A 108081-nucleotide genomic window follows, 5' to 3' on the forward strand; every position below is an offset into this window, starting at 1 on the left:
GAAGACGTCGAGCGTGGCCAGGTACTGGCCAAGCCGGGCACCATCAAGCCGCACACCAAGTTCGAAGCTGAAGTGTACGTGCTGAGCAAGGAAGAAGGCGGTCGTCACACCCCGTTCTTCAAAGGCTACCGTCCGCAGTTCTACTTCCGCACTACCGATGTAACCGGTAACTGCGAACTGCCGGAAGGCGTAGAGATGGTAATGCCGGGCGACAACATCAAGATGGTTGTCACCCTGATCGCTCCGATCGCCATGGAAGACGGCCTGCGCTTCGCGATTCGCGAAGGTGGTCGTACCGTTGGCGCCGGCGTGGTTGCCAAGATCATCGAGTAATCGACGGTCGCTGTGAAAAGGCCCCTTCGGGGGCCTTTTCTATTTGTTGATCATTTATTGACACCCCAAGAGTGCATCCGTACAATCACGCCTCCTTTTATCGGGCGTATTGCGCTCGGTGGGGAAGGCAACTTGGAGTCTGTCAAATGCAAAACCAACAAATCCGTATTCGGTTGAAGGCTTTTGACCATCGCCTGATTGATCAATCTACCCAGGAAATCGTGGAAACCGCGAAACGTACTGGTGCTCAGGTGCGTGGTCCGATTCCTCTGCCTACCCGTAAGGAGCGGTACACCGTTCTGGTTTCTCCGCACGTCAACAAAGACGCGCGCGACCAGTATGAAATTCGTACCCATAAGCGTGTGCTGGACATCGTTCAGCCGACGGACAAAACCGTCGACGCGCTGATGAAGCTCGATCTTGCGGCTGGCGTTGAAGTGCAGATCAGCCTCGGCTAACTCCCCTCGGAGCTAGTCGTGTAACGCTCTGAAATGGGCGGCCATAGCGGGTGAAAGCCCCGTACACTCATGAGGTTACAACATGACTATTGGTGTAATCGGTCGTAAGTGCGGCATGACCCGCATTTTCACCGAAGATGGTGTCTCCATTCCGGTCACGGTCATTGAGATCGAGCCGAATCGCGTCACCCAGTTCAAGAATGAAGAGAGCGATGGCTATCGCGCCGTGCAGGTAACTGTCGGTGAGCGTCGTGCCTCTCGCGTGACCAAGGCGCAAGCCGGTCACTTCGCCAAGGCGAACGTCGCTGCTGGTCGTGGCGTCTGGGAGTTCCGTCTTGAAGAAGGCGACTACCAGGCTGGTGATCAGATCAATGCTGAAATTTTCCAGGCGGGCCAACTGGTGGATGTCACTGGTCAGTCCAAGGGTAAAGGCTTTGCCGGTACCATCAAGCGCTGGAATTTCCGTGGTCAGGACAACACTCACGGTAACTCCGTATCCCACCGCGTCCCGGGCTCCATTGGCCAGTGCCAGACTCCTGGTCGTGTATTCAAGGGCAAGAAAATGTCCGGTCACATGGGCGCTGAGCGCGTGACCGTACAGTCCCTGGAAGTTGTGCGTGTCGATGCTGAACGTAATCTGCTGCTGGTCAAGGGTGCCGTTCCTGGCGCTACCGGCGGTGATGTCGTCGTGCGTCCGGCTGCCAAGGCTCGCGGTTAAGGGGGAATGCTGAGATGCAATTGAATGTAAATGGCGCTCAGGCGATCGAAGTTTCCGAAAGCACTTTCGGCGGCGAGTTCAACGAGACTCTGGTTCACCAGGCTGTCGTTGCCTATATGGCTGGTGGCCGTCAAGGCACTCGCGCACAGAAGACCCGCTCCGAGGTTCGCGGCGGTGGCAAGAAGCCGTGGCGTCAGAAGGGCACCGGTCGTGCTCGTGCTGGCACCATCCGCAGCCCCATCTGGCGCTCCGGTGGTACCACCTTCGCTGCCAAGCCGCAGGATCACTCGCAGAAGCTCAACAAGAAGATGTATCGCGCAGCTCTGCGCTCCATCCTCTCCGAGCTGGTGCGCTCCGAGCGTCTGGTCGTGGTTGAAGACTTCGCCGTCGATGCTCCGAAAACCAAAGGCCTGCTGAGCAAGCTGGATGGTCTGGGTCTGAACGACGTGCTGATCGTTACCGATGCACTCGACCAGAACCTGTACCTGGCTGCCCGCAACCTGCCGCACGTTGATGTGCGTGATGTCCAGGGTTCCGATCCGGTCAGCCTCATCGCCTACGACAAGGTGCTGATCACCGTGTCGGCCGTGAAGAAATTCGAGGAGCTGCTGGGATGAACCAGGAACGCGTATTCAAAGTGCTGCTTGGTCCGCACGTCTCCGAGAAAGCCACCGGGCTGGCGGACAGCAAGAGCCAATTCGTTTTCAAGGTTGCCACTGATGCAACCAAGCTGGAAATCAAGAAGGCCGTCGAAAGCCTGTTCAGCGTGAAAGTCGCCAAGGTCAGCACCCTGAATGTTCAGGGCAAGACCAAGCGCACTGCTCGCGGTCTGGGCAAGCGTAACGACTGGAAGAAGGCGTACATCGCTCTTCAGCCGGGCCAGGATCTCGATTTCGCCAACAGCGCTGAGTAAAGGGGTGCATCATGGCAATCGTTAAATGCAAACCGACTTCCGCTGGCCGCCGTTTCGTGGTCAAGGTTGTCAACCAGGACCTGCACAAAGGCGCGCCTTACGCTCCCCTGTTGGAGAAGAAGTCGAAGTCCGGCGGCCGTAACAACAACGGTCGCATCACTACCCGTCATATCGGTGGTGGTCACAAGCAGCATTACCGTCTCGTCGATTTTCGTCGCAACAAGGATGGCATTCCTGCCACCGTTGAGCGTATCGAATATGACCCTAACCGTACCGCGCACATCGCTCTGCTGCTCTACGCAGACGGCGAACGTCGTTACATCATCGCGCCGAAGGGCGTGAGCGCTGGCGACCAGCTGATCTCTGGTGCTCACGCGCCGATCAAGGCCGGTAACACCCTGCAGCTGCGCAACATTCCGGTCGGTTCCACCGTTCACGGTATCGAGCTGAAGCCGGGTAAAGGTGCTCAGATCGCGCGTTCCGCTGGTGCTTCGGCTCAGCTGGTTGCTCGTGAAGGTGTCTACGTAACGCTGCGTCTTCGCTCCGGCGAAATGCGCAAAGTGCTGTCGGAATGCCGTGCGACCCTGGGCGAAGTCTCGAACTCCGAGCACAGCCTGCGTTCGCTGGGTAAGGCCGGCGCCAAGCGCTGGCGTGGTGTTCGTCCGACCGTTCGCGGCGTGGCGATGAACCCGGTAGACCACCCGCACGGTGGTGGTGAAGGTCGTACCTCTGGTGGCCGTCATCCGGTGTCTCCATGGGGCTTCCCGACCAAGGGCGCGAAGACTCGTGCGAACAAGCGCACCGACAAAATGATCGTCCGCCGCCGCAAGTAACTAGAGGTATACGACTGTGCCACGTTCTCTGAAAAAAGGTCCTTTCATCGACCTTCACCTGTTGAAGAAAGTCGAAGTGGCGGCGGAAAAGAACGATCGCAAGCCGGTTAAAACCTGGTCGCGTCGCTCTATCATTCTGCCGCAAATGGTCGGTCTGACCATTGCTGTGCATAACGGTCGTCAACATGTCCCCGTTCTTGTGAACGAAGACATGGTCGGCCACAAACTGGGCGAGTTCGCCGGTACCCGCACTTATCGTGGGCACGCGGCTGACAAGAAAGCCAAGCGTTAAGGGGTAAGGAACGATGGAAGTAGCCGCTAAGCTGTCGGGCGCTCGAATCTCCGCCCAGAAAGCCCGCTTGGTCGCCGACCAGATCCGCGGGAAGAAGGTGGGCGAAGCGCTCAACCTCCTGGCTTTCAGTAGTAAGAAAGCTGCCGAGATCATGAAAAAAGTGCTGGAGTCGGCCGTAGCCAACGCCGAGCACAACGAAGGCGCTGACGTGGACGACCTCAAGGTCTCCACGGTCTTCGTCAACGAGGGGCGTTCGCTGAAGCGCATCATGCCGCGTGCCAAAGGCCGCGCTGATCGCATCGTCAAGCGGTCTTGCCATATCACTGTCAAGGTTGCGGACAAGTAACGGAGTCGTTCAGATGGGTCAGAAAGTACATCCCACTGGCATTCGCCTGGGAATCGTCAAGGAGCACACCTCCGTTTGGTATGCCGATAAGCGCACTTATGCCGATTATCTGCTCGCCGACCTGAAGGTTCGTGAGTACCTCCAAGACAAACTAAAAAGCGCGTCCGTAAGCCGTATCGATATTCATCGTCCGGCACAAACCGCACGCATCACCATCCACACCGCTCGCCCCGGCATCGTGATCGGCAAGAAAGGTGAAGATGTTGAGAAGCTGCGTCAGGACCTGACCAAGCAAATGGGTGTGCCCGTGCACATCAACATCGAAGAGATCCGCAAGCCGGAGCTCGACGGTATGCTGGTTGCACAGAGCGTTGCTCAGCAGCTGGAGCGTCGTGTGATGTTCCGTCGCGCCATGAAGCGCGCTGTACAGAACGCCATGCGTATTGGTGCCAAGGGCATCAAAATCCAAGTGAGCGGTCGTTTGGGCGGCGCAGAAATTGCCCGTACCGAGTGGTATCGCGAAGGTCGTGTGCCCCTGCACACCCTGCGTGCCGACATCGACTATGCCACGTACGAAGCGCACACCACTTATGGTGTGATCGGTGTGAAGGTTTGGATCTTCAAAGGCGAAGTGATTGGTGGTCGCCAAGAAGAACTGAAACCTCAAGCGCCCGCGCCTCGTAAAAAAGCCGCTAAGTAAGGAGTACGCCAAATGTTGCAACCAAAGCGTACGAAGTTCCGCAAGCAGATGACCGGTCACAACCGTGGTCTGGCTCAGCGCGGTAGCAAAGTCAGTTTCGGCGAGTTTGCTCTGAAGTCCGTAGCTCGTGGTCGTCTCACCGCTCGCCAGATCGAGTCCGCTCGCCGGGCCCTGACTCGTCACGTAAAACGTGGCGGCAAGATCTGGATCCGCGTTTTCCCCGACAAGCCTGTCACCAAGAAGCCCCTCGAAGTTCGTATGGGTAAAGGGAAGGGCAACGTCGAGTACTGGGTAGCCCAGATTCAGCCGGGCAAGGTGCTTTACGAGATCGAGGGTGTTTCCGAAGAGCTGGCGCGCGAAGCATTCGCCCTGGCTGCTGCAAAGCTGCCGCTCGCCACCTCCTTTGTTAAGCGGACGGTGATGTGATGAAAGCGAATGAACTTCGTGAACAATCGGTTCAGCAGCTGAACGAGCAACTGCTCGGCCTGCTGCGCGACCAGTTCAATCTGCGCATGCAGAAGGCAACTGGCCAGTTGGGGCAGTCTCACCTGCTCTCGCAAGTGAAGCGCGACATCGCTCGCGTGAAAACTGTGCTCAACCAGCAAGCAGGTAAGTGATCATGGCTGAAGCTCAGAAAACCGTCCGTACGCTGACCGGCCGTGTCGTCAGCGACAAGATGGACAAAACCATCACCGTCCTGATCGAGCGCCGCGTAAAGCACCCGATCTACGGTAAGTACGTCAAGCGTTCGACCAAGTTGCACGCTCACGATGAAACCAACCAGTGCCGTATCGGCGACAAGGTCACCATTCGCGAGACCCGTCCGCTGGCCAAGACTAAGTCTTGGATGCTGGTGGAAGTCGTCGAGCGCGCGGTGGAAGTCTAAGAGACTAAGGGTCGGAGAAAGGTATGATTCAGACTCAATCCATGCTCGATGTCGCCGATAACAGCGGCGCACGTCGCGTAATGTGCATCAAGGTGCTCGGCGGCTCGCATCGTCGCTATGCCGGTATCGGTGACATCATCAAGGTAACCGTGAAGGAAGCAATTCCTCGCGGCAAGGTGAAGAAAGGCCAAGTGATGACCGCTGTCGTGGTCCGCACTCGTCACGGCGTTCGTCGTCCGGATGGTTCCATCATCCGCTTCGACGGCAACGCGGCTGTTCTGCTGAACAACAAGCAGGAGCCGATCGGCACCCGTATCTTCGGGCCGGTGACTCGTGAACTTCGCTCTGAGAAGTTCATGAAGATCGTCTCGCTCGCCCCCGAAGTGCTGTAAGGAGAAGCCGTCATGCAAAAGATTCGTCGTGACGACGAGATCATCGTCATCGCCGGCAAAGACAAGGGCAAGCGTGGCAAGGTGCTCAAGGTTCTCGCTGACGACCGTCTGGTCGTTGGTGGGATCAACCTGGTGAAGCGCCATACCAAGCCGAACCCGATGTCGGGCGTACAAGGCGGTATCGTCGAGAAGGAGGCGCCTCTGCACGTCTCCAACGTCGCCATCTTCAATGCCGAAACCAACAAGGCTGACCGCGTTGGTTTCAAGGTAGAAGAAGGCAAGAAAATTCGTGTCTTCAAGTCGACCCAAAAAGCGGTCGATGCTTGAGCATCGCTAGGTAAATCACCATGGCACGACTGAAAGAGATTTATCGGAAGGAAATCGCGCCCAAGCTGAAAGAACAGCTTCAGCTGGCGAACGTGATGGAAGTTCCGCGCGTTACCAAAATCACCCTGAACATGGGTCTTGGCGAAGCGATCGGCGACAAGAAAGTCATCGAGCACGCTGTTGCCGACCTGGAGAAGATCACTGGCCAGAAAGCCATTGTTACCTACGCTCGCAAGTCGATCGCAGGTTTCAAGGTGCGCGAAGGCTGGCCGATCGGTATCAAGGTTACCCTGCGTCGCGATCGGATGTACGAATTCCTCGATCGTCTGCTCGCCATCTCCTTGCCGCGCGTGCGTGACTTCCGCGGCCTGAATGCCAAGTCCTTCGATGGTCGTGGCAACTACAGCATGGGCGTGAAAGAGCAGATCATCTTCCCGGAAATCGATTACGACAAAATCGATGCACTGCGCGGTCTGGACATCACCCTGACCACCACTGCCCGTACCGATGATGAAGGTCGTGCGCTGCTGCGCGCCTTCAACTTCCCGTTCCGCAACTGATTGGAGTAGGAAATGGCCAAACAGAGCATGAAAAACCGTGAGCTGAAGCGTCAGCAAACGGTAGCCAAGTACGCCAAGAAGCGTGCCGAGCTGAAAGCTACCATCGCCAATCCGAACACCAGTCCGGAAGCGCGTTGGGAAGCCCAGGTCGCCCTGCAGAAGCAGCCCCGTGACGCCAGCGCCTCGCGCCTGCGTAACCGCTGCCGTCTGACCGGTCGTCCGCATGGCGTGTACCGCAAGTTCGGCCTCGGCCGTAACATGCTGCGCCAGGCCGCCATGCGCGGTGACGTACCAGGTCTGGTCAAGGCTAGCTGGTAATCGAGCGCCGAATGAGCAGGCGGAGTTAACCAGATCCGCGCTTATTTGATCGCTTATTGAGTCAAGCCCCTTTTGGGGCTTGATTCGTTTATGAACAGTCTCTAGAATTGCCGGCTCGCCAGAGCCAGGGCTTTTGAATTGCCCCTTGGTTCTTGGTGACTAGTGAGCCGTAAGGCCGTTTTTCTTGTATTAGGAGCAACTAGCCCATGAGTATGCAGGACCCGTTAGCGGACATGCTAACTCGTATCCGTAATGCCCAGATGGCTGAGAAGACCGTCGTAAGCATGCCGTCTTCCACGCTGAAGGTGGCGGTAGCCAACGTTCTGAAGAGCGAGGGTTACATCACGGGTTTCCAGATCAGCAGCGATATCAAGCCGCAGCTGTCTATCGAGCTGAAGTACTTCGAAGGCCGTCCGGTCATCGAGGAGCTGAAGCGCGTCAGCCGTCCTGGCCTGCGCCAGTACAAATCCGTCGACCAGCTGCCGAAAGTTCGTGGCGGCCTGGGCGTTTCGATCGTCTCCACCAACAAAGGTGTGATGACTGATCGCGCTGCTCGCGCCGCTGGCGTTGGCGGCGAAGTGCTTTGCACTGTGTTTTAAGGGGGGGATAAGCATGTCTCGCGTTGCTAAGAACCCCGTCAAGCTGCCCGCTGGAGTTGAGATCAATCTCGCCGGTCAGCAGCTTTCGGTGAAGGGTGCCAAGGGCGCTCTCGAACTGAATGTGCATCCGTCCGTGGAAGTGCTGCAGGAATCCGGTGAGCTGCGTTTCGCTGCTCGCAATGGCGACCTGCAGAACAAAGCCATGGCCGGTACCACCCGTGCGTTGGTCAACAACATGGTAATTGGCGTTAGCCAAGGCTTCGAGCGCAAGCTCCAGCTGGTTGGTGTTGGTTACAAGGCGCAAGCCAAAGGTCAAGTGCTGTCCCTGGCTCTCGGCTTCTCGCACCCGGTGGATTATGAACTGCCGCAAGGCATCACCGCTGAAACCCCCAGCCAGACCGATATCCTGATCAAGGGTATCGACAAGCAACTGGTCGGTCAGGTGGCTGCAGAGATCCGCGACTTCCGTCCGCCAGAGCCTTACAAAGGCAAAGGCGTGCGTTACTCGGACGAAGTCGTCCGTCGTAAAGAAGCTAAGAAGAAGTAGGGCATAGCAAATGAGCGTAAAGAAAGAAACTCGTCTGCGTCGCGCTCGCAAGGCACGCCTGAAGATGCGCGAGCTGGAAACCGTACGCCTTTGTGTGTACCGCTCTTCCCAGCACATCTACGCCCAGGTCCTTTCGGCCGACGGCGGCAAGGTCCTGGCCAGCGCTTCGACCTTGGACAAAGAACTGCGTGACGCTGCCACCGGCAATGTCGACGCGGCCAAGAAGGTCGGTCTGTTGGTTGCCGAGCGTGCGAAAGCCGCTGGCGTCACCCAGGTAGCGTTCGATCGTTCTGGCTTCAAGTACCACGGCCGCGTCAAGGCGCTGGCTGATGCTGCTCGTGAAGGCGGGCTGGAGTTCTAAGTTATGGCAAATAACGAGCAAAGACGCGATCGCGATAATCGCGACGACAGTCGCGACGAAGGCTACGTCGAAAAACTGGTGCAGGTTAACCGCGTCGCCAAGACCGTGAAGGGTGGTCGTATCTTCACCTTCACCGCTCTGACCGTCGTTGGTGATGGCAAGGGTCGTGTCGGCTTCGGTCGTGGCAAGTCCCGTGAAGTACCTGCTGCTATCCAGAAAGCGATGGAAGCTGCGCGTCGTAACATGATCCAAGTCGATCTGAACGGCACCACCCTGCAGTACGCGATCAAGTCCGCACATGGCGCCTCCAAGGTGTTCATGCAGCCGGCTTCTGAAGGTACCGGGATCATCGCCGGCGGCGCCATGCGTGCCGTGCTGGAAGTGGCCGGTGTGCAGAACGTTCTGGCCAAGTGCTATGGCTCGACAAACCCGGTGAACGTGGTTCATGCCACCTTCAAGGGTCTGAAGACCATGCAATCCCCTTCGTCCATTGCTGCCAAGCGCGGCAAGAGCGTTGAGGAGATCTTCTGATCATGGCTACCGTAAAAGTTACGCTGATCAAAAGCATGACCGGCCGTATCCCCAACCACAAACTGTGCGTTAAGGGTCTGGGTCTGCGTCGCATCGGTCACACTGTAGAAGTCCTGGATACTCCCGAAAATCGCGGGATGATCAACAAGGCTTATTACATGCTGCGCGTCGAGGGTTAATCGATGAAACTCAATGATCTGAGTCCAGCGCCGGGTTCCCGTCGCGAAAAGCATCGTCCGGGCCGTGGGATCGGTAGCGGTTTGGGCAAGACCGGTGGCCGTGGCCACAAGGGTCAGACCTCCCGCTCCGGTGGCACCATCGCTCCTGGCTTTGAAGGCGGTCAACAGCCGCTGCATCGCCGTCTGCCGAAGTTCGGTTTCGTTTCGCTGAAAGCCATGGATCGCGCAGAAGTGCGTACGTCCGAGCTGGCCAAAGTGGAAGGCGATATCGTGACTCTGCAGTCGCTCAAGGATGCCAACGTCATCAACCAAAGCGTTCAGCGTGTGAAAATCATGCTGTCCGGTGACGTTGCTCGCGCTGTCACCCTGAAAGGCATCGCCGCCACCAAGGGTGCGCGTGCGGCCATCGAAGCAGCTGGCGGCAAATTCGAGGACTAAATGGCTAAGCAAGGTGCTCTCTCTGCGCTCAGCAATGGCGGGTTGTCCGAACTCTGGGCTCGGCTGCGCTTCCTGTTCCTGGCGATCATCGTCTATCGGATAGGGGCGCACATCCCAGTGCCGGGTATCAATCCGGACCGGCTGGCGGATCTGTTTCGGCAGAATGAGGGGACCATTCTTAGCTTGTTCAACATGTTTTCCGGCGGCGCGCTGGAGCGGATGAGCATCTTTGCGTTGGGGATCATGCCGTACATCTCGGCATCGATCATCATGCAGCTGATGACCGCCGTCAGCCCGCAGCTGGAGCAGTTGAAGAAGGAAGGTGAGGCTGGTCGACGCAAGATCAGCCAATACACCCGCTATGGCGCTCTGGTGCTGGCGATTGTTCAGGCCATCGGCATGTCCGTTGGTCTTGCCAGTCAGGGCGTGGCGTTCTCGATCGATTTCGGCTTCTACTTCGTGGCTGTCTCCACCTTCGTGGCGGGGGCGATGTTCATGATGTGGCTGGGTGAGCAGATCACCGAGCGCGGCGTGGGTAACGGTATCTCGATGCTGATTTTCTCTGGCATCGTCGCCGGCCTGCCGCGTGCGATCGGGCAGTCCTTCGAGTCGGCCAGGCAGGGCGATATCAATATCATCGCGTTGCTGGCCGTCGGTTTGCTAGCGGTGGCGATCATCGGTTTCGTGGTGTTCATCGAACGTGGTCAGCGTCGTATTGCAGTGCACTACGCGAAGCGTCAGCAGGGCCGCAAGGTCTTCGCTGCGCAGACCAGCCACTTACCGTTGAAAGTAAACATGGCGGGCGTTATTCCGGCCATTTTCGCCAGCAGTATCCTGCTGTTCCCGGCCTCGCTGGGGCAGTGGTTCGGCCAGTCCAGCAACATGAGCTGGTTGCAGGATATCTCGCAGGCGATCGCTCCTGGTCAGCCGTTGAACATTCTGCTGTTTAGTGCAGGGATCATCTTCTTCTGCTTCTTCTACACGGCATTGATGTTCAACCCGAAAGACGTAGCGGAAAACCTGAAGAAGTCCGGTGCCTTTATTCCGGGTATCCGTCCGGGCGAGCAGTCGGCGCGCTATATCGATGGCGTTCTGACCCGCTTGACCATGTTCGGTGCTCTGTACATGACGGCCGTGTGCCTGCTGCCCCAGTTCCTGGTGGTGGCTGCCAACGTACCGTTCTACCTTGGCGGGACTTCGTTGCTGATCGTTGTTGTGGTTGTCATGGACTTTATGGCCCAAGTGCAATCCCACCTCGTTTCGCACCAGTACGAATCCCTGATGAAGAAAGCCAACCTGAAGGGCTATGGCGGCGGAATGCTCCGCTGATACGTCCGTAAGGTTCGAGGAGTTGGTGATGAAAGTTCGTGCATCGGTGAAAAAGCTGTGCCGCAACTGCAAAATCATTCGTCGCGACGGTGTCGTGCGCGTGATCTGCAGCGCGGAGCCGCGTCACAAGCAGCGCCAAGGCTGAGTGACCTGAGCGTCGATAACCCGGCAGCTAGTGCGCTGTCGGGTTGCTTATTTGTTATTACAGCGCTAATATCTCGCGCCCTTTTCTTGGCTTCCGGGGCGTAGGTAGCTGTCAATTGGAGTTCCACTGAATGGCCCGTATTGCAGGCGTCAACATTCCAGATAACAAGCATACTGTTATCTCGCTGACCTACATCTACGGTGTTGGTCGCACCACGGCGCAAACCATTTGCGCCACCACCGGGGTCAACCCGGCGGCAAAGATCAAAGATCTGTCCGACGAGCAGATCGAACAGCTGCGTGGCGAAGTTGCAAAGCTCACCACTGAAGGTGACCTGCGCCGCGAAATCAACATGAACATCAAGCGTCTGATGGACCTGGGTTGCTATCGCGGCCTGCGTCACCGTCGCGGCTTGCCGGTTCGTGGTCAGCGTACCAAGACCAACGCCCGTACCCGCAAGGGTCCGCGTAAGCCGATCCGCAAGTAATTGCGCCCGCGAATCGACAGGAATTAAGTCATGGCTAAGCCAGCTGCTCGTCCTCGTAAAAAAGTCAAAAAGACAGTGGTTGATGGGATCGCCCACATCCACGCGTCTTTCAACAACACCATCGTTACCATCACTGACCGTCAGGGCAACGCGTTGTCCTGGGCTACTTCCGGGGGCTCGGGTTTCCGTGGCTCGCGTAAGAGCACTCCGTTCGCCGCCCAGGTGGCAGCAGAACGCGCAGGTCAAGCTGCTCTGGAATACGGTCTGAAAAACCTTGACGTCAACGTCAAAGGCCCTGGCCCCGGTCGTGAGTCCGCTGTGCGCGCACTCAATGGCTGCGGTTACAAAATCGCCAGCATCACCGACGTGACGCCCATCCCGCATAACGGATGCCGTCCGCCGAAGAAGCGTCGCGTGTAATAGGAGACAGTGAGAAATGGCTCGTTACATTGGTCCCAAATGCAAACTGTCCCGTCGTGAAGGCACTGATCTCTTCCTGAAGAGTGGTGCGCGCGCGCTTGAATCGAAATGCAATATCGAGCAACCGCCGGGCGTTCACGGCCAGCGCCGTGGTCGTCTGTCCGACTACGGTACCCAGCTGCGCGAGAAGCAGAAAGTTCGTCGTATCTACGGTGTACTTGAGCGTCAGTTCAGCGGTTACTACAAGGAAGCTGCCGGTCGTAAAGGCGCTACCGGTGAGAACCTCCTGCAACTGCTCGAGTGCCGTCTGGATAACGTCGTCTATCGCATGGGCTTCGGTTCCACCCGTTCCGAATCCCGCCAGCTGGTTTCGCACAAAGCGATCAGCATCAACGGTAAAACGGTAAACATCCCGTCCTTCCAGGTTCGCCCGGGTGACGTGGTAGCCGTTCGCGAGAAGTCGAAGAATCAGCTGCGCATCGTTCAAGCGCTCGATCTGTGCGCTCAGCGCGGTCGCGTCGAGTGGGTCGAAGTGGACACCGAGAAAAAGACTGGCGTATTCAAGAATGTGCCGGCTCGTAGTGATCTGTCCGCCGACATCAACGAAAACCTGATTGTCGAGCTCTACTCCAAGTAAGGGCTAGAAAATAGGTGTATCCATGCAGAGTTCGGTAAATGAGTTCCTGACCCCCCGCCATATCGATGTGCAGGTGGTCAGTTCGACCCGCGCCAAGATCACGCTCGAGCCTCTCGAGCGCGGTTTCGGCCATACCCTGGGCAACGCGCTGCGTCGCATCCTGTTGTCCTCCATGCCCGGCTGTGCAGTCGTCGAGGCCGAGATCGATGGCGTACTCCATGAGTACAGTGCCATCGAAGGTGTGCAGGAAGACGTCATCGAGATCCTGCTCAACCTGAAAGGCCTCGCGATCAAGCTGCACGGCCGTGACGAAGTCACGCTGAACCTGAGCAAGAAGGGTTCGGGCGCGGTCACTGCTGCCGATATTCAGCTGGATCACGATGTCGAGATCGTCAATGGCGACCATGTGATCGCCAACCTGGCGTCCAATGGCGCACTGAACATGAAGCTGAAAATCGCTCGTGGTCGCGGCTATGAGCCCGCCGACTCGCGTCAGAGCGATGAAGATGAAAGCCGCAGCATTGGTCGCTTGCAGCTCGACTCTTCGTTCAGCCCGGTTCGCCGTGTTGCCTACGTTGTCGAAAACGCTCGCGTCGAGCAGCGTACCAACCTGGACAAGCTGGTCATCGATCTGGAAACCAACGGTACCCTGGACCCTGAAGAGGCCATCCGTCGTGCCGCGACCATCCTGCAGCAGCAGCTGGCCGCGTTCGTGGACCTCAAGGGTGACAGCGAGCCTGTTGTTGTGGAGCAGGAAGACGAGATCGATCCGATCCTGCTGCGCCCGGTCGACGACCTGGAGCTGACCGTGCGTTCGGCCAACTGCCTCAAGGCGGAGAACATCTACTACATCGGTGATCTGATCCAGCGCACCGAAGTCGAGCTGTTGAAAACTCCGAACCTGGGCAAGAAGTCCCTGACCGAGATCAAGGACGTTCTGGCTTCCCGCGGTCTGTCCCTCGGTATGCGCCTCGATAACTGGCCGCCGGCAAGTCTGAAGAAGGACGACAAGGCTACTGCCTGATCGTCCGTAATCACCGAACCGAAAGTTTGGTAAGGAATTTCAATCATGCGTCATCGTAAAAGTGGCCGTCACCTGAGCCGCACCAGCGCCCACCGCAAGGCCATGTTCCAGAACATGGCGGTGTCGCTGTTCGAGCACGAACTGATCAAAACCACCCTGCCGAAAGCCAAGGAACTGCGTCGCGTTGCCGAGCCGCTGATCACCCTGGCCAAGGAAGACAGCGTGGCTAACCGTCGCCTGGCATTCGACCGTACTCGCTCGAAAGCCATCGTCGGCAAACTGTTCAACGATCTGGGCAAGCGCTACGCCAACCGTCAAGGTGGTTACCTGCGCATCCTCAAGTGCGGCTTTCGCGCTGGGGACAACGCTCCGATGGCCTACGTCGAGCTGGTGGACCGTCAGTCCGCCGGTGAAGCTGTAGCTGCCGAGTAAGCAGTTGCACGATCGATCCATTCGGTCGCAGTAGCGTCCGGATGATCCAGTAAACGCCCCGACTTGCTCGGGGCGTTTGCTTTTGGGGTCCTGAAAGATCGCGTCATTGGTTGAGTCTATTGACCTTAGACAACCAATGAATTTGAGCCGCATTTAGCGCCCTCCCATACTTATCCCCAAGCCGACTCGCGGCTATCTACGCGCTTGAACATGGAGATGAGCATGACCCAGAAGACCATCCTGACCACCGCCAGCGGCGCTCCGGTCGCCGATAACCAGAATTCGCGCTCCGCCGGTCCGCGCGGGCCGTTGTTGCTGGACGATTTCCATCTGGTCGAGAAGCTCGCCCACTTCAATCGCGAAGTCATTCCGGAGCGGCGTGTCCACGCCAAGGGCTCCGCGGCCTACGGCACGTTCACCGTATCCCGCGATATCACGCGCTACAGCAGCGCCAAGCTGTTCGAGACCGTTGGCAAGCAAACGCCGGTGTTCCTGCGCTTTTCAACGGTGGGAGGAGAGCGCGGCTCCGCTGATACCGAGCGCGATCCGCGCGGGTTTGCGCTGCGTTTCTACACCGAAGAAGGCAACTGGGACGTGGTCGGCAACAACACGCCGGTGTTCTTCATTCGTGACCCCCTCAAGTTCCCCGATTTCATCCACACCCAGAAGCGTCTGGCGCAGAGCAACCTGAAGAGCCCCCAGGCGATGTGGGATTTCTGGTCGCTGTCGCCGGAGTCGCTGCATCAGGTCACCATCCTGTTCTCCGATCGCGGGATTCCGGACGGCTATCGTTTCATGCACGGTTTCGGCAGCCATACCTTCAGCCTGATCAACGCCGAGGGGCAGCGTCACTGGGTGAAGTGGCACTACAAGTCTCAGCAGGGCATCAGGAATCTGCATCCGAGCGAGGCCTCGCGCCTGGCGGGTAGCGATCCCGATTACGCGCAGCGTGATCTGTTCGAGGCCATCGAGCGTGGCGAGTACCCGAAATGGCGGGTATGCATGCAGGTCATGAGCGAGGAGCAGGCAGCTACTCGGGCGGTGAATCCGTTCGATGTGACCAAGGTGTGGTCGCAGAAGGAGTTTCCACTGATCGAGGTGGGTGAGTTCGAGCTCAACCGCAATCCGGCGAACTACTTTGCCGAGGTCGAGCAGGTCGCCCTCGCTCCCAGCAATGTGGTGCCTGGCGTCGGATTGTCGCCCGATCGGATGTTGCAAGGGCGCGTGTTCGCCTATGCCGATGCGCAGCGTCACCGGGTGGGCACCAACTACCAGCAGTTGCCAGTGAACGCGCCTTTGAGCGGCTACAGCAACTACCAGCGCGATGGCGCCATGCGTTTCGATGGCAATGGCGGCGCGCGGCCCAACTACGAGCCCAACAGCTACAGCCAGGCGCCCAAGCAGGCTCCCGAGTACCGCGAACCGGCGCTGGCGCTCTCCGGCGCGGCCGACCGTTACGATCACCGCACGGATGACGATTACTTCAGTCAGGCCGGCGATCTGTTCCGCCTGATGGATGCCGAGCAGAAAGCGCTGTTGATCGGCAACATCGTCGGTGCCATGGGCTCGGTCAGCCGCGAGGTGCAGCTGCGCCAGATCGCGCACTTCCTGCGGGCCGATCCCGCTTACGGGGCAGGCGTGGCGGCCGGGCTCGGTGTCGATCTCAACCAGGTGATGTGATCCCGCGTTCCGTTCGAGAGGCCGCCTGCAGCGATGCGGGCGGCTTTTTTTATGTCCCGTCGTCGGTGTTGCTCTGAGTCATCGCCTTTTAGGCGATAATCCACCACCTTGGCGTTTTTCCTGGAGAGCTCGACATGCGCGGCGAAGCGGAAGTCATCAATTATTTCATCGGTCTGCTCAAGGGCGAGCTGGCCGCTCGCGACCAGTACTTCCTGCACTCGCGGATGTATGCCGACTGGGGGCTCACCGAGCTTTACGAGCGGATCAACCACGAGATGGAAGAGGAAACCCAGCACGCGGACGCGTTGCTCAAGCGTATCCTGTTCCTGGAAGGAGTACCGGACATGACTCCGGAGCCGCTGAACACCGGCACCAGCGTGCCGGAAATGCTGCGGGCCGACCTCGCCCTGGAGTACCAGGTGCGTGCGGCGCTGGCCCAGGGCATCGCGCTTTGCGAGAAGTGCGGCGACTACGAGAGCCGCGAGATCCTCGAACTGCAACTCAAGGACACCGAGGAAGACCACGCCTACTGGCTGGAACAGCAACTGGGCCTGATCGACCGCATCGGTTTGCAGAACTACCTGCAGTCGAAGATGTAAGGCTGCCTGCCTTGAACGAAAAAGCCCCGCGGATGCGGGGCTTTTTCGTTTGCGCCGGACTCAGGCCTTGTCGCGTTCCAGCAGAGGCTTGAGGAAATGCCCGGTGTAGGACTGCGGTAGGGCGGCGAGCTCTTCGGGCGTGCCGCTGCCAATGATCTGGCCGCCCTTGGAGCCGCCTTCCGGGCCGAGGTCCACCAGCCAGTCGGCGGTCTTGATCACGTCCAGATTGTGCTCGATGACCACCACGGTGTTGCCGTGGTCGCGCAGCCGGTGCAGCACGTCGAGCAACTGCTGGATGTCGGCGAAGTGCAGGCCGGTGGTGGGCTCGTCGAGGATGTACAGCGTCTTGCCGGTGTCGCGCTTGGACAGCTCGCGCGACAGCTTGACGCGCTGCGCCTCGCCGCCGGACAGCGTCGTCGCGCTCTGTCCCAGCTTGATGTAGGAAAGGCCCACGTCGATCAGCGTCTGCAGCTTGCGCGACAGCGCCGGAACCGCTTCGAAGAATTCGCGGGCTTCCTCGATGGTCATTTCCAGCACCTCGTGGATGCTCTTGCCCTTGTACTTCACTTCCAGGGTTTCGCGGTTGTAGCGCTTGCCCTTGCAGACATCGCAAGGCACGTAGATGTCCGGCAGGAAGTGCATCTCCACCTTGATCACGCCGTCGCCCTGGCAGGCCTCGCAACGGCCGCCCTTGACGTTGAAGGAGAAGCGCCCTGGGCTGTAGCCGCGCGAACGGGCCTCCGGCACGCCGGAGAACAGCTCGCGGATCGGTGTGAACAGCCCGGTGTAGGTCGCCGGGTTGGAGCGCGGCGTGCGGCCGATCGGGCTCTGGTCGATATCGACCACCTTGTCCAGGTGCTGCAGGCCGTCGAAGCTGTCGTGCGCCGCCGCCTCCAGCGTGGTGGCGCCGTTCAGCGCGGTGGCGGTGATCGGGAACAGCGTGTTGTTGATCAGCGTCGACTTGCCCGAGCCGGACACCCCGGTCACGCAGGTCAACAAGCCAACCGGGATTTCCAGGTTGACGTTCTGCAGGTTGTTGCCGCGCGCGCCCTTGAGCTTGAGCAGTTTCTTCTTGTCGCGTGGGGTGCGCTGCGTCGGCACCGCGATCTTCACCCGCCCGGAGAGGTACTTGCCCGTCAGCGAGTCGGGGTGATCCATGATCTCCTGCGGCGTGCCCTCGGCGACGATCTGCCCGCCATGCACGCCGGCACCGGGGCCGATGTCGACGACGTAGTCGGCGAGGCGGATGGCGTCCTCGTCGTGCTCCACCACGATCACCGTGTTGCCCAGGTTGCGCAGATGATTGAGCGTGCCGAGCAGGCGCTCGTTGTCGCGCTGGTGCAGGCCGATGGAGGGTTCGTCGAGGATGTACATCACCCCGACCAGGCCGGCGCCGATCTGGCTGGCCAGGCGGATACGCTGCGCCTCGCCGCCGGACAGGGTGTCGGCGCTGCGGTCGAGGGTCAGGTAGTCGAGCCCGACGTTGACCAGGAACTCCAGGCGCTGGCGGATTTCCTTGAGGATCTTGTCGGCGATCTGGCCCTTCTGCCCAGTCAGCTCGAGCCCGGCGAAATAGTCGCTGGCATCGCCGACCGGCAGGCGGGTCACCGCCGGCAACGTCTTCTCGCCCACCCACACGTGGCGCGACTCGCGGCGCAGGCGCGTGCCGTTGCAATCCGGACAGGGCTGGGTGCTGAGGAACTTGGCCAGCTCCTCGCGCACGGTCTGTGATTCGGTCTCGCGGTAACGCCGTTCGAGGTTGGGGATGATCCCCTCGAACGGGTGCGAGCGCTTGACGATATCGCCCCGGTCGTTGAGGTAGCGGAAGTCGACGCTCTCGCGGCCCGAACCGAACAGGATCGCCTTCTGGTCGTCGGCGCCGATCTGCCCGAACGGCGTTTCCAGGCTGAAGCCGTAATGGCTGGCCAGGGAACCGAGCATCTGGAAGTAATAGACGTTGCGCCGGTCCCAGCCGCGGATCGCCCCTTCGGCGAGGGTCAGTTCGCCGTTGACCAGGCGCTTGGCGTCGAAGAACTGCTTCACGCCGAGGCCGTCGCAGGTCGGGCAGGCGCCGGCCGGGTTGTTGAAGGAGAACACCTTGGGTTCCAGCTCGCTGATCGAGTGCCCGCAGACCGGGCAGGCGAAGCGCGCCGAAAAGATGGTTTCCTCGCCGATTTCGCCTTCCATCGGCGCCACCAGCGCGATGCCGTCGGCCAGGCCGAGTGCGGTCTCGAAGGACTCGGCGAGGCGCTGCTGCAGGTCGGCGCGCACCTTGAAGCGGTCGACCACGATCTCGATGGTGTGCTTCTTCTGCTTGTCCAGCTTGGGCAGGTCGTCGAGTTCGTGGAGCTTGCCGTTGACCCGCGCGCGGACGAAACCCTGGGCGCGCATTTCCTCGAACACCGAGAGATGCTCGCCCTTGCGCTCGCGAATGATCGGCGCGAGCAGCATCAGCTTGGCGCCCTCGGGCATCGCCAGTACCTGATCGACCATCTGGCTGACGGTCTGCGCCTCCAGCGGGATGTCGTGGTCCGGGCAGCGCGGCGTACCGACGCGGGCATAGAGCAGGCGCAGGTAGTCGTAGATCTCGGTGATGGTGCCGACGGTGGAGCGCGGGTTGTGCGAGGTGGACTTCTGCTCGATGGAGATCGCCGGGGACAGCCCTTCGATGGTGTCCACGTCGGGCTTTTCCATCATCGAGAGAAACTGCCGGGCGTAGGCGGAGAGCGACTCCACATAGCGGCGCTGCCCCTCGGCGTAGAGCGTGTCGAAGGCCAGGGACGACTTTCCGGAGCCGGACAGGCCGGTGATCACGATGAGTTTGTCGCGGGGGAGGGTGAGGTCGATGTTCTTCAGGTTGTGGGTACGGGCCCCACGGATCAGGATCTTGTCCAAAACAGCCTCGCATGGCGGGCGAAAACCCATGAGTATACGGATCGGCGAGCCGGCGCGTCAGGGCGCCGCGGTCTTTCTCTGACCGGCAGGGCGCGCGAGGGTTTAGCCGCCGCTCGCTGCTTTTGCGCGGGCTCTTGGGGATGGGGGCTGGTAGAATCCCCGCCCTGTTCGTAACAGGGGTGGCAGAGTCAAATGCACGATCCGTACAGCGATCGCATGAGTGGCAGCGAGACCCGCGCCGCCGGTGGCCTGGCGTTGGTGTTCGCCTTCCGCATGCTGGGCATGTTCATGGTACTGCCGGTGCTGGCGACCTATGGGCAGGACCTCGCCGGCGCCACGCCCGCGCTCATCGGCCTGGCCATCGGCGCCTACGGCCTGACCCAGGCCGTGCTGCAGATTCCCTTCGGCATCATCTCCGATCGCATCGGCCGACTTCCGGTGATCTATATCGGCCTGCTGATCTTCGCCGCCGGCAGCGTCCTCGCTGCCAATGGCGACTCCATCTGGGGTGTGATCGCCGGTCGGGTGCTGCAGGGCGCCGGGGCAATTTCGGCCGCGGTCATGGCGCTGCTGTCCGACCTGACCCGCGAGCAGCACCGGACCAAGGCGATGGCCGCGATCGGCATGAGCATCGGCCTGTCGTTCGCCGTGGCGATGGTGGTCGGCCCGCTGCTGACCCGCGCCTTCGGCCTTTCCGGGCTGTTCTGGGTCACCGCTGCCATGGCCATCGTCGGCATCCTCATCATTGCCTTCATCGTCCCGCGTGCGGACGTCCGCCTGCAGCACCGCGAGTCCGGCGTCGCCAAGCAGGCGCTCGGCGCCACCCTGCGCAACGGCCAGTTGCTGCGCCTGGACTTCGGTATCCTGGCGTTGCACGCAGTGCTGATGTCGAGTTTCGTCGCCCTGCCGCTGGCGCTGGTCGAGCGCGCCGGTCTGCCCAAGGAAGAGCACTGGTGGGTCTACCTCACCGCGCTGCTGATCGGCTTCTTCGCGATGGTGCCGTTCATCATCTATGCCGAGAAGAAGCGCAAGATGAAGCGCGTACTCCTGGGGGCGATCAGCGTGCTGCTGATCTGCGAGCTGTTCTTCTGGCTGTTCGGCAGCAGCCTGACGGCACTGGTGGTCGGTACCGTGGTGTTCTTCACCGCCTTCAACCTGCTGGAGGCCAGCATGCCGTCGCTGATCAGCAAGGTCTCGCCGGCGGGTGGCAAGGGCACGGCGATGGGCGTGTATTCGACCAGCCAGTTCCTCGGCGCGGCGGTCGGCGGCATCCTCGGTGGCTGGTTCTACCAGCATGGCGGGCTGGCCACGGTCTTCATCGGCTGCGCCGTGCTCTGTGCGATTTGGCTGGCGTTTGCTGTTACCATGCGCGAACCGCCTTATGTCACCAGCCTGCGCCTGCCGTTGTCGCCCGACGCGGCAGCGGACGCGGGTTTGGCCGAGCGTTTACTGGCAGTGCCCGGAGTGGCGGATGCCATGGTGGTGGTCGAAGAGGCCGCCGCCTACGTCAAAGTGGATACCGAACAATTGGACCGCACGTCCCTCGAGCGCCTGGTCGATCCGGCGCCGCGGCGTGCAGAAGCCTAGGAGAACGTCATGGCCCGTGGGGTTAACAAAGTCATTCTGATCGGCAACGTCGGCGGCGACCCGGAAACCCGCTACCTGCCCAATGGTAACGCCGTCACCAACGTGACTCTGGCAACCACCGACAGCTGGAAAGACAAGCAGACCGGTCAGAATCAGGAACGCACCGAATGGCACCGCGTGGTGTTCTTCGGCAAGGTCGCGGAAATCGCCGGCGAATACCTGCGCAAGGGTTCGCAGTGCTACATCGAGGGTCGCCTGCAGACCCGCGAGTGGGAAAAGGACGGCGTGAAGCGCTACACCACCGAAATCGTCGTCGACATGGGCGGCACCATGCAGCTGCTCGGCGGCCGCGGCGGTAACGATGGCGATTCGGCCCCGCGCCAGCAGCGTCCGCAACCGCAGCGCGAGCCGCAGCAGCAGGCGCCGCGCGAGTCGCGTCCGCAACAGCAGCCCGCCGCCCAGCCCGCTCCGGACTACGACAGCTTCGACGACGACATTCCGTTCTAGGAATCCGCTCCGCATGCACATGCGCCTGATGCTTCTGGGTGGAGGCAATGCGCTGGGCCAGGCGTTGATCCGGCTCGGTGCCGAGGAGAACATCGGTTTCCTCGCGCCTCGCCCGCCTGATCAGGGTTGGGACGCCGCCAGCCTGACCCAACTGCTCGATGACACCCGCCCTGATGCGCTGATCAACCTGGCGTTCTATTTCGACTGGTTCCAGCGCGCGGACGTCGATGTGGCGCGCCTGGAGACCCAGGAGCGCGCCGTCGAGCGGCTGGCCGAGCTGTGCCAGTACCACCAGATCCTTCTGCTGCAGCCTTCCAGTTACCAGGTTTTCGATGGCGCGCGGGCGACCGCGTACAGCGAGAAAGACGAGCCGCAGCCGCTTGGCCTGCGTGGTCAGGCGCTCTGGCGGATCGAGCAGAGCGTGCGCGCCGCCTGCCCGCGGCACGTGCTGCTGCGGTTCGGCTGGCTGCTCGACGACAGCAAGGACGGCATTCTCGGCCGCTTTCTCGCGGCGGCGCAGACGCGCGAAGAGCTTCTCCTCGCCGACGACCGCCGCGGCAATCCGTGCCCGGTCGATGACGTCGCGCGGGTCATGCTGTCGGTCCTGAAGCAACTGGATTGCGCGGCGCCGCTCTGGGGCACCTATCACTACGGCGCCCACGAAGCGACCACGGCGCTCACCCTGGGGCAGGCCGTACTGGCGGAGGCGCGGGCATTCCGCTCCTTCACCGTCAACGAGCCCACGGCCCAGGCACATGCCGCCTGCGCCGATGCCGCCGATGAGCCGCAACATGCGGTGCTGGCGTGCCGCAAGATCCTCAATACATTCGGCATCAAGCCGCGCGCCTGGCGCTCCGGGCTGCCCTCACTACTGGACCGTTTTTACCGTCATGTCTGATTCGCCCATCCTGGTCACCGGCGGCGCTGGTTTCATCGGCTCCCACCTGGTGGATGCCCTGCTCGCGAGCGGGCAGCGCGTTCGGGTGCTGGACGACTTCTCGACCGGCAAGCGGGATAACCTTCCGCTCCACGATGAGCGTCTCGAAGTGCTGGAGGGCAACGTCGCCGATGCCGACTGCGTCCTTACGGCGATGCAAGGCTGCGCTGCCGTGGCGCACCTGGCTGCCGTGGCCTCCGTGCAGGCCTCGGTGGACGATCCGGTGGCCACGCACCGCAGCAACTTCATCGGTACGTTGAACGTCTGCGAGGCGATGCGTACCCATGGCGTGAAGCGCGTGCTGTTCTCTTCCAGCGCCGCGGTTTACGGCCAGAACGGCGAGGGCGCCGCGATCGACGAGGACACGCCGAAGTCCCCGCTCACGCCTTATGCCTCGGACAAGCTGGCCAGCGAGTACTACCTGGATTTCTACCGGCGCCAGCATGGCCTGGAGCCGGCCGTATTCCGCTTCTTCAATATCTACGGTCCGCGCCAGGATCCTTCGTCGCCTTACTCCGGCGTCATCAGCATCTTCACCGAGCGGGCAGCCAAAGGCTTGCCTATCACGGTTTTTGGCGATGGGGAACAGACCCGGGATTTTCTCTACATCGACGATCTGGTCGGCGTGCTGGTGCAGGCGCTGAATGCTGCCTCGGTTAGGGAGGGGGCGGTGAACGCCGGTCTGAACCGGTCGACCACCTTGCTGCAACTGCTCGAGGCCATCGGCGAGGTGCTCGGTGGCCTGCCCGAGATTTCCCACCTGCCGGCGCGCTCCGGTGACATTCGTCATTCGCGAGCCGACAACGCCCGCCTGCTGCAGCGCTACGAGCTGGGTCAGGCCACTTCCATGCAAATAGGGCTGGCGCGCCTGCTGGGGCGTTGAGCTTTCCCGCAGGCAAAAAAACAGGCGCCTAGGCGCCTGTTTTTCATTTCGGTTCGGCTTAGAACTTGTAGCCCAGGCCAACCATGTACACGTAAGGGCTTACGTCTACGTCGACTTTCGCCCGCACCCCCAGACCAGGATGGTCAACGTAGGCCGTGGTGTCGAGGTCGATATAGCGGACCTGTGCGTTGATCAACAGCTTGTCGGTCAGCATGTAGTCCGCGCCAATCTGGGCTGCCCAGCCCCAGCTGTTGTCGGCCTGCAGATTACGGAAGCCGGCCGCTTCAGCTTCGTTGCTGGTATCGCCGTCCATGATCCAGGTGTAGTTGATACCGGCACCCACATAGGGCTGGAAGGCGGACTTGGCGTCCAGCGGGTAGTAGACCAGGCTCAGGGTCGGCGGCAGGTGTTTCAGTGTGCCCAGCTTGCCGTTTGCTGCGTCGAGGCCTGCGCCTTTGATTTTAACGTCGTGGGTGAACGGAGTCGCTGCGAGCAGTTCCACTCCGATATGGTCGGTGACCATGTAAGCGAAGTTGAGGCCCAGCTGAGTATCGTTGTCCATGGAGGCCTTGCCGCCGAGGTCGGTGCCTGCGAGGCTACCGCGATCGACTTTGACGCCGGAGCTGTCTTCATGGGTGCTGACGGTGATGGCGCCGGCGCGGACGAGAATGTCGCCGGCTTCGTGCGCTTGTGCGAGCGGAGCGGCGAGAGCCATGGCCAGCACGCTAAGGGTGAACAGGGACTTGCGCATAAGTAACTCCAGTCGAGTCTGTGTTTGTATTGGCTGGAGGCTATGGTAGGGAGGTGGCCGAAAGGCTTGTTGATTTAGCTCAACGGATACTTTTGTAGGGTTGCGGCGCTTTGTCAGCCGTTTTTCCGCCTATTGCGAGCGTTTTCCGGCATTAAGAAATCACTGATCTGGAATTTCGTAAGGGTAGATCTTGCCGGCTTGCATGGCATATCCGGATTCGGCCAGATCGCTGTGGCTCTGCTCCACTTTGAGGGCGCCTTCGATCCAGAACGGCTGATAGAGGGTGTCCAGCATCACGCCATTCTCGCTCTTCACGTGAACGATCTGGTTGGACGGCGGCGGCGGCACATGGATGCAGGCGCCGAAGTAGGGCACCAGCAGAAATTCGGTCACTCGGCCTTCCTCGTTGACATCCAGCGGGACGATGTAGCCCGGCAGTTTCACCGAGACACCGTCGAGTTCGCGCACCGTCGGTTCGGTCGGGCGTTGTTGCGCGACCGCGGGCGCCGACTCGGCTGAGAGGGCGTCGCCGAGTTGCGCCAGATCGTGCATGGCCACCGGTGGCGGAGCGGCCGGGGCGTCCGCCGGGATCAGCGCCTCCCAGGCCAATTCGCGCGGTGAATCCGCGAGCGCGGGAAGACTCAGTGCGAGCAGCAGAAGCAAAGTCGCGCGTGGTTTTTTCATACGCGGATGGTCAGGCCATCGGCCAGCGATTGTCGATAGGCGCGCCAGGCCGGGATGCAGCCCATCAGCAACGCCGCGATGAGGATGCCGCCGAGCATCTGCCATTCGTAGGCGCTTGGCAGCGACAGCGGCAGATACAGGCCATAGGTGCTCTGCACGAAACCCTGCGCGGCGGCGATGCCGATATACAGCAGCATGACGCCCACCACCACGCCGGCGGCAGCCAGCGCGAAGGCCTCGACGATCAACAGCCCGGCGATGTGCCAGGGCCGCGCGCCGACCGAGCGCAGGATGGCCATCTCGCGACGGCGCTCGTTGAGGCTGGTGAGAATCGCCGTGAGCATGCCGATCAGCCCGGTCAGCACTACGAACATCGAGACCATCAGCAGCGCTTTCTCCGCCGTGCCCATCAGGCTCCAGAGTTCCTGCAGCGCCACGCCGGGCAGGATCGCCAGCAGCGGCTCGCCACGGAACTCGTTGATCTCGCGTTGCACCGCAAAGGTTGCGACCTTGCTGTTGAGGCCGAGCAGGAAGGCGGTGATCGCCTTGGGCGTCAGGTCCATGTGTCGAGCCTGTTCGGCGCTGACCTTGCCGGCGCCGCGGGCCGGCACGCCGTTCTGCCAGTCGACGTGCAGCGCCTCCATGCCGGCGAGGGAAATGTGCAGCGTGCGGTCCACCGGCGTGCCGGTGCGTGCGAGGACGCCGACCACGGTGAAGGGCTTGTCGGCGTGCTGGACCAGGCTGACCGTGGCAACGCCGTGGGCGAGGACGATCCGGTCGCCGAGTCTGTAGTGCAGCGCATCGGCCACCTCGGCGCCGAGCACCACCTCGAACGGGTCGTCGGCGAAGGCGCGGCCGTCGCGCAGCTGCAGGGCCTGGCTGCGGCCGTAACGGTAGTGCTCGAAGTACGCCTGGCTGGTGCCCATCACCCGGTAGCCGCGGTGCGAGTCGCCCAGGGAGATCGGGATCGCCCATTTCACTTTCGGGTCGGCGGCGACGGTTTCGAAGCTGTCCCAGCGGATGTTGTTGGTGGCGTTGCCGATGCGGAACACCGAGTAAAGCAACAGGTTGATCGAGCCGGAGCGCGCGCCGACGATCAGGTCGGTGCCGCTGATGGTGCTGGCGAAACTGGCGCGGGCTTCGGTGCGCACGCGTTCGACGGCGAGCAGCAGCGTCACCGAAAGGGCGATGGCGAACATCGTCAGCAGCGCGGTGAAGCGCCGGTTGGCGAGGCTGGCCAGGGCTAGGCGGAACAGGTGCATCTCAGACTCCGGCGGGTTGGGCGGCGCGATTGAGTTCGGCCAGCGACAGGCTGCGGTCGAACAGCGGAGCCAGGCCCTGATCGTGACTGACGAACAGCAGGCTGGAACCGGCGGCGCGGCATTCGGTGAAGAGCAACTCGAGAAAGGTTTCGCGGGTGTCGCTGTCCAGCGCCGAGGTCGGCTCGTCGGCGATCACCAGCTCCGGCTGGCCGATCAGTGCGCGTGCCGCGGCGACCCGCTGCTGTTGGCCGATCGACAGCGCATCGGCGCGGCGCGCGTGCAGTGCGGGCGGCAGCCCAAGGTGAGCGAGCAGTTCGCTGGCGGCCAGCGCCACGCTGCCGTGGCGCTGGTGCGCGCGCTGGCTGCGCAGGCGCGAGAAGCGGCACGGCAGCTCGACGTTTTCCCGCACTGAAAGAAACGGCAGCAGGTTGAACTGCTGGAAGATGTAGCCGGTGTGGTCGACGCGAAAACGGTCGCGGGCGCCGGCGGACATTCCGCCAAGTTCCTCGCCAAGCAGGCGAATGCTGCCGCGTCCGGCCTTCTGCACGCCGCCGAGCAGGCCGAGCAGGGTGGTCTTGCCGCTGCCGCTGGGGCCGCGCAGGAACAGGGTTTCGCCGCGTTCGAGGCGAAATTGCGGGATGTCCAACAACTCCTCCTGGCCGGGCCAGGCGAAGCCGAGGTCGTTGAGTTCGAGCAAAGAGGTCATTGCGCTGCCGGAGAAGTGAGGTGAAAGGCGCGGAGCGGCCTGGCTGCCCCGCGCGAGGCTCAGAAGTTCAGCGTGGGGCTGGCCGGGGTGGTCTCGGCGCCCTGCTGGCCGTTCGGGCCGATCAACTGGACGTTGATCTTCTGGGTCGCCGGGAACTGGCTGAAGAAGGCCGAGAGGTCGAGCGTTTTGAGTGCTTCGGGCGTGGCGCAACTGAGCTTGTATTCGGCGTCGACGTCGCTGTGTCCGTGTCCGGCGTGCTCGTCGTCATCGTGATTCGCATGCGCCTTGGCGTTGCCGAACAGCGGGCTTTCCAGTGCCTGCTCGGTCACTGTGCAGCCCGCGGCGGCAGGCAGGCTGAACAGCACCAGCGGTTTTTCCAGCTGTGCATGGGCGGCGGCAACCTTGGCCTTGTCGGCGACGCTGTTGGCCGTGTGCTCGAAGCCGACGATGTTCATCGCCGGACTTTCCAGGTCGATTTCCAGGGTCTTGCCGTCCAGCGCCACGTTCAGCGCGGCGACGCCATGTTCATGTTTGCCGAGACTGCCGTGTTCGTGGTCATGGTCGTCATCGTGAGCCTGGGCGATTGCCAGGGGCAGCAGGACGAAGGGCAGGGCGAGCAGGAGGCGGCGCATCGGATTCTCCGGGGGGGCGTGACATTTGTCGTTACGTTATAACAAGTTTTTGCCGAAGAATGCCAGCGCGACGTGGTGGGATCATTCGCGCCGTGGGAGCATGCGTGTTCGATGAGAGGAGCGTGGCATGGTGCGAATTCGCGGGAAGGTCGGCGACTGGCCGGTGGATCTGACGCTTGAGCTGGATGCGCAGGAGTGGACGCTGCTGGCGGAGAAGGTCCAGGTGGAGCCGGCTGCGGTGGCGTCGAAGGTGGCGCCGTCGGCGTCTGCGGAAGACGGCCGCTGGCAGATGGCGCAGGACCTCCTGCGCCAGGCGCAGCAGATGGACGGCCCGCAGTTGCTGGCGGATCTGTCCGCGCTGGCCGGCAGCGCGCAGGCCGGCAAGCGCCTGTTGGTGCGCTTGCGGCATTGCGAGCAGGTGAAGCTGGAGAACGGCGGCGAAACGCCTATCTATCGCTGGATCGAGCGTTGAGCCCGCGGGATCAATAGATTGCCTGGTACAGCCGCCGGCGATAGGTGGTGACCAGCGGGTGATCGCTGCCGAGAAGGTCGAACACCTGCAGCAGCGATTTGTGCGGCAGGCCGTCGGCGTAGCTGCGGTTGCGCACGAAGAGTTTCAGCAGTCCGTCCAGCGCGGCCTCGTACTGCTGGCGTGCCAACTGCTGAACCGCCAGTTGATAGGCGGCCTCGTCGTCTTCGGCGTGCTGCGCCAGACGCGATTTCAGCGTCGCGGCGTCGGGCAGGTCGATGGCCTGACGCAGGAAGGTCAACTGCGCGCGGGCGCCGGAAAGCGCCTGCTTGTGCTCGTCGCCCTTGACCGCGCCGAGCACCGCCTCGGCCTCTTCCAGCTCGCCGCGTTCGGCCAGGCAGCGCGCATAGAGAATCAGCGCCGCCGCGTTGTCGTTGTCTTCACCCAGCAGTTGCCTGAGCAGGGCCTCGGCGTCTCCGATGCGGCCCTCGTCGAACAGCGCCTGCGCGCTTTCCAGCGGATCGGCCGCTTCCGGCGGCGGCATCGGCACGTGCGGTTCGAGCATCGCGCGCACCGCGGATTCCGGTTGGGCGCCGGCGAAGCCGTCCACCGGCTGGCCGTCCTTGAACAGCACCACGGTGGGCAGGCTGCGGATGCCGAAGCGCGCGACGATCTCCTGCTCGGCGTCGCAGTCGACCTTGGCCAGCAGCAGTTCGCCGCGATAGCTCTCGGCGACCTGCGCGAGCATCGGCATCAGCGCCTTGCAGGGCGCGCACCACTCCGCCCAGAAATCCACCAGCACCGGCTTGTGGAAGGAATTCTCGATCACCAGCTGTTCGAAGTTGGCGGCGCCGGATACGTCGAAGATATAGGGCAGGTCGCTCATGGATTGTCTCGGCAAGGCAGAAAAGTGGCAGAACTATAAGTGGGGGCGCTGTGGCCGTGAAGCAAGTCCCGATCAGCCGGCGCGGCGTGCGTGATAGAGGCTGACGTGGCGAAATTCCGCGGGTTCGGCGAGGTCCGGCCAGGTGCAGGCTTCCCTCTGGTCGAGGCGGCGGTACAGCGGATGCTGGAAATCGCGGACCCGCGAATCGGCGACCAGTACCTCGCGGCCACGGCTGAGGAACTGGTCGAGCAGCGGCAGGTTGGCGCGATCGTAGAGCACGTCGGCGACCATGATCAGGTCGAAGCGATCGGCCTCGGCGAAAAAGTCGTCCGAATAGCCCATTGTCACCCCGTTCAGTTCGGCGTTGGCCCGGCAGGCCTGCAGGGCCAGCGGGTCGAGATCGCAGGCGACGACTTCCGCGGCGCCCGCCCTGGCCGCGGCAATCGCCGCCACGCCAGAGCCGGCGCCGAAATCCAGCACGCGCTTGCCGCGTACCCATTCCGGCTGCTGCGCCAGCCAGCGCGCCAGCACCAGGCCGCTGGCCCAGCAGAAGCTCCAGTACGGCGGCTCGTCGAGAATCCGTCGGGTTTCCTCCGGGCTGAAGGCGCGCTGCATGTTCGCCGGGTCGATCAGCCACAACGACAGATCGGTGCCCGGCAACCGCTGCGGCAGCAGGCGCGCATCGCCGAGGAGATCTTCGATCGCCCGCTGCAGGGCCGGGCCTGGAGTCACGGTGCGACTTCCAGCTCCAGTGCGCCGAGCGTCTGGGTTTCCGCCCGGGTGATGCGCTGCGGCGGTAGGCGCAGGGTCAGCACGCCGGATTCGACGACACGGGCGCGCAACTCGACGCGGGCATTGGCCGGGAAGGCAGCCGGGTTGAACGGCAGGCGAAACGGCAGGGCGCCACCGGTGCCCACCAGCTTGAGGCTGCCGAGCAGTTGCTGCGGGCGGTCGCGCTCGTCGATCACCAGCAGCGCCAGCTCCACTTCGCTACCCGCTGGCGGCGTGTTCAGCGTGCCGACCAGTTCGCGCATGTAGTCCGGCAGGCTCAACTCGGTGACCAGCGGTTTCGCCGGGGCCTTCTGTGCAGGTGGGGCGGAGGGTTCGGGCGTGCTGGCGCAAGCGGCGAGCAGGGTGGCAAGAAAAAGCAGGCACAACGGGCGTAGGGGCATCGGTCAATTCCATCGCTTCGGTTGACTGTATGACAACGCCATCCAGCCTTCGGCAGGGCGCCTGTATAGCGCAAAGTCCTCGTCTTGTCTTGCCGGGAGGATGCGCTACCATGGCCGCCCGTTTTCTCTATCGCACCCTGCCATGCACTGTCCCTTCTGCAGCGCCAACGACACCAAGGTCATCGACTCGCGGCTGGTTGCCGAGGGCGATCAAGTGCGCCGCCGGCGTGAATGCATGGCCTGCGGGGAACGCTTCACCACCTTCGAGACCGCCGAGCTGGTGATGCCGCGGCTGATCAAGCAGGACGGCAGCCGCCAGCCGTTCGACGAAGAGAAGCTGCGCGCCGGCATGCAGCGCGCGCTGGAGAAGCGCCCGGTCAGCATCGAGCGCCTCGAAGAGGCCATCGCCCACATCAAGAGCAAGCTGCGCGCCACCGGCGAGCGCGAGGTCAAGTCGCTGGTGCTCGGCGAACTGGTGATGGTCGAGCTGCAGAAACTCGACGAGGTCGCCTACATCCGCTTCGCCTCGGTCTACAAGCGCTTCCAGGACCTCAACGAATTCCGCGAGGAGATCGAGCGGTTGTCCCGCGAGCCGGCCAAGCAATGAGCGACGCGCCGGTCGACGATATCCGCCACATGGCCCGCGCCCTCCAGCTGGCGCGTCGGGGCCTGTATTCCACCCATCCCAATCCGCGTGTCGGTTGCGTCATCGTGCGCGAGGGTGAGGTCGTCGGCGAAGGCTGGCACCTGCGTGCCGGCGAGCCGCACGCGGAAGTCCACGCGCTGCGCCAGGCCGGCGAACGCGCGCGCGGCGCCACCGCCTACGTCACGCTGGAGCCCTGCAGCCATCACGGACGCACGCCGCCGTGCGCCGATGCGCTGCTGCAGGCCGGCGTCGCACGGGTGGTCGCGGCGATGCAGGACCCCAATCCGCAGGTGGCCGGTCAGGGCTTGCAGCGCCTCGCCGCGGCCGGCGTCGCGGTGGCCTCCGGCGTGCTCGAAGCCGAGGCGCGGGCGCTCAACCCGGGTTTCATCAAGCGCATGGAGCAGGGCCTGCCCTACGTGCGGGTCAAGCTGGCGATGAGCCTGGACGGTCGCACGGCGATGGCCAGCGGCGAAAGCCAGTGGATCACCGGGCCGGCCGCGCGCGCCGCGGTGCAGCGCCTGCGCGCGCGATCCAGCGTGGTTCTCAGCGGCGCCGACACCGTCCTGACGGATGCCGCGCGGCTCACCGTCCGCCCTGACGAGCTGGGCCTGGATGCCGAGCAGGCGGCCCTGGCCGCCGGCCGCGCGCCGTTGCGCGTGCTCATCGACGGGCACCTGCGCGTGCCGCTGGACGCGCCGTTCTTCCAGGCCGGCGCCGCCCTGGTGGCGAGCACCGGCGCGGCCGCGAGCGAGCGTTACGCGGCGGCCGGGCACGAGTTGCTGACGCTGGGCGGGGACGACGGCCATGTCGACCTGCGCGCGCTGCTCGTCGAGCTGGCCGCGCGCGGCGCCAACGAGGTGCTGGTGGAAGCTGGCGCGCAACTGGCTGGCGCTTTCGCCCGGCAGGGGCTGGTGGACGAGTACCAGCTGTTCGTCGCCGCCTGCTTCCTCGGCTCCAGCGCGCGGCCGTTGCTCGAGCTGCCGCTGGAGCGCATGGCCGAAGCGCGCGCGTTGAAGATCGCCGATATCCGCGCGGTCGGCGACGACTGGCTGATCGTCGCCCGCCCTGTCACTCGTTAGCTCCGATCGTCTCCAAACCGTCGCCGCGAGGGCCTGCAAGGCGCCTTTGCGCTTCCGGCCATGCGGCATTTTGTGCTAAAAACGCCGTCCGGCCATTCAGGTGGCCGGAACGTTCTCAGGGCGGGGCGCAATTCCCCACCGGCGGTGATGGCGCGCAATGCGTCGAGCCCGCGAGCGCTCGCTTACCCCGCACGGGGCGGCGAGGTCAGCAGACCCGGTGCGATCCCGGGGCCGACGGTCATAGTCCGGATGAAGAGAGAACGGGATGCCACCACGGGCAGCCTTCAGGCGCGCCCCTGAAATCCCTTTCGATCGACGTGCCCTGTTTTTCACAAAACAGGAGTTTCACGATGTCGCGTTTCCATTTGCATTTCCCCAGCCGTTCGACGGCTTCTGCGCGGTTCGCGCGGGAGGTCGTATGTTCACCGGCATAATCGAAGCCATCGGCAGCATCCGCGCGCTGACGCCCAAGGGCGGCGACGTGCGCCTCTACGTGCAGACCGGCAAGCTCGACCTGGGCGACGTCAAGCTCGGCGACAGCATCGCGGTGAACGGTGTCTGCCTCACCGCGGTGGAGTTGCCCGGCGACGGCTTCTGGGCCGACGTTTCCCGCGAGACCCTCAGCCACACCGCGCTGGCCGGCCTCAAGAGCGGCAGCCCGGTGAACCTGGAAAAGGCGCTGACGCCCACCAGCCGCCTCGGCGGTCACCTGGTCAGCGGCCACGTCGACGGTGTCGGCGAAGTGGTGTCCCGCGAGGAGAACGCCCGCGCCGTGCAGTTCCGCATCCGCGCGCCGCGCGAGCTGGCCAAGTACATCGCGCTGAAGGGCTCGATCACCGTCGATGGCACCAGCCTGACGGTGAACGCGGTGAATGGCGCCGAGTTCGAGCTGACCATCGTCCCGCACACGCTCGCCGAAACCATCATGGCCGACTACCGCCCCGGGCGGCAGGTCAACCTCGAGGTCGACCTGCTGGCGCGCTACATCGAGCGCCTGCTGCTCGGCGACAAGGCCGCCGAGCCCGCCGCCTCCGGCATCAGCGAAAGTTTCCTGGCCGAACACGGCTACCTGAACAAGTAAGGATTCGCCAACCATGGCACTCAACAGCATCGAAGAACTCGTCGAAGACATCCGCCAGGGCAAGATGGTCATCCTCATGGATGACGAAGACCGCGAAAACGAAGGCGATCTGATCATGGCCTCCGAGTGCGTGCAGGCCGAGCACATCAACTTCATGGCGCGCTACGCCCGCGGGCTGATCTGCATGCCGATGACCCGCGAGCGTTGCGAAACGCTGAAGCTGCCGCTGATGGCTCCGCGCAACGGCTCCGGCTTCGGCACCAAGTTCACCGTCTCGATCGAGGCCGCCGAAGGCGTCACCACCGGCATCTCCGCCGCCGACCGCGCGCGCACCGTGCAGGCCGCCGCGGCGAAGAACGCCAGGGCCGAAGACATCGTCAGCCCCGGCCACATCTTCCCGTTGATGGCGCAATCCGGCGGCGTACTGGCTCGTGCGGGCCACACCGAAGCGGCCTGCGACCTGGCGCGGATGGGCGGTTTCGAACCGAGCGGGGTGATCTGCGAGGTGATGAACGACGACGGCAGCATGGCGCGCCGGCCCGAACTCGAGGCCTTCGCCGAGCTGCACGGGATCAAGATCGGCACCATCGCCGACCTCATCCACTACCGGCTGATCCACGAGCGCACCGTGCAGCGCATCGCCGAACAGCCGCTGGACAGCGAGGTCGGTCCGTTCAACCTGGTCACCTACCGCGACTCGGTGGAGGGCGACGTGCACATGGCGCTGACCCTCGGCAGCATCTGCCCGGAAGAGCCGACGCTGGTGCGGGTGCACAACATGGACCCGATGCGCGACCTGCTGATGGTCCGCCAGCCGGGCCGTTGGAGCCTGCGCGCGGCGATGACCGAAGTGGCCCGCGCGGGCAGCGGCGTGGTGCTGCTGCTCGGCCATTCGCTGGACGGCGACGAAGTGCTCGCGCACATCCGCGAGGCCGATGCCGGCACCGCCAAGACGCCGAGCACCTACAGCACGGTCGGCGCCGGCTCGCAGATCCTGCGCGACCTCGGCGTGCGCAAGATGCGCCTGATGAGTTCGCCGATGAAGTTCAATGCGATATCCGGGTTCGACCTGGAGGTTGTAGAATACCTGCCCGCCGATTGACAGGCGGCCCGCAGGGCCGCTTCCGATGACCCTCTTCCGTTCATGGGAGAGGGTGCCCGAAGGGCAGGAGAGGGTGTTGTGGCTCCCATGCCCAGCCTTCTCCCGCACCTGGGCAGGGGGAGCAAAAAGCTTATTTTCGGGGCGAGTGACGCCCGGCTCTTTATACAGATCGAGACCCATCCATGCCTCTGAAGACCATCGAAGGTACCTTCATCGCCCCCCAAGGCAAATTCGCCCTGGTGGTTGGCCGCTTCAACAGCTTCGTCGTCGAAAGCCTGGTCAGCGGGGCGGTCGACGCCCTGGTCCGCCACGGCGTCAAGGAAGCCGACATCACCCTGATCCGCGCGCCAGGCGCCTTCGAGATTCCGCTGGTCACGCAGAAAGTCGCCCAGCAGGGCGAGTACGCGGCGATCATCGCCCTCGGCGCGGTCATCCGCGGCGGCACTCCGCACTTCGAATACGTTGCCGGCGAATGCACCAAGGGCCTGGCCCAGGTTTCCATGGAGTTCGGCGTGCCGGTCGCGTTCGGCGTGCTGACCGTGGACTCCATCGAGCAGGCCATCGAGCGCTCCGGCACCAAGGCCGGCAACAAGGGCGCCGAAGCCGCGCTGTCCGCTCTGGAAATGGTCAGCCTGTTGGCGGCCTTGGAGGCCAAGTGAGTCTTAACCGGGACGACCAGGACGACCAGCAGCCGGCCAAGCCGGCGAAGGGCCGGATCGCGCAACGTCGCGTGGCCCGCAGCCTGGCGATGCAGGCGCTGTATCAGTGGCACATCGCCGGCCAGTCGCTCAACGAGATCGAAGCGCAGTTCCGCGTCGACAACGACTTCGCTGGTGTCGATGGTGCCTACTTCCACGAAATCCTCACCGGCGTTGCGCACAACAAGCCGGAAATCGATGGCGCCTTCGCCGCGTTCCTCGATATCCCGCTGGAGGAGCTGGATCCGGTCGAACTGGCCATCCTTCGCCTGTCCACCTGGGAAATGACCCATCGCGTCGACGTGCCGTACCGTGTGGTGATCAACGAGGGCATCGAGCTGGCCAAGGTGTTCGGCGCCACCGACGGGCACAAGTTCGTCAACGGTGTACTGGACAAGCTGGCGCCGACCCTGCGCGCGGCCGAAGTGCGCGGCGACAGGCGCTGATGTCGTCCCTTCCCTCGTCCCCGGACGCTGCCTGAGGCGTCCCGATGGGGGAATTCGAGCTGATCCGCCGTTACTTCGCCGCCGCGCCCTGTGCGCAGGCGGCCGAAGGCGTGGCGCTGGGCATCGGCGACGATTGCGCGCTGCTCGACCTGCCGCCCGGCGAGCAGCTGGCGGTGTCCACCGACACGCTGGTCGCCGGCGTGCATTTCCCCGATGCCTGCGAGGCCTTTCTGCTCGGCCAGCGCGCGCTGGCGGTATCCGCCAGCGACCTGGCGGCGATGGGCGCGACGCCGCTCGCCTTCACCCTCGCGCTGACCCTGCCTTGTGCCGACGAAGACTGGTTGCGCGGCTTCGCCGACGGCCTCGCGCTGATGGCAGCGGCCTGCGGGCTGGCGCTGGTCGGCGGCGACACCACGCGTGGTCCGCTGAGCCTGACCCTGAGCGTGTTCGGCCGCGTGCCGCGTGGCCAGGCGCTGACCCGCAGCGGCGCACGTCCCGGCGACCTGCTCTGCGTCGGCGGAAGCCTCGGCGACGCCGCCGGCGCGCTGCCGCTGGTGCTTCGCGAGCGTCGCGCGGCGGCGCGGATCGCCAGGCCGCTGCTGGAACGATACTGGGCGCCGCAGCCGCAACTGGCGCTAGGGCAGGCGTTGCGCGGCAGCGCGACGGCGGCGCTGGACGTCTCCGATGGCCTGCTCGCCGATTGCGGCCACATCGCCCGCGCCTCCGGCGTCGCCCTGCTCGTCGAGCGCGAGCGGCTGCCGTTGTCGGCGCCCTTGCTGGCGCTGCTCGGACGCGAGGCGGCGCAGGCCTGCGCGCTGGGTGGCGGCGACGACTACCGCCTGGCGTTCACGCTGCCGCCGTCCCTGCTGCCCGCGTTCCAGCGCGACTGGCCGGAGCTGGCGGTGATCGGCCGCGTCGAGGCCGGCGCCGGCGTGCAACTGCTCGACGCCCAGGGACTGTCCCTCGACCTGCCCGCGGGCGGTTACCAACATTTCGGAGCGACCCATGACTGATTCCCACCAGGCGCCGACGCAGCCGGTTCCGCATTCGGTGTGGTCCGATCCCTGGCATTTCCTCGCCTTCGGTTTCGGCTCCGGCACCTTGCCCAAGGCACCCGGTACCTGGGGTTCGCTGATCGCCCTGGTGTTCGTCCCGCTGTGGCACCTGCTCCCGGTGTGGGGCTACGCGGCGCTGCTGGTGGCCACCACGCTGTTCGGCATCTGGCTGTGCGGCAAGGTTGCCGACGACCTGCGGGTGCACGACCACGAAGGCATCGTCTGGGATGAACTGGTCGGCATCTGGATCACCTTCTGGCTGGCGCCGGACGGCTGGGCGTGGCTGCTGCTCGGCTTCGTGGCCTTTCGTCTGTTCGATATCTTCAAGCCGGGACCGATCGGCTGGTTGGACAGGCACCTGCAAGGTGGGCTGGGTATCATGCTCGACGACGTGCTGGCGGGCGTCTTCGCCTGGGCAGTCGTCCAGGGCGCGGCCTGGCTCCTGATCTAGGAAACACAGCGATGAAGTCATGGATGATCGGTGCGCTGCTGCTTTGCGCCGCCGTGTTGGGCGAGGCGTACGCCGAGGACGCCGAGGCGATGGATATCCGCCTGGTCAGCGACATTTGGCCGGGCTACACCAATGCCGACGGCAGCGGCCTGGCCTGGGAGATCATGCAGCTGATCTTCGAGCCGGCGGGGGTGAAGGTGAAAATCCGCAGCGACATCACCACCCGTGGTATCGGCCTGGTTCAGCGCGGCGAGGCGGATGCCTGGCTGGGCTCCTACCGCGACGAGGACCTCGACGGCGTCATCTACCCGCGCAGTTCCTACGGCCTCGACCCGGTGGTCGCCCTCGGCTTGAGCAGCAAGCCGGCCCCCGCCCTGGACGATCTCGCCCAGTACCGGCTGACCTGGATCCGTGGCTACGGCTACCAGCGCCATTTGCCCGGCGTGGTGGGATACGAAGAGATCCGCCGCCGCGACGGTGTGCTGGAAATGCTCGAACGCGGTCGCGCCGACTTCTACATCGATGCGCTGCCGGACGTGCAACTGCTGCTCCAGGCCAGCCCGCAGCCGGATCGTTATCGGATCACCGAACTGACCGGCCTGCCGATGTACCCCGGTTTCGCCGCGACCCCGCGCGGGCGCACCCTCGCGGCGCTGTACGACCGGCGCCTGCAGGCGCTGAAGGACGATGGCAGCCTTCGCGCCCTGTATGGGCGCTGGAACCAGCTCTATCTGTTCGACCGCTATCCGGAGAAGGGCGATGCGCCACAGTGAGCTGCTTGTCTGCGGCCTATTGTGGGCCTGCATGCTCCACGCCGCGCCGCAGGTGCAGGTGGTCGGGCTGTTTCCCAACGCCGTGGTGCTCAACGTCGACGGCACGCGCAAGCTGGTGCGTGTCGGCCAGAGCGGGCCGCAGGGCGTGGAGGTGGTGGCGGCGGACAAGAACGGCGCGCTGCTGCGCATCGATGGCGTCGAGCGGCGCATCGAGCTGAGCCGCGAGTACGGCCAGGGCAGCGCGACGCCGAAGCGTCCGCAGGTGTCCATTGCGCGGAGCAACTCGGGGCACTACTGGGTGCCAGGCTCGGTTCAGGGTTTCCCGGTGCAGTTCCTGGTGGATACCGGCGCCACCTCGGTGGCGATGAACGAGGCGCAGGCGAGTCGCCTGGGCATCGACTTCCGGGTGCTCGGCCGGCCTTTGATCGTCAGCACCGCCAACGGCACGGTGAAGGCCTGGGGCGTGACGCTCAGCAGCGTCAAGGTCGGCGAGATCGAGCTGCGCGGCGTCCAGGCCTCGATCCTAGAAGGCCCGGCGCCGGGCGAGGTCCTGCTCGGCATGAGCTTCCTCAGCCGCGTGCGCTGGGGCGAAGAGCAGGGACTGCTGGTGCTCGAGGCCAAGTAGCTCCCGCAGGTCACGCGCATCCCTTTCCTACAGGTAGCGGCTCCAGAGCAGCTCGGCGCTGGCGGCGGCCGAGCCGTGGCCGCCGTCGCAATTGCTGGTGCAGTTGCCCATGTCGGGAATCCCGCCCGGGTTGTAGCCGGCCGGGAGGTTGGTCAGGTCGATGGTCAGGCTGCCGCCCCAGTCGTTGCTGGTGCTGCTGCCCAGGCCGGCCGCGGTGACGTAGCCATGCACGGTGCTGTTGCCGCTGGTGAGCAGGGTGTCGCCGGCGATCACGCTGCCGAAGACCTCGGTGGAGGCGCCGAGGTTGATGATGCCGCCGCTGTAGGCGCCGTCGACGTAACCGCCCGCCAGCAGGCCGATGTTGCCGACAGGGTTGCCGATCAGGGCGCCATCGGTACTGCAGTAGTTGACCGGGTAAAGTCCTGAAAAAGTGCTGTTCTGGCAGGTGAGGGCGTAACCGCTGTAGTTGATCGCGGAGACCTTGTCGCTGCCGGAGGTGGTGATGTTGCCGGTCGCGATGATGCTGTTGCGGAAGAAGCCGCTCTGCAGGGCCAGGTTACCTTTGAGCCAGAGTACGCCCGGGGCGACGACCGTATTGTCGCTTTGGCCGTTGAGCGTCCAGGTTCCGTTCGAGTAAGCGATGCACTCCGCGCCGTCCCAGGTGCCCTGGCAAATCTTGCGTGCGCTGGCGACGCCGACGCCGCTACAACTGCCGTTGGTGACCGTCGCGCATTCGGTCCTGCAATAGCCCGAGCCGTCGATGTCGCTGCACAGGTAACCCCACTTGTCGTTGTAGTTGGTCTTGATCTTGCCGATCCGGTAGCTACCGGCGGGGATGCCGCTGATGTTGGCGACGGTCACCACAATATGCCCGCTGTCGTAGGTGAAGGCGTAGTTGGCCGAACTCTTCAGCGGGTACGCATCCACCTGTGGCTGGGTCAGGCTGAACTCGGTCAGCCGGGTCATCGGCACGACGTCCACCAACGGCACGTCGACTACCAGGCCCGGCTGCCTGGAGACGTTCACGTTGTTGTTGTACTGCTCGGCCTTGGTGACCGTGCCGCCTACACTGCCGCTCGCGCTTCCCCAGCCGTTGAACGTCAGGTTCTGCTGCGCGGTGACGCTGCTCAGGCTGCCGGCGTTGACCAGCACCGAGCCTTTGGTGGTGACGCTCTTGCTGCCGGAGTCGTTGAGCGTGACGTTACCGATTGCCTTGATCACCGTGGCGGCACTGCCACCGGCGACCACGCTGCCATTGGCATTGATCTGCGCGACGTTGCGGGTGGAGGTCACGTCCCCTTCGCTGTTGATGACGTTGACCGAGCCCCCGGTCACGGAGACGTTGCCGACCGCGGCCGCGACGTTCGTGGTGCCGCCGTTGCTGATGGCGATGGTCTGCGCCGCGTTCAGCGCGCCCTGGTTGCTGCCGCTGCTCACCTTGATCCAGCCCAGCGCATTGGCGGTGCTGGTGCTGCCGTTGCTCAGGGTGATGTTGCCGTTGGCGTTCAGCGTGCCCTGGGTACCGCCGCTGGCGACGGTGATGTTGCCGAGCGCCGAGGCGGTGGTGGCGCTGGCGGAGCCGGTCAGCGTGATGTTGCCGTTGGAGTAGAGCGTGGTCACGGCGATGGCGCTGCCGATGGAAATGTCGCCGGTCGCCTTGATCGTCTTGATCCCGGTGATCGAGGCGTTGTTCAGGCTGACGTTGCCGCTGACGTTGAAGTTGGCGTTGTCATAGCCGCGGATGCCGATGCCGCCGCTCATGTTCAGGTCGTTGTAGATGTTCAGCACGTCGCTCCAGGGCAGACCGGATTCGGTGTTGGTCGCGCCCCCCGGCGTCACCTGGTAGACCGCCTGGATCACCGAGGTGGAGCGCGCGGCGGCGTCCTGGTTACGGATGTTGGCGGTGATCCGCCGGGTGCTGCCGCTGGTGACGGTGTTCTGCACGATCACCGCCCCCAGCGCCATGTCGCCGAGGCTGATGCTGACCGCCTGGCCGGCCGCCAGCGCTTCGAGGCTGGCCTGGTTGATCGACTTTAGGTACTGACGAAACACCTCGACGCCGGTCCAGGCGCCCGCCTGGGCGTGCGTCGCGGCATGCACCGTGACCTGCTTGTCCTGGGCGCTTCGCACGGCATGGGTGACGCCCAGCGCGGTCACCGTCAGCGCCAGCCCGGCGAGCAGGATGATCATCAGAGTCGCCATGCCGCGTTGTCGGGCGGGCAGGCGGGGCGTGCGCTGCGGATGAAGGCCCATGGCGGTTGTCCTAGACGGGTTTGATGTTGGGCAGGCAGACGCTGTAGCTGATCGGATCGGCTACCGCGCCCGCGAGCTGCGAGCTGCTGGGGGCACTGAGCGTCACCAGCGCATGGGCGCTGGGAGTGCTGTTGTCGCCCACACCGAACGGCCAGCAGTTGCTGGTGCTGATCTGGAAGACGACTTGCGCGAGGTTCTGCCCGCGGAACTCGGCGAGGTCGCCGACCACCGCCCAGGTCTTGCCCGACAGTGCGCCGCTCGCGTCGCAACTGTTCGCCTGCAACAGCGACAGCACGCGCATGCTCTGGCCGCTGGCGCTGTCGTTCACGCTGCGTTCGAGCAATCCGCGGCAGCGGTAGGTGCCGGTGTCTACCAGGCGCCAGAGCAGCGCGCGGTTGGTGCTGTCGAGGTTGGTGGTGGCCAGTGTGAGATCGGCATTGCCGGCCGCTTCGATGCCGAAGCCGGCGCTCTGGATCTCCAGTTGCGCACTGAGCAGGCCGGCGGCGATCTGCCCGTCGAGGTTGGCATCGCGGGTCGCCACCACTGCGCTTTGCACCAGGCTGCGGTACAGCGAAAGCATGGCGACGATGCTGAACATCGAGATCACCAGGCCGACCATCATGCTGATCAGCGTCATCCCGCGCTGGCGTTTCATAGCGTCGCCCCCACGCTGACTTCGCCGCCCAGCGCGCTGTTGCTCACGCTCAGGGTCAGCGGGCTGGCGATGCCGCTCAGCGCCTGGCCACCCACCGTGGCATTGGCGGTGGTGCCGCAACCGGTGACGGTGACGTTGAGGGTGCCGATCGACGGCAGGCTGATCTGGTGGCTGCCGCCGCACAGGTCGGTGCCGGCGCCGTTGCGTTGCAGCAGGTCGCGCAGTTGGGCGATCGCCAGGCTCTGCAGGTTCATGTCCTTCTGGCTGACTGCGACGCGCGAGGTCACGTAGACCAGCCCGAGGCCGATGATCGCCATCAGCAGGATGCCGATCAGCGCCTCGAGGAGGATGTCGCCGCGCTGCCGGCGGCGATCAGTTGAAGACCAGAGCGACATTCTCACCTCCCGCGGCGAGCGTCAGCGCGGTGCTGGACGAGCAGCCGCTGGGCACCGAGGCGCTGGCGGGCGCGGCGTGGTTGTCGAAACTCAGGCAGCTCAGGGTGCTGGCGTCGGCGGTCAGGGTGACGCTGACGCTCGCAGGCAGTTGTGCCTGCCACGGCGAATGGGTGAGGCAGGTGGCGGGCGTGTCCTTGTCGTTGGCTTCGTGCAGGCTGAGCAGGTTGCTGTCGGACAGGCACAGCGTGGCCGCCGGCTTGCCGTCGACGATGCCGTAGCGGTTTCGCAGCGCGGCCGCCTTGGCCCGGCCGATGCCTTGGTTGAGCACGCCCTCGGCATCGCGCACCTTGGCGCCGTTGCTCCAGGCGCTGGTGAACGGCCCGGCGATCAATACCAGGAACGCGAGCAGGGCCACGCTGATCATCAGTTCGATCAACGAGAAGCCCCGCGCCTGGCGCCTCACAGCCAGCTACCGTTGTAGGCGCCGCATTGGGCGATGGTGCGGGTGTTTTCGTTGTCCAGGGTGATCTCGCAGCCGTTCACCTTGCCGGTGCTGCCGGTGGCGGTCAGCGTGTAGCCGCTGGCGGAGGAGGACAGGCTGTACTCGAAGTTCGATTCCGCGGGGTGCCAGCCGGTGAACTGCGCGGTCACCGCGGCGCTGTCGTCGAGTGTCAGGGTCGGGTAGGCGAGCTTGCGCTGGTAGGCGTTCTCGAGGTTCAGGGCGAGCGCGGCGAGATCGGCCTGGGCGGTCTTGATCCGGCTCTTGGTGATGTAGCTGTCGTACGCGGGCAGGGCGATGGCCGCGAGTATGCCGATGATCGCGAGGGTGATCATCAGCTCGATCAGGGTAAAACCCGCGGTTCGGCGGGGAACAAACATGACCATCTAAGGCGTCCTTGGAAGTCGCGATGACCGGGTCCGATGACCCACTGCACCAGGGAATCTCGCGCATCCGATAGTGAGGGAGGGATGTGCGTGGAAAGCATGACCTGTGCCAACAGCGGGGCCTCTAAATCGGGCCTTTGGCGCATTCACTGCCTGCTTTGATGGCGAAACGCCTGCATTATGAACCATCCGAGGGCGGGGCCGGTGGACGATGAGCCGCAAAAATTGTAACGCCCGCGTTGGTCTCGACGATGCAGTGGCGGTAACAAGATGTAAGCAATGGCTTACGAGGTCTTGGGCGATTCGGTAGAGCCTTATCTAAAAAGCTGATAGTGATAGACGGAAATTCACGCTGACTCGACGTCGGTCGGCGCTGGTACAATGCCCGCCCCGCTTACCCCCATGGAGCCTCTCGGTGTCCGTCGTTTTCGTCGCCGCTTCGAAATTGCCCACGCCGTTCGGCGAGTTCGTCATGCACGGTTTCCTCGATGAGGAAACCGGCAAGGAGCATGTCGCCCTGACCATGGGCGATATCTCGGACGGCGCTCCGGTACTCGGTCGCCTGCATTCGGAATGCCTCACGGGCGATGCGCTGTTCAGCCTGCGTTGCGATTGCGGTTCGCAGCTCGAAGCCGCGCTGCGGGCGATTGCCGACGAGGGCCGCGGCGTGCTGCTTTATCTGCGTCAGGAGGGCCGTGGCATCGGCCTGCTGAACAAGATCCGCGCCTATGAACTGCAGGACGGTGGCGCCGACACCGTGGAAGCCAACGTGCGCCTGGGCTTCGGCGCCGACCAGCGCGACTACGCGATCTGCCTGCCGATGCTCGAACACCTGGGCGTCAGCGCGATCAGGCTGATGACCAACAACCCGCGCAAGGTGAAGGCGCTGGAAGGCTTCGGCATCCGCATCGCCGAACGCAGGCCGTTGCAGACCGGGCTCAACCCGCACAACGAGCGCTACCTGGCGACCAAGGCCGGCAAGCTCGGCCACCTGCTGGGCAGCCTGCACCAGGGTGAAGTGGAGAAGCCGTGAATCGGGCCAACGCACGCCGCAGGCTGGCGCTGGCCTGGTGGCTGCAACTGGCGCTGATGCTGGCGCCGTTGGTGCTGGTGGAGGTGCTGGCCGGCGACAACCCGCCGCGCGAGCCGCTGCTGATGCCGCTGTTCATCGCCGGGCTGCTCTCGATGTTCGTCAGCCTGCCGCTGTTCCACGCCTACAAGCGCGCCCTGATCGCCACCGAGAAAGCCCGTGACAGCGACGACGAGCCGCTCGCCTGGCGTGCTCTGGGACTGCGCCGGCGCAACGCACTGCTTGGCGCCAGCCTGCCGGCCTGGTGCGCCGCCGCCGGGCTGCTCGCCGGGCAGGAGGCGATTCCGCTGCTGTTGCTGACGCTCTCCAGCCTGGTGCTGTTCTACCTCTACCGCCTACCTCGCCAGCTCTGATGCGGCCTCTGCTCGTCGCGCTGCTGCTTCTCGCCTGTACCGCGGCGGGCGCGGTGGAACGGGTGGTCAGCCTGGCGCCTTCCCTCTCGGAAATCATGCTCGACCTGGACGCCGGCGAGCTGCTGGTTGGCGTGCTCGATGGCGGCGAGCGGCCGGCGGCGCTGACCGGCGTGCCATCGGTGGGGCGCTACGGGCAGGTCGAGATGGAAACCCTGATCGGCCTCAAGCCCGATCTGTTGCTGCTCTGGCCGGGCAGCGTGAATGCCGCGCAGCGCGCCCAGCTCGAAGGCCTGGGCATCGCGATGTTCGTTGCCGAGCCGCACAGTTTCGACCAGCTCGCCGATACGTTCGCCCGTCTCGGCGAACGTATCGGCCGTGCCGAACAGGGGCGACGCGTGCAGGCGCGCTTCGTCGACGGCATCGCCGAACTGCGCCGGCGCTATGCGCGCGCCGAGCCGCTGCGGGTGTTCTACCAGGTATGGAACCCGCCGCTGTACACCATCGGCGGAGGGCAGATCATCAGCGACGCGATCGCCGTCTGCGGGGGGCGCAACGTCTTCGCCGACCTCGCCCTGCCGGCGCCCCAGGTGAGCGTGGAAAGCGTGCTGGCGCGCGACCCGCAGGTGATTTTCGGCGCCAATGCGGCGCAACTGGAGGGTTGGCAGGTGTGGGCGCAGCTCGCCGCGGTGCGCGCCGGGCAGCTGTGGAGCGTGCCGGACAACGGCCTCGAACGGCCCAGCCTGCAGATGCTGCAGGCCACCGCGAAGCTCTGCAGGCAGATGGCCGAGGCTCAGTAGTAGCGGGTCCAGAGGGTTTCGGCGGTTCCGGGCTGGGTGGCGCAGTCGCGCGAGCAGGGGTTTTCGCTCGGGTCGAAGCTCGACGGCGCGCCGCTGACGTCGACGACGGTGCTGCCGCCCAGGCTGGTGGACGTGGTGGTGCCCTGGCCGGCGGTGGTCAGGCTGCCGTGGATCACGGTGCTGCCGGTGGTGCTCAGGGTATTGCCGGCCAGCACGTTGCCGTAGACGTTATTCGCCGAGCCGAGGGTGATGTTGCCGCCGACGAAGCTGCCGTTGAGGTAGCCGCCGGAGATCAGGGCGGTGTTGCCCGCGGCGTTGCTGATGAAGGTTCCGGCGCTGACGTTGCAGAAGTTGCTCGGATACAGCCCGGTGAACGCCGGGTTGCGGGTGATCGCCACCGGCGCGTTGGCACACACCGCGGCGTAGCCGGCGTAATTCACCGCTACCACCAGGGCCGAGCCGGAGGTGGCCAGGTTGCCGGTGGCGATGATGCTGTTGTTGTAGCTGCCGTTGCCGACGTTGACGTTGCCGGCGAACCAAAGCACGCCGGGGGCGAGGCTGATGCCGTTTATCGACCAGGTGGTGGTGTCGGCGGCGTAGGTGATGCAGCCGTTGTAGGCCGAATAGCCCTGGCAGATCGTGGCGTAGGGCGTCACGGGCTGGGTGCAGGTCGGCTCGCCGGCCGAACCGCTCACCTCCGTGCACAGATAGTCCCGGTAGGGCCCCTGGTAGTTGCCCAGGTAGTAACTGCCCGGCGCGATGCCGGCGATGTTCTGCACGGTGACCTTGCGAAAGCCCGCCTGATCGATCTCGAAGATGTAGTTGGCCGAGTTGCGCAGCGCGTAGGCGTCGACCTGCGGCGGCTGGATCGAAACCGTGTTCGCCGCGACCACCGAGACCGTGCTGGGCGACGCCACGTAGCCGCTCTGCACCAGCACGCCGGGGCAGTTGAGGTACACCGGGCAGGATTTCGTCCCGCCGATGGTGCCGGCCAGCACCAGGCCGCTGCTGCTGCTCAGGTTGCCGCTGGCGTCGATCCTGTTGAGGGTGCCGTAGGTCGACACCACGTTGCCGCTGGTGGTCACCTGGCTGGCGCCGCCGCCACTGAGGGTCACGGTGCCCTTGGCGCTGATGGTCGGTGTCGCCAGGGCGCCGGCGTAGGTCACGTAGCTGTTGGAATTCAACGCGGTGGCGCTGGCCGAGCTGGTCCAGTTGATGAAACCGAGCGCGTTGATGGTGTTGGCGTAGGCGGCGCCACCGGAGACCACCACGTTGCCCTGGCTGTTGATCGTCCCCGCGTTCGCGGCGCCTCCGGACAGCGTCACGTTGCCGTTGGCCTGGATCGAGTTGGCACGGGTGGCGCCACCGCTGAGGCTGACGCTGCCCAGGGCCTCCACCGTGCCGATCGCCGCCGAGCCGCTGAGGGCGATGTTGCCGTTGGCCTGCACGCAGTTCACCACGATCCCGGAACTGATGCTGACGTTGCCCGTGGCGCGGATGCAGTCGATCCCGGTCACGCTGCCGGACAGGTTGACGTTGCCGTTGACGTTGAAGCTGGTGTTGTTGAAGCCCACCGCGGCGACGTTGCCGCTCATGTTCAGGTCGCCGTTGATGTTCACCGCGCCCTGCACGCCGATGGGCGCGCTTTCGCCGTCGTCCTGCGCGGTGGTGACGATGAACACCGCCTGCACGGTGGACCGGGCTTCCGCATGGCTGCCACCGGCGGAGGTGCCGGTGATGTCGACCACCAGGCTGAAATCGCTGGCGTTCTTCACCGGCGCGCCCTCGATGCGTGCGCTGAGCCCCTCGGCCCCGCTGATCGGCAGGTCGCCGCGCAGCGACATCAGGGTGGCGTCATCGAGGGTCAGCAAGTAGCTGCGCACCATCTCGACGCCGCCCCAGGCGATCTGCTGGGCCTGGGTCGCGCTGTGCACCGAAAGGGCCTTCTCCTGGGTCCCGCGCACGGCATACATCACCCCGACCGCGGTGGCGGTCAGCGCCAGCCCGGTCATCAGGATGATCAGCAATGTCGCCATGCCGCGTTGGCGGGATAGCCGGAAGGGCCGTTTGGCGCTCATCGAAACAGGTCCATCAAGGTGGCGCGAGATTGGGTAGGCACACGGTGTAGCTCGACGCCGCGTAGGCGGTATCGGTGTTCAGGGTACTTCCGCCGGCGCTGATGACCACCTGCACCGCCGGGTTGGCGAAACTCTTTCCGTACGGCCAACAGGCGTTGACCTGGGTCTTGATGCTCACCGCCTGGCTTGCATTGAGCGTGCCTGGCGCGATCAGCGCGACGCTTTCGCCCAGCCAGTCGACGCTGGAGAACTGGATGGCGCGGTTGCAGGGCACGGCCCGCAACAGAATCAGGCCGCCGTCTTCGGCGAGCAGCGCGCTGCACAGGTAGGTGCTGCGGGTCGGATTGCTGCCCCAGACGATGGCCTCGCCCTCCTGCTCGCTGCCGAGGATGTTCTGGATCGTCCCGCTGAGCATGCCGCCAGGCGTCAGGCTCGCCCCGGCGAGCAGCATCAGGTCCTGGTTGACCGCTGCCGAGGGGATGCCGAACCCCGCGCTTTGCAGTTCGATCTGCGCCGTCAGCAGCCCCGCCGCCACCTGGCCGTCGAGGTTGGAGTGGACGATCGAGTCCGCCGCCTGATGCACGAGGTTGCGATACAGCGAGAGCATCGCGAGGATGCTCAGCGAGGAGATCACCAGGCCGATCATCATGCTTATCAGCGTGATCCCGGCCTGCGGGCGCGCCCTAGTTCTCACCCACCTTCACCACACCGCCGAAATAGTCCGACGCCTCGTCCGGCGTGCTTAGCGTGACCGTGTCCGGCGGGCTCTCCAGCGCCACGCCCTTCACGCTGATGGTCGGCGTCGCGCAGGTCACCTGGAGGTTGAAGACCTGATCGTTGGGCGGCAGGGTGATCACCGCCAGGCTCGAGTCACTGCACAGTTCGTTTCCGTATTGCTGCAGCAGATTGCGCATCTGTCCCACCGCGAGTCCTTGTGCGTTGCTGTAACGATGGCTGACCTCGACCCGCGAGGTCACCGCCACCATGCCCAGGCCGATGATGCTCATCAGCACCACGCCGATCAGCGATTCGACCAGGATGTCGCCGCGCTGTCTGGCTGGGCGGAGACCGCCATCAGATGAGCGTGACATCCAGCGAATCCTCGCTGCCGACAATCACGTTGAAGGTGCCGGTGCTGGTCTCGACGCAACCGCTGACCGTCACCGGCAGCCCGCGGTTGTCCAGTGCCAGGCACTGGAAATCCTCTCCCCCGATCGTGATGCTGGCGGCGCTCGGTATCACCGCGGACCATTGCACATCCTCGTCCGCCTCGGGCGTGCAGCTGAAGGTCACGTCGCGCGCCAGCCGCAGCACGCTGAGCGTGCCGCCGCTCAGGCACAGCGCCGCGCTCGGCATGCCGGCGCCCACCGCACCGGGATTGCGCAACGCCAGCGCCTTGGCCCGCGACAGGCCCTGCTGCAGCAAGCCGGCGGCGTCGCGCTGCTTGGCGCTGTTGCTCCAGGAAATCGTCATCGGGATCGCCGCCATCAGCAGGATCAGCATGACGGCGAGGCTGATCATCACTTCCACTAGCGTGAAACCCCCGGCGTCCTGCCTCATTGCCATCCTGTGAAGCTCCCGCAGTTGGATACGCTGCGCTCGTTGAGATTGGTCAGGCTGATGGTGCAGCCGCTCAGGTTGCTGCTGGTGCCGGTGGCCGTCACGGTATAGGTGGTGGACGTGGCGGTACTCAGGGTATAGCTGAAGTCGCTGGCCTGCGCCGGGGTCCAGCCGGTGAACAGCGCCTTGGTCTCGGCGGTGTTCGAGGTCGTGCTGGTGGGGTAGGTCAGCTGGCGCTGGAAGTGGTTTTCCAGGTTCAGGCTCAGCGCCACCAGGTCGGCCTGGGCGGTCCTGATCTTGCTCTTGGTGATGTAGCTGGTGTAGCTGGGCAGGGCGATGCCGGCGAGGATCGCCACGATGACCAGGGTGATCATCACCTCGATCAGGGTGAAGCCCGAGTGCGCGCCACGGCGGACAGCCGCGTGCCGCGCACCGGTTTTCGCGAAGGAGGGGATTGCGCGGGGGCAGCGAGCGGCACCGACAATCCGTGCGGGGCTGGTTAGCGGGTGGTTATTCATAAGCCAATCGACCCCCCTTCCTGGCAAAAGGTTGCCTGGGAATTCGTCTTTGAGAAGTAAGCCGTTATTTTTGCTGAATTAGATTTTTTTCAACGGCGGACGGCGGCTTCAGCGAAGCGGCAGGAACGGCCCTGAAGCGGGCTTTTTCGGCAGTATGGCGTCTAGCATGAAGGCACGGGGCCAGCGTCGCGGGAGTTTCCCCGGCGTCTTTTCCTGCCGCTGCCGGCCCAGGTCAAATTTTGTCATTTCATGCGGCTGGCAATGTGCGGGGACTGCTGGCAGATTGTCGGTCGCTGTCAGGCCGTCATCCGATCAGGACTTCATGAGCAATTCCTCCCGCCGTACCTTCTGCTACGCCAGTCTGCTGATTCTGGGCATCGCCCTGATTCTCGTCCTGCCGCTCAAACTGCTGCCGAGCCTGCTCGCCGGGCTGCTGGTATTCGAACTGGTGAACAGCCTGGCACCGCTGCTGCAGCGCCTGTTCGCCGGTCATCTCGGGCGTCTGCTGACGGTCGGGCTGCTCGGCGTCATGGTCGTCGGGGTGCTGACGCTGGCGTTCGCCAGTGCGTTCTCCTTCGCCCTGCTGGAGCTGAACAATCCCGGGCAGATGCTCGGCAAGCTGATGGGCGTGGTCGACCGCGTGCGCGAGCAGGTGCCGGAGGGACTGGTGGCCTACCTGCCGGCCAACGTCGACGACGTCCGCCTGACCCTGCACGACTGGCTGCGCCGTCACGTCGGCGAGCTGCAACTGCTCGGCAAGGGCGCCGCGCATCTGTTCGTCACCGTGCTGATCGGCATGATCCTCGGCGCAGTGGTCGCGCTGCAGCGTCTGCCCGATCCGCAGACGCTCAAGCCGCTGGCGGGCGAGCTGCTGGTGAGGGTGACGCGGTTCACCGCGGCGTTCCGCAACATCGTCTTCGCCCAGTTCAAGATTTCCCTGCTCAACACGGCGTTCACCGGGGTCTTCCTGATGGGTGTGCTGCCGCTGTTCGGCATCCACCTGCCGCTGACCAAGACGCTGATCCTGCTGACCTTCGTCGTCGGGCTGCTGCCGGTGATCGGCAACCTGATCTCCAACACCGCGATCTTCATCGTCGGCTTCTCGCTGTCGCTGTGGGTCGCCCTGGGCGCGCTGGCGTACCTGATCCTGATCCACAAGGTCGAATACTTCCTCAATGCGCGGATCGTCGGCGGGCAGATCAACGCCAAGGCCTGGGAGTTGCTCCTGGCGATGCTGGTGTTCGAAGCCGCCTTCGGCATCGCCGGTCTGGTCGCCGCACCGGTCTATTACGCCTACCTGAAGAGCGAGATGAAGGCCCAGGACTGGGTCTGACAGGCGCGATCCCAAGGGTCCGCAGTTCCTGCAGGGTGACGAAGAAGTCCGGCTGAAGCCGCTCCGTCGGCTACCACGCGACCAGATCCCGCCTCCGGGCCGACGCAGCGTCCTTGTTTTCCTCGAAGGCGCCGACTAAGGTGCGCGACGTTTTCATTTCCGCCGAGGTACGCGGGCCGCATGGCCAGCGTTAATCGGGAAGCCGGTGCGCTCCAGTCTTCCTGGGCAAACCCGGCGCTGCCCCCGCAACGGTAATCGACCGCGATCCGCCCGGATCGCACTCCGCTCAACGGCCACTGTGCGCATGCATGGGAAGGCGAGCGCGAGCCGCGTCGAGAGCCCGGAGACCGGCCACGGCGGAATGCCACTGGTGTTGCGGAGGGCGACACCATCAGGCGTCGGCCCGCGCACGAAGCGGCCCGCGTCTGCCTGCCCTCCTCGAACGTCTCGCCGACCTTGAGGATTTTCCATGACGCTTTCCCGCCTCGCCTTGACCCTGGCCCTGCTGCCGACCCTGCCGGCCCTGGCCGAAACCCCGTCGCAGGACGACGCGCTGAAACTCGACGAACTGCTGGTCACCGCCAATCGCAGCGTCGAGGCGCGCAGCCAGAGCTCCGCCGCCAGCACCGTGTTCACCCGCGCCGACATCGAGCGGCTGCAGGCCCGCAGCGTCGCGGAAATCCTCCAGTACGTACCGGGCGTGAACATCGTTAGCACCGGAGGTGCGGGCAGCCAGACCGGCATCTTCATGCGCGGCACCTCCACCGCGCAGACGCTGGTGCTGGTCGATGGCCAGCGCATCGCCAGCGCCTCCAGCGGCACCGCCAGCATCGAATTCCTCAGCCCCGACCAGATCGAGCGGATCGAAGTCGTGCGCGGCTCGCGTTCCGCGCTCTACGGCTCCGACGCCATCGGCGGGGTTATCCAGATTTTCACCCGTCGCGGCGAGACCGAAGGCATCCATCCCTACGTGCGGCTCGCCGCCGGCTCGCGCGGCACCTTTGAGCGCAGTGCGGGCGTCTCCGGTGGCGATGGCAGAACGCGTTACCAGTTGGGGGCGGCGCTGGACGAAACCGCCGGCATCGATGCCACCACCGATGAGCTCGATGGCAATCGCGATCACGACGCCTACCGCAACCGCTCGCTGAGCCTGAGCCTGTCGCACCGCTTCAACGAACGTCTGGAAGTGGGCGCGACTCTGCTGGATCAACGCGGCAAGAACGAGTTTGACGACGTCTTCGGCGACACCCGGCCCTACAACGACTTCGTCCTCAGCAGCGGTTCCGCCTACATCGACGGCACGCTCAGCGAGCGCTGGAGCAGTCGCCTGGAGGTCGGCCACAGCGAAGACAAGCGCGACACCAGGAACGATGTCGCCAATGGCAGCTTCTACACCTACAACACCTTCCGCGACTCGGCCAACTGGGTGAATACCCTGCAACTGAACGAGGCCAACCAGTTGCTGGTGGGTGCCGACTGGTACGAGGAGCGTCTGCATGCCACCGATGCCTTCATCGAGGGCACGCGCTGGAACCAGGGCCTGTTCATCCAGCATCGCCTGCAGACCGGGCGTTTCTCCACCGAGCTGGGTCTGCGCCACGACAAGAACGCGCAGTACGGTAGCGAAAACACCTGGAACGGCGCCCTCACGGTTCCGCTGAATCAGGCCAATGCCCTGACGTTGTCCTACAGCGAAGGCTTTCGCGCGCCAACCTTCAACGACCTCTACTACCCGGATTTCTGCTCCGGCGGCTTCTGCTTTCCCAGCGCCAACCCGGACCTGAAACCGGAGCGCTCGAAGAGCTACGAACTGCAATGGCGCAGCGACTACAGCACCAGCGGCCACCTCGACGTCTCCGTCTATCGGACCCAGCTCGAAGACGCCATCGTGCTGGACGAGAACTTCATCCCGCAGAACGTGCAGAACGCCCGCATCAATGGCTTCGAGGCGAGCCTCGACGATCAGCTGTTCGGCTGGCAGGCCAACCTCGCACTGGGCCTGACCGATCCCCGCGACCGCGACAGCGGACATGTCCTGCCGCGCCGCGTCAAGCGCACCCTGAGCCTGGCGCTGGACCGTCGTTTCGGCGATTTCGGCATCGGCGCCACCTGGCGCGCGGTCAGCGGGGTTTATGACGATGCGGCCAACGACATTGCGCTCGGCGGCTACGGGCTGCTCGGCCTGCGCGGCGACTGGCAGGCGACGTCCGAAGTGAACCTGGCGCTCAAGCTGGATAACCTGCTGGACAAGGACTACGCCCAGGGCACCTACCAGGGCGGTCTCTACCCCTACCGCAGCGAAGGCCGGACCGCGCTCATGGCGCTGACCTGGACTCCGGAAATCTGATCCGATCGGCCGCACGAACGAAGAGGCCCGCTTTCGCGGGCCTCGATCGATCTCCTGGCTCATTCCGGCGTTCAGTGCGCCACGTGGCCAGGTATGGGCGCCGCCGTCTGCAAGGGCACTCCGGGCGCGGCGCTGCCCGATTTCTCTTCGCGGCTGAGCCGGCTGGCGGTCTTGTGCAGGTCGAGTACCAGTTGCGCCAGTGACTGTGCCGCCTGCAGGGTTTCCCCGGCGCTCTGGCTGCTGTGCTCGGCGGCACCCGTGATGGCCTGGGCCTGGCCATTTACGGCCTGCACCTGGCTCATTTGCAGCGTCATGGCCTGGCTGATCTGGCCCAGGCGGTCCTGCATTCCGGCCACTTCTTCCTCGATGCGTTCGAGTGCCTCATTGGCCTCGCTCGAGCGGACCACGCTGCTTTGCGCCGCCTGCTGGCAGCTGTGCATCGCCGATTGGCTGTCCAGCGTCTGCTGGCGCACGCTGCCCAGCGTCGTGGCAATTTCCTGGGTGGCCTGCGCGGTGCGCCGGGCCAGGTTGCGCACTTCATCGGCCACCACGGCGAAACCGCGACCGCTTTCGCCGGCGCGCGCCGCCTCGATGGCGGCATTGAGGGCCAGCAGGTTGGTCTGATCGGCGATACCGCGGATCGCCTCGCTGATGTGCTGGATCTTCTCGGTTTGCCGGCTGAGGGCTTCGAGTGCCTGGCTCGACTGTTCGATGCGATCCGCCAGTTGGGCGACGTCGTCGGCGTTGTGCTGCACGGCGCTGGCGCCCTTGCGCGTCATGCTCAGCGCGTGCTGCGAGGCGCTTTCGCCGTCGCGGATGTGCTGGGCGACCTGGCCGATGCTCTGGTTGACCTCGAGCATCGTGCGCGCGGTGGATACGGCCGCCGCCTGGCCCTGAGCGGCGCATTGGGCGGCATTGGTTGCGGTGCGCGTCAGCCCGGTGGAGGTCTCGTGCAGCGCGCTGCCGGCGGTGACGATGCCCTGCATGGTGTGGTCCATCTTGTCGACGAAGCTGTTCACCCAGCCGGCGAGGGTGCCCGCTTCGTCACTGGCGAAGCGCTCCAGCGCCAGGCGATTGCTCAGTGGCGCGCCACATTCGGCGGTGTCCAGAAAGAAGTCCGACAGCGCCTGCAGCGAGCGCGCCCGCGCGCGCAGGCTGAACGCCCAGAAGGCCAGCAGCAGTCCGCCGGCGGCGGCGAAGGTCAATGGCGCGGCGAGATCGGGCAACTGACGCGTCAGCCACCACTGCAGACCGCCCAGCATCGCCAGCCCGGTCAGCAGCTGGCTGGCCAGCGAAACACTCAGGCTGCGCTGGCGGTAGACCTCCTCCAGGTCGCCTTCGCACATCAGTCCCCAGGTGTCCGGCGAGCCGGGCAGGCGCAGCGTCAACCCGGCGCCCACCACCGGTACGTGGCGATAGTCCGGGTAGCCGGGGTAGAGCACGAACAGGTTGCTGCCATGGCGGATGGTTTCCCGCACGCCGGGGTGCAGTTCGCCCGTCGCCGGCGCGGTGAAGCGCAGTTCGAATTCGGTGTGTTGGCGCACCTGTACGGTGCCGAACGGCGTGGAAATGCCCTGTTTCAGGTTTTCGCCGCCGGTGAAGGCGCCGTCTTCGAAGCGTGACCGGGACAGCGCGGTGCCCGGGGCAATGGCCGGGTTGTAGGCGCTGTGCACCATGAACAGGTAGTTGTCGCCGGAATCCCGGTAGACGTGGCCGGCCTCGCGCTGGATGAGATCGCTCATCACATCGTTGGGTATCCGCGCGCACAGGCAGCCCACCACCTGGCCGTCATGGCTCAGCGGCTGATGGAACATCAGGGTGACGGCATCGTGGAACTTCGAGGTGGTGGCGCCCAGCTGCAGGGTCAGTTCATCGCTGTAGGGACCCAGCAGAAACGGGGCGCGCAGCCCGGCGGCGAGCGCCCCTGCATCATGGCGCGTGCCGATGCGCGGGGCGTGGGTCGAAGCCATGATGCGACCCGAGGTGTCGACCACGAACAGCTCGCAGACTTCGGGCATGTGCGGCAGGGCGCGCCTGAGGCTATCGGCCTCGATGGCTGGCCAGTAAGTGGCCAGACCGCAGCCGAGTAGCTCGAGCGCCTGCCAATGCTGTTGCGCCCAACCAAGCAACAGATCGACTCGGGTCTGGGCCAGACCGCTGAAGGTCTTCTCGACCCGGGCGGTCTGGCCCGCATTTAGCAGGCAGGACCAGCGCATGGCCAGCTTGCCCGTCTTGCCGAACCAGGGCAGCCAGCGGCGCTCGCGACCTTTGAAGTCCATTTTGTGGCTACGCAGCTGCATACAAACTCCGGCCGATCGACGGTCCACTAACGCTCAGTTTTGGTCAGAAACTGATGCAAGTTGTGAACCGTTCGTCGGATTTGGAGTCGGCTGCCTCAGCGCGCCAGGCGGTTGCGGATCGCCGCTTCGATACCGGCTTCGTCGAGGCCGCATTCGGCAAGCATCTCCGCCGGTTTGGCGTGCTCGACGTAGCGATCCGGCAGGCCGAGGTTGAGGATCGGCTTGAGCAGGCCTTCGCGGGCGAGGAACTCGTTCACCGCGCTGCCGGCGCCGCCCATCACACTGCCTTCCTCGATGCTCACCAATAGCTCATGGCTGTCGGCGAGCTCGCGCAGCAGGGCTTCGTCCAGCGGTTTGACGAAGCGCATGTCGACCACCGTCGCATCCAGGGTTTCGCCGACGGCAAGCGCCTCGGTCAGTTGCACGCCGAACACCAGCAGGGCAACGCGGCTGCCCTGGCGGCGAACCACCGCCTTGCCGATTTCCAGCGGCTCCAGGCCCGGCTCGATCCGCGCATTGGGCCCGCTGCCGCGCGGGTAGCGCACCGCGGCGGGACCTTCGAAGCGATAACCGGTGCAGAGCAGTCGGCGCAGTTCGTTCTCGTCGCTCGGCGTCATCACCAGCATGCCGGGGATGCAGCGCAGGTAGGCGAGGTCGAAGCTGCCGGCGTGGGTCGGGCCGTCTTCGCCGACGAGGCCGGCACGGTCGATGGCGAACAGCACGTCGAGGTTCTGCACCGCGACGTCGTGGATCAACTGGTCGTAGCCGCGCTGCAGGAAGGTCGAATAGATCGCCACCACCGGCTTGGCGCCGTCGCAGGCGAGGCCGGCGGCGAGGGTTACCGCGTGCTGCTCGGCGATGGCGACGTCGAAGTAGCGCTGTGGAAAGCGCTCGCTGAAGGCCACCAGGTCGGAGCCTTCCTTCATCGCCGGGGTGATGCCGACCAGCCGCGGATCGCTTTCCGCCATGTCGCACAGCCATTGGCCGAACACGCCGGAGTACTTCGGACCGGCGATCTTCTTCGCCGCCGGTGCCACGCCGGCGGAGCTGTCGGCGGGCTCCAGCTTGGTGATCGCGTGGTAGCCGATGGGGTCGACCTCGGCCGGGGCGAAGCCCTTGCCCTTCTTCGTCACCACATGCAGGAACTGCGGGCCCTTGAGGTCGCGCATGTTGCGCAGAGTGGCGATCAGCGTCGGCAGGTCGTGGCCATCGATGGGGCCGATGTAGTTCCAGCCGAGCTCCTCGAAGAGCGTGCCGGGCACCAGCATGCCCTTGGCGTACTCCTCGGTGCGGCGGGCGATTTCCCAGGCGCCGGGCAGGCGCGAGAGGACCTTCTTGCTGCCCTCGCGCATGCTCGTGTAGGTGCGGCTGGAAAGGATCTTCGCCAGGTAGTTGGACAGCCCGCCGACGTTGCGCGAGATCGACATGTCGTTGTCGTTGAGCACCACCAGCATGTCGGCGCCGACTTCCGGAGCGTGGTTCAGCGCCTCGAACGCCATCCCCGCGGTGAGCGCGCCGTCGCCGATCACGGCGATGGATTTGCGCCCGCTGCCTTGCATCCGCGCGGCGATGGCCATGCCCAGGGCGGCGCTGATCGAGGTGCTGGAGTGGCCGACGCCGAAGGTGTCGTACTCGCTCTCGCTGCGCCGCGGGAAGGCGGCGATGCCGTCCTTCATGCGCAGGCTGGCCATCCGCTCGCGGCGCCCGGTGAGGATCTTGTGCGGGTAGGCCTGGTGGCCGACGTCCCACACCAGGCGGTCGTCCGGGGTGTCGAAGACGTAGTGCAGGGCGATGGTCAGTTCGATCACGCCGAGGCCAGCACCGAAGTGACCGCCGGTCAGCCCGACGCTGTAGAGCAGGTCCTGGCGAAGTTCGTCGGCGAGGGTTTCCAGTTCGGCCTCGCCCAGGCGACGCAGTTCTTCCGGCGTCGCGGCGCGGTCGAGAAGGGGAGTGGACGGGCGCTCGCGGGGAAACTCGTGGAACGTCTTGGGCATCAGGCTGATCGTTATTGGAAAAGGCGAAGGGCGCAGTTTACCCGAAAGCGCTCGTGGCGGGCTTGCCGCCACGGCGTGAATCGGTGCCGCTGCAGTGGGTCGCAATGCACCGCTGCGCTATGCTGCGCGGCGCATCGGGGCGTCAATTGATGATGAAGCTGAGCAACCAGAGCGCCAGCAGCAGGAGAATGATGCCGCTGATGATCGACCGTCGGAAGAAGGCGCGGAACGCCCCGACCAGCAGGATCAGGCCGAGGACCAGGGCGGCGATGTTAAGGATCGAGCGGTCCATGCCCAGCGCGGCGGCCAGGCCATCGACGAAATTGTGCCCGGCGACGGCGAACAGGCTGAACAGCCAGTCCAGGCTGTCGACGATGAAACGGATCAGCGAGCCCAGCATCTGGCCGAGCGTCTCGAAGAAATCTACTTGCATATGAGGTTCCCTGTGAGGTCCATGCAGGCGCCGCGCCGTGGGCGAAGCGCTCCTTCGAGGCTTGGGCTGTCGCGCAGGCTCGCGAGTTCCCTACGCGTGGCGAGAGTCGCGCATGGCTGAGTGGCGCGTGCCGCGCTGGCTCAAGCGAAGCGGCGGACTGCTGCTGGTGCTGCTCGCCGGCCTGTGGCTGGCCGATCGCCTGTTTCCGCTGCCGCTGCCGGGCGACGACCTGGCGCGCGTGGTGCTCGCCGAGGACGGCACGCCGCTGTGGCGTTTCGCCGATGCCAACGGCGTGTGGCGCTACCCGGTGCGCCTGGACGAGGTTTCGCCCTATTACCTGGAGGCGCTGCTGACCTACGAGGACCGCTGGTTCTACCAGCATCCGGGGATCAATCCGCTGGCCGTCGCTCGAGCTGCCTGGCAGAACCTCAGCGGCGGCCGCGTGCTGTCCGGCGGCAGCACACTGTCGATGCAGGTGGCGCGGTTGCTCGATCCGCACCCGCGCACCCTTGCCGGCAAGCTGCGCCAGGTCTGGCGCACCGCCCAGCTGGAATGGCACCTGTCGAAGGACGAGATCCTCAGGCTCTATCTGGACCGCGCGCCCTTCGGCGGCACCCTGCAGGGCGTCGCCGCGGCAAGCTGGACGTACCTGGGCAAGCCGCCGGCGCAGTTGACCCGCGCCGAAGCGGCGTTGCTCGCGGTACTGCCCCAGGCGCCCAGCCGGCTGCGCCCGGACCGCCACCCGCGTCGGGCCCAGGCGGCGCGCGACAAGGTGTTGCAGCGCCTGCGGCAGTTCGCGGTGTGGCCGGCGCAGACGGTCGACGAGGCCCTGCAGGAGCCCGTCCTGCTGGCGCCGCGCGAGCAGCCGCAACTGGCGCCGCTGCTGGCGCGGCGGCTGAATCGTCCCGGCAGCCCGCCGCTGATCCGCAGCACCCTGGACGCCGCCCTGCAGCGGCGCCTGGAAGACTTCCTGCTGGGCTGGCGCGCGCGGCTGCCGGAGCGCACCTCGGCGGCGCTGCTGGTGGTCGAGCACGAGAGCATGGCGGTGCGCGCCTACCTGGGCTCGGTGGACCTCGGCGACCGCACGCGCTTCGGCCACGTCGACATGGTCGCCGCGCAACGCTCGCCCGGCTCCACGCTGAAGCCCTTCCTCTACGGCATGGCGCTGGATGCCGGGCTGATCCATTCCGAATCGCTGCTGCAGGACGTGCCGCGGCGCTATGGCGATTACCGTCCCGGCAACTTCGCCTCCGGGTTCAACGGGCCGGTGGCGGCCAGCGCGGCGCTCTCGGCCTCGCTCAACCTGCCGGCGGTGCAACTGCTCGAAGCCTACGGGCCGAAGCGCTTTGCCGGCGAGCTGCGCAACGTCGGCGTGCCGCTGGCCCTGCCGGCGCTGGCCGAGCCGAACCTGGCGCTGATTCTCGGCGGCGCCGGCAGCCGCCTCGACGAGCTGGTCAGCGGCTACAGCGCCTTCGCCCGCGGCGGCGAAGTGGCGCGGCTGCGTTTCCAGCCCGACGATCCGCTGCTCCAACGGCGCCTGCTGTCGCCCGGCGCGGCCTGGATCGTGCGGCGCATCCTCGCCGGGCAGGCGCGTCCGGACCGCGACCCGCGCTCCGAGCTGGTGCAGCGCCCCGGCCTGGCCTGGAAAACCGGCACCAGCTATGGCTTTCGCGATGCCTGGGCCATCGGCGTCGGCCCGCGCTACCTGATCGGCGTGTGGATCGGCCGGCCCGACGGCACACCGGTGCCCGGCCAGTTCGGCCTGGCCTCGACAGCGCCCCTGCTGCTGCAGGTGCACGACATCCTGGTCAACCGCGATGCGCAGCGCGGCCTGGCGCCGCCGGGCGATACGCAGCCGGCGAGCGTCGGCGTCGCGGCGATCTGCTGGCCGTTGGGCCAGCCCCTGGTGAAGAGCGACCCCAACTGCCGTCGCCAGCGCTTCGCCTGGACGCTGGACGGCACCACGCCGCCGACCCTGGCGGCGGGCGACCAGCCGCTTGGCCTGGGCCTGTTGCAGACGGTCTGGCTGAATCCGGCCGGGCGGCGGGTGGATGCCGATTGCCCCGGCGCCCGCGCGCAACCGGTGGCGCTCTGGCCGGCGCCGCTGGAACCCTGGCTGGCGCGACGCGAGCGGCGTGCCGCGCGGCTTCCGGCGATCGACCCGAGCTGCCCGCCGAAGCTGCCCGACGCCGCGCCCGGGCTGTCCATCGTCGGCGTGCGCGAGGGCGACCAGCTACGCCGTCCGGCGAACAGCGGCGAAGCACTGCAGCTGCGCCTCGGTGCGCTGGGCGGCGGCGGGCGGCGCTGGTGGTTCCTCGACGGCGAGCCGCTGGGCGAAAGCCAGGGCGAGGAAACCCTCACCCCGACCTTGAGCCGTCCCGGCCATCACCAGCTCAGCGTGCTCGACGAGAGCGGGCAGACCGCGCGCGTCGAGTTCAGCCTGCTCGACTGAGCGACTGCCATCGGATTTTCATCCGTTCCCGGTGGACTGGCTCAAGAGCTGCATCGATTCAGCCGATAGCGCCTCCACAAGAACAATCCGAGACCTGTCGCCCCCAAACACTTCTTCCGTTTTTCCCAGGAGTCATGCATGCGCCTCTGGCAACGCAGTATTCAGTGGCAGTTGACCCTCAGCATGGGCGCCGCCCTGCTGGTCAGTATTCTCATCGTGATCGCGATCTATTCGCTGGTGGTCGACCGCCTGGCCGAACAGGCGCTGGTCGAGGACGCCCTGCCGGCCAGCGTGGCGGCGGTCGGCAACGACCTCGAACGGCTGCTCGCCGAACCGGTCACCGCGGCGCGCGATATCGCCGGCAATAGCATGGTCCGGGAGTGGCTGGCCGAAGGCGAGGCGGCGGAGCGCCAGGACGCCTTCCTGCGCTACCTCAAGGGCGTGCAGGTGCAGCAGAAGGCGCTGACCACCTTCATCGTCGCCCTCGGCAGCGGCCACTACTTCACCGAGAAGGGCCTGGATCGCACCCTCAGCCGCGGCCCGGCCGAGAACGACTGGTTCTATTCGATGCTCGATTCGGGTGTCGAGCGCACGGTGCAGGTGGACATCGACAAGTCGACCCGTGTGCCGACGCTGTTCATCAACTACCGGGTCAGCCAGAACGGCAAGCCGCTGGGCATCGCCGGGCTGGGCTTCGGCCTGGATGCGATGTCACAGCTGATCAGCGACTTCCACTTCGGCGAGCGCGGCCGCGTGCTGTTGGTCGCCGCCGACGGCCGGGTCAAGGTGCATCCGCAGGCCGAGTTCAACGACACCCGCGAGCTGCGCGATCTGGTTGGCGCCGAGGCCGCGCAGGCGCTGCTCGGCGGCTCGACCAAGGCAGTCCCGTTCAGCCGCGAGGGCGAGGACTACCTAGCCCTAGCGCGGCCGCTGAAGAGCCTCGGCTGGCTGCTGGTCAGCGAAGTGCCGGCGGCGCAGGTGTATGGCGCGGCGCGGCAGGCGCTGCTGCTGACCAGCCTGAGCGGGCTCGGCGTGGCGCTGCTGTCGCTGCTGCTGGTGGTGCTCCTGGCGCGCGGACTGGTGCGGCCGATCCTGCAGGTCACCGCGGCGCTGGTGGAGATCGGTGGCGGCGGGGGCGACCTTACCCGGCGTCTGGACGAGAGCCGCAAGGACGAACTGGGCGATCTGGCGCGCGGCTTCAACCGCTTCATCGGCAGCCAGCGGCAACTGATCGGCGACGTGCTGGCGACCAGCGCGCAACTGCGCGCCGCGGTCGGCCACGTCGCCAAGGTGGTGGACAACACCGCCGGGCGCACCGGCCAGCAACAGCAGATGACCGACATGGTGGCCACGGCGGTGCACGAGATGGGGCTGACCGTGCAGGAGATCGCGCGCAACGCCAGCCAGGCCGCGCAGGCCTCGCGGAGCGCCCATGACGAGGCCGGCCAGGCGCGCACCGTGGTCGGCCAGTCGGTGGCGAACATCGAGAGGATGTCCGCCGAGATCGGTAGCGCCGCCCGCGCCGTGCAGGATCTGGCGGCCCAGATCGGCTCCATCGACCAGGTGCTGGCGGTGATCCGCGGGATTTCCGAGCAGACCAATCTGCTGGCGCTGAACGCGGCGATCGAAGCCGCGCGGGCCGGCGAAATGGGCCGCGGTTTCGCCGTGGTCGCCGACGAGGTGCGCACCCTGGCCAGCCGCACCCAGGCTTCCACCGACGAAATCCAGCAGATGATCGGGCGCCTCAAGCAGGGCGCCGACACCGCGGTCAGCTCGATGCACGCCGGCCAGGCCGCGACCGGCACCGGCGTGGAATCCAGTCAGCGCACCGGTCAATCGCTCAGTGCGATCAGCGACCAGGTCGAACGGATCAGCGACATGAACCATCAGGTGGCCGCGGCGACCGAGGAGCAGTCGTCCGTGACCGAGGAGATCAACCGCAACGTGCAGGGGATCGCCGATCTGGCCCAGGCCACCGCCAGCGAGGTGTCCAGTTGCCGCGACGATTGCCAGGTGCTGCGTGGCCTGGCGGACGACCTGAGCACGCAGGTGGGACGTTTCCGCCTCTGACCGGCCCTTGCGGGTTCACCCAGGAGACCTCCGGCCCGAGGTGCCCGGGCTGGTCGATCAGCCGCGGCGGATCAGCCACACGCCGCCGAGAATCAGCACCAGCCCGGCGATCTTGCCGAGGCTGATCGGCGCTTCGCGGAAGCCGGCCCAGCCGAAATGGTCGAGTACCACCGCCATGCTCAACTGGCCGGCGAGCACCAGCACCATGAACAGCAGCGCGCCGACGCGCGGGCCGGCGAACGCCGCGGTGACGATGAAGAACGCGCCGAGGAAGCCGCCGCACCACTGCCACCAGCTCAGCCCCTTGAGCATGTTCAGACTGGGCAGTTCGCGCTGGGCCAGGGTGATGCAGAACAGCAGCGCGGTGCCGACCGCGAAGGAAATCAAGGCTGCCGCGGCGACGCTGGATACCTGCCTGGCCAGCAGGCCGTTGATGCCGGCTTGCAGGGTCAGGACCGAACCGGCGACGAAGGGCAGGGCGAGCAGCCACCAGGCGAAAGGCATAAGGACTCCGGTCGGGAAAAGGGCCGGGGATTATGCCCCAGCCTTGCGACATCGCGTTCGGATGAAGTGCCCGTTCAGCGCGGCGGATGCGCGGCCGACTCTTCGGCATCGGCGAGGGCGAGGAGGGTGGCGAAGAACGCCTGCTTGCCGCGCTCGTAGGCCTGCGCGTCGGCGACCGGGCTGTCCACCAGCTTGCGTTTCAGCGCGTTGAAGGTCGCCACGTCTTCGGGGTGCTGGCGCAGCCAGTCGCGCACCCGCAGCGCCTGGCGGGCCTGCTGCGGATCGAGAATCCGCAGGCGTTGCCCACGCCTCACCAGCTCGTCGCCCTGCTGGCGGTAGCCCAGCCCGAGCAGCAGCTCGACCAGGTCGGCGCCGTCCAGGGTGTGCGGAGGCACCAGGAGGATGTCGATCGACGGCCGCCCGCCCAGGCCGGGCACCGCGGTGCTGCCGACGTGTTCGAAGCGCACGCCGAGGATGCCCTCGCGTTGCAGCGTGCCGTCGAGCTCCGCCAGCGCTTCGGCATAGCGCTGCGAGCCACCCGCCTGCGCCTCGACGAATTCCACGGCCTCGGCGGGAAGGCGGCCATCGAGCGTGACGGGGCGCGGATTATCGGCCATGGCGTTTCTCCTGTCAGAGCCTGTTCCTGGGTCTCGGGGCGAACGGACCGGGCCGGCTCAGCGCGGTGGATACTGGCTGAGCACCTTGGCCACGGTGTCGTTGATCGCCTGGGCGCGTTCGTTCGGGCCGGGCGGGTTCTGCCGCATGATCTGCTCGGCGCTGCCGCGCCAGACCAGCTTGCCGTCCTTGCCGTCCAGCAGGTCGATCTGGATGGTGCCGACCTTGTAGTCGATGGTGCGCGTCTGGTTGATCGCCGGGCCGCCCCAGTAGTTGCCCCAGTAACCGCCCCAATAGCCACCATAGTTGGTGCTGACCTCCTCCCGGCGCTCGTCGACGATCAGCCAGGCCTGCACCTTGAGGTCCGCCGCAGAGCCAGCCGCCGCCGGACGCAGGCCGCGCTGGTCGAGCTGCGTGCCGATCGCTTCGCGGATGCGCTGTTCGGTGAGGTCGCTCTTGATCCGCGGATCGTCGGGGCGGTACTGCACCACCGGTGCCTGCCAGGCCCAGCTGTGGTAGGCGGCGAAATCGCGGCTGGCGTCGTAGTCGCGGTCGATCTGGACCGACTGGCAGGCGCCGAGCAGGAGCAGGGCGGGTATCCACAGCAGTGCTTTGAACATCATCGATTCTCCGAAAAAACCTGATCGTTCGAGGATACGCCCGCGCACGGGGTCAGGACGGCGGGTATTTTTCCAGCGCGCGGTTGACCGCATCGCGCAGCGCCTCGCGGTTCGCCGACGGGCTGTCGCCACCGGCGCGCGTCTCGGCGCTGCCGCTCCACACCGGCTGGCGGCTGGCGCCGTCGAGCAGCTCGATGCGCACCACCAGTACCTGTTCCTCGTAGGTGCGCACGACCGGCACGCTGGCATAGCCGCCATAGTAGTCGCGCCCGTAGGGACCGCGCCCGTAGGCGCCGCCGTAGTTGCCGCCATAGCCGTAGTCGTCGTAGACCTGGCGCACGCGGCGCTCCACGCGCAGTTCGGCGCTGACCTGCAGGTCGGCCGGGTTGCCGGCCTGGGCCGGGCGCAGGCCGCGGCGGTCGAGGCCGGCGGCCACGGCTTCGGCCGTCTGCTCGGGCGTTGCCCAACTGCTGCCCGCCGGCAGCCGGCCCTGCGCCCAGCTCCAGTTGCGGTAGCGGCCGTAATCGCGCGGCGCGGCCGGATAGGCGCTGGCATCGTAGGCATTTGCCGTGGCCTGCGGCGGGGCCGGCGGCAGCGGGTTGGAACTGGCCGTGTAGGGGTTGTCCTTCGCGCAGCCGGCGAGCAGCAGCGCCAGGGGCAGGGCGAGGGTGGCGGAAAACGCGAAGCGACGCTTCATGGTCAATCTCCTGCGGCGTACGAACGCCCTCTCAGCGTGGCTGGCAGAGCCAGTGCAGATAACGGCCCAGCCCGGCGAACGCCGGATGCCGGCGGTGCGCCAGCTCCATCTCGATCAGGTCGGCGGGGTCGGCCTTGGCCTGGAATTCCGCCGGCATGTAGTCGTGGAACACGCGCACGCCACTGGTGCTTTCGACCCGCCAATCGGCGTGCAGTTGCGCCGCCAGCTCGCGTGGGTCGAGCGGCCGCTGCGGGGTCAGGCTCTGGCCCTCGCCGGCGAAGCTGGCCTTGCGCAGCTTGCGGAAATGCCCCTTGAGCAGGTTGCGGTAGACCAGCGCGTCCTTGTTGTAGAACGCCAGCGACAGCCAGCCATCGTCGGCGGTGAGCCGGCGCAGGGCCGGCAGGATCGCCGCCGGTTCGGCCAGCCATTCGAGCACTGCGTGGCAGACCACCAGATCGTAGGGCGCCTCCAGCCGTTCGGTCAGATCCTGCCAGGGCGCCTGGATGAAGGTGGCGGCGAGACCGGCCTCGGCGAAGCGCTGGCGGGCGCCGTCGAGCATCGGCTGGGCCGGCTCGGCGAGGGTCACCTGATGGCCGCGTTCGGCCAGCCAGAGCGCCATGTGGCCGAGCCCGGCGCCGATGTCGAGCACGCGCAGCGGGCGTTGCGGCAAGGTTTCGGCGAGGTCCGCCTGCAGCACGGCGAGGCGGATCGCACCCTTGGCACCACCGTAGATCTTCTCGGCGAAGCGCGTCGCCAGGGCGTCGAAGTGGCGGTCGCTCATGTGAAGCGCCGCTCGTTGTCGGCGAGTTTGGCGCGCACCGCCTGGTCCATGTCGATGCCCAGTTCGGTGCACATCAGCAGCAGGTAGAGAACCACGTCGGCGACTTCCTGGCCGGCATGTTCGAGCTGGTCGGGCGGGAGCTGTCGCGACTGGTCTTCGTCGAGCCACTGGAAGATTTCCACCAGCTCGGCCATTTCCACGCTGGCGGCCATGGCGAGGTTCTTCGGGCTGTGGAATTTCCGCCAGTCGTTGGCATCGCGGATCGCGTGCATACGGGCGGTGAGCTGTTCGAGGTTCATGCGGGGCTCCTTGGAGCCGCATAGCTTCGAGGGTTGCGCCCGCCCGCGCAAGGTTCGGCGTGTGGCCCGGCGGCTAGGGCAGCGTCGACCACTCGCCGTCCATGTGCGGCAGGTCGTCCGCGCCGCGCAGCGCCAGTTGGCCGCTGGCCCCCGGCGCGCTGGCCAGCAGGGTCAGCTCGCCGGGCAGCAGCAGCGGTTTCTTGAAGCGCACCTGCACCTCGTAGCCGGCGTCTGGCAGGCGATCGCCGAGCGCCGCCAGGCTGCGTGCCTCGAGCCACAGGCCGTGGGCGATGGCGCGGGGGAAGCCGAACAGGCGCGCGCTGAGGGCGCTGAGGTGGATCGGGTTGTAGTCGCCGGCGACCCGCGCATAGGCGCGGCCGATATCCGCCGGCGCCCTCCAGCGGTCGACTTCGGCGAGCGCCAGCGCGGCGCGGGGCTCGGCCTCACACGGTTCGCCAGGGAGCTTCGCGGCGCGGCTGAGGAAACGGCTTTCGCCTTCCCAGAGCGGCCCGAGCTGGTCGTCGAGGCTGATCAGCAGGCTGAACAGCGCGCCTTTCGCGTGCGGCTGCAGATCGGCCACGCGCACGCCGACGCGGAACGGGCCCAGCCCGCCGAGCGGACGCAACACGCGGATACGGTTTTCCAGGTGCACCAGGCCAAGTAGCGGGAAGGGGAAGTCGTCCGCCGTCAGCAGGCGCATCTGCAGGGCGAATGCCATCACGTGCGGGTAGGTCGGCGGCAGCCGGCCGTCGTCGGCGAACGCGCAGACGCGCCGGTAGGCAGCGAGGTGGCGCGCTTCCACGCTGACCGGGCAGCGCAGGCCGCCTTCGGGCAGCGTGCGGCCGCTGACCTTGCGCTTCAAGGCGGCGCGCAGGAACAGCTCGGGCAGCGCGGGTGGGGCGTGCAACTCGGTCCAGGGTTGGTTCATGTCGACCCCTCAGGCGCCCAGCAGGCTTTGTCCGCAGACGCGCAGCACCTGGCCGGTGACGCCACCGGAAGCGGGCTGGGCGAACCAGGCGACGGTTTCGGCGACGTCCTGCGGCTGGCCGCCCTGGCCGAGGGAATTCATCCGCCGCCCGGCCTCGCGGATGGTCAGCGGCATGGCCGCGGTCATCTGTGTCTCGATGAACCCCGGCGCCACCGCGTTGATGGTGATGCCGCGCTTGGCCAGCTCCAGCTCCCAGGCCTGCAGCAGGCCGATCAGCCCGGCCTTGCTGGTGGCGTAGTTGGTCTGGCCGAAATTCCCGGCGATACCACTGGTGGACGACACCAGCAGCACGCGGCCTTCGTCGCGCAGCGTGCCGCTTTCCAGCAGCGCCTGGGTCAGCCGCTGCGGCGCCTTGAGGTTGACCGCGATGACCGAGTTCCACAGCTCGTCGGTCATCTTCGCCAGGGTCTTGTCGCGGGTGATGCCGGCGTTGTGCACGACGATGTCGACGCCGTCCGGCAGCGCCTCGACCAGCCGCTGCGGCGCCTCCTCGCCGCCGATGTCCAGGCCCAGCGCCTTGCCGCCCAGGCGCGCGGCCAGGGCGTCGAGCTCCTTCTGCGCTTTGGGCACATCCAGCAGCACCACTTCCGCGCCGTCGCGGGCGAGGGTTTCGGCGATGGCCGCGCCGATGCCGCGGGAGGCGCCGGTGACCAGCGCGCGCTTGCCGGCCAGTGGCCGCGTCCAGTCCTGCACCTTCTGCTCGCTGGCTGCGAGGCGGATCACCTGGCCGGAGACGTAGGCGCTCTTCGGCGAGAGGAAGAAGCGCAGCGCGCCCTCCAGCTGGTCTTCGGCGCCTTCGCCGACGTACAGCAACTGCACCGTGCCGCCGTGGCGGATTTCCTTGCCCAGCGAGCGGGTGAAGCCTTCAAGGGCGCGCTGCGCGCTGGCGGCGAAGGGATCGATGAGGGTTTCCGGCGGCCGTCCGAGGACCACCACGTGGGGGTTGCCGGCGAGGCTCTTCATCGCGGGCTGGAAGAAGTCGCGCAGGGCTACGAGTTGGTCGCAGTCGACGATCGCGCTGGCATCGAACACCAGCGCCTTGAGCCGTGGGCCGTGCTCGGCGGTCCAGCTCGGCAGGCCGGCGACCGCGTTCGGCGTGTACACCGCGTCGGTCAGCCTCGCCAGGATTGGCAGCAGGCCGGCGGCCAGTGTGCCATCGCCGCCGAGCAGCAGCGCGCCGTCCACCGGGCGCCCGCGCCCGGAACTCCAGCGTTCCAGCGGCACCGGCGAGGGCAGGCCGAGGGAGGCCACCAGCTTCTGCCCGAGAGCGGAATTGGCGAAGGTGAAATAACGGTCGCTCATGGAACGGACTCCTGCATTGAATCTCCAAAGTGGACCACGTCGCGCCGCCACTCGTTCGCGGCGGCGCGGCCTCAACCAGGAGCCTCGCCATGACTTCGTTGCGCCGGGTCGCCATCGTCGGCGGCAACCGCATTCCCTTCGCCCGATCCAACACCGCCTACGCCACCGCGAGCAATCAGGACATGCTGACCGCCGCGCTGGAGGGCCTGATCGAGCGCTACAACCTGCACGGCCTGCGCCTCGGCGAAGTCGCAGCCGGCGCGGTGCTCAAGCATTCGCGCGACTTCAACCTGACCCGCGAATGCGTGCTCGGCTCGCGCCTGGCGCCGGAAACGCCGGCCTACGACGTCCAGCAAGCCTGTGGCACCGGGTTGGAAGCGGTGATCCTGGTGGCCAACAAGATCGCCCTCGGGCAGATCGACAGCGGCATCGCCGGCGGCGTCGACACCACCTCGGACGCGCCCATCGGGGTCAACGAAGGGCTGCGCAAGATCCTCCTGCAGGCCAACCGCGGCAAATCCACAGCCGACAAGCTCATGCCGTTCATGCAGCTGCGCCCCGGTCATCTCAAGCCGGCGCTGCCGCGCAACGGCGAGCCGCGCACCGGGTTGTCGATGGGCGAGCACTGCGAGCTGATGGCGCAGGAGTGGGCGATCCCCCGCGCCGAGCAGGACCAACTGGCCTACGACAGCCATCACAAGCTTGCCGCCGCCTATGCCGAGGGCTGGCAGGACGACCTGCTGACGCCCTACCTGGGCCTGAACCGTGACCAGAACCTGCGCGCCGACATCAGCCTGGAGAAGATGGCGACGCTGAAACCGGTGTTCGAGAAGGGCCCGCGCGGCACCCTCACGGCGGCCAATTCGACGCCGCTCACCGATGGCGCCTCGCTGGTGCTGCTGGCCAGCGAGGACTGGGCCAGGGCGCGCGGCCTGCCGATCCTCGCCTATTTCAGGGACGGCGAGGCGGCGGCGGTGGATTTCGTCAAGGCGAAGGAAGGGCTGCTGATGGCGCCGGTCTACGCGGTACCGCGGCTGCTGGCGCGCAACGGGCTGACGCTGCAGGACTTCGACTACTACGAGATTCACGAAGCCTTCGCCGCCCAGGTGCTCTGCACGCTGAAGGCCTGGGAAGACGCCGGCTACTGCCGCGAACGGCTCGGCCTGGAGGCGCCGCTGGGCGCCATCGACCGCACGCGGCTGAACGTCAAGGGTAGCTCGCTGGCCGCCGGACACCCGTTCGCCGCCACCGGCGGGCGCATCGTCGCCAACCTGGCCAAGCTGCTCGCCGCCGCCGAGAGCGGCCGCGGGCTGATCTCCATCTGCGCCGCCGGCGGGCAAGGCGTGACGGCGATTCTGGAGCGTTGAAGCGGACGGCGCTCGGCGAGAGCTCGCCTGGTGGGTTACGGCGCCCGTGGCGATGTCGCGCGACCGATGGTGAGGCGCCTAACCCACCCTACGGGCCGGAGCGACTTTCGTAGGGTGGGTTAGCGGCGAGCACGCGGTCGACAGATACGCCGCCAAACGCTCGCGCCGCGCAACCCACCGGGCGAAGCTCGTCGAGACCACGCTTGGTGGGTTACGGCGCGCGTGACGATATTGTGCGGCCGATGCATCGGGTGGGGCGCCTAACCCACCCTACGGGCCGGTGCGATTTTTCGTAGGCTGGGCTTCAGCCCACGTTCGTCCACCGAAGCGCCGCATAACCACGGGGCGGCGCCCGGCGTTTCCTAAGCGGAATCGCCGCTGCGCAGGCGGATCGCCAGGTCGAGGATGTCCTTGGCGACGTAGTCCCAGTCGCCTTCGGCCTGCAGGTCGCGGGTCTGCCGTGGGCCGTACTCGTGGGGGCGTGGGATGAAGACGGTCTTCAAGCCCAGCGCCTGGGCCGCGCTCAGGTCCGAGTTGTGCGCGGCGCAGAGCATGACGTCTTCGGGCGGCAGGCCCAGCAGGTCGCAGGCGCCGAGGTAGACCTCGCGGTCGGGTTTGTAGTGGCGAAACAGGTCGGCGCAGAACAGCACGTTCCACGGCAGCCCGGCATGCCGGGCGACGTCCAGCATCAGGCTGAGGTTGCCGTTGGTGAGGCTGCCGACGGTGTAGTGCCGGCGCAGCGCCGTGAGCCCGGCGACGCTGTCGGGCCAGGGCTCCAGCCGGTGCCAGAAGCGGTTGATGCGCTGCCGCTGCGCCTCGTCGAAGTCCAGCCCGTGCTCTTCCAGCAGTCGATCCAGGCTCTGCCGGTGCAGGTCGTCCAGCACCGTCCAGGGTTGCTCGCCGCGGCGCACGCGGTCCATCGACGGCGCGTAGTGCCCGCGCCACTCATCGGCGAGGGTCTCGCCGGGAATCGCCTGGCCGGTTTCCCGTGCCAGCTCGGCGAACTGCGCGATCAGGCTGGAGCGCCAATCCACCACGGTGCCGAACACGTCGAATACGATGGCTTTCATCGGGAGCCTCCTGAATTACCTGGCGTGCGTCGTGCGCACCTTGGTCCGTTGCGCCGTTGACCGTAGGGTGCGCCATGCGCACCGGGCGGCGTAGCGGATTTATGCCTGTTTCGGCGTGACCCGGATGTCGCTGATGCCCAGCTCGGCGATGCGGCTGTACTCGCTGTCGCAGACCGGGTCTTCCCAGGGTGCATCGGTGGTCACCTGGGGTTCGGCCTGGTGTTCCTGCATCAGCCGCAGGCGTACCTGGTCCAGGCTCGGCTCCTCGAATTCCTGCATGTCCAGGGACGCGTCCTGGCCGTTGATGCGGTAGCTGACGTGGTACTGCTTGAGTGCGTGCATGGCGAGAATCCTGGGCGGGTTTGTCTTCCGACCACGCCGGCGCGCTCAGTTTCCCTCGCGTTCGCCGGCATCGGCTTCGGCGGCGAGCAGCAGCGCCTTGCGCGGCACGCCCCAACGGTAGCCGCTGAGCGCGCCGCTGGCGCCGACTACGCGGTGGCAGGGCACCAGCAAACCGAGCGGATTGCTGGCGCAGGCGCGGGCGATGGCACGCGGGTGGCTGCCGAGCTGTTCGGCGAGTTCGCCGTAACGGCGCGTCTGCCCCGAGGGAATCGCCTGCAGGGCCTGCCAGACGCGCTGCTGGAAGGCGCTACCGCGCAGGTCCAGCGGCAGATGCACGGCGCGTGCCGGCTCGTCCAGCTGGCGCAGCGTTGCCGCCAGCCAGTCGCCGAGGCCCTGCGGGTCTTCTTCCAGTTCGGCGGCGGCGAAGCGCTGGCGCAGGTCGGCGAGCAGCGTTTCGCGGTCGTCGCCGAACAGCAGCGCGCAAACGCCCCGTGCGCTGGCGGCGAGTAACAGCAGGCCCAGCGGGCAGGCGGCGAAGGCATAGCGCAGGCGTTCGCCGGCGGCGCGCTGGCGGCGTTGCGCCGGGCTCAGCGCGGCGGGCGTTTCGTACAGCGCGCGGGTGCCCGAGTAGCCGGCCTGCAGCGCCGCCTCGAGCACCGAGTCTGCCTCCGGCAGGGCGGCTTCCAGGCGCTGCCGGCGCTGCGCGGCGGCCCAGGCGCGCGGCGTCAGCCCGGTGCGCGCCTTGAATGCCCGTGCCAGGTGCGAGGGCGACAGGCCGATGCGCACGGCCAGTTGCTCCAGCGTCGGCGTGGCTTCGCTGCTTTCCAGCAGGCGGCAGGCGGCGGCCACCAGGGCGTCCAGCTGCTGTGCCGGGCTCTGGCCGTTGGGCACGCAGCGCTGGCAGGCGCGAAAGCCGGCGGCTTCGGCGGCGGCCGCATCGGCGTGGAAGCTGACGTTGGTGCGCAGCGGCCGGCGCGCCGGGCAGCTCGGCCGGCAGTAGATGCCGGTGGAGCGCACGGCGAAGACGAAGCGCCCATCGAAGGCGGCATCGCGTTCGCAGACGGCTTGCCAGTAGCGCGCGGAGTCGGGCATGGACGGATCGCTCGGTTGAAGTCGTGCGATTGTCGCCGCCCGCGCCGGTGCCGCCAATCCGCAACGCGCTTTCAAACGGTGCCGTGGGAGCGCAGGGCGATGAGGGTGGTCGAAGGCTGACGAAAGGGCTGACGCGGACCTCGCAGGCTTCCTCCGCCAATTCCCCGAGGGCCTTGCCAATGCACGCCGGAAGGTCGCATGCCAGGCGGGCTTCTGTGACAATCGGTCCTCAGGGTAGGCGAAATGCCGTCGCGCCGATGCTAGGCTGCGGGAAATTTTACAGAGTCCTCGCTGACCCTTACGAGTCCCAAGGAGACCGATGAAAACGCCCAAACGACTGGAATCGTTGCTAGAGGACGGCCTCATCGACGAAGTGCTGCGACCCTTGCTCAGCGGCAAGGAAGCAGCGGTTTACGTGGTGCGCTGCGGCACCGAACTGCGTTGCGCGAAGGTCTACAAGGAGGCCAACAAGCGCAGCTTCCGCCAGGCCTCCGAGTATCAGGAAGGGCGCAAGGTCCGTAACAGCCGCGATGCCCGCGCCATGGCCAAGAGCACCAAGCACGGCCGCAAGGAGGCCGAGGAGGCCTGGCAGAACGCCGAGGTCAGCGCGCTGTTCCGCCTCGCCGCGGCGGGCGTGCGGGTGCCCAAGCCTTACGATTTCCTCGACGGCGTGCTGCTGATGGAGATGATCGACGACGGTTACGGCGATGCCGCGCCGCGTCTCAACGACGTCGACCTGGAGCCGGAAGACGCCCGCGAATTCCACGCCTTCATGATCGGCGAAATCGTCAAGATGCTCTGTGCCGGGCTGGTCCACGGCGACCTCTCGGAATTCAACGTGCTGCTCGACGCCCACGGCCCGGTGATCATCGACCTGCCGCAGGCGGTGGACGCCGCCGGCAACAACCACGCCTTCAGCATGCTCGAGCGCGACGTCGGCAACATGGCCGCCTATTTCGGCCGCTTCGCCCCGGAGCTCAAGTACACCAAGTACGCCAAGGAGATGTGGGCGCTGTTCGAGGAGGGCAAGCTGACGCCGGAGACCCGGTTGACCGGCCAGTTCGTCGAAGCCGAGGACGAAGCCGACGTCGACGCGGTGATGCGCGAGATCAAGGCCGCGCTGGCCGACGAGGCGCGCCGCCAGGCTGCGCTGAAGGATGACGACGACAAGGAGCAGGAACCGCCGCCACCGCCGTGGATGAGCTGAGCGGCGGCGCTTCGGCGCCGGAATCAAAAAGGCGAAGCCTCGGCTTCGCTTTTGTGCGCGGTGTTCAGGCGCAACAGCCGCCGGATTCAAGGTCCCTGAGGATCGGGCAGTCCGGGCGATGGTCGCCCTGGCAGTGGTCGACCAGCTCCTGCAGCGTGTCGCGCAGGCCGGCGAGTTCGGCGATCTTGCGGTTGAGTTCGTCGATGTGGCCGCAGGCGAGCGCCTTGACGTCGCTGCTGGCGCGCTGGCGGTCCTGCCAGAGGGTCAGCAGTTTGCCGACTTCCGCCAGGGAAAAGCCCAGGTCGCGCGAGCGCTTGATGAACGCCAGGCGGTGCAGGTCCTCGGTCGAATAGTGCCGGTAACCGCTGTCGCTGCGCGCGGCGGCGGGCAGCAGGCCGATGCTTTCGTAATAGCGCAGCATCTTCGCCGAGAGCCCGCTGTGGCGGGCGGCCTGGCCGATGTTCATGGGCTTCTCCTGTTCTGCGGGAGGTTCGTTGTCGTTGCCTGGGGTGCGCCATGCGCACCGCCTGGGTTGTCCCGGTGCGCAAGGCGCACCCTAGGACGCATCGGGTTTCCAGTAGCGCAGCAGCAGCGCGTTGCTCACCACGCTGACGCTGGACAGCGCCATCGCGGCGCCGGCGACCACCGGGTTGAGCAGGCCGAAGGCCGCCAGCGGGATGCCGATCAGGTTGTAGACGAAGGCCCAGAACAGGTTCTGGCGGATCTTCGCGTAGGTGCGCCGGCTGATGTCCAGCGCCGCCGGGACCAGGCGCGGGTCGCCGCGCATCAGGGTGATGCCGGCCGCGTGCATGGCCACGTCGGTGCCGCCGCCCATCGCGATGCCGACATCCGCGGCGGCCAGGGCCGGGGCGTCGTTGATGCCGTCGCCGACCATCGCCACGCGCGCGCCGCCCTGGCGCAGCGCGGCGACCACCGCGGACTTGTCCGCCGGCAGTACTTCGGCGTGCACGTCGGCGATCTGCAGCGCCTCGGCGACCACCCGCGCGCTGCCCCGGTTGTCGCCGGTGATCAGGTGGCTGCGGATGCCGCGCGCGTTCAGCGCGGCGATGGCCTGCGCGGCGCCGTCCTTGAGGCTGTCGCCGAAGGCGAACAGGCCGAGCACGCGCGGCTGCGGCGCGCGTTCGATCAGCCAGGACAACGTGCGGCCCTCGGCCTCCCAGGCCTGCGCACGTTCGGCCAGCGCCCCGGGTTGCAGGCCGCTTTCGTCCAGCAGCCGGCGATTGCCAAGGGCCAGCTCGCGGCCGTCGAGGCGTCCGGCGATGCCGCGGCCGGCGAGGGTCTGACTGGCCTGCACGTCCGCCAGCACCAGGCCACGCTCGTCGGCGAGGGCGAGCATGGCCCTGGCCAGCGGGTGTTCGCTGCCACGCTGCAGGGCGCCGGCCTGCAACAGCAGGGCCGCCTCGTCGCCGTCGCAGGCGTGCAGGTGGACGATGCGCGGCGCGCCGGAGGTCAGCGTGCCGGTCTTGTCGAAGGCCACGTCGCTGATCGCGTGGGCCAGCTCCAGCGCTTCGGCGTCCTTGATCAGGATGCCGTGGCGCGCGGCGACGCCGGTGCCGGCCATGATCGCGGTCGGCGTGGCCAGGCCGAGGGCGCAGGGGCAGGCGATGACCAGCACGGCGACGGCGTTGATCAGCGCGGTTTCGATGCCGGCTCCGGCGAGCAGCCAGCCGGCCAGGGTCGCCACGGCGATCACCAGCACCGCCGGGACGAACACCTGGCTGACCCTGTCCACCAGCTTCTGGATCGGCGCCTTGGCCGCCTGGGCGTCCTCCACCAGGCGGATGATCCGCGCCAGCACGCTTTCCCCGCCCAGCGCGGTGGTGCGTATCAGCAGGCGGCCCTCGCCGTTGATCGCGCCGCCGGTGACCCGGTCGCCCGGGCGTTTCGGCACCGGCAGGCTCTCGCCGCTGATCAGCGCCTCGTCGGCGTGGCTTTCGCCTTCCAGCACCTCGCCATCCACCGGGAAGCGTTCGCCGGGCAGCACGCGCAGGACATCGTCCAGGCGCAGTTCGGCGATGCCCACGTCTTCTTCACGACCCTCCACCAGGCGCACCGCCCGTTCAGGGCGCAGCGCTTCGAGGGCGCGGATCGCCGCGCTGGTCTGGCGTTTGGCGCGGCTTTCCAGGTACTTGCCGAGCAGTACCAGGGCGATGACCACCGCCGAAGCCTCGAAATACAGGTGCGGCGTGTGGCCGGGATGCGCCGTCCACCATTGGTAGAGGCTCAGCCCGTAGCCGGCGCTGGTGCCGAGGGCGACCAGCAGGTCCATGTTGCCGGCGCCGGCGCGCACCGCCTTGAAGGCGGCGACGTAGAAACGCGCGCCGAGAATGAATTGCACCGGCGTGGCGAGGAGGAACTGCAGCCAGGCCGGCAGCATCAGGTGCAGGCCGAACGGCTGGGCGAGCATCGGCAGCACCAGGGGCGCGGCAAGCGCCAGGGCGAGGATCAGCGCCCAGCGCTCGCGGCGCAGTTGGCGCGCGGCGGCATCCACGCTCGGCGCGCCTTCCTCGATGGGCCGAGCGTGGTAGCCGGCGGCTTCGACGGCCTTGATCAGCGCGGCCGGCTCGACACTGCCGAGCAATTCGAGATGCGCGCGTTCGGTGGCCAGGTTGACGCTGGCGCTGCGCACGCCGGGCTGCTTGAGCAGCGCGCGCTCGACGCGGCCGACGCAGGAGGCGCAGGTCATGCCATCGATGGCCAGTTCCAGGCGCTGGCTCGGGACCTCATAGCCGGCTTTTTGCACCGCACCGATCAGGTCGTCGAGGGCGACGCCGTCGGCTTCGACATGCGCGCGCTCCAGCGCCAGATTGACGCTGGCCACGCTGACGCCGGGCACCTTGCCCAGCGCGCGTTCGACGCGACCGGCGCAGGACGCGCAGGTCATGCCGGCGATGGGCAGGTCGTAGCGAAGGGTCGGACTGGGCATGGGAGTACTCCTTGATGGCCGATGGACCCATGCTCAACCTTGACCCCTAGGCAAGGTCAAGCGGAAGCGCGAAGACTCAGCCGCGCGCCGCCGGCAGCATCGCCGCGAGCACGCCGTCGCGTTTGCCGTAGTGGTGCACCAGCGCCATCAGTGCGTGGCCGAGGATCATCGCGAAGAGCAGCCACTGCGCGGTGACGTGGAACCACTTGGCCGCCGCGCGGGTGGTGTCGGACAGCGGCAGCGGCTCGAGGGGGATCAGCCAGAACAGCTCCAGCGGGCGTTTGCCGAACAGCAGGCCGGAGAGCGGCATCAGCACCAGCAGCAGGTACAGCAGCGCGTGTCCGGCCTTGGCCGCTCGCTGTTGCCACACGGCATCGGGCGGGAGTATCTGCGGCGCGCCGTGGCGTGCGCGAACCAGCAGGCGCAGCACGGTCAGCGCCAGCACGGCGAGACCGAGGGATTTGTGCAAAACGAATACGCCACCGGTGCCGCCGAGGAAGTCGCCGAAAAAATCGCGACCGTAGGGCAGGGCGATGATCAGCCCGATCAACACGGCGGTGAGCCAGTGCAGGGCGATCTGGGAGTTCGAGTAACGGGCCATTCTGTGTTCCCTCATCATTAGCAGGCTAAATATACCCTGCTGTTTTGAAGGGGGATACGCAAACGCCCGTCACGAGGCTTTTTGTACCGAATGTTGCCGCGCAGTCAGCGGTTGCCGGCCTGCAGATAGTAACCGCCAACGCCCAGCGCGAGGTCGTAGTGGCGAATCTCGCCGGCCCGCAGGTCGATGCGCTGGGGACTCGGACGAAGCATGCCCGGTTTGCACGGGCCCGGCCCGCTGATCGAGTCGACGCGAATCGATAGCGCGCCCGGCGGCAGGTTGAACGCCGCCTCCTGGCCCGGCATCAGCCGCGCCGCCAGTTCGTCCTGCAGGTAGACGCCGACGTCGCACAGGCTGGCGAGTTCGAGGCGGTCGCGCGAGACGATCAGCACCGCGTAGCCATCGGGTTGCTGGGCGCTGGCGGCCGGCGGCAACGCGGCCAGGCAGGCGAGCATGAGAGCGATCAATGAACGGCGCATCGGCGTTACTCCTGAGATGAGGCACAGTCTTGACCTTGCCATGAGGTGAGGGTCCAGACTGCAATCACTTTCCATAGAGGAGTTGATTCCATGCAGATATTCAAGGTTCAAGGCATGACCTGCGGCCATTGCGTGCGGGCGGTGACCGCAGCGTTGCAGGGCGTCGATCCGCAGGCGCGGGTCGAGGTCGATCTGGCGGCCAAGGAAGTCCGGGTGGAAAGCGAGGCCGAGGCGCGGGCGCTGATCGAGGCGATCCGCGAGGAGGGCTATCAGGTCGACGCGGCCTGAACAGGGCGGCGTGACAGCGACGGCAGCCCCGGACCGGGAGTCGCCGCGCCTGCGCAACGAGGTGTAATTCGCCGGCGGTCTGGTTACCCTTGTCGGTCAGGGCGCGTCAGACGCCGGCCTGCCGCGTCCGCGCGCGGCGGGCATCCCGTATCCCCTGGAGATGCCTACGCATGCCGTTACGCCTGCTGTTGATTCTCGGCTCCCTGAGTGCCTTCGGCCGATGGCCATCGATTTCTACCTGCCCAGTTTCCCCGCCATGGCGGTCGCCTTCGGCACCGACGTGGAGCATGTGCAACTGTCCCTGGCGGCCTATTTCGCCGGTTTGGCCATCGGCCAGCTGGCCTACGGGCCGATGGCCGACCGCTTCGGCCGGCGTGGTCCGCTGCTGTTCGGCGTCGGCCTGTTCACCCTCGCGTCCATCGCCTGCGCCCTGGCGCCGAGCCTGGAGTGGCTGATCGCCGCGCGATTCGTCCAGGCGCTCGGTGGCTGCGCCGGGATGGTGATTTCCCGCGCCGTGGTGCGCGACATGTGCGACCCGGTGAACGGCGCCAAGGTGTTCTCGCAACTGATGCTGGTGATGGGCCTGGCGCCGATCCTCGCGCCCTTCGCGGGCGGTTTCCTGCTGAACAGCTTCGGCTGGGCCTCGATCTTCGTCTGCCTGACTCTGTTCGGCGCCCTGGCCGGGGCCGGTGTGGCGCTGTGGCTGCCGGAAACCCTCTCCGCGGATCATCCCCGTCCGCCCCTGAGCGGCACCCTGCGGCGCTACCTCGGTCTGCTGCGCGACCCCGAGTTTCTCGCCTTCGGCCTCTCGGGCGGCGTGGCGATGGCCGGGATGTTCGCCTACATCGCCGGCTCGCCGTTCGTCTTCATCGAGCTTTACGACGTGCCGGCCGAGCATTACGGCTGGTTGTTCGGCAGCAATGCGGCGGGCTTCATCCTCGCCGCGCAGATCAACGCGCGGCTGCTGCGCCTGCGGGGGCCGAGTTTCTGGCTGCGCCGGCTGGTGTGGCTGTACTTCTTCGCCGGCGCGGCGCTGTTGCTGCTGGCGCTGTTCCGCCCGGCCCAGTTGTGGGTGCTGATGGTGCCGCTGTTCATCGGCATGGCCAGCCTCGGCTGCATCATTCCTAACGCGTCCGCTTGCGCCATGGCCAAGCAGGGCCAGCACGCCGGCAGCGCCTCGGCGCTGATGGGCAGCCTGCAGTTCGCCGTGGCCGCCGGCGCCTCGTGGCTGGTCGGCGCGCTGCACGATGGCAGCGCGGTTCCGATGGCGTCGGTCATCGCGCTCTGCGGGCTGATCGCGGCGGTGCTGGCCTGGTTCAGCGGGCAGTTGGAGACCACCCTCGCGCACCCGTCGAACGAATAGGCCGGACACGAAAACGCCGCAGCCGTCCGGAGGGCGACTGCGGCGTTCGGGGATGCGCCTTCAGGCGGAGCGCAGCAGCCTGTGCGGCAGCGGGTGAGGGGCGTTCAGGCGCGCTTGCAATGTGCTGACGAACTGACGGGCTTCCGCTTCGTCGCGAAACTGCACGGCGAAGCCGTCGAGTTGCACCTGCCAGCGCTTCGAGGGGGTTCCGGTGTCGCGGACCGAGATCTTCATGCCATAACCTCCCGAAAAGGTGGAATCTCCAGGTTAGGCGTGAATCCCCGGCAGCCGCTGACCTGAGTCAAGCGGCCGACGAAACGCCGCTCTCCACCGTGGCCCTCAGAAGCCTTCCAGCACGATCTTGCCCACCGACCTGTTGCTCTCCAGCAGGGCATGGGCGCGGCGCAGGTTGGCGGCGTCGATGCGGCCGAAATGCTCGCCGACGGTGGTGCGCAGCACGCCCGAGTCGAGCAGCCCGGAAACCCGCTCGAGAAGCCTGTGCTGCTCGATCATGTCGTCGGTCTGGAACAGCGAGCGGGTGTACATGAACTCCCAGTGCAGCGACAGGCTCTTGCGCTTGAGCTGGCGGATGTCCAGCGATTCCGGGTCGTCGATCAGCGCCAGCTTGCCCTGCGGAGCGAGCGCTTCGACGATCTGCGCCAGGTGCTGGTCGGTGTGGGTCAGGCTGGCGACGTGGGTGACCTGGCCGACGCCGATACGCTGGAGTTCCTCGGCCAGCGGCTTGCTGTGGTCGATCACGTGGTGCGCGCCGAGGCTCTTCACCCATTCCTGGGTTTGCGGCCGCGAGGCGCTGCCGATCACCGTCAGCCCGGTAAGCCTGGCGGCCAGCTGGGTGAGGATCGAACCGACGCCACCGCTGGCACCGACGATCAACAGGCTCTGCCCGCGCGAGGCCTCGCCCTCGGCGATCTGCAAACGCTCGAAGAGCAGTTCCCAGGCGGTGATCGCGGTCAGCGGCAGCGCCGCGCTCTGGGCGAAGTCCAGCGACTGCGGGCGGTGCCCGACCAGACGCTCGTCGACCCGGTGCAACTCGCTGTTGGCGCCCTGACGATCCAGCGCGCCGGCGTAGAACACTTCGTCGCCTGCCTTGAACAGGCTGACCTCTGCACCGACCGCCCTGACCACGCCGGCCACATCCCAGCCGAGCACCTTGGGCTGGCCCGCCTCGGGCTGCACGTTGCGGCGGATCTTGGTATCCACCGGGTTCACCGAGATCGCCCGCACCTCCACCAGCAGGTCGCGCGGGCCGGGCGTGGGCTCGGGCAGCTCGATGTCCTGCAGCGATTGCGGATCGTCGATGGGCAGCGACTGGGTGTAGGCGATGGCTTTCATGAGGGTTCTCCCGTGAGGTTTTTCGAAGTGAAGGCATGCTCGCCTATTTTAGGAATTGTAAAAACCCGGTAGGAATAGAGTCTGTTTCAAAGAGGAATTGAAAATGCTTCGTCTGGATGACTTGCAGGTGTTCGTCCGTACCGCCGAGCTGGGCAGCCTGTCCGCCGCCGCGCGGCTGCTCGATCTGTCGCCGGCGGTGGCCAGCGCCGCGCTCAAGCGCCTGGAGCAGGAACTGGCCAGCCGGCTGTTCACCCGTTCCACCCGCAGCCTGCGGCTGACCGCGGAAGGCGAGCAGTACCTGGTGTTCGCCCGCAACGCGCTGCAGAACCTCGCCGAAGGGCGTGACCTGTTGCTCAGCGGGCGCGCCGAGATCGGCGGCCTGCTGCAGCTCTCGGCGCCTTCCGACTTCGGGCGCAACCTGCTGTTGCCCTGGCTCGACACCTTCCAGCAGGCGCATCCGCAGCTGCAACTGCGCCTGCTGCTGGGCGACCGCAATGCCGACCTGTTCCGCCAGCCGGTGGACATCGCCCTGCGCTACGGCGCACCGGAGGATTCCAGCCTGGTCGCGTTGCCGGTGGCGCCGGGCAACCGCCGGGTGCTCTGCGCATCGCCCGAATACCTGGCCGCGCACGGCGAGCCGCGTCGCCTGGAGGACCTCGGCTCGCACAACTGCCTGCTCTACATGATCGCCGGGCGGCTGCACGACCGCTGGAGTTTCAGCGATGGCCGCCGCGAACTCGGCGTGACGGTAAGCGGCGATCGCAGCAGCGACGATGCCGACGTGGTGCGCCGCTGGGCGCTGGCCGGGCGCGGGCTGGTCTACAAGTCCTGGCTGGATGTCGCCGACGACGTTCAGGCCGGCCGGCTGCGCGTGCTGCTGCCGGGCATGCCGGGCGACGCGGCGCCGCTGAACCTGATCTGCGCGCACCGCGCCCAGCTCAACCGCGCGGTGCACCTGCTGCGCGAGCACGTGGCGCGGCACTGCCAGGCGCTGCTGGCCAACGCGCCCTTCGCGGCGTGAGCGTGGAGCCTGCGGCAGGTCATTTGCCGCTTCCGGGCCGGGTGGTAGAGTCGCCGGCATGACCTTCTCCCGCCGCCATTCCGCGTCGCTGCTCGGGGCGCTGCTGTTCAGCGTCCTGCTCGGCGCATTCGCCAGCAGCCTGCACCGTGGGCAGATGAGCGGCTTCGACCTCGCCGGCGTCGGTGGCGGCTTCTGTTCGGCGCTGGGCAACCCCGGCGCGGCGCTGAAGGAAGGCGGCGACCGTTCGACGCCCCTGCTCGCCGATCTGCAATGCCCGCTGTGCTCGGCCGGCGACAGCCCTTCGGCGTCGGGCAGCCTCTGGCGGCTGGTCGCCCCCGCGGCTGTGGACGTTGCGTCCTTCGCCATCCCTCCGCGCACGTCGGACGCGCCGCGCGATGTCTGGCCCTCGGCCAACCCTCGCGCCTCCCCCCTTTTCCTCGGCTGATTACCCGCTGACCGCGCAGCGCCGCTGCGACCGCGATCCGCGCCACAAGGCGCCCGTTTTCCGATTTCGAGGATTCACCATGCTGAAGAAAGCTCTCCTGCTGGCCACGCTCTGCGCCGGCGCCCTGAACGCCGCCGCCCATGAATACCAGGCTGGCCAGTTGCACATCGACCACCCGTGGTCGCGCGCCATGCCGCCGGTGGCGCCGACCATCGCCGCCTATTTCGTGGTGCACAACGAAGGCAAGACCGCCGACCGCCTGCTCGGCGCCGACACCCCGATCGCCGCCCGCGCCGAGCTGCACGAGCACGTGCACGGCGCGGACGGGATGATGAAGATGCAGCAGGTGCAGGCCGTGGACGTGCCGGTCGGCGGCGAGGCCCGCTTCGCTCCCGGCGGCTACCACGTGATGCTCTTCGAGCTGAACAGGCATCCGGCGCTGGGCGAGCGCTTCCCGCTGACCCTGCACTTCGAAAAGGCCGGCGACGTGCAGGTCGAGGTGGCGGTTCAGGCGGATGCACCGGCGGCGAGCGTGCCGGGAATGAAGATGGAAGGCGAGCACAAGCACTGAGTCGCAGCGGCCCGCGTACCTTTGGCATCGGCGGTTTTGGTGCGCACGGCGCACCCTACGGGTGTTGTAGGGTGCGCCGTGCGCACCGCTGGCGGGGTTACGCCAGGCGCGCGTCCAGGCTGTTCTGTGCCAGGCGCTTTGCCTGGCCCTGGGTCATACCGAGGCTCTCGTGCAGGGCCTGGAAGTTCTCCGTGACGTAGCCGCCGAAGTAGGCCGGGTCGTCCGAATTCACCGTTACCTTCACGCCGCGCTCGAGCAACTCGAGGATGTTGTGCTGGCTCATGTCGTCGAACACGCAGAGCTTGGTGTTGGACAACGGGCACACGGTGAGCGGGATCTGTTCGTCGATCAGTCGTTCGATCAGTTTCGGGTCTTCCGCGGCGCGCACGCCGTGGTCGATGCGGCTGACCTTGAGCAGGTCCAGCGCTTCCCAGATGTATTCGGGCGGGCCTTCCTCGCCGGCATGGGCGACGGTGAGGAAGCCCTCGGCGCGGGCGCGGTCGAACACGCGGCGGAACTTGCTCGGCGGATGGCCGACTTCGGAGCTGTCCAGGCCGACGGCGACGAAGGCGTCGCGGAACGGCAGGGCCTGGTCGAGGGTGGCCTGGGCCTCGTCCTCGCTCAGGTGGCGCAGGAAGCTGAGGATCAGCCCGCTGCTGATGCCCAGTTTGTCGCGACCGTCCCTGAGCGCGCCGGCGATGCCGTCGAGCACCACCTCGAAGGGCACGCCACGGTCGGTGTGGGTCTGCGGGTCGAAGAAGGGTTCGGTGTGGATGACGTTCTGCGCCTTGCACTTTTCCAGGTAGGCCCAGGTCAGGTCGTAGAAGTCCTGTTCGTGGCGCAGCACATTGGCGCCCTGGTAGTAGAGGTCGAGGAACTCCTGCAGGTTGTTGAAGGCGTAGGCGCCGCGCAGGCTTTCCACGTCGCCCCAGGGCAGCGCGATCTTGTTGCGCTCGGCCAGGGCGAAGAGCAGCTCGGGCTCCAGCGAACCCTCGAGATGCAGGTGCAGTTCGGCCTTGGGCAGGGCGTTCAGCCAGTCGTACATGGGGTTCTCTCTCAGGCGGTTTTTGCCAGTTTACCAACCGTGGCGCGGCGAAGGGCCGCGCCTTGGTGGTCCGGAGCGCGGCGACGCTCCCGGAGATCGCCGTCAGACGGCTTCGGCTTCCAGCTCGCGACGGTAGGCGTAGGTCGCGGCGAAGCGCGACAGCAGCCATTCGGCGCAGGTGGTCGCCGGGTACTTCGGCGGGTTGCTGGCGTCGGAGCAGTTCGGCAGGCAGGCGACCACGGTGTCCGGGTGCGGCTCGGCGAAGAACGGCATCGAGTAGCGGTGCACGCCCAGCGGGCTGATCACCCGGTGCGGCGTCGACTTGTAACGGTCGTTGCTCCAGCGCGCCATCATGTCGCCGATGTTGATCACGAAGGTGCCCTCGACGTAGGGCGCGTCGATCCATTCGCCGTTGACGTTCTGCACCTGCAGGCCGCCGGCCGGGTCCTGGTAGAGCACGGTCACGCAGCCGTAGTCGGTGTGCGCGCCGGCGCCTTGCTGGTCGGGGCTGGTGGCGGTCTGGCGCGGCGGGTAGTGGATCACGCGGAAGGCGCTGACCGGCTGCTCGAAGCGCTTGTCGAAGAAGTCGCGCTCGATGTCCAGGGCCATGGCGATGGCGCGCAGCAGAGTCTTGGCCAGGTCCTGCATGTCGTTGTAATGCTGCTCGAACAGCTCGCGCCAGCCGTCCTGCTGCGGGTGGCGGTTGGTGCCGCGCAGCGGTTTGCCGGCCAGGACGTCGGGGTGCGACGCGGGCAGGTCGAGGCCCATGTCGAAGGTTTCCTTGAGGTCGCTGGGCAGCGCCGGGTCGAGCTGCTCGGTGGCGATGGCCCCGTAGCCGCGGTGGTGGCTTGTCTGCGTGATGTCGATCTTCAGCTTCTCTTCCAGCGGACTCTCGAAGAAGGTCCGGGCGGCGGAAAGCAGCGCTTCGATGCGCTCCGCCGGGATCGGATGGCCCTTGATATAGAGGAATCCGAAGTCGCGGCAGGCGGCGTCGATCTGCTGGGCGACGTCGGCCCAGGCGCTTTCGTCCGGACCGTAGAGGGGGCTGATGTCGATGATCGGGAGTGAGTTCATGTGTGCTCCGAAAAGCGGGTGCTGCGAGTCTTCTCGTACTGGGCAGCGATTTGAGGTCGGACGGAATGGTCCGGCCCCTGTGTGCGGTTCTCCCCGTCGACGAGGAGGGACGGCACGACTTCTGGCGATTTTCGCAAGTTTGGCCTCGTCATTCGCGAGGCATCAATCGATTCCGACGAGTTGGCCGCAAGGGCCTTCGCGGACGCTTCGCGCCGCGCGTGGCGGCTGGCGTTGCCTCGACATGAAGCGTGAAGCGTGAAGCGTGAACGGTGCGCGGGACGCCGGGCGGCGCCGCGCGCGGTAATCGTTGCCTGGCCGACCCGGTCGGCCAGGCGGGGGCTTACTTCGGCAGCTCGGCCTTGATGCCTTGCACGTAGAAGTTCATGCCGGCGAGGTCGGCATTGCTGGCGGTGACGCCGGCGGGAATGCGCACGGTGCCGGCCTGGTCCTTGATCGGACCGGTGAACGGGTGGAAGGAACCGTCCTTGATGCTGGCGATGAGGGTTTCGGCTTCGGCTTTCACGTCGGCCGGTACCAGGTCGCTGATCGGCAGCTCGATGGTGTCGTCATGCAGGCCGCCCCAGAAGTCCTCGGATTTCCAGGTGCCGTCCATGACCGCCTGGGTTTCCTTGATGTAGTAGGGCGCCCAGTTGTTGACGATGGAGGTGAGCACGGCTTTCGGGCCGAAGTGGGCCATGTCCGAGGCGTAGCCGATGGAGTAGACGCCACGACGCTCGGCGGCCTGGATCGGCGCGGGGCTGTCGGTGTGCTGGAAGATCACGTCGGCGCCCTGGTCGATGAGGGCGTTGGCGGCGTCGGCTTCCTTGCCTGGATCGAACCAGGAGTTGACCCACACGACCTTGATTTCGGTGCCGGGGTTGTACTTGTCCAGCGCCAGCTGGATCGAGTTGATGTCGCGGATGACTTCCGGGATCGGCATCGAGGCGACGTAGCCGACGACCTTGCTCTTGGTCATCTTGGCGGCGAGGAAACCGCCGACGTAGCGGCCTTCATAGGAGCGCGACAGGTAGGTGCCGAGGTTCTTGTCCTGCTTGTAGCCGGTGGCGTGATCGAACACCACTTTGGGGAACTGCTTGGCAACCTTGGCGGTCGGGTTCATGTAGCCGAACGAGGTGGTGAAGATCAGGTCGTAACCGCCTTTGGCCATGTTGCGGATGACGCGTTCGGCGTCGGCGCCTTCGGCGACGTTCTCCACGAAGCTGGTCTCGACCTTGTCGCCGAATTTCTCGGCGACCGCGCGGCGGCCCAGTTCGTGTTGGTAGGTCCAGCCGTGGTCGCCAACCGGGCCGACGTAGACGAAGCCGACCTTCAGCGGATCGGCGGCGTAGGCCCCGAGTGTGGCGCTGAATCCGAGGGCGGCGACGAGTGCGCGCAGCATGGTTTTCTTCGACTTCTTCTGCATGATGGGTGAGGCTCCTTGTTCGTATGTTTTGCGTGTCGGCCCTGGGGCTGCCGGATGATTGCAAAAAGCTGACCAATTAGACAAATAACCCGGCGGCGCCGTTAGCGCGCCTGCGAACCCGGCCTCTCGCGAAGCGCGATGGGCCGGGCTGGTGCATGGGAAGCACAGGCCGCCATGCACTGGTGCGTGGCGATCATCGATCAACAAGGATTCCGGCCACCATGCTTGCGCTGCTCCGAGACGAGAAACTGACCCTGCTGGCGATCGTCGCCACGATTGCCGCCTACGCCCTGGAAGGCACGCTGCTGGACGCCGGTCGCAGCAGCGCGCTGATCACCGCCGGCGTGCTGATCGGCGCCATCGTCTGCGCCTCGATGCGCGTCGCCCACCACGCCGAAGTGCTCGCGGAAAAGGTCGGCGATCCCTACGGCACGATGATCCTGACGCTCTCCGCGGTGCTCGTCGAGGTGGTGATCCTGGCCATCCTGATGAGCCACGAGCCGTCGCCGACGCTGGTGCGCGACACCATCTACGCGGCGGTGATGCTCGACCTCAACGGCATCCTCGGCCTGGCCGCGCTGCTCGGCGGCTTCAAGCACGGCGAGCAACCGTACAACGACGATTCCGCGCGCACCTACAGCGTGATGATCCTCACCGCCATGGGCATCTCCATGGTGGTGCCGGAGTTCATTCCCAGCGAGAAATGGCACCTCTACTCGATCTTCACCATCGGCGCGATGCTGGTGCTCTACGGCGTGTTCCTGCGCATGCAGGTCGGCGCGCACAGCTACTTCTTCAGCTACAGCTACCCGGAGAAGAAGGTGCGCAAGGGCGGCGCCGCCGAACACCCCGCCGGTGGCAGCCGCAGCCTGTCGATCGCGATGCTCTGCGTGGGCGTCGTGGTGATCGGCGCGCTCGCCGAGGTGATGTCCAAGGCTCTGAGCACCGGCCTGGAGGGCAGCGGCGCGCCGCCGGTGATCGCCGCGATCCTGGTGGCGGCGATCTCCGCCAGCCCGGAAATTCTCACCGCCCTGCGCGCCGCGCTGGCCAACCGCATGCAGTCGGTGGTCAACATCGCCCTCGGCGCGTCCCTGTCGACGGTGATCCTCACCGTGCCGGTGATGGAGGCCATGGCGCTGTACACCGGCCAGCCGTTCGAGATGGCGATGACGCCGGTGCAGACGGTGATGGTGCTCATCACCCTGATCGTCGCGGCGATCAACCTCAACGATGGCGAGACCAACGCCATCGAGGGCATGACCCACTTCGTGCTGTTCGCCACCTTCATCATGCTGTCGCTGCTGGGGCTTTGAACGCTCGGGCCGCGTGCGGCGGTCGTCAGCAGACGCCATAGCCGATCTGCAGGCGCTTCAGGTGCCGTCGGTACTGGATGCTGCTGAGGTCCGCCGGCTGGCTGACTTCCAGCGCGGTATGCAGCGGCAACCGCACCGGCCGCTGCGACTCGAGGATCGGCACGTCTTCCTGCAGGATGCTCCGGTTGAAGGCGATCACGTCCGCCTCGCTCACCGCCTCGGCGTAGTCGTAGCTCAGGTGCATGCGCAACTGGCTGCGCTCCTCGTCCAGCGGCACCACGAACAGGCGGATCACGTCGGAGGCGCGGGCGCCGTCCGCGCCCTTCTTGTGCAGCACCGCGCTGGTCAGGGCGATCAGCGCGTAGTCGTAGAGCACCTCCGACGGTCCTTGCGCCTGCAGGTTGCCCTGGCGCTGGATCACCCGGCAGTCGCGGGCGATGAAGCCGTCGTCATGGGTTTCGAGGCGATACGCGGCGATTTCCCCGTCATCGCCGGCGCCCAGAGTGCCGGGGTGGACGAAGCCGAAATGCGCCATGTCGAGGAAGTTCTCGATCACCCGGTAGGCATTCGCCGCCACTGTGGTTTCGCAGACCAGCAGGCTGCGGTAGGCCGGGTCGCCGACCTCCGGCAGGCGCGGCGGCGGTCGCCGCGGCGTGCCCGGGCAGACCCACAGGCAGCCGTCCTGCTCAAGGCAGTGGAAGGTGCGTACCCGCGCCTGCTCCGACGGTTCGCGGCCGGGGTGCGCGGGGTAGTGGCGACAGCGGCCGGCGGCGTCGAACTGCCAGCCGTGGTACGGGCAGGCCAGGCTCTCGCCGCTTACCGCGCCGAGCGACAGCGCGGCGCCGCGGTGTGGGCACTGGTCGAGCCAGGCGCGCGCCTCGTGCTCGCCGCGCCAGAGCACGACCGGCAGGCCGAGCAACTGATAGCGGCGCGCCTGCCGCGGGGCCAGCTCGTCGCTCATGGCCAGCATGTACCACTGGTCGAAGGCATTGTCCGCGTGTGCGCTCATTGCAGGCTCCCGGTCACGCCTTCGACGAAGTAGTTCATCCTGGCCAGTTCGGCGTGACCGAGGGTGACGCCGGCGGCGACCACCTCCTTGCCGCCCTGATCGCGCAGCGGGCCGACGAAGACGTCGCGGCGGCGTTCGCGCAGCTGTTCGAGCATGGCGTTGGCATCGTCCTGCGCGGCCTGCGGGATCGCCGCGTTGAACGGCGAAAGGGTGACCACGTCATCGGCCACGTCGCCCCAGTAGTCGCCGCTCTTGAAGGTTCCGGCGGCGATCGCCCGGACCTGCTGGCGAAAATACGGCGCCCAGTTCTGCACGATGGCGGTGAGCTGGCCCTTCGGACCGAAGCTGCTCATGTCCGAGCCGTAGCCGACGCTGTAGACCCCGGCGCGCTCCGCGGCCATCACCACTGACGCACTGTCGTTGTGCGCGGTGAGCACGTCGGCACCCTGGCCGATCAGCAGCTGCGCCGCCTCCATCTCCTTCTGCGGGTCGTCCCAGGTGTTGACCCAGACCACGCGCAGGGTCGCCTGCGGGTTGACCGTGCGAATACCGAGGAGGAAGGCGTTGACCTCGCGGATCACCTCCGGCAACGGGTAGCTGCCGACGTAGGCGGCGATACCGGTCTTGCTCATGTGCCCGGCGAGGATGCCGGCGATGAAGCGGCCCTGGTAGGTGGCGGCCAGGTAGTTGCCGACGTTGGGCGCCTGCTTGTAGCAGGAGGCGCAGAGGTAGATCACGTCGGGATTCTGCTTGGCCGCCTGCATCACCGGGTTCATGTAGTTGAACGAGGCGCCGACGATCACCTGGCTGCCCTGGCGTGCCAACTGGCGCAGCACGCTCTGCGCGTCGCTGTTGCCGCTGACCTTTTCCACATAGCCGGTCTTCAGCGTGGGCATTTCCCGCTGCAGTGTCTGCCGGGCGAGTTCATGGCCGTGCACCCAGCCCACCGGATTGCTTGCCAGGCCGCTGTAGACGAAATCCATCTTTAGCGGCGCCGCGCTCTCGGCCAGGGCGTGGCCCGCCAGCAGCAGGGGGAGGAGGGCGAGGGCGGTTCTGATTCTTCTGTTTTTCATGGGGCACCGGGCACGTCGATCAAGGTGGCCCGACACTAGGAATTGCTCGAGGAACGGACAATCCGCCGCAGGCCGATTGCCCGGCTGCAGCCAAGAGCGTGTTCATCCCAGTCAATTTCCGTTACTGGCACGCAACTTGATCGCCTGATCAGCAAAAAGCCGGCGAGGCCATGCGTGCGATGAAATTGTTCACCGAAGACCAGCTGTTTCGTTTCGGCGAAACCACCTACGAGCGCGGCGGCAGTTACGGCCCGCTGCGCGGCCCCTATCTGTGGCTGGCGATGATCGACGCCGGGCGCAGCCGCCTTGACATCGACGGCCGGCGCGTCGAGCTGAGCGCCGGCCAGGCCTGCCTGGTGTATTGCCGCGAGACGGTGCTGCAGCGCTTTCCCGGCGATCTGCACTGCCATGCGAGCTGGTGCGAGACCGGCGAATTCCTCGACACCCCGGACAACCAGCGCCTGCTGCAACGCAGCTTCGGCGCCTTCGAGGCCAGTGCACGGCTGAAATCGCTGCTGGGCATGGGCCTGCAACTGGAGAAGGAGCAGCCGGGACAGGCCGAGGCGCTGCGTGACGTGCTGGCGAAGGGCGTGTTCTACGAATGCCTGCGTCAGCTCGGCCTGCTGCCGGAGCGCGCCGGCGCCCTGCACCGCTCGGTAGCGCGGGCGAAGAGCTACATCGAGCGGCACTACGCGGCGCCCTGCAACCTCGACGAGATCGCCGCCTACGCCTGCCTCAGCGCGCAGCACCTGAGCCGGCTGTTCAACGACCAGCTGGGCATGCCGCCGATGCAGTACCTCTGGCAGGTGCGCCTGAACAGCGCCGAGGAACTGCTGATCCAGTCGACCCGCAGCATGGCCGACATCGCCTACCAGTGCGGCTTCAAGAGTCCCTGCCACTTCTCGCGGATGGTCCGCGAGCACTTCGGACACAGCCCGCGCGAACTGCGCCGGCGGCGCTGGGCGCGGATGCCGGCGCTGTACCGGGGCGAGGCGCGCGACCTCCATTTCTAGGAACCGGCCTCGGTGCGACAGATGACCGCAGCGGCGGGTTAGGGTAGTTTGGCGGCCCATGAATTTGATACCTGATGTTTCAAGGAGTCGTTCGTTTGGATGCATCCACCGCTGTCTGGCTTGCCCACGATACCCGCCTGATCCTGTGCTGCCTGGTCGCCATTGGCGCCATCGTCGTTCTCATCAGTGCCACCCGCCTGCCGCCGTTCCTGTCGATCCTGGTCGGCACCTTCATCGCCGGCCTTGGCGCCGGCCTGCCGGCCGAAGCCGTGGCCAAGGCCTTCAGCAAGGGCGCCGGCGGCCTGCTCGGCGAGGCCGGGATGATCATCGCCCTGGGCGCCATGCTCGGTGCGCTGCTCGCCGAATCCGGCGCGGCGGACCGCATCGCCTCGACGCTGCTCGGCGCCGCCAGGGGGCGCTGGCTGCCCTGGGTGATGGCGCTGGTGGCGATGGTCATCGGCCTGCCGCTGTTCTTCGAGGTCGGCCTGGTGCTGATGGTGCCGATCATCTTCGTGATGGCCCGCCAGTCGAAGCAGCCGCTGCTGAAGATCGCCATTCCGGCGCTTGCCGGGATGACCACCCTGCATGCGCTGATGCCGCCGCACCCCGGCCCGTTGATCGCGGTGGGCGCGCTGCACGCCGACCTCGGCATGACCATGCTGCTCGGTTTCATCATCGCGGTGCCGGCGGTGATCCTCGCCGGGCCGCTTTACGGCATCTGGCTGTCGAAGCGCATGGATGTGCAGGAGCCCGCCGAACTCGGCGCGCTGTTCAGTGCGCACCGCGACGACGGCCAGCGCCAGCCGGGCTTCGCGCTGTCGATCCTGATCATCCTGCTGCCGGTGATCCTGATGCTGGGCAGCACCCTGGCGAAGATCGCCCTGGAGCCGGAAAGCAACCTGTCGCTGACCCTGAAGTTCCTCGGCGAGCCGCTGGTGGCGCTGAGCCTGGCGGTGCTGGCGGCGGTGGTCTGCCTGGGCTGGTCCAGCGGCATGCCGAAGCACAAGGTCGGCAAGGTGCTGACCCGCAGCCTGGCCCCCATCGCCGCGCTGCTGCTGACCATCGGCGCGGGCGGCGGCCTCAAGCAGACGCTGCTGGACGCCGGCGTCAGCCAGACCATCAGCAAGGTCGCCGAAGGCGCGCACATGCCGTACCTGCTGCTGGCCTGGCTGATCGCTGTGGCGCTGCGCCAGGCCACCGGTTCGGCGACCGTGGCGACCACCACCACCGCCGGTATCCTCGCGCCGCTGGTGATCGGCATGGGCGAAACCCAGAGCGCGCTGGTGGCGCTGGCGATCGGTGCCGGCTCGGTATTCTTCTGCCACGTCAACGACGCCGGCTTCTGGATGGTCCGCGAGTACTTCGGCCTGGAGCTGAAGCAGACGCTGTGGGTGTGGTCGGCGTTGCAGACCATCGTGTCCGTGGTCGGCCTGGTCGGTACCTCGCTGCTCTGGCACTGGCTGGTCTGAGAGCGGTCACAGGCTTTGCGCATCGTGCGCCGACCGGAAGCCGGCCATGGACGAGCGTGGGCATTCACCGCCGGTTGACTATCGTTCAGCGCAGATGACGCGTAACGCCACCCGCCCCCAGGCCCAAGGAGTCGGTCGATGAAAGGATGGAAACTCTTTGCGCCGTTGCTGCTGCTCTGCATCGTCGGCATCACCCTTTACCTGCGCCTGCATCGCGAACCGTTGCTGCTGCAGGGCGAAGCCGACGCCATCAGCGTCGTGGTGTCCTCCAAGGCCCACGGCCGCGTCGCCACCCTCCACGTGCAGCGCGGCGACGACGTGAAGCAGGGCGACCTGCTGGTGAGCATTTCCAGCCCCGAGATCGAGGCCCAGGTCGCCGGCCTGGAAGCGGCGCGCGCCGAGGCCCAGGCGCAGGTCCAGGAGTCCGACAACGGCACCCGCGAGGAAGACCTGCGGGTGCTGCGCGCCGGGGTTTCGGAGGCGGAAACCACGCTGCGCAACGCCGAGCGCGACTTCCAGCGGCTCTCCGAACTCGCGGCGAAGGGATTCTACCCGGCCAGCCAGCTGGACGACGCGCGGCGCCAGCGCGACGTCGCCCGCGAGCAGGTCAACAGCGCCCGCGCCAACCTCGCCAAGGGCGAAAGCGGCGATCGCGACGAGCGTCGCGAAGCGCTGTCCGCCGCGCTGGCCGGCGCCGAGGCCCAGCTGCAGCAGCTCCAGGCGCAGGCCGACGACTTGCAGGTGCGCGCCCCGGTGGACGGCGAGGTCGGCTCGATCCCCGCCGAGCAGGGCACCCTGGTGAACGCCTACAGCCCGTTGCTGACCCTGGTGCGCCTGTCGCAGAGCTACTTCGTCTTCAACCTGCGCGAGGACATCCTCGCCGGGGTGCGCAAGGGCGACCTGGTCGCCGTGCGGGTGCCGGCGCTGGGCGATCGCGACGTGCAGGCCAAGGTCGGCTACATCGCGCCGCTGGGCGACTTCGCCACCAAGCGTGCGACCCGCGCCACCGGCGACTTCGACCTCAAGACCTTCGAAGTGCGGCTGTACCCCGAACAACCGGTCGAAGGGCTGCGCCCGGGGATGAGCGCGCTGTGGCACTGGTCGAGCAACTGAAGCGCGACGCCTGGCGCTTCGTCCAGGCGTTCAATACCGAGACCCGGCTGGCGACGCGCAGCTGGACCATTCACTGGCTCGGCTGGATCTGGCCGCTGCTGCTGTTCGTGGTGATCAGCGGCATCTACAAGGCCGGCACCTTGCAGGACATGCCCGTGTCGGTGGTCGACGAGGACCACAGCAGCCTGTCGCGGCAGCTGTTGCGCCAGCTCGACGCCGGCCCCCATGCGCAACTGGTGACCCAGACCGCCGGGCTGCCGGAGGCGCTGCGGCACATGCAGGCAGCCGATCAGTACGGCCTGCTCTACGTCCCGCGCGATTTCGAGAAGGACGTGCTCGCCGGGCGCCGCCCGAGCGTGCAGTTCTATTACAACTCGCTGTTCTACGCCGCCGGCTTCTACTCGACCCAGGACTTCGCCGGCCTCGCCGCGCTGCTTGACCAGCAGGTGCGCCCGGTGCTCGCCGCCGGCATGGGCAAGCCGGTGCCGAGCCTGGCCAGTGTCAGCGTGAGCTTCGAGAGCCTCTACAACGCCAGCGGCAACTACATCTACTACCAGCAGTTCGCCGCCATCGTGCACCTGCTGCAGTTGTTCGTGATCATCGCCACCATCCATGTGCTCGCCCGCGAGGCGCCCGAGCTGCGCGCCAGCTCGCCACACATCCTGCGCGCCAAGGCGCTTGGAGTGCGTCTGCTGGGCAAGCTGGCGCCCTACACGCTGCTGTTCTCGACGCTGCTGATGGTCGAGCTGTTCCTGCTGGTGGTGCTCAACGGCGCGGTGATCAAGGGCAGCGTCGGCTGGATGCTGGCGATCACTATCTGCTACGTCGTCGCCGCGCAGGCGATCGGGCTGCTGCTGTTCATCTTCACCGCCAACCGCTTCTCCGCCTACTCGCTGGTGGGCATGCTGATCGGTATCGCGCAGACCTATTCGGGCGTGCTCATCCCAACCCTGGCGATGCCGCTGCCGGCCCAGGCGATCAGCTACCTCGAGCCCCTCACCCACTGCCTGAACGGGCTGTTCGACCAGTTCCTCCGCGAGGCGCCGGCCAACTCGGGCGCCTACGCCTGCCTCAAGCTGTCGCTGTATCCGCTGGTCACCTACATGATCGCCAAGCAGCGGCTGCGCAAGCGCCTCGATTTCAGTCCGGCGTAGCGAGGAGCCCATGGAAAACTTCTGGAACGTCCTGCGGCAGAGTCTGAAGAACATGCTGGGCAAGCCGCTCTGGCTGCTGCTGGTGCTCACCGTGTGCTTCGCCTCCACGCCCTACCTGGGGCGCACCATCGACGACCTGCCGGTGGCGGTGATCGACATGGACCACAGCAGCGCCAGCCGCGAACTGGCGCGGATGCTCGACGCGGCGCCGAAGATCGGCGTGCGGGCCTATGCCGACCTGCCCGCGGCGCAGGCCGACCTGGCCTGGCGCCAGCTGTTCGCGGTGATCGTCATCCCGGTGGATTTCGAGAAGCGCCTGCTGCGCGGCGAGCAACTGGTGGTCCCGGTGTTCGGCGACGCCACCAACCGCATCGCCAACGGGCAGATTCAGCAGGACATCAGCGCCACCTACAACCAGCTGCTGCGCGACCACAACGGCGAGCTGCTCGCGCGCAGCGGCTTTTCCGCGGTGCAGACGCAGACCCTGCTCGATCCGCTGGTGGCGCGCCTGGTCGATCTGTACAACCCCGGCGCCAGCTTCGCCGCCATCGTCCTGCCGGGGCTGGTCACGCTGATCCTGCAGCACGGCCTGCTGCTGTCGAGCACGCGGGTCAGCCTCAACCTGCGCGGCGGCACGCCACGCTCGCTGCGTCAGCCGCTGTCCACCCGGCTGGGACGCTACGCGGCGCAGTTGCTGATCTGGATCGTCCTGGCGATGCTGCTCTACGTGATCTGGCCGTACATCTTCGGCTTCCGCCAGACCTCGCCGTTCTGGGCGCTGCTGGGCATCGTCCTGCCGTTCCTGCTGGCGGTGCTGGCGTTCAGCGAGTTCCTCGCCGAGCTGCTGCCCTCGGAGGAGGCGGTGTACCTGACGCTCACTTTCGTCACCCTGCCGCTGTTCTACCTCGCCGGCTACACCTGGCCGCCGCAGGCGATGCCCGACTGGGTGCTGCTGCTGGCCAATGCGATTCCCTCGACCTGGACCATCCGCGCGGTGGCGGAAATGAACCAGATGGACCTGCCGCTGGGCGCCGTCGGCCCGCACATCCTGGTGCTGCTGGCGATGGCCGCGGGCTATGCGCTGCTCGGCACGCTGATCTACCAGTGGCGCAACTGGCGCACCGACCACAAGGCTGCGGCGGCGTGAGCGGCAGGCGGCCCGACCTTCATTGCGGAGACATCGCTTGAGCGAACCTGAACCCACCACGGCAACGCAGCGGCCGAGTTGCAGCGCGCTGTTCCTCGGTTTTCTCGGCCTCGGCCTGACCTCCTTCGGCGGTGCCCTGCCGCTGGCGCGCCGCGCCCTGGTGGAGCGCCGGCGCTGGCTCGGCGAGGAGGAGTTCACCGAGCTGCTCGGGCTCTGCCAGTTCCTGCCCGGCGGCAACATCATCAACCTCTCGGTGGCCGTGGGTGCGCGCTTCCAGGGCGTCGCCGGGGCGCTGGCGGCGCTGCTCGGGCTGGTGGCCGGGCCGACGGCCATCGTCATCGGCCTCGGCGTGATCTACGAGCGCTTCCACGACGACCCGCACATCCGCCACCTGTTCGCCGGGCTCGCCGCGGCCGCGGCCGGGCTGATGGTGTCGATGGCGCTGAAGATGGCCAGACCGTTGCGCGGTCAGCCGGTAGCCATCGGCGTCGCGTTGCTGGCCTTCGTCGCGCTCGGCATGCTGCAGTTGCCGCTGCTGGGGGTGATGCTGGTGCTGACGCCGTTGAGCGTGCTGATCGCCGCGGGGCGCCGCCGATGAGCGAGACGCTGTTCGCCCTGGCGGTCATCTTCACCCAGCTCTCGCTGCTGGCCTTCGGCGGCGGCAACACGGTGCTGCCGGAGATGCAGCGGCAGGTGGTGGACGTGCATCACTGGATGTCCGCCGCCGACTTCGGCGCGCTGTTCGCCCTGGCCCGCGCGGCGCCGGGACCGAACATGATGGTGGTGCCGCTGATCGGCTGGCACGTCGCCGGCTGGAGCGGAATGCTGGTGGCCTCGCTGGCCAAGTTCATCCCCTCGTCGCTGCTGACCCTATTCGTCCTGCACCTCTGGCAGCGCTTCAAGGATCACCCATGGCGCCGCCACGTACAGGCCGGTCTGCTGCCGGTGACCATCGGCCTGGTCGCCGCCAGCGCGCTGCTGCTGGTGCAGGCTACCGCGACCAGTTGGCTGCTGTTCGTCATCGCGCTGCTGGTGGCGCTGTTCGACGTCTTCACCCGCGTCCACCCGCTGTGGCTGCTGGCCGCCGGCGCGCTGGCGGGGTTGCTGCTGGGCAGCGGTTAGCGGTGTAAACCCAGGCGTAGGGTGGATCGCGCCTTATCGATCCACCGGGCGGTGCATCGGTGGATGTAAAAAGCGTCATCATCCGACGCCCGCAGGTTGGTGCTGGCGTAGGGTGGATCGCGCCTCATCGATCCACCTGGGCGGTGCATCGGTGGAGGAACAGAGCGTCATCCACCCTGCGCCGGCTGACGCGGCCCGTAGCTCGCCGGGTCAGCCGGCGATCAGGGCCCTGGCGGCTTCGCGGTGGCGGGCGATCAGCGCTTGCAGGTCGAGGCCTTCGACCTGGCCGTCGATCACCCGCCACTGGCCGTCCACCATCACCCGGTCGGCGCGGTCGGCACCGCACAGCAGCAGGGCCGAGAGCGGGTCGTGGCTACCGGAGAAGCGCAGTTCGTCGAGCTTGAACAGCGCCAGGTCGGCCTGCCTGCCCAGCGCCAGCTCACCGATGTCGTGGCGTCCGAGCAGCCTGGCCGAGCCGCGCGTGGCCCAGCCCAGCGCCCGCTCCGTGGTGATCCGCTCGGCGCCGTAGCGCAGGCGCTGCAGGTACAGCGCCTGCCTGGCCTCGAGGACCATGTTGGAGGCGTCGTTGGAGGCGGAACCATCGACGCCCAGGCCGATCGGCGCGCCGGCCGCTTCCAGCTCCAGGGTCGGGCAGATGCCCGAGGCCAGGCGCATGTTCGAGCTCGGGCAATGGCAGATGCCGGTGCCGGCGGCGCCGAGGCGGGCGATCTCGTCCGGGTTGAAGTGGATGCCGTGGGCCAGCCAGGTGCGCGGGCCGAGCCAGCCGACGCTGTCCAGATAGTCCACGGTACGCAGGCCGAAGCGCCTCAGGCAGAAGTCCTCCTCGTCCAGCGTCTCGGCGAGGTGAGTGTGCAGGCGCACGTCCTCGGCCTCCGCCAGCGCGGCGCTGGCGCTCATGATCTCGGTGGTCACCGAGAACGGTGAGCACGGCGCCAGGGCGATCTGCACGTGGGCACCGTCGCCACGCTCGTGGTAGCGGCGGATCAGCCGCAGGCTGTCGTCGAGGATCACCTGGCCCTGCTGCACCGTCTGCTGCGGCGGCAGGCCGCCGTCCTTCTCGCCCAGGCTCATCGACCCCCGCGTCAGCATGGCGCGCATGCCCAGCGCGCGGACCGCCTCGACCTGCACGTCGATGGCTTCCTCCAGGCCGTCGGGGAACAGGTAGTGATGGTCCGCCGCGGTGGTGCAGCCGGAGAGCAGCAGCTCGGTCAGCGCCACCGTGCTGGCCACGGCGAGCTTTTCCGGTGTCAGCCGCGCCCACACCGGGTAGAGCGTCTTCAGCCAGGGGAACAGCGGCTGGTTGACCACCGGGGCCCAGGCACGGGTGAGCGTCTGGTAGAAGTGATGGTGGGTGTTGATCAGCCCCGGCAGCACGACGTGCTCGCGGGCGTCGAAGACTTGCCCGCAGGGCGTGGCGGGCGCTTCCCCGGCGGCCAGCAGTTGCACGATGACGCCGTCCTCGATCACCAGGCCGCCGGCGGCGGTGGAGGTCGTGGCGGTGAACAGGGCGAGGGGGTTCTTGATCCAGATGCGGGTAGCAGCCATGGGCCGGCTCCTCTGACGTGTGGGTTCAGGTTAGCCAGCTCAGTTTTCCTGTCTGCTGATCCAGGTGCCTTCTTGATGGAGGGCGCGGCGAAGATAAGGGCTTCGCCGCGGGTTGTCATCCCCCGGATGGAGACTCTTTTACTGGCGGGCGATCAGCGGCGCGTCGGTGTCCGGGGCGTGTGCGGCGCGCTGCGCGCATTCGGTGAAGGCGCGCGCGTTGCAGGTGCGGCAGATCGCCGAGTCCAGGCGCGGGTAGATGGCTTTCAGCGCCTGGTCCTTGGAGGCGAACACGTGGTCGCGGCCGAGGCGGCCGAGCAGTCCGCTGCGGGCGAACAGCTCCAGCACCGGCGCGCGCGGGCGGTGGAAGTACAGGTCGCCGCCCATGCCGCGGCGCTGCTTGAGTTCGTGTTCCCAGAGGTCGTTGCCGGCCAGGTCGATGAAATTCATGCTCTTGGTCATGAACAGCACGTGCTTCTGCTGCTGGTGCCGGTCGCGGAACTGCTGCAGATGATCGCCGACATGCGCGGCGGCGCCGAAGAAGATCGAGCCTTCGATGCGCACCAGCTTGAGCTGCGGGCACTCTTCCGGCACCGGCTGCAGGTCTTCCAGCGGCGTGAAGCGGCGGCCCGGGTCGTTCGGGTCGGGCAGCAGCACGCGCACCGCCGGATGCGCCGAGCGGTACAGGTAGACCATCAGCGAGACCAGCGTGCCGAGCAGCACCGCGCGGTCCAGCGGGATGGTCAGGGTCGCCATGAAGGTCACCGCGGCCACCAGCGCCTCGCTGCGGCTGGTGCGCAGGACGTGCCGCCAGCGCGCCCCGTCGACCAGGTTCCAGGCCACCAGCAGCAGCATCGCGGCGATCGCCGCCAGCGGGATCTGCGCGATCAGGGCGCTGCCGAAACTCACCAGCAGCACCAGCAGCAGCGCCGAGAACACCGCCGCCAGCGGGGTGCGCGCGCCGGCCTCGTAGCTGGGCAGCGAGCGGTTCAGCGAGCCGCAGGACACGTAGGAGGAGAAGAAGCCGCCAATGCCGTTGGCCAGGCCCTGGCCGATGAACTCGCGGTTGACGTCGATGCGCTGCCCGGAACGCTGCGCCAGTGCCTTGCTGATCGACAGCGACTGACCCAGCGCGACCAGGGTCAGCGCCACGGCGATCGACGACAGGTTGGCGAGGTCGGTGAAGCTGACCTCCGGCAAATGGAACGGCGGCAGCGCCGAGGGCATCGCGCCCACCGTGCTGATGCCAGCATGCAGGCCGGGCTTCAGCCAGTCGATGACGAAGGCCGCCAGGCAACCCGCCAGCAGGCCCACCAGCATGTATGGCCAGCGCGGCCGCAGCCGGCGCAGCAGCAGGGTCGCGCCGAGCGAGAGCAGGCCGATGCCCAGCGTCGGCCAGTGAATGGCGGTCGGGTGCTGGAGGATGTAGTGCAGCAGGAAGTACGGCGAGCTGTCGCGCGGCAGCACGATGCCGAAGAAGTCCTTGAGCGAATACAGGCCGATCAGCACCGCCGCGCCGGACATGAACCCCAGCAGCACGGAGGGCGAGATGAAATTGGCCAGCGCGCCGAGGCGGAAGGCGCCCACCAGCAGTTGCAGCAGGCCGACCATCACCGTCACCGCCAGGGCCAGGTCGATGTACTGCGGCGAGCCGGCCGCCGCCAGCGGCGACAGCGCCGCGAACAGGGCGAGCGAGTTGGCGTTGTTCGGTCCTGTCACCACGTGCCGGCTGGAGCCGAACAGCGCCGCGATGATGCACGGCAGCACCGCGCCGTACACGCCGTACTGCGGCGGCAGCCCGGCGAGGGTGGCAAAGGCGACGCCCTGCGGCAGCGCCAGCACCGCGCCGAGCAGGCCGGCGCCGAGGTCCGGGCTCCAACTGCTGCGGTTCACCGCTCGCAGCCAGGGAAAAAGCTTGATCAGGCTTTCCAGGGTAATGCCCTCGTCTGCGTCTGGCCGTTGTCGGCCCCGACTCTGGGAGCCGGATGGGCGGCGATCGTTCCGTACCGGCGCATTCAGCCCGGCCCTTCGTCGCGGCCCAGCGGGCAGTCGTTGCCCAGGCGTGTCTGCAACTCCGCACGCAGTTGCTGCAGCTCGCCGATCTGCTGGTCGACCCGCGCCAGCTTGTCGCCGAGCAACACGCGCACGGCGGCGTCCGGATCGCTGGCGTTCTGCACGCCCGCCAGGTTGCTGCCGATCTCGGCCAGGCTGAAACCCAGGCGCTGCGCGGTCTTGATGTAGAGCACCAGCTCGCGGGCCTGCAGCGGGTAGTCGCGATAGCCGTTGGCGCTGCGGCGCGAACCGATCAGCCCGAGGCGTTCGTAGAAACGCAGGCTGTCGCGGCTCACCGCGGTGCTCTGCGCCAGCTCGCCGATGCGCATGGCGGGACTCCGGAAAAGGGCTTGACCCTGGAGCTTACTCCAGGCTCCAGGCTATGCGCTCATTCATCCGAGGATTTGCCCATGTGGAGCACGCAACACTATCGCCGGCTGGTTCGCGCCAGCGCCTGGTACGACCTGATCGTCAGCGCCGCCTTCGCCACGCCCTGGACCTTCGTTCTGCTGCACGGCGCACTGGCGGGTATCGCCGCCCGTTTCGCGATCCCCGGCGAGCTGGGCGAATTCGGGCCTGTGCAGCTGCTGATGGCCAACCTGATGGGCTCGATCGTCTGCGTCTGGGCGGTGCTGCGCATTCGCGATCCGCAGGTGCGCCTGGGCCGCTACGACGCCGCCGGGCGGGTGCTGTTCGCCCTCTGGCAGGCCTACGCCCTGAGCCAGGGCGCGAGCCTGATCCTGCTGCCGTTTCTGCTCGCGGAGATCGCCTGGGGCGTGGCGCAGCTGCTGCCCCTGCGCATATCGAAGCCGTAGGGTGCGCCGCGCGCACCGGCAGAGCGCGGAAGGTGGAGTGGGCGACGCGGTCAGTGCCCGGCTTTCCACGGCTGGCCGAGGGAAACCGGCGCGTACAGGCGGGTCTTGATCGCATCGCGGGAGAGCACCACCAGCACCACGATGGTCGCCACGTAGGGCAGCATCGCCAGCAGGTTGCCGGGGATCGCCAGGCCAATGCCCTGGGCCACCAGGTGGAGGATGCTGGCGAGGCCGAACAGCCAGGCGCCGAGCACCACGCGGAACACCCGCCAACTGGCGAACACCACCAGCGCCAAGGCGATCCAGCCGCGTCCGGCGGTCATGTTCTCCGCCCACATCGGCGTGTAGGCGAGGGACATGTAGCCGCCGGCGAGGCCGGCCATGGCGCCGCCGAACATCACCGCCAGGGTGCGCACGCGCAGCACCGGCAGGCCCATGGCGCTGGCCGCGTTGGGGTTCTCGCCGACCGCCTGGATGATCAGGCCGGCACGACTCTTGAGGATCACCCAGGCGACCAGCGCGAACAGCGCGAAGGACAGGTAGACCAGCAGGTCCTGGCCGAACAGCATGCGCCCCAGCAGCGGGATTTCGCTGAGCAGCGGGATCGCCACCGGCTCGAAGCCGGCCAGCGGCTTGCCGACCCACGCGGCGCCGATGAACGACGACAGGCCGACGCCGAAGATGGTCAGCGCCAGCCCGGTGGCGACCTGGTTCGACGACAGGCCGAGGGCGACGAAGGCGAATAGCAGCGAGAGCAGCACGCCCGCCAGGCAGGCGCACAGCACGCCGAGCCAGAGGCTGCCGCTGGAGAAGGCGACGATGAAGCCGATCACCGCGCCGAACAGCATCATGCCTTCCTGGCCGAGGTTGAGTACGCCGCTCTTCTCGCACACCAGCTCGCCGAGGGCGACCAGCAGCAGCGGCGTTCCGGTGCGCACCATGGCGTAGAAGATATTGGTCAGCAGGTCGATGTCCATGGTTACTCCGCGAATTCGTAAGGGGCGACGGGCAGGCGCATCACGCGGCGGCCTTCTGCAGCGCCGCGCGCTTGGCCCATTTCAGCTTCAGCCGCGGGCGGTAGAGGATCAGCACGTCGCAGGCGAGCAGGAAGAACAGCACCATGCCCTGGAACAGCTGGGTGATCGATTGCGGCAGGTTGGCGGCCATCTGCGCGTTCTCGCCGCCGAGGTAAAGCAGTGCCATCAGCAACCCGGCGAAGAGGATGCCGATCGGGTTCAGGCGACCGAGGAAAGCCACGGTGATCGCCGCGTAGCCGTAGCCCGGCGACACCTGTGGCACCAGTTGGCCGATCGGCCCGGTGACCTCGCCGACCCCGGCCAGACCGGCCAGGCCGCCGCTGATCAGCAGCGCCAGCCAGACCAGCCGGCGCTCGCGGAAACCGACGAAGCCGGCGGCGCGCTTGTCCAGGCCGAGCACCTTGATCTGGAAGCCGACGAAGCTCTTCTGCAGCAGCACCCAGACCGCCACCAGCGCCAGCAGGGCGAAGTAGATCCCGGCATGGACGCGGCCGTCCTCAACCACCGCCGGCAGCCGGCTGGCATCGCCGAAGGTCGCGGATTCCGGGAAGTTGAAGCCGGCCGGGTCCTTCAGCGGCCCGTGCACGAAGAACAGCAGCAGGTTCAGGGCGATGTAGTTGAGCATGATGGTGGTGAGGATTTCGTTGGCATTGAAGCGCGTCCGCAGCCAGGCCGCCAGGCCACCCCAGGCCGCGCCGGCGAGCGTACCGGCGGCGAGCACCAGGGTCAGCGCCCAGCGGCTCTCCCAGTCGATGATGTGCACCGCCAGCGCGCTGCCGGCGAGGGCGCCGATCAGCAACTGGCCTTCGGCGCCGATGTTCCAGATGCGCGCCTGGTAGGCCACCGCCAGGCCCAGCGCGCAGAGCAGGATCGGCAGCGCCTTCACCAGCAGCTCGGAGACGCCGTAGAAGTCGGAGACCGGGTCGATCAGCAGCACCTTGAAGGTTTCCAGCGGCGGATGGCCGAGGATGGCGAACAGCAGGGCGCCGCTGGCCAGGGTCAGCACGCCGGCGAGCAGCGGCGACAGCCAGAGCATGGCGCGGGACTGGCGACCGCGGGGTTCTAGGGATAGCAACATGGGTCGGTCTCGTCAGGCGTGGGTTACGGGTTCGAATTCGCCGGCCATCCAGCGGCCGACTTCCACCGGCGTGGTCTGCGCGGTTTCTGCCAGCGGCGACAGGCGACCGCTGCACAGCGCCCCGATGCGGTCGCTGATCTGGAACAGTTCGTCGAGGTCTTCGGAGATCACCAGGATCGCCGCGCCGGCATCGCGCAGGGCGATCAGCGAGCGGTGAATCGCCGCTGCGGCGCCGACGTCGACGCCCCAGGTCGGGTGCGCCGCCACCAGCAGCTTCGGCTGCTGGAGGATTTCCCGGCCGAGGATGAACTTCTGCAGGTTGCCGCCGGACAGGCTGCGCGCCGTGGTGTGGGCGTCCGGGGTCTTCACCGCGTAGTCGGCGATGATCTTGTCGGCGAAGGCCATCACCTTGCCGTGGTTGATCATCCCGGCGCGGGTCAGGCCCATCTGGAAGCCGGTGAGCAGGGCGTTGTCGGCCAGGCTCATGTCCGGCACCGCGCCGTGGCCGAGGCGTTCGGCGGGAACGAAGGTCAGGCCGAGCTGGCGGCGCGCGTCGGGGTAGAGGTTGGCCACCGGCTGGTTGTCCAGGGTGATGCGCTCGCGTTCGGTGGAGGGCAGGCGCACCTCGCCGGAGAGCAGCGCCAGCAGTTCGTCCTGGCCGTTGCCGGCGACCCCGGCGATGCCGACGATCTCGCCGCTGCGCACTTCCAGGCGGCATTGCGCCAGGGAGGTGCCGAACGGGTCGGCGTTGTGCCAGTTGAGGTCGTCGACGCGCAGGCGGGTGAGGCCGCCGTGGACCTTCGGGTAGCTCGCTTCCAGGCCTTCCGCCGCGCCGACCATCAGCCGCGCCAGGTCCATGTCCGAGCACTCCGTCGGCACGCAATGGCCGGACACCTTGCCGCCGCGCAACACGGTGGCGCTCTGGCAGAGCGCGCGTACCTCGCCGAGCTTGTGGCTGATGAAGAGGATGCTGCAGCCCTCCGCCGCCAGGTGGCGCAGGGTGACGAACAGCTCGTCGGCTTCCTGCGGGGTGAGCACCGAGGTCGGCTCGTCGAGGATCAGCAGCTTGATGTCCTGCATCAGGCAGCGAACGATTTCCACCCGCTGGCGCTCGCCGATCGACAGGCTGTGCACCAGGCGGTGCGGCTCCAGGGCCATGCCGTAGCGCTGCGACACCTCGCGGATGCGCGGCTCCAGCTGCTTCGGCGTCCCGGCCGCGGCGCCCATCGCCAGGGCGATGTTCTCCGCCACGCTGAGCGTCTCGAACAGCGAGAAATGCTGGAACACCATGCCGATGCCGAGCCCGCGCGCCTGCGCCGGGTCGCGCATCTTCAGCGGCTCGCCATGCCAGATGATCTCGCCTTCGTCCGGCTGGGTGACGCCGTAGATGATTTTCATCAGCGTGCTCTTGCCGGCGCCGTTCTCGCCCAGCAGCGCGCGGATCTCGCCGGGCTGGATGCTCAGCTCGACGCGGTCGTTGGCCAGGGTGCCGGGGTAGCGTTTGGTGATGCCACGCATCTGCAGGCGCGGGGTGGAAGCGGTGTCGAAGGACATGGCGTATCCAATGGGAAGCGGGATGGGCTTGTCGAAAGCAAAAACCTGGCCAGTGGGTCAAGTTTTGTCAAAAGGCCAGCAGAACGGTGCTCGGCGCACGCTTCTGCGGCGTCCGGCAAGCCTGGCCGGGAAGCCAGCCGGCTTTTCAGTGCAATAAGAAGGCCGACGCAAAGGTCGGCCACATGATAAGTCGTCGCACCATTGCGGAGCGAGACGTCGTCTTTCGGTGCGGCCGATCACCACACGCCGTCGTGCAGCTCCGCGCCCTCTTCCTCGAGCAGCGGGCCGATCACCTCGACCTTGCGCTGGCCGGCGTCGAACACCACGCGGCAGGGCAGGTCCAGCGTCGGATTTTCCGGATGGTTGCCGGTGATGCGCTTCAGGCGCGCTTCGGAGAGGCCATAGACGACCCTTCCCAGGCCCGCCCAGTAGGCCGCGCCGGCGCACATCGCGCAGGGTTCTGCGGAGGTGTACATGCTGCAGTTGGCGAGGAATTCCGGGCTGTAGGTGGTGCTCGCGCGGGTCATCAGCACGCGTTCGGCGTGGCCGGTCATGTCATGGTCGGGCAGGTAGGCGTTGCCCTGTTCCATCAGCACCTTGCCATCGGCGTCCACCAGGATCGCGCCGAAGGGGTGGGCGCCGTTCTCGTGGGCGCGGCGGGCGACGTCGAAGCTTTTACGCAGCAGGGTTTCGTGATCGATCATGTCATGGGCTCTTCTTGGGCAGGCTCCAGGCGAACAGCAGGCGCTGCGCGAGGCCGACCAGCTGGAACAGGATAAGGCTGATCAGCACCAGCATCATCAGCGCGGCGAACGCCTGCGGGACCTGGAACAACGAGGTGGAGAAGTTGATGAAGTAGCCCAGGCCGTTCTCCGCGGCGACGAATTCGGCGACCACCGCACCGATCACCGCGAGGGTGATGGAGATGCGCAGGGCGGCGAAGATGTGCGGGATGGCGTAGGGCAGGCGGATGTTGCGGTACTCGCGCAGGCGACTGGCGCCGAGCGACTGCGACAGTTCGATGAGTTCGGCCGGTGTCGCCTGCAGGCCCGTGACGGTGGACACCACGATCGGGAAGAAGGCGATCAGGAAGGTGATGAACACCCGCGGCAGGTCGCCGGCACCGAGCACCACGACGATGATCGGCGCCACCGCCACGATAGGCGTGGACTGCACCACCACCAGCAACGGATAGAGCGTGCGCGACAACGCCTTCGACGCCGACAGCGCGATCGCCAGCGGAATCCCGACCAGGATCGACAGGCCGTAGCCGAGCAGGCTGACCTTCAGCGTGGCGCCGATGTGCCCGGCCCAGGTGCCCGGCGCGACCTTGCCGGCGGCAGCGGCGATGGCGCTGGGCGAGGGCAGCACGAAGCCGGGGATGGCGAACAGCCGGCAGGCGCCCTCCCAGAGCGCGAGCAGGGCGATGAAGGCGCACAGCGGGGCGAGCCCGTCCTTCCAGCGTGCGCTCATCCTAGAGCCCGACGACACGCGAGAAGACCTGCCGGCGGATGTGGTTGGCGAGCTCATGGAAGCGCGGCTCCGTCAGGGTATCCAGGGACCGCGGGCGCGGCAGGTCGACCTCGATGATCTCGCGCACCCGCCCCGGCCGCGCCGACATCACCAAGATGCGGTCGGCCAGCAGCAGCGCCTCGGGAATCGAGTGGGTGATGAACAGCACGGTCTTCGGCCGCTGCGTCCAGATGTTCAGCAGCTCCAGGCTCATCTCGTCGCGGGTCAGCGCGTCGAGCGCCGAGAAAGGCTCGTCCATCAGCAGGATTTCCGGATCGTGCAGCAGCGCCCGGGCGATCGCCGCGCGCTGCTGCATGCCGCCGGACAGCTCGTCCGGGCGTTTGTCGGCGAACTCGGCGAGGCCGACCATCTGCAGCAGCTCGCCGGCACGTTGGCGCTCCTGCGGCGTCACCCGGCCGTACTTGTGCTTCATCGGGAAGGTGACGTTGTCGGCGATGCTCAGCCAGGGCAGCAGCGTCGGCTTCTGGAACACGATGCCGATCTCCTCGCGCGGGCCGTTCACCGGCAGGCCGTAGATCTGCACCTGCCCGGAAGTCGGCCTGACCAGCCCGGCGAGCACCCGCAGCAGCGTGCTCTTGCCGCACCCGGACGGGCCGATGACGGCGACGAACTCGTGTCGGCCGATGCTGAAGTCGACATCCTCCAGCGCCACCACCCGGCTGCCGTCGGAGGCCGGGAAGACCTGGCCGACATGCTCGAAGCGCAGGCTCGGCCGGGTTTCCGTAGCGTTCGCGGGCGTTTCGTTCACTTGGAGAAGCGCCCGTCGATGGCGCTGGCCGGGTCGAGGGTATCCAGCGGCAGGTTCTGCGACTTGGCCACCCATTCCCAGGTGGTGTTGAGCAGCGTGCTGTCGAAGGTCTTCTTGCCGAGCTTCTCGCTGACCGGGTTGTCGATCAGCGGCAGCGACGCGCGGTACTGGGCTTCGGCCTGCGCCTCGTCGATTTCCGGAACCATGGCCTTGAGCGCCGCGGCGGCTGCGGCCGGGTCGGCGACGGCCATGTCCTCGGCCTTCTGATAGGCGCGGACGAAGCGCTCGGCGACATCCGGGTGGGCGTCGACGAAGCGCTTGGAACCCATCAGCGACAGGCCGTAGCCGTCGAAGCCGTAGTCCGACCAGGGCAGCACGCGCAGCTTCTTGCCGGTTTCGGCGAGGGCCTTCTCGAAGCCCGGCGCCACGGTCACCCAGTTCAGCGTGGCCTGCACCTTGCCGGTGGCGAGCATGGCGGTCATCGCGCCCGGGTCGACCTTGAGCAGCGGGATGGCGTCGGCGGCGATGCCGTTGTTGGAGAGCACCAGCGGCCAGGTCACGTTGGACGCGGAGAAGGTCGGCGTGGCGACCTGCTTGCCAACCAGGTCCTTGATGCTGGCGATGCCGCTGTCCTCGGTGGTGAATACCGCATCCGGCTGGCGCGTGTAGATCGGCGCCAGCGCCACCACCGGCACTTCGCCCTGGGCGCGCGCCTGCAGCAGGGCCGGCAGGCTGGCGGAGCCGAAGTCGGCGCTGGCGGTGGCCAGCTTGGTGACCACGTCGCTGCCGCCACGGGCGCTGCCGATTTCCACCTCGAGGCCTTCGGCGGCGAACAGGCCCTTCTGCACGCCGAGGTAGATCGCGGCCTTGTCGCCGGCCGGCAGCCAGTCGTTCAACCAGCGCACCTTGTCGGCGGCCTGCGAGGTGCCGGCGAAGGCGAACAGGCCGGCGGCGAGCAGCGCGGCTTTGAGCGGGGAGAGCGTCATGGGGGTGAACTCCTGGAGGAAGAACGGTAGGTCATGCAAGAAACGAATCGGTTTGCGCGAAGAAGCCCAGCAGCGCGCTGGCCAGGTGGTCCGGCGCGGCCAGCTGCGGGACGTGCCCGCAGGCCAGGCTGACCACCTGGGCGCCGGGCACCTGCTGCTGCATGCGCCGTTGCGCGGCGAGCGTCACCGAGCGGTCGGCGCGCGCTTCGATGTACAGACGCGGCAGCCGGCCGAAGCGTTCCGCGCTCCACTGCACGCTGACCTGGCGACCGCCGTCGGGCTGCATCACCAGGCGTTCGGCGGCGCACCGGGCGGCTTCGTCCGGCGCGTCGTGGAAGAAGATCTCCCGCGCCGCCTGCGGCGGCACGCGGCTGCCGCCGTCGACCGGCTGCAGGTAGGGGCCGATGCCGGCGACGTCCTCGCCCTCCGCACTCAGCTGCGCGCAGAGTTCGGCGAAGCCCAGGCCGCTGGGCAGCATCATCCCGGCGACGTAGCTGACGCTGGCGATGCGCTCCGGCGCCGCTTCGCCCACCGCGGTGGCGGTCAGCCCGCCGCCGGAATGCGCGACCAGGTGCACCTTGCCGTCCAGCGCGGCGATCAGCGCGAGGATCTGTTCGCGATAGCCTTCAAGGGTGACCTCGCCGGGCGCCACGGCATCGGCGCCGTTGCCGATCAGGTCCGGTGCATGCGGGCGGTAGCCGGCGTCGCGCAGGGTCGGCAGCAGGCCGTCCCAGACCCAGCCGCCGGCCCAGGCTCCGTGGATCAGGATGACGTGCGTCTCAGGCATAGGTGCGCCGGTACATCTCGCGCAGGTGTTCCTCGACGGTCACCGCCGGGTAGCGCGGCGGCTCGTCGGAGCCGGGCAGGCACTCGACCAGGTGATCGGGGTTGCCGCTGTAGAAGAACGGAATCGAGTAGCGCTCGCCGCCGCTGGTGTTGATCACCCGATGCAGCGTCGAGTGGTAACGGTCGTTGGTCCAGCGCGCGATCATGTCGCCCAGGTTGATCACGTAGGCGCCCGGCACCGGCGTGCCGGACAGCCATTCGCCGTTGTCCTGATCCCAGACCTGCAAGCCGTCGCTGCCGTCCTGCAACAGCAGGGTCAGTCCGCCGAAGTCGCTGTGCGCGCCGCAGCCCTTCTCGCCAGGCGCGGCGTTGGCCGGCTGCGGCGGGTAGTGCAGCAGGCGCAGGGTGGTCAGCGGATCGTGGCAGTAGTCGTCGAAATGCGAGTGCGGCAACCCCAGCGACAGCGCCATCAGGCCCATCAGCCGTTGCGCCAGGTCGCTCACCGCCTCGAGGTAGCGCAGGTTCACCTCGCGGAATTCCGGCAGCGCCTGCGGCCACTGGTTGGGCCCGTGGTTGAAGCGCCCGGCCTGCACGGAGGGATGCTCCGCGCCCAGCTCCGGGCCCATGTAGAAGCCTTCCTTCAGGTCCGGCGGCGTGCCCGCTTCCAGCACCTGGCCGCGCAAGGGCTCGTAGCCACG

General features: G+C 66.6%; 124 protein-coding genes, 2 pseudogenes and 2 riboswitches (1 of these 128 only partly in view). Of the genes and pseudogenes, 70 read left to right on the forward strand and 56 right to left on the reverse strand.

Annotation, left to right across the window (positions count from 1 at the left end; genetic code table 11):
• From BLV15_RS05040 to bfr, 31 genes are all read left to right on the forward strand, one after another.
• Window positions 1-333: EF-Tu C-terminal domain-related protein (locus BLV15_RS05040; protein WP_090225232.1), on the forward strand; the 333-nt coding region annotated here is incomplete at its 5' end.
• Between the two features lie 146 nt (window positions 334-479).
• Entirely contained in the window at window positions 480-791 is a 312-nt protein-coding gene (gene rpsJ, locus BLV15_RS05045) for a 30S ribosomal protein S10 (RefSeq protein WP_003463313.1), read from the forward strand.
• 82 nt (window positions 792-873) lie between these two features.
• Window positions 874-1509: a 50S ribosomal protein L3 gene (gene rplC, locus BLV15_RS05050; protein ID WP_090225233.1), complete on the forward strand. Its 636-nt coding sequence runs from the start codon at window positions 874-876 to the stop codon at window positions 1507-1509.
• Between the two features lie 14 nt (window positions 1510-1523).
• Complete coding sequence (rplD, locus tag BLV15_RS05055) at window positions 1524-2126, forward strand: 50S ribosomal protein L4 (RefSeq protein WP_090225234.1); 603 nt, start codon at window positions 1524-1526, stop codon at window positions 2124-2126.
• A complete protein-coding gene (gene rplW, locus BLV15_RS05060; protein WP_090225235.1) occupies window positions 2123-2422 on the forward strand; it encodes a 50S ribosomal protein L23 in 300 nt (99 codons plus the stop codon). Before rplD ends, rplW begins: the two co-directional genes overlap by 4 nt.
• A gap of 11 nt (window positions 2423-2433) precedes the next feature.
• On the forward strand, window positions 2434-3255 hold the full coding sequence (rplB, locus tag BLV15_RS05065; protein WP_090225237.1) for a 50S ribosomal protein L2: 822 nt from the start codon (window positions 2434-2436) through the stop codon (window positions 3253-3255).
• Window positions 3256-3271: 16 nt separating this feature from the next.
• Window positions 3272-3547, forward strand: coding sequence for a 30S ribosomal protein S19 (rpsS, locus tag BLV15_RS05070; protein WP_090225239.1), 276 nt, complete (start codon window positions 3272-3274; stop codon window positions 3545-3547).
• Window positions 3548-3560: 13 nt separating this feature from the next.
• A complete protein-coding gene (gene rplV, locus BLV15_RS05075; RefSeq protein WP_003103908.1) occupies window positions 3561-3893 on the forward strand; it encodes a 50S ribosomal protein L22 in 333 nt (110 codons plus the stop codon).
• 13 nt (window positions 3894-3906) lie between these two features.
• On the forward strand, window positions 3907-4593 hold the full coding sequence (gene rpsC, locus BLV15_RS05080) for a 30S ribosomal protein S3 (RefSeq protein WP_090225240.1): 687 nt from the start codon (window positions 3907-3909) through the stop codon (window positions 4591-4593).
• Between the two features lie 12 nt (window positions 4594-4605).
• The gene (rplP, locus tag BLV15_RS05085) at window positions 4606-5019 is read left to right on the forward strand and encodes a 50S ribosomal protein L16 (protein WP_021209374.1); all 414 of its coding nucleotides are present in this window, start codon (window positions 4606-4608) and stop codon (window positions 5017-5019) included.
• A complete protein-coding gene (gene rpmC, locus BLV15_RS05090; protein WP_090225242.1) occupies window positions 5019-5210 on the forward strand; it encodes a 50S ribosomal protein L29 in 192 nt (63 codons plus the stop codon). The genes rplP and rpmC overlap by 1 nt, the downstream gene beginning before the upstream one ends.
• A gap of 2 nt (window positions 5211-5212) precedes the next feature.
• Window positions 5213-5479: a 30S ribosomal protein S17 gene (gene rpsQ, locus BLV15_RS05095; RefSeq protein ID WP_084339554.1), complete on the forward strand. Its 267-nt coding sequence runs from the start codon at window positions 5213-5215 to the stop codon at window positions 5477-5479.
• A 23-nt stretch (window positions 5480-5502) separates the two neighbouring features.
• Window positions 5503-5871: a 50S ribosomal protein L14 gene (gene rplN, locus BLV15_RS05100; protein ID WP_003289207.1), complete on the forward strand. Its 369-nt coding sequence runs from the start codon at window positions 5503-5505 to the stop codon at window positions 5869-5871.
• A gap of 12 nt (window positions 5872-5883) precedes the next feature.
• The gene (gene rplX, locus BLV15_RS05105) at window positions 5884-6198 is read left to right on the forward strand and encodes a 50S ribosomal protein L24 (protein ID WP_090225244.1); all 315 of its coding nucleotides are present in this window, start codon (window positions 5884-5886) and stop codon (window positions 6196-6198) included.
• A gap of 20 nt (window positions 6199-6218) precedes the next feature.
• Complete coding sequence (gene rplE / locus BLV15_RS05110; protein ID WP_090225246.1) at window positions 6219-6758, forward strand: 50S ribosomal protein L5; 540 nt, start codon at window positions 6219-6221, stop codon at window positions 6756-6758.
• 12 nt (window positions 6759-6770) lie between these two features.
• Window positions 6771-7076 (forward strand): 30S ribosomal protein S14, encoded by a 306-nt coding sequence (rpsN, locus tag BLV15_RS05115; RefSeq protein ID WP_090225251.1) that lies wholly within the window; start codon window positions 6771-6773, stop codon window positions 7074-7076.
• 206 nt (window positions 7077-7282) lie between these two features.
• Window positions 7283-7675 carry a 30S ribosomal protein S8 gene (gene rpsH / locus BLV15_RS05120; protein WP_090225255.1) on the forward strand — a complete coding sequence of 131 codons (393 nt, stop codon included), beginning with the start codon at window positions 7283-7285 and terminating at the stop codon, window positions 7673-7675.
• Between the two features lie 13 nt (window positions 7676-7688).
• Window positions 7689-8222, forward strand: coding sequence for a 50S ribosomal protein L6 (gene rplF, locus BLV15_RS05125; RefSeq protein ID WP_090225257.1), 534 nt, complete (start codon window positions 7689-7691; stop codon window positions 8220-8222).
• A gap of 10 nt (window positions 8223-8232) precedes the next feature.
• The gene (gene rplR, locus BLV15_RS05130) at window positions 8233-8583 is read left to right on the forward strand and encodes a 50S ribosomal protein L18 (protein WP_090225259.1); all 351 of its coding nucleotides are present in this window, start codon (window positions 8233-8235) and stop codon (window positions 8581-8583) included.
• A gap of 3 nt (window positions 8584-8586) precedes the next feature.
• Complete coding sequence (rpsE, locus tag BLV15_RS05135; RefSeq protein WP_090225260.1) at window positions 8587-9114, forward strand: 30S ribosomal protein S5; 528 nt, start codon at window positions 8587-8589, stop codon at window positions 9112-9114.
• 2 nt (window positions 9115-9116) lie between these two features.
• Window positions 9117-9293, forward strand: coding sequence for a 50S ribosomal protein L30 (gene rpmD, locus BLV15_RS05140; RefSeq protein ID WP_003186033.1), 177 nt, complete (start codon window positions 9117-9119; stop codon window positions 9291-9293).
• A 3-nt stretch (window positions 9294-9296) separates the two neighbouring features.
• Window positions 9297-9731, forward strand: a complete 435-nt coding sequence (gene rplO, locus BLV15_RS05145; RefSeq protein WP_090225262.1) for a 50S ribosomal protein L15 — start codon at window positions 9297-9299, stop codon at window positions 9729-9731.
• Window positions 9732-11060, forward strand: a complete 1329-nt coding sequence (secY, locus tag BLV15_RS05150; protein WP_090225263.1) for a preprotein translocase subunit SecY — start codon at window positions 9732-9734, stop codon at window positions 11058-11060.
• A gap of 28 nt (window positions 11061-11088) precedes the next feature.
• On the forward strand, window positions 11089-11205 hold the full coding sequence (gene rpmJ / locus BLV15_RS05155) for a 50S ribosomal protein L36 (RefSeq protein ID WP_003281814.1): 117 nt from the start codon (window positions 11089-11091) through the stop codon (window positions 11203-11205).
• Between the two features lie 130 nt (window positions 11206-11335).
• Window positions 11336-11692, forward strand: a complete 357-nt coding sequence (gene rpsM / locus BLV15_RS05160; RefSeq protein WP_090225265.1) for a 30S ribosomal protein S13 — start codon at window positions 11336-11338, stop codon at window positions 11690-11692.
• A 30-nt stretch (window positions 11693-11722) separates the two neighbouring features.
• Window positions 11723-12112, forward strand: a complete 390-nt coding sequence (gene rpsK / locus BLV15_RS05165; protein ID WP_002555466.1) for a 30S ribosomal protein S11 — start codon at window positions 11723-11725, stop codon at window positions 12110-12112.
• Between the two features lie 16 nt (window positions 12113-12128).
• The gene (gene rpsD, locus BLV15_RS05170) at window positions 12129-12749 is read left to right on the forward strand and encodes a 30S ribosomal protein S4 (protein WP_090225267.1); all 621 of its coding nucleotides are present in this window, start codon (window positions 12129-12131) and stop codon (window positions 12747-12749) included.
• Between the two features lie 22 nt (window positions 12750-12771).
• Window positions 12772-13773: a DNA-directed RNA polymerase subunit alpha gene (locus tag BLV15_RS05175; RefSeq protein ID WP_090225269.1), complete on the forward strand. Its 1002-nt coding sequence runs from the start codon at window positions 12772-12774 to the stop codon at window positions 13771-13773.
• Window positions 13774-13818: 45 nt separating this feature from the next.
• Window positions 13819-14205, forward strand: coding sequence for a 50S ribosomal protein L17 (rplQ, locus tag BLV15_RS05180; RefSeq protein WP_090225270.1), 387 nt, complete (start codon window positions 13819-13821; stop codon window positions 14203-14205).
• 222 nt (window positions 14206-14427) lie between these two features.
• Window positions 14428-15885: a catalase gene (locus tag BLV15_RS05185; protein WP_090225272.1), complete on the forward strand. Its 1458-nt coding sequence runs from the start codon at window positions 14428-14430 to the stop codon at window positions 15883-15885.
• Window positions 15886-16019: 134 nt separating this feature from the next.
• Entirely contained in the window at window positions 16020-16484 is a 465-nt protein-coding gene (gene bfr, locus BLV15_RS05190) for a bacterioferritin (RefSeq protein ID WP_090225273.1), read from the forward strand.
• Window positions 16485-16544: 60 nt separating this feature from the next.
• On the opposite strand, the gene uvrA is transcribed toward bfr, so the two are convergent.
• Entirely contained in the window at window positions 16545-19379 is a 2835-nt protein-coding gene (gene uvrA / locus BLV15_RS05195) for an excinuclease ABC subunit UvrA (protein ID WP_090225274.1), read from the reverse strand.
• Window positions 19380-19571: 192 nt separating this feature from the next.
• Between uvrA and BLV15_RS05200 the strand changes: the two genes are divergently transcribed.
• The 4 genes from BLV15_RS05200 to BLV15_RS05215 are packed head-to-tail and all read left to right on the forward strand — an operon-like array spanning window position 19572 to window position 23293.
• On the forward strand, window positions 19572-20966 hold the full coding sequence (locus BLV15_RS05200; RefSeq protein WP_090225275.1) for an MFS transporter: 1395 nt from the start codon (window positions 19572-19574) through the stop codon (window positions 20964-20966).
• 9 nt (window positions 20967-20975) lie between these two features.
• On the forward strand, window positions 20976-21473 hold the full coding sequence (locus BLV15_RS05205) for a single-stranded DNA-binding protein (RefSeq protein WP_090225276.1): 498 nt from the start codon (window positions 20976-20978) through the stop codon (window positions 21471-21473).
• A 13-nt stretch (window positions 21474-21486) separates the two neighbouring features.
• Window positions 21487-22371, forward strand: a complete 885-nt coding sequence (locus BLV15_RS05210) for a sugar nucleotide-binding protein (RefSeq protein ID WP_175534298.1) — start codon at window positions 21487-21489, stop codon at window positions 22369-22371.
• Window positions 22364-23293, forward strand: a complete 930-nt coding sequence (locus BLV15_RS05215; RefSeq protein WP_090225277.1) for an NAD-dependent epimerase/dehydratase family protein — start codon at window positions 22364-22366, stop codon at window positions 23291-23293. The genes BLV15_RS05210 and BLV15_RS05215 overlap by 8 nt, the downstream gene beginning before the upstream one ends.
• Window positions 23294-23351: 58 nt before the next feature.
• On the opposite strand, the gene BLV15_RS05220 is transcribed toward BLV15_RS05215, so the two are convergent.
• The 5 genes from BLV15_RS05220 to BLV15_RS05240 form a co-directional block, all read right to left on the reverse strand.
• The gene (locus tag BLV15_RS05220; RefSeq protein WP_090225279.1) at window positions 23352-24044 is read right to left on the reverse strand and encodes an OmpW/AlkL family protein; all 693 of its coding nucleotides are present in this window, start codon (window positions 24042-24044) and stop codon (window positions 23352-23354) included.
• Window positions 24045-24203: 159 nt separating this feature from the next.
• Window positions 24204-24728 (reverse strand): DUF3299 domain-containing protein, encoded by a 525-nt coding sequence (locus tag BLV15_RS05225; protein WP_090225282.1) that lies wholly within the window; start codon window positions 24726-24728, stop codon window positions 24204-24206.
• Window positions 24725-25990, reverse strand: coding sequence for an ABC transporter permease (locus BLV15_RS05230; protein ID WP_090225284.1), 1266 nt, complete (start codon window positions 25988-25990; stop codon window positions 24725-24727). Before BLV15_RS05230 ends, BLV15_RS05225 begins: the two co-directional genes overlap by 4 nt.
• 1 nt (window position 25991) lies before the next feature.
• Window positions 25992-26696, reverse strand: a complete 705-nt coding sequence (locus BLV15_RS05235) for an ABC transporter ATP-binding protein (RefSeq protein ID WP_090225285.1) — start codon at window positions 26694-26696, stop codon at window positions 25992-25994.
• A gap of 59 nt (window positions 26697-26755) precedes the next feature.
• On the reverse strand, window positions 26756-27328 hold the full coding sequence (locus tag BLV15_RS05240; RefSeq protein WP_090225287.1) for a DUF2796 domain-containing protein: 573 nt from the start codon (window positions 27326-27328) through the stop codon (window positions 26756-26758).
• 127 nt (window positions 27329-27455) lie between these two features.
• Between BLV15_RS05240 and BLV15_RS05245 the strand changes: the two genes are divergently transcribed.
• Window positions 27456-27800, forward strand: a complete 345-nt coding sequence (locus BLV15_RS05245; RefSeq protein ID WP_090225289.1) for a hypothetical protein — start codon at window positions 27456-27458, stop codon at window positions 27798-27800.
• A 10-nt stretch (window positions 27801-27810) separates the two neighbouring features.
• On the opposite strand, the gene trxA is transcribed toward BLV15_RS05245, so the two are convergent.
• The 3 genes from trxA to BLV15_RS05260 form a co-directional block, all read right to left on the reverse strand.
• Window positions 27811-28683: a thioredoxin gene (gene trxA, locus BLV15_RS05250; protein ID WP_090225300.1), complete on the reverse strand. Its 873-nt coding sequence runs from the start codon at window positions 28681-28683 to the stop codon at window positions 27811-27813.
• Between the two features lie 72 nt (window positions 28684-28755).
• Complete coding sequence (locus BLV15_RS05255; RefSeq protein ID WP_090225302.1) at window positions 28756-29415, reverse strand: class I SAM-dependent methyltransferase; 660 nt, start codon at window positions 29413-29415, stop codon at window positions 28756-28758.
• The gene (locus BLV15_RS05260; RefSeq protein WP_090225303.1) at window positions 29412-29855 is read right to left on the reverse strand and encodes a YbaY family lipoprotein; all 444 of its coding nucleotides are present in this window, start codon (window positions 29853-29855) and stop codon (window positions 29412-29414) included. Before BLV15_RS05260 ends, BLV15_RS05255 begins: the two co-directional genes overlap by 4 nt.
• A 142-nt stretch (window positions 29856-29997) precedes the next feature.
• On the opposite strand from BLV15_RS05260, the gene nrdR reads away from it, so the two are divergent.
• The 10 genes from nrdR (at window position 29998) to BLV15_RS05310 (ending at window position 37811) form a co-directional block, all read left to right on the forward strand.
• Window positions 29998-30462: a transcriptional regulator NrdR gene (nrdR, locus tag BLV15_RS05265; protein ID WP_090225308.1), complete on the forward strand. Its 465-nt coding sequence runs from the start codon at window positions 29998-30000 to the stop codon at window positions 30460-30462.
• Window positions 30459-31580 (forward strand): bifunctional diaminohydroxyphosphoribosylaminopyrimidine deaminase/5-amino-6-(5-phosphoribosylamino)uracil reductase RibD, encoded by a 1122-nt coding sequence (ribD, locus tag BLV15_RS05270; RefSeq protein WP_090225310.1) that lies wholly within the window; start codon window positions 30459-30461, stop codon window positions 31578-31580. The genes nrdR and ribD overlap by 4 nt, the downstream gene beginning before the upstream one ends.
• A 107-nt stretch (window positions 31581-31687) precedes the next feature.
• Window positions 31688-31846: riboswitch (FMN riboswitch) on the forward strand.
• 152 nt (window positions 31847-31998) lie between these two features.
• Window positions 31999-32661: a riboflavin synthase gene (locus BLV15_RS05275; RefSeq protein ID WP_090225311.1), complete on the forward strand. Its 663-nt coding sequence runs from the start codon at window positions 31999-32001 to the stop codon at window positions 32659-32661.
• Between the two features lie 13 nt (window positions 32662-32674).
• The gene (ribBA, locus tag BLV15_RS05280) at window positions 32675-33763 is read left to right on the forward strand and encodes a bifunctional 3,4-dihydroxy-2-butanone-4-phosphate synthase/GTP cyclohydrolase II (protein ID WP_090225313.1); all 1089 of its coding nucleotides are present in this window, start codon (window positions 32675-32677) and stop codon (window positions 33761-33763) included.
• 182 nt (window positions 33764-33945) lie between these two features.
• On the forward strand, window positions 33946-34422 hold the full coding sequence (gene ribH / locus BLV15_RS05285) for a 6,7-dimethyl-8-ribityllumazine synthase (RefSeq protein ID WP_090225314.1): 477 nt from the start codon (window positions 33946-33948) through the stop codon (window positions 34420-34422).
• A complete protein-coding gene (gene nusB / locus BLV15_RS05290; protein ID WP_090225316.1) occupies window positions 34419-34907 on the forward strand; it encodes a transcription antitermination factor NusB in 489 nt (162 codons plus the stop codon). Before ribH ends, nusB begins: the two co-directional genes overlap by 4 nt.
• Window positions 34908-34951: 44 nt before the next feature.
• Window positions 34952-35920: a thiamine-phosphate kinase gene (thiL, locus tag BLV15_RS05295; protein ID WP_090225317.1), complete on the forward strand. Its 969-nt coding sequence runs from the start codon at window positions 34952-34954 to the stop codon at window positions 35918-35920.
• Window positions 35913-36413 (forward strand): phosphatidylglycerophosphatase A family protein, encoded by a 501-nt coding sequence (locus BLV15_RS05300; protein ID WP_090225319.1) that lies wholly within the window; start codon window positions 35913-35915, stop codon window positions 36411-36413. The genes thiL and BLV15_RS05300 overlap by 8 nt, the downstream gene beginning before the upstream one ends.
• Window positions 36414-36424: 11 nt before the next feature.
• Entirely contained in the window at window positions 36425-37186 is a 762-nt protein-coding gene (locus tag BLV15_RS05305) for a substrate-binding periplasmic protein (protein ID WP_090225321.1), read from the forward strand.
• Window positions 37173-37811: a retropepsin-like aspartic protease family protein gene (locus BLV15_RS05310; RefSeq protein ID WP_090225323.1), complete on the forward strand. Its 639-nt coding sequence runs from the start codon at window positions 37173-37175 to the stop codon at window positions 37809-37811. The genes BLV15_RS05305 and BLV15_RS05310 overlap by 14 nt, the downstream gene beginning before the upstream one ends.
• Window positions 37812-37838: 27 nt before the next feature.
• Here the strand turns inward: BLV15_RS05310 and BLV15_RS05315 are convergent, their stop codons facing one another.
• The 5 genes from BLV15_RS05315 to BLV15_RS05335 are packed head-to-tail and all read right to left on the reverse strand — an operon-like array spanning window position 37839 to window position 41999.
• Window positions 37839-40064, reverse strand: coding sequence for a hypothetical protein (locus BLV15_RS05315; RefSeq protein ID WP_090225324.1), 2226 nt, complete (start codon window positions 40062-40064; stop codon window positions 37839-37841).
• Between the two features lie 10 nt (window positions 40065-40074).
• The gene (locus tag BLV15_RS05320; protein ID WP_139210687.1) at window positions 40075-40719 is read right to left on the reverse strand and encodes a PilW family protein; all 645 of its coding nucleotides are present in this window, start codon (window positions 40717-40719) and stop codon (window positions 40075-40077) included.
• On the reverse strand, window positions 40716-41114 hold the full coding sequence (locus tag BLV15_RS05325) for a type IV pilus modification PilV family protein (protein ID WP_090225328.1): 399 nt from the start codon (window positions 41112-41114) through the stop codon (window positions 40716-40718). The genes BLV15_RS05320 and BLV15_RS05325 overlap by 4 nt, the downstream gene beginning before the upstream one ends.
• A complete protein-coding gene (locus BLV15_RS05330) occupies window positions 41092-41577 on the reverse strand; it encodes a pilus assembly FimT family protein (RefSeq protein ID WP_090225330.1) in 486 nt (161 codons plus the stop codon). The genes BLV15_RS05325 and BLV15_RS05330 overlap by 23 nt, the downstream gene beginning before the upstream one ends.
• A complete protein-coding gene (locus BLV15_RS05335) occupies window positions 41574-41999 on the reverse strand; it encodes a type IV pilin protein (protein ID WP_281246094.1) in 426 nt (141 codons plus the stop codon). Before BLV15_RS05335 ends, BLV15_RS05330 begins: the two co-directional genes overlap by 4 nt.
• A 415-nt stretch (window positions 42000-42414) precedes the next feature.
• On the opposite strand from BLV15_RS05335, the gene ribA reads away from it, so the two are divergent.
• The 3 genes from ribA to BLV15_RS05350 are packed head-to-tail and all read left to right on the forward strand — an operon-like array spanning window position 42415 to window position 44239.
• Entirely contained in the window at window positions 42415-43032 is a 618-nt protein-coding gene (gene ribA, locus BLV15_RS05340) for a GTP cyclohydrolase II (protein WP_090225331.1), read from the forward strand.
• Window positions 43029-43442 carry an MFS transporter gene (locus BLV15_RS05345; protein WP_090225333.1) on the forward strand — a complete coding sequence of 138 codons (414 nt, stop codon included), beginning with the start codon at window positions 43029-43031 and terminating at the stop codon, window positions 43440-43442. Before ribA ends, BLV15_RS05345 begins: the two co-directional genes overlap by 4 nt.
• On the forward strand, window positions 43442-44239 hold the full coding sequence (locus BLV15_RS05350; protein WP_175534299.1) for a cobalamin-binding protein: 798 nt from the start codon (window positions 43442-43444) through the stop codon (window positions 44237-44239). The genes BLV15_RS05345 and BLV15_RS05350 overlap by 1 nt, the downstream gene beginning before the upstream one ends.
• Here the strand turns inward: BLV15_RS05350 and BLV15_RS05355 are convergent.
• Genes BLV15_RS05355 through BLV15_RS22375 form a run of 5 tightly spaced genes read right to left on the reverse strand, consistent with a single transcriptional unit; the run spans window position 44233 to window position 48251 of the window.
• Window positions 44233-46317, reverse strand: coding sequence for a hypothetical protein (locus BLV15_RS05355; protein WP_090225334.1), 2085 nt, complete (start codon window positions 46315-46317; stop codon window positions 44233-44235). The two genes, BLV15_RS05350 and BLV15_RS05355, sit on opposite strands and share 7 nt — an antisense overlap.
• Window positions 46318-46330: 13 nt before the next feature.
• Window positions 46331-46966, reverse strand: coding sequence for a hypothetical protein (locus BLV15_RS05360; RefSeq protein WP_139210689.1), 636 nt, complete (start codon window positions 46964-46966; stop codon window positions 46331-46333).
• Between the two features lie 34 nt (window positions 46967-47000).
• Window positions 47001-47408 (reverse strand): type IV pilus modification PilV family protein, encoded by a 408-nt coding sequence (locus BLV15_RS05365; RefSeq protein ID WP_090225337.1) that lies wholly within the window; start codon window positions 47406-47408, stop codon window positions 47001-47003.
• The gene (locus BLV15_RS05370; protein WP_090225339.1) at window positions 47392-47877 is read right to left on the reverse strand and encodes a pilus assembly FimT family protein; all 486 of its coding nucleotides are present in this window, start codon (window positions 47875-47877) and stop codon (window positions 47392-47394) included. The genes BLV15_RS05365 and BLV15_RS05370 overlap by 17 nt, the downstream gene beginning before the upstream one ends.
• Window positions 47874-48251: a type IV pilin protein gene (locus BLV15_RS22375; protein ID WP_376747818.1), complete on the reverse strand. Its 378-nt coding sequence runs from the start codon at window positions 48249-48251 to the stop codon at window positions 47874-47876. The genes BLV15_RS05370 and BLV15_RS22375 overlap by 4 nt, the downstream gene beginning before the upstream one ends.
• A 466-nt stretch (window positions 48252-48717) precedes the next feature.
• Here BLV15_RS22375 and BLV15_RS05380 point away from each other — a divergent pair, with 466 nt between their 5' ends.
• Window positions 48718-49728 carry an AI-2E family transporter gene (locus BLV15_RS05380; protein ID WP_090225342.1) on the forward strand — a complete coding sequence of 337 codons (1011 nt, stop codon included), beginning with the start codon at window positions 48718-48720 and terminating at the stop codon, window positions 49726-49728.
• 148 nt (window positions 49729-49876) lie between these two features.
• A riboswitch (cobalamin riboswitch) is annotated at window positions 49877-50098 on the forward strand.
• Window positions 50099-50197: 99 nt separating this feature from the next.
• A complete protein-coding gene (locus BLV15_RS05385; RefSeq protein ID WP_090225343.1) occupies window positions 50198-52075 on the forward strand; it encodes a TonB-dependent receptor domain-containing protein in 1878 nt (625 codons plus the stop codon).
• A 71-nt stretch (window positions 52076-52146) separates the two neighbouring features.
• On the opposite strand, the gene BLV15_RS05390 is transcribed toward BLV15_RS05385, so the two are convergent.
• From BLV15_RS05390 to BLV15_RS05400, 3 genes are all read right to left on the reverse strand, one after another.
• Window positions 52147-54375, reverse strand: coding sequence for a methyl-accepting chemotaxis protein (locus BLV15_RS05390; RefSeq protein WP_090225345.1), 2229 nt, complete (start codon window positions 54373-54375; stop codon window positions 52147-52149).
• 95 nt (window positions 54376-54470) lie between these two features.
• Window positions 54471-56369, reverse strand: coding sequence for a 1-deoxy-D-xylulose-5-phosphate synthase (gene dxs / locus BLV15_RS05395; protein WP_090225347.1), 1899 nt, complete (start codon window positions 56367-56369; stop codon window positions 54471-54473).
• A 142-nt stretch (window positions 56370-56511) separates the two neighbouring features.
• Window positions 56512-56802 carry a hypothetical protein gene (locus BLV15_RS05400; RefSeq protein ID WP_090225349.1) on the reverse strand — a complete coding sequence of 97 codons (291 nt, stop codon included), beginning with the start codon at window positions 56800-56802 and terminating at the stop codon, window positions 56512-56514.
• Between the two features lie 112 nt (window positions 56803-56914).
• Between BLV15_RS05400 and pbpC the strand changes: the two genes are divergently transcribed.
• The 3 genes and pseudogenes from pbpC to BLV15_RS22455 all read left to right on the forward strand — a co-directional run bounded on the left by pbpC (window position 56915) and on the right by BLV15_RS22455 (window position 61324).
• On the forward strand, window positions 56915-59254 hold the full coding sequence (gene pbpC, locus BLV15_RS05405; RefSeq protein ID WP_090225350.1) for a peptidoglycan glycosyltransferase PbpC: 2340 nt from the start codon (window positions 56915-56917) through the stop codon (window positions 59252-59254).
• Window positions 59255-59437: 183 nt separating this feature from the next.
• Window positions 59438-60460 (forward strand): annotated as a pseudogene (locus BLV15_RS22450) (HAMP domain-containing protein); the annotation flags it as partial.
• A gap of 135 nt (window positions 60461-60595) precedes the next feature.
• Window positions 60596-61324: a methyl-accepting chemotaxis protein gene (locus BLV15_RS22455; protein ID WP_425438510.1), complete on the forward strand. Its 729-nt coding sequence runs from the start codon at window positions 60596-60598 to the stop codon at window positions 61322-61324.
• Window positions 61325-61381: 57 nt separating this feature from the next.
• Here the strand turns inward: BLV15_RS22455 and BLV15_RS05415 are convergent, their stop codons facing one another.
• The 8 genes from BLV15_RS05415 to BLV15_RS05450 all read right to left on the reverse strand — a co-directional run bounded on the left by BLV15_RS05415 (window position 61382) and on the right by BLV15_RS05450 (window position 67130).
• The gene (locus tag BLV15_RS05415) at window positions 61382-61828 is read right to left on the reverse strand and encodes a DMT family transporter (RefSeq protein WP_090225352.1); all 447 of its coding nucleotides are present in this window, start codon (window positions 61826-61828) and stop codon (window positions 61382-61384) included.
• Between the two features lie 74 nt (window positions 61829-61902).
• Entirely contained in the window at window positions 61903-62445 is a 543-nt protein-coding gene (locus tag BLV15_RS05420) for a GrpB family protein (RefSeq protein WP_090225354.1), read from the reverse strand.
• A gap of 57 nt (window positions 62446-62502) precedes the next feature.
• Window positions 62503-63063 (reverse strand): DUF4136 domain-containing protein, encoded by a 561-nt coding sequence (locus tag BLV15_RS05425; protein WP_090227340.1) that lies wholly within the window; start codon window positions 63061-63063, stop codon window positions 62503-62505.
• A gap of 52 nt (window positions 63064-63115) precedes the next feature.
• Window positions 63116-63760 (reverse strand): DUF4136 domain-containing protein, encoded by a 645-nt coding sequence (locus BLV15_RS05430; protein WP_090225355.1) that lies wholly within the window; start codon window positions 63758-63760, stop codon window positions 63116-63118.
• 31 nt (window positions 63761-63791) lie between these two features.
• Complete coding sequence (locus BLV15_RS05435) at window positions 63792-64541, reverse strand: methyltransferase domain-containing protein (protein WP_090225357.1); 750 nt, start codon at window positions 64539-64541, stop codon at window positions 63792-63794.
• Entirely contained in the window at window positions 64538-64840 is a 303-nt protein-coding gene (locus BLV15_RS05440; protein ID WP_090225358.1) for a nucleotide pyrophosphohydrolase, read from the reverse strand. The genes BLV15_RS05435 and BLV15_RS05440 overlap by 4 nt, the downstream gene beginning before the upstream one ends.
• A 73-nt stretch (window positions 64841-64913) precedes the next feature.
• Complete coding sequence (locus BLV15_RS05445; protein ID WP_090225360.1) at window positions 64914-65768, reverse strand: MaoC family dehydratase; 855 nt, start codon at window positions 65766-65768, stop codon at window positions 64914-64916.
• A 9-nt stretch (window positions 65769-65777) separates the two neighbouring features.
• Window positions 65778-67130, reverse strand: coding sequence for a 3-oxoacyl-ACP reductase (locus BLV15_RS05450; protein WP_090225362.1), 1353 nt, complete (start codon window positions 67128-67130; stop codon window positions 65778-65780).
• 89 nt (window positions 67131-67219) lie between these two features.
• Here BLV15_RS05450 and BLV15_RS05455 point away from each other — a divergent pair, with 89 nt between their 5' ends.
• A complete protein-coding gene (locus BLV15_RS05455; RefSeq protein WP_090225363.1) occupies window positions 67220-68497 on the forward strand; it encodes an acetyl-CoA C-acetyltransferase in 1278 nt (425 codons plus the stop codon).
• Window positions 68498-68859: 362 nt separating this feature from the next.
• On the opposite strand, the gene BLV15_RS05460 is transcribed toward BLV15_RS05455, so the two are convergent.
• The 3 genes from BLV15_RS05460 to ada all read right to left on the reverse strand — a co-directional run bounded on the left by BLV15_RS05460 (window position 68860) and on the right by ada (window position 71001).
• Complete coding sequence (locus BLV15_RS05460; RefSeq protein WP_090225365.1) at window positions 68860-69567, reverse strand: haloacid dehalogenase type II; 708 nt, start codon at window positions 69565-69567, stop codon at window positions 68860-68862.
• Window positions 69568-69666: 99 nt separating this feature from the next.
• A complete protein-coding gene (locus BLV15_RS05465; RefSeq protein ID WP_090225366.1) occupies window positions 69667-69909 on the reverse strand; it encodes a hypothetical protein in 243 nt (80 codons plus the stop codon).
• Between the two features lie 45 nt (window positions 69910-69954).
• The gene (ada, locus tag BLV15_RS05470) at window positions 69955-71001 is read right to left on the reverse strand and encodes a bifunctional DNA-binding transcriptional regulator/O6-methylguanine-DNA methyltransferase Ada (RefSeq protein ID WP_090225368.1); all 1047 of its coding nucleotides are present in this window, start codon (window positions 70999-71001) and stop codon (window positions 69955-69957) included.
• 319 nt (window positions 71002-71320) lie between these two features.
• On the opposite strand from ada, the gene BLV15_RS05475 reads away from it, so the two are divergent.
• The gene (locus BLV15_RS05475) at window positions 71321-72208 is read left to right on the forward strand and encodes a PA4780 family RIO1-like protein kinase (RefSeq protein ID WP_090225369.1); all 888 of its coding nucleotides are present in this window, start codon (window positions 71321-71323) and stop codon (window positions 72206-72208) included.
• A gap of 64 nt (window positions 72209-72272) precedes the next feature.
• On the opposite strand, the gene cueR is transcribed toward BLV15_RS05475, so the two are convergent.
• The 4 genes from cueR to BLV15_RS05495 form a co-directional block, all read right to left on the reverse strand.
• Window positions 72273-72674 carry a Cu(I)-responsive transcriptional regulator gene (gene cueR, locus BLV15_RS05480; protein WP_090225370.1) on the reverse strand — a complete coding sequence of 134 codons (402 nt, stop codon included), beginning with the start codon at window positions 72672-72674 and terminating at the stop codon, window positions 72273-72275.
• Between the two features lie 90 nt (window positions 72675-72764).
• A complete protein-coding gene (locus tag BLV15_RS05485) occupies window positions 72765-75155 on the reverse strand; it encodes a heavy metal translocating P-type ATPase (RefSeq protein WP_090225372.1) in 2391 nt (796 codons plus the stop codon).
• A 76-nt stretch (window positions 75156-75231) separates the two neighbouring features.
• Window positions 75232-75756: a cytochrome b gene (locus tag BLV15_RS05490; RefSeq protein WP_245728140.1), complete on the reverse strand. Its 525-nt coding sequence runs from the start codon at window positions 75754-75756 to the stop codon at window positions 75232-75234.
• A gap of 104 nt (window positions 75757-75860) precedes the next feature.
• Window positions 75861-76235 carry a hypothetical protein gene (locus tag BLV15_RS05495; RefSeq protein WP_090225374.1) on the reverse strand — a complete coding sequence of 125 codons (375 nt, stop codon included), beginning with the start codon at window positions 76233-76235 and terminating at the stop codon, window positions 75861-75863.
• A 90-nt stretch (window positions 76236-76325) separates the two neighbouring features.
• Here BLV15_RS05495 and BLV15_RS05500 point away from each other — a divergent pair, with 90 nt between their 5' ends.
• Window positions 76326-76523 (forward strand): heavy-metal-associated domain-containing protein, encoded by a 198-nt coding sequence (locus tag BLV15_RS05500; RefSeq protein ID WP_090225376.1) that lies wholly within the window; start codon window positions 76326-76328, stop codon window positions 76521-76523.
• A gap of 170 nt (window positions 76524-76693) precedes the next feature.
• A pseudogene (locus BLV15_RS05505) lies at window positions 76694-77886 on the forward strand (multidrug effflux MFS transporter).
• Window positions 77887-77946: 60 nt separating this feature from the next.
• Here BLV15_RS05505 and BLV15_RS22050 read toward each other — a convergent pair.
• Together BLV15_RS22050 and BLV15_RS05510 are read right to left on the reverse strand one after the other, a co-directional pair.
• Window positions 77947-78120 (reverse strand): hypothetical protein, encoded by a 174-nt coding sequence (locus tag BLV15_RS22050; protein ID WP_175534300.1) that lies wholly within the window; start codon window positions 78118-78120, stop codon window positions 77947-77949.
• A gap of 105 nt (window positions 78121-78225) precedes the next feature.
• Window positions 78226-79239, reverse strand: coding sequence for a zinc-binding alcohol dehydrogenase family protein (locus tag BLV15_RS05510; protein ID WP_090225378.1), 1014 nt, complete (start codon window positions 79237-79239; stop codon window positions 78226-78228).
• Window positions 79240-79342: 103 nt separating this feature from the next.
• Between BLV15_RS05510 and BLV15_RS05515 the strand changes: the two genes are divergently transcribed.
• The 3 genes from BLV15_RS05515 (at window position 79343) to BLV15_RS05525 (ending at window position 81276) form a co-directional block, all read left to right on the forward strand.
• Window positions 79343-80260 (forward strand): LysR family transcriptional regulator, encoded by a 918-nt coding sequence (locus BLV15_RS05515; protein WP_090225379.1) that lies wholly within the window; start codon window positions 79343-79345, stop codon window positions 80258-80260.
• A gap of 58 nt (window positions 80261-80318) precedes the next feature.
• A complete protein-coding gene (locus BLV15_RS05520) occupies window positions 80319-80705 on the forward strand; it encodes a DUF2946 family protein (RefSeq protein ID WP_090225380.1) in 387 nt (128 codons plus the stop codon).
• A 79-nt stretch (window positions 80706-80784) separates the two neighbouring features.
• Window positions 80785-81276 carry a copper chaperone PCu(A)C gene (locus BLV15_RS05525; RefSeq protein WP_090225382.1) on the forward strand — a complete coding sequence of 164 codons (492 nt, stop codon included), beginning with the start codon at window positions 80785-80787 and terminating at the stop codon, window positions 81274-81276.
• Between the two features lie 97 nt (window positions 81277-81373).
• On the opposite strand, the gene BLV15_RS05530 is transcribed toward BLV15_RS05525, so the two are convergent.
• The 3 genes from BLV15_RS05530 to BLV15_RS05540 form a co-directional block, all read right to left on the reverse strand.
• Window positions 81374-82321 carry an adenosine deaminase gene (locus tag BLV15_RS05530; RefSeq protein WP_090225384.1) on the reverse strand — a complete coding sequence of 316 codons (948 nt, stop codon included), beginning with the start codon at window positions 82319-82321 and terminating at the stop codon, window positions 81374-81376.
• 102 nt (window positions 82322-82423) lie between these two features.
• Window positions 82424-83395, reverse strand: coding sequence for a 2-oxoglutarate and iron-dependent oxygenase domain-containing protein (locus BLV15_RS05535; protein ID WP_090225385.1), 972 nt, complete (start codon window positions 83393-83395; stop codon window positions 82424-82426).
• Between the two features lie 340 nt (window positions 83396-83735).
• On the reverse strand, window positions 83736-84818 hold the full coding sequence (locus BLV15_RS05540) for a BMP family ABC transporter substrate-binding protein (protein ID WP_090225387.1): 1083 nt from the start codon (window positions 84816-84818) through the stop codon (window positions 83736-83738).
• A 221-nt stretch (window positions 84819-85039) separates the two neighbouring features.
• Between BLV15_RS05540 and BLV15_RS05545 the strand changes: the two genes are divergently transcribed.
• Window positions 85040-86131 (forward strand): calcium:cation antiporter, encoded by a 1092-nt coding sequence (locus BLV15_RS05545; RefSeq protein ID WP_090225389.1) that lies wholly within the window; start codon window positions 85040-85042, stop codon window positions 86129-86131.
• Between the two features lie 25 nt (window positions 86132-86156).
• Here the strand turns inward: BLV15_RS05545 and BLV15_RS05550 are convergent, their stop codons facing one another.
• Together BLV15_RS05550 and BLV15_RS05555 are read right to left on the reverse strand one after the other, a co-directional pair.
• A complete protein-coding gene (locus BLV15_RS05550) occupies window positions 86157-87140 on the reverse strand; it encodes an aromatic ring-hydroxylating oxygenase subunit alpha (protein WP_090225390.1) in 984 nt (327 codons plus the stop codon).
• A complete protein-coding gene (locus BLV15_RS05555) occupies window positions 87137-88213 on the reverse strand; it encodes a BMP family ABC transporter substrate-binding protein (RefSeq protein ID WP_090225392.1) in 1077 nt (358 codons plus the stop codon). The genes BLV15_RS05550 and BLV15_RS05555 overlap by 4 nt, the downstream gene beginning before the upstream one ends.
• Window positions 88214-88392: 179 nt before the next feature.
• On the opposite strand from BLV15_RS05555, the gene BLV15_RS05560 reads away from it, so the two are divergent.
• From BLV15_RS05560 to BLV15_RS05585, 7 genes are all read left to right on the forward strand, one after another.
• Window positions 88393-89226 carry an AraC family transcriptional regulator gene (locus BLV15_RS05560; protein WP_175534301.1) on the forward strand — a complete coding sequence of 278 codons (834 nt, stop codon included), beginning with the start codon at window positions 88393-88395 and terminating at the stop codon, window positions 89224-89226.
• A gap of 95 nt (window positions 89227-89321) precedes the next feature.
• Window positions 89322-90695 (forward strand): GntT/GntP/DsdX family permease, encoded by a 1374-nt coding sequence (locus BLV15_RS05565; RefSeq protein ID WP_090225396.1) that lies wholly within the window; start codon window positions 89322-89324, stop codon window positions 90693-90695.
• Window positions 90696-90833: 138 nt separating this feature from the next.
• On the forward strand, window positions 90834-91808 hold the full coding sequence (locus BLV15_RS22055; protein WP_175534302.1) for an HlyD family secretion protein: 975 nt from the start codon (window positions 90834-90836) through the stop codon (window positions 91806-91808).
• Entirely contained in the window at window positions 91793-92962 is a 1170-nt protein-coding gene (locus BLV15_RS22060) for an ABC transporter permease (protein WP_175534327.1), read from the forward strand. The genes BLV15_RS22055 and BLV15_RS22060 overlap by 16 nt, the downstream gene beginning before the upstream one ends.
• A gap of 10 nt (window positions 92963-92972) precedes the next feature.
• On the forward strand, window positions 92973-94109 hold the full coding sequence (locus BLV15_RS05575) for an ABC transporter permease (protein ID WP_090225397.1): 1137 nt from the start codon (window positions 92973-92975) through the stop codon (window positions 94107-94109).
• Between the two features lie 37 nt (window positions 94110-94146).
• Entirely contained in the window at window positions 94147-94707 is a 561-nt protein-coding gene (locus BLV15_RS05580; RefSeq protein WP_090225399.1) for a chromate transporter, read from the forward strand.
• Window positions 94704-95231, forward strand: a complete 528-nt coding sequence (locus tag BLV15_RS05585) for a chromate transporter (protein ID WP_090225401.1) — start codon at window positions 94704-94706, stop codon at window positions 95229-95231. The genes BLV15_RS05580 and BLV15_RS05585 overlap by 4 nt, the downstream gene beginning before the upstream one ends.
• A gap of 210 nt (window positions 95232-95441) precedes the next feature.
• Here the strand turns inward: BLV15_RS05585 and BLV15_RS05590 are convergent, their stop codons facing one another.
• The 3 genes from BLV15_RS05590 to BLV15_RS05600 all read right to left on the reverse strand — a co-directional run bounded on the left by BLV15_RS05590 (window position 95442) and on the right by BLV15_RS05600 (window position 99175).
• On the reverse strand, window positions 95442-96797 hold the full coding sequence (locus tag BLV15_RS05590; protein WP_090225402.1) for an 8-oxoguanine deaminase: 1356 nt from the start codon (window positions 96795-96797) through the stop codon (window positions 95442-95444).
• 138 nt (window positions 96798-96935) lie between these two features.
• On the reverse strand, window positions 96936-98687 hold the full coding sequence (locus tag BLV15_RS05595) for a SulP family inorganic anion transporter (RefSeq protein ID WP_245728141.1): 1752 nt from the start codon (window positions 98685-98687) through the stop codon (window positions 96936-96938).
• Window positions 98688-98809: 122 nt separating this feature from the next.
• The gene (locus BLV15_RS05600) at window positions 98810-99175 is read right to left on the reverse strand and encodes a MerR family DNA-binding protein (RefSeq protein WP_090225405.1); all 366 of its coding nucleotides are present in this window, start codon (window positions 99173-99175) and stop codon (window positions 98810-98812) included.
• Between the two features lie 81 nt (window positions 99176-99256).
• Here BLV15_RS05600 and BLV15_RS05605 point away from each other — a divergent pair, with 81 nt between their 5' ends.
• On the forward strand, window positions 99257-99661 hold the full coding sequence (locus BLV15_RS05605) for a hypothetical protein (RefSeq protein WP_090225407.1): 405 nt from the start codon (window positions 99257-99259) through the stop codon (window positions 99659-99661).
• 50 nt (window positions 99662-99711) lie between these two features.
• On the opposite strand, the gene BLV15_RS05610 is transcribed toward BLV15_RS05605, so the two are convergent.
• From BLV15_RS05610 to BLV15_RS05650, 9 genes are all read right to left on the reverse strand, one after another.
• Window positions 99712-100638 carry an ABC transporter permease gene (locus tag BLV15_RS05610; RefSeq protein ID WP_090225408.1) on the reverse strand — a complete coding sequence of 309 codons (927 nt, stop codon included), beginning with the start codon at window positions 100636-100638 and terminating at the stop codon, window positions 99712-99714.
• A 40-nt stretch (window positions 100639-100678) separates the two neighbouring features.
• Window positions 100679-101776: an ABC transporter permease gene (locus BLV15_RS05615; protein WP_090225410.1), complete on the reverse strand. Its 1098-nt coding sequence runs from the start codon at window positions 101774-101776 to the stop codon at window positions 100679-100681.
• Window positions 101777-101788: 12 nt separating this feature from the next.
• Window positions 101789-103330: an ABC transporter ATP-binding protein gene (locus tag BLV15_RS05620; RefSeq protein ID WP_090225412.1), complete on the reverse strand. Its 1542-nt coding sequence runs from the start codon at window positions 103328-103330 to the stop codon at window positions 101789-101791.
• Window positions 103331-103566: 236 nt separating this feature from the next.
• Window positions 103567-104034 (reverse strand): nucleoside deaminase, encoded by a 468-nt coding sequence (locus BLV15_RS05625; RefSeq protein WP_090225413.1) that lies wholly within the window; start codon window positions 104032-104034, stop codon window positions 103567-103569.
• 1 nt (window position 104035) lies between these two features.
• Window positions 104036-104803, reverse strand: coding sequence for an ABC transporter permease (locus BLV15_RS05630; RefSeq protein WP_245728142.1), 768 nt, complete (start codon window positions 104801-104803; stop codon window positions 104036-104038).
• Window position 104804: 1 nt separating this feature from the next.
• Window positions 104805-105611, reverse strand: coding sequence for an ABC transporter ATP-binding protein (locus BLV15_RS05635; RefSeq protein ID WP_245728143.1), 807 nt, complete (start codon window positions 105609-105611; stop codon window positions 104805-104807).
• Window positions 105608-106597, reverse strand: coding sequence for an ABC transporter substrate-binding protein (locus BLV15_RS05640; RefSeq protein WP_090225418.1), 990 nt, complete (start codon window positions 106595-106597; stop codon window positions 105608-105610). Before BLV15_RS05640 ends, BLV15_RS05635 begins: the two co-directional genes overlap by 4 nt.
• 31 nt (window positions 106598-106628) lie before the next feature.
• Window positions 106629-107384 (reverse strand): alpha/beta fold hydrolase, encoded by a 756-nt coding sequence (locus tag BLV15_RS05645; RefSeq protein WP_090225420.1) that lies wholly within the window; start codon window positions 107382-107384, stop codon window positions 106629-106631.
• Window positions 107377-108081, reverse strand: partial view of an isopenicillin N synthase family dioxygenase gene (locus BLV15_RS05650; protein ID WP_090225422.1) — the 3' portion only. 267 nt of this gene lie beyond the right edge of the window; 705 of the gene's 972 nt are visible here — the last part of the coding sequence; its start codon lies off the right edge, out of view; it ends in the stop codon at window positions 107377-107379. The genes BLV15_RS05645 and BLV15_RS05650 overlap by 8 nt, the downstream gene beginning before the upstream one ends.

Origin of the sequence: Pseudomonas kuykendallii, assembly GCF_900106975.1 — a bacterium.
In the GTDB taxonomy this organism is placed as follows: domain Bacteria; phylum Pseudomonadota; class Gammaproteobacteria; order Pseudomonadales; family Pseudomonadaceae; genus Pseudomonas_O; species Pseudomonas_O kuykendallii.

Coding starts and splice junctions, on each gene's coding strand:
- rplF (WP_090225257.1), top strand. CDS start 7,689: ATGTCTCGCGTTGCTAAGAACCCCGTCAAGCTGCCCGCTGGAGTTGAG.
- BLV15_RS05175 (WP_090225269.1), top strand. CDS start 12,772: ATGCAGAGTTCGGTAAATGAGTTCCTGACCCCCCGCCATATCGATGTG.
- BLV15_RS05315 (WP_090225324.1), bottom strand. CDS start 40,064: ATGGGCCTTCATCCGCAGCGCACGCCCCGCCTGCCCGCCCGACAACGC.
- bfr (WP_090225273.1), top strand. CDS start 16,020: ATGCGCGGCGAAGCGGAAGTCATCAATTATTTCATCGGTCTGCTCAAG.
- rpsD (WP_090225267.1), top strand. CDS start 12,129: ATGGCTCGTTACATTGGTCCCAAATGCAAACTGTCCCGTCGTGAAGGC.
- BLV15_RS05420 (WP_090225354.1), bottom strand. CDS start 62,445: ATGGCCGATAATCCGCGCCCCGTCACGCTCGATGGCCGCCTTCCCGCC.
- BLV15_RS05510 (WP_090225378.1), bottom strand. CDS start 79,239: ATGAAAGCCATCGCCTACACCCAGTCGCTGCCCATCGACGATCCGCAA.
- pbpC (WP_090225350.1), top strand. CDS start 56,915: ATGGCTGAGTGGCGCGTGCCGCGCTGGCTCAAGCGAAGCGGCGGACTG.
- rpmJ (WP_003281814.1), top strand. CDS start 11,089: ATGAAAGTTCGTGCATCGGTGAAAAAGCTGTGCCGCAACTGCAAAATC.
- thiL (WP_090225317.1), top strand. CDS start 34,952: ATGGGGGAATTCGAGCTGATCCGCCGTTACTTCGCCGCCGCGCCCTGT.
- BLV15_RS05545 (WP_090225389.1), top strand. CDS start 85,040: ATGCTTGCGCTGCTCCGAGACGAGAAACTGACCCTGCTGGCGATCGTC.
- BLV15_RS05605 (WP_090225407.1), top strand. CDS start 99,257: ATGTGGAGCACGCAACACTATCGCCGGCTGGTTCGCGCCAGCGCCTGG.
- BLV15_RS05355 (WP_090225334.1), bottom strand. CDS start 46,317: ATGAGCGCCAAACGGCCCTTCCGGCTATCCCGCCAACGCGGCATGGCG.
- BLV15_RS05230 (WP_090225284.1), bottom strand. CDS start 25,990: ATGCACCTGTTCCGCCTAGCCCTGGCCAGCCTCGCCAACCGGCGCTTC.
- rpsH (WP_090225255.1), top strand. CDS start 7,283: ATGAGTATGCAGGACCCGTTAGCGGACATGCTAACTCGTATCCGTAAT.
- BLV15_RS05435 (WP_090225357.1), bottom strand. CDS start 64,541: ATGAGCGACCGCCACTTCGACGCCCTGGCGACGCGCTTCGCCGAGAAG.
- BLV15_RS05445 (WP_090225360.1), bottom strand. CDS start 65,768: ATGAACCAACCCTGGACCGAGTTGCACGCCCCACCCGCGCTGCCCGAG.
- BLV15_RS05465 (WP_090225366.1), bottom strand. CDS start 69,909: ATGCACGCACTCAAGCAGTACCACGTCAGCTACCGCATCAACGGCCAG.
- nrdR (WP_090225308.1), top strand. CDS start 29,998: ATGCACTGTCCCTTCTGCAGCGCCAACGACACCAAGGTCATCGACTCG.
- BLV15_RS05585 (WP_090225401.1), top strand. CDS start 94,704: ATGAGCGAGACGCTGTTCGCCCTGGCGGTCATCTTCACCCAGCTCTCG.
- BLV15_RS05400 (WP_090225349.1), bottom strand. CDS start 56,802: ATGCAAGTAGATTTCTTCGAGACGCTCGGCCAGATGCTGGGCTCGCTG.
- BLV15_RS22455 (WP_425438510.1), top strand. CDS start 60,596: ATGGTGGCCACGGCGGTGCACGAGATGGGGCTGACCGTGCAGGAGATC.
- BLV15_RS05240 (WP_090225287.1), bottom strand. CDS start 27,328: ATGCGCCGCCTCCTGCTCGCCCTGCCCTTCGTCCTGCTGCCCCTGGCA.
- BLV15_RS05365 (WP_090225337.1), bottom strand. CDS start 47,408: ATGTCACGCTCATCTGATGGCGGTCTCCGCCCAGCCAGACAGCGCGGC.
- rplR (WP_090225259.1), top strand. CDS start 8,233: ATGAGCGTAAAGAAAGAAACTCGTCTGCGTCGCGCTCGCAAGGCACGC.
- BLV15_RS05205 (WP_090225276.1), top strand. CDS start 20,976: ATGGCCCGTGGGGTTAACAAAGTCATTCTGATCGGCAACGTCGGCGGC.
- BLV15_RS05450 (WP_090225362.1), bottom strand. CDS start 67,130: ATGAGCGACCGTTATTTCACCTTCGCCAATTCCGCTCTCGGGCAGAAG.
- BLV15_RS05360 (WP_139210689.1), bottom strand. CDS start 46,966: ATGATGATCGGCCTGGTGATCTCCTCGCTGAGCATCCTCGCGATGCTC.
- rplO (WP_090225262.1), top strand. CDS start 9,297: ATGAAACTCAATGATCTGAGTCCAGCGCCGGGTTCCCGTCGCGAAAAG.
- BLV15_RS05415 (WP_090225352.1), bottom strand. CDS start 61,828: ATGCCTTTCGCCTGGTGGCTGCTCGCCCTGCCCTTCGTCGCCGGTTCG.
- BLV15_RS05245 (WP_090225289.1), top strand. CDS start 27,456: ATGGTGCGAATTCGCGGGAAGGTCGGCGACTGGCCGGTGGATCTGACG.
- BLV15_RS05625 (WP_090225413.1), bottom strand. CDS start 104,034: ATGATCGATCACGAAACCCTGCTGCGTAAAAGCTTCGACGTCGCCCGC.
- BLV15_RS05495 (WP_090225374.1), bottom strand. CDS start 76,235: ATGCGCCGTTCATTGATCGCTCTCATGCTCGCCTGCCTGGCCGCGTTG.
- rplQ (WP_090225270.1), top strand. CDS start 13,819: ATGCGTCATCGTAAAAGTGGCCGTCACCTGAGCCGCACCAGCGCCCAC.
- dxs (WP_090225347.1), bottom strand. CDS start 56,369: ATGCCCAAGACGTTCCACGAGTTTCCCCGCGAGCGCCCGTCCACTCCC.
- trxA (WP_090225300.1), bottom strand. CDS start 28,683: ATGAGCGACCTGCCCTATATCTTCGACGTATCCGGCGCCGCCAACTTC.
- BLV15_RS05525 (WP_090225382.1), top strand. CDS start 80,785: ATGCTGAAGAAAGCTCTCCTGCTGGCCACGCTCTGCGCCGGCGCCCTG.
- rplX (WP_090225244.1), top strand. CDS start 5,884: ATGCAAAAGATTCGTCGTGACGACGAGATCATCGTCATCGCCGGCAAA.
- BLV15_RS05500 (WP_090225376.1), top strand. CDS start 76,326: ATGCAGATATTCAAGGTTCAAGGCATGACCTGCGGCCATTGCGTGCGG.
- BLV15_RS05440 (WP_090225358.1), bottom strand. CDS start 64,840: ATGAACCTCGAACAGCTCACCGCCCGTATGCACGCGATCCGCGATGCC.
- BLV15_RS05490 (WP_245728140.1), bottom strand. CDS start 75,756: ATGGCCCGTTACTCGAACTCCCAGATCGCCCTGCACTGGCTCACCGCC.
- ribD (WP_090225310.1), top strand. CDS start 30,459: ATGAGCGACGCGCCGGTCGACGATATCCGCCACATGGCCCGCGCCCTC.
- BLV15_RS05540 (WP_090225387.1), bottom strand. CDS start 84,818: ATGCAGAAGAAGTCGAAGAAAACCATGCTGCGCGCACTCGTCGCCGCC.
- rpsC (WP_090225240.1), top strand. CDS start 3,907: ATGGGTCAGAAAGTACATCCCACTGGCATTCGCCTGGGAATCGTCAAG.
- BLV15_RS05220 (WP_090225279.1), bottom strand. CDS start 24,044: ATGCGCAAGTCCCTGTTCACCCTTAGCGTGCTGGCCATGGCTCTCGCC.
- BLV15_RS05235 (WP_090225285.1), bottom strand. CDS start 26,696: ATGACCTCTTTGCTCGAACTCAACGACCTCGGCTTCGCCTGGCCCGGC.
- BLV15_RS22050 (WP_175534300.1), bottom strand. CDS start 78,120: ATGAAGATCTCGGTCCGCGACACCGGAACCCCCTCGAAGCGCTGGCAG.
- BLV15_RS05390 (WP_090225345.1), bottom strand. CDS start 54,375: ATGCAGCTGCGTAGCCACAAAATGGACTTCAAAGGTCGCGAGCGCCGC.
- cueR (WP_090225370.1), bottom strand. CDS start 72,674: ATGAACATCGGCCAGGCCGCCCGCCACAGCGGGCTCTCGGCGAAGATG.
- BLV15_RS05335 (WP_281246094.1), bottom strand. CDS start 41,999: ATGGTCATGTTTGTTCCCCGCCGAACCGCGGGTTTTACCCTGATCGAG.
- BLV15_RS05485 (WP_090225372.1), bottom strand. CDS start 75,155: ATGCCCAGTCCGACCCTTCGCTACGACCTGCCCATCGCCGGCATGACC.
- BLV15_RS05620 (WP_090225412.1), bottom strand. CDS start 103,330: ATGTCCTTCGACACCGCTTCCACCCCGCGCCTGCAGATGCGTGGCATC.
- BLV15_RS05555 (WP_090225392.1), bottom strand. CDS start 88,213: ATGAAAAACAGAAGAATCAGAACCGCCCTCGCCCTCCTCCCCCTGCTG.
- BLV15_RS05460 (WP_090225365.1), bottom strand. CDS start 69,567: ATGAAAGCCATCGTATTCGACGTGTTCGGCACCGTGGTGGATTGGCGC.
- BLV15_RS05550 (WP_090225390.1), bottom strand. CDS start 87,140: ATGAGCGCACACGCGGACAATGCCTTCGACCAGTGGTACATGCTGGCC.
- ribBA (WP_090225313.1), top strand. CDS start 32,675: ATGGCACTCAACAGCATCGAAGAACTCGTCGAAGACATCCGCCAGGGC.
- ribH (WP_090225314.1), top strand. CDS start 33,946: ATGCCTCTGAAGACCATCGAAGGTACCTTCATCGCCCCCCAAGGCAAA.
- BLV15_RS05310 (WP_090225323.1), top strand. CDS start 37,173: ATGCGCCACAGTGAGCTGCTTGTCTGCGGCCTATTGTGGGCCTGCATG.
- rpmD (WP_003186033.1), top strand. CDS start 9,117: ATGGCTACCGTAAAAGTTACGCTGATCAAAAGCATGACCGGCCGTATC.
- BLV15_RS05320 (WP_139210687.1), bottom strand. CDS start 40,719: ATGAAACGCCAGCGCGGGATGACGCTGATCAGCATGATGGTCGGCCTG.
- BLV15_RS05430 (WP_090225355.1), bottom strand. CDS start 63,760: ATGAAGCGTCGCTTCGCGTTTTCCGCCACCCTCGCCCTGCCCCTGGCG.
- BLV15_RS05300 (WP_090225319.1), top strand. CDS start 35,913: ATGACTGATTCCCACCAGGCGCCGACGCAGCCGGTTCCGCATTCGGTG.
- BLV15_RS05210 (WP_175534298.1), top strand. CDS start 21,487: ATGCACATGCGCCTGATGCTTCTGGGTGGAGGCAATGCGCTGGGCCAG.
- rplV (WP_003103908.1), top strand. CDS start 3,561: ATGGAAGTAGCCGCTAAGCTGTCGGGCGCTCGAATCTCCGCCCAGAAA.
- BLV15_RS22375 (WP_376747818.1), bottom strand. CDS start 48,251: ATGATCACCCTGGTCATCGTGGCGATCCTCGCCGGCATCGCCCTGCCC.
- BLV15_RS05590 (WP_090225402.1), bottom strand. CDS start 96,797: ATGGCTGCTACCCGCATCTGGATCAAGAACCCCCTCGCCCTGTTCACC.
- rpsK (WP_002555466.1), top strand. CDS start 11,723: ATGGCTAAGCCAGCTGCTCGTCCTCGTAAAAAAGTCAAAAAGACAGTG.
- BLV15_RS05560 (WP_175534301.1), top strand. CDS start 88,393: ATGAAATTGTTCACCGAAGACCAGCTGTTTCGTTTCGGCGAAACCACC.
- rplC (WP_090225233.1), top strand. CDS start 874: ATGACTATTGGTGTAATCGGTCGTAAGTGCGGCATGACCCGCATTTTC.
- rpsM (WP_090225265.1), top strand. CDS start 11,336: ATGGCCCGTATTGCAGGCGTCAACATTCCAGATAACAAGCATACTGTT.
- BLV15_RS05380 (WP_090225342.1), top strand. CDS start 48,718: ATGAGCAATTCCTCCCGCCGTACCTTCTGCTACGCCAGTCTGCTGATT.
- BLV15_RS05600 (WP_090225405.1), bottom strand. CDS start 99,175: ATGCGCATCGGCGAGCTGGCGCAGAGCACCGCGGTGAGCCGCGACAGC.
- BLV15_RS05575 (WP_090225397.1), top strand. CDS start 92,973: ATGGAAAACTTCTGGAACGTCCTGCGGCAGAGTCTGAAGAACATGCTG.
- BLV15_RS05350 (WP_175534299.1), top strand. CDS start 43,442: ATGCGGCCTCTGCTCGTCGCGCTGCTGCTTCTCGCCTGTACCGCGGCG.
- BLV15_RS05305 (WP_090225321.1), top strand. CDS start 36,425: ATGAAGTCATGGATGATCGGTGCGCTGCTGCTTTGCGCCGCCGTGTTG.
- BLV15_RS05640 (WP_090225418.1), bottom strand. CDS start 106,597: ATGACGCTCTCCCCGCTCAAAGCCGCGCTGCTCGCCGCCGGCCTGTTC.
- BLV15_RS22055 (WP_175534302.1), top strand. CDS start 90,834: ATGAAAGGATGGAAACTCTTTGCGCCGTTGCTGCTGCTCTGCATCGTC.
- BLV15_RS05200 (WP_090225275.1), top strand. CDS start 19,572: ATGCACGATCCGTACAGCGATCGCATGAGTGGCAGCGAGACCCGCGCC.
- ada (WP_090225368.1), bottom strand. CDS start 71,001: ATGCCCGACTCCGCGCGCTACTGGCAAGCCGTCTGCGAACGCGATGCC.
- BLV15_RS05275 (WP_090225311.1), top strand. CDS start 31,999: ATGTTCACCGGCATAATCGAAGCCATCGGCAGCATCCGCGCGCTGACG.
- BLV15_RS05610 (WP_090225408.1), bottom strand. CDS start 100,638: ATGGACATCGACCTGCTGACCAATATCTTCTACGCCATGGTGCGCACC.
- BLV15_RS05515 (WP_090225379.1), top strand. CDS start 79,343: ATGCTTCGTCTGGATGACTTGCAGGTGTTCGTCCGTACCGCCGAGCTG.
- BLV15_RS05530 (WP_090225384.1), bottom strand. CDS start 82,321: ATGTACGACTGGCTGAACGCCCTGCCCAAGGCCGAACTGCACCTGCAT.
- rplW (WP_090225235.1), top strand. CDS start 2,123: ATGAACCAGGAACGCGTATTCAAAGTGCTGCTTGGTCCGCACGTCTCC.
- rpsJ (WP_003463313.1), top strand. CDS start 480: ATGCAAAACCAACAAATCCGTATTCGGTTGAAGGCTTTTGACCATCGC.
- BLV15_RS05325 (WP_090225328.1), bottom strand. CDS start 41,114: ATGTCGCTCTGGTCTTCAACTGATCGCCGCCGGCAGCGCGGCGACATC.
- BLV15_RS05370 (WP_090225339.1), bottom strand. CDS start 47,877: ATGAGGCAGGACGCCGGGGGTTTCACGCTAGTGGAAGTGATGATCAGC.
- rpsE (WP_090225260.1), top strand. CDS start 8,587: ATGGCAAATAACGAGCAAAGACGCGATCGCGATAATCGCGACGACAGT.
- BLV15_RS05475 (WP_090225369.1), top strand. CDS start 71,321: ATGAAAACGCCCAAACGACTGGAATCGTTGCTAGAGGACGGCCTCATC.
- BLV15_RS05185 (WP_090225272.1), top strand. CDS start 14,428: ATGACCCAGAAGACCATCCTGACCACCGCCAGCGGCGCTCCGGTCGCC.
- BLV15_RS05455 (WP_090225363.1), top strand. CDS start 67,220: ATGACTTCGTTGCGCCGGGTCGCCATCGTCGGCGGCAACCGCATTCCC.
- BLV15_RS05630 (WP_245728142.1), bottom strand. CDS start 104,803: ATGAGCGCACGCTGGAAGGACGGGCTCGCCCCGCTGTGCGCCTTCATC.
- rpsQ (WP_084339554.1), top strand. CDS start 5,213: ATGGCTGAAGCTCAGAAAACCGTCCGTACGCTGACCGGCCGTGTCGTC.
- BLV15_RS05215 (WP_090225277.1), top strand. CDS start 22,364: ATGTCTGATTCGCCCATCCTGGTCACCGGCGGCGCTGGTTTCATCGGC.
- BLV15_RS05615 (WP_090225410.1), bottom strand. CDS start 101,776: ATGTTGCTATCCCTAGAACCCCGCGGTCGCCAGTCCCGCGCCATGCTC.
- rpsN (WP_090225251.1), top strand. CDS start 6,771: ATGGCCAAACAGAGCATGAAAAACCGTGAGCTGAAGCGTCAGCAAACG.
- secY (WP_090225263.1), top strand. CDS start 9,732: ATGGCTAAGCAAGGTGCTCTCTCTGCGCTCAGCAATGGCGGGTTGTCC.
- rplN (WP_003289207.1), top strand. CDS start 5,503: ATGATTCAGACTCAATCCATGCTCGATGTCGCCGATAACAGCGGCGCA.
- rplD (WP_090225234.1), top strand. CDS start 1,524: ATGCAATTGAATGTAAATGGCGCTCAGGCGATCGAAGTTTCCGAAAGC.
- BLV15_RS05535 (WP_090225385.1), bottom strand. CDS start 83,395: ATGAACTCACTCCCGATCATCGACATCAGCCCCCTCTACGGTCCGGAC.
- BLV15_RS05260 (WP_090225303.1), bottom strand. CDS start 29,855: ATGCCCCTACGCCCGTTGTGCCTGCTTTTTCTTGCCACCCTGCTCGCC.
- rplE (WP_090225246.1), top strand. CDS start 6,219: ATGGCACGACTGAAAGAGATTTATCGGAAGGAAATCGCGCCCAAGCTG.
- rplB (WP_090225237.1), top strand. CDS start 2,434: ATGGCAATCGTTAAATGCAAACCGACTTCCGCTGGCCGCCGTTTCGTG.
- rplP (WP_021209374.1), top strand. CDS start 4,606: ATGTTGCAACCAAAGCGTACGAAGTTCCGCAAGCAGATGACCGGTCAC.
- BLV15_RS05645 (WP_090225420.1), bottom strand. CDS start 107,384: ATGCCTGAGACGCACGTCATCCTGATCCACGGAGCCTGGGCCGGCGGC.
- BLV15_RS05385 (WP_090225343.1), top strand. CDS start 50,198: ATGACGCTTTCCCGCCTCGCCTTGACCCTGGCCCTGCTGCCGACCCTG.
- BLV15_RS05225 (WP_090225282.1), bottom strand. CDS start 24,728: ATGAAAAAACCACGCGCGACTTTGCTTCTGCTGCTCGCACTGAGTCTT.
- BLV15_RS05425 (WP_090227340.1), bottom strand. CDS start 63,063: ATGTTCAAAGCACTGCTGTGGATACCCGCCCTGCTCCTGCTCGGCGCC.
- rpmC (WP_090225242.1), top strand. CDS start 5,019: ATGAAAGCGAATGAACTTCGTGAACAATCGGTTCAGCAGCTGAACGAG.
- BLV15_RS05520 (WP_090225380.1), top strand. CDS start 80,319: ATGACCTTCTCCCGCCGCCATTCCGCGTCGCTGCTCGGGGCGCTGCTG.